The organism is Nocardioides sp. NPDC047086 (assembly GCF_040643685.1).
Lineage (GTDB): Bacteria > Actinomycetota > Actinomycetes > Propionibacteriales > Nocardioidaceae > Nocardioides.
Genome location: NZ_JBEYUV010000009.1, coordinates 1 through 111,396, shown reverse-complemented (window position 1 = coordinate 111,396; position 111,396 = coordinate 1). Strand labels below are relative to the sequence as shown.

Below are 111,396 nucleotides of genomic sequence, written 5' to 3'. Positions count from 1 at the left end.
TTCTGGACATTCAACCTCCGTGAAGGTCCGGCCGAGATCTCGAAGAGCCATTCGTGCTCAGCGCACAGCTGCTTGTCGCGCACGAGCAGCTGACGCACCACGGCGGGCGCCTCGTGGAACGGGCGCCGTACTCGTTCCTGCGAGGCCAGCGTGAGTGCCCGGTCGAGCGCCGCTCGCGCCCGCGCTGACGGTCCGTCGTGGAGACGACGCGCGCACTCCACCAGCCAGCCGGAGACCTGGACCGGCGGGGGCACCCGCTTCGACAAGACGGTGGACATCGCGGCGTCGGCGGCGGTCGGTTCACCCAGCTGCAGGTGCGCGAGCCCGACGACGAGGGCCGCCTCGGGCTCGTCGGCGAGGCCCTCGACCTCGGCCACCGCCGCCGGCTCGCCGGCGGCGACCCTGACATGGGCGAGCTCGATACGCAGCTGCTGACCCAGCCAGCCGCGCTCGTCGCTGATTCCGGCCGCCGCCTGCTCGAGCCGGTTGAGTGCGCCCAGCCGGTCACCGTGCGCCACTTGGAGGCGCGCCCCGATCAAGGCCAGCATGGCCTGCGGAACCGGATCTCGTAGCCGCAGGTCCATCCGTTCGACCGACTGGACGTGATCTGCTGCCGCGCGCAGGTCGTAGCGCTCCATCTCCACCCAGCCGAGTGCCACCCGGGCGGCGGCCGACCGGTCTGCCGCGTTGACACCGATGTGCTCGGCGGCACCGATCGCCCGACCCCCGAGCTTCTCGGCCCTGGAGAGCTTGCCCCGGCAGCAGGCGATGACGGCCTGGTAGCCCAGACACTCGGCCAGGGCCGCCTCGGACCCGGCTCCCGCGGCCGCCGCGACGCCCGACTGGAACATCGCATCGGCGGCAGCCAGGCGTCCCTGGCGCAGGGCCGCGATGCCCTTGCTGAGAAGGACGAGAGCGGTCAGCTCCGGGCGGGAGCTGCCCTTCGGCCCGGCGTCCGGCGCTGCCAGTGCCTGTTCGGCCGCAGTGGCGAGCGACATCGCTTCGTTCGGGTCCTTCGACGCCTGTGCGCCCACCGCTTCCAGCACCCGGACCGCGACGTTGGTGGCCCAGAGACGAGAGTCCGATCGCTCGCCCGGCTCGGTCCTCACCTGTGCCAGCTCGTGGGTGAAACCGGTGGTGTCGCCGGCCCCCAGTGCGAGGGTCGCTCTCACGACGGTGGAGGCGGGGTCCGCCAGCTCGGACGGGATCGACCGCAACGACTGGGTCAAGGCGCTCGTGTCGTCGTCGAGCAACAGCTGGCCGACCGCGAGGTCGTCGACCACCTCCGCGGCCGCCTCCTCCCAGGCACCGATCGCGACGAAGTGGCCGACGGACGCAGCGACCTGACCGTGGTGGGCGAACCACTCGGCCGCCGTCCGCTGCAGGCGCCTCATCTCATCGGGCGATTCGTAGGCGAGCACGGCGCGGAGGAGATCACGGAAGAGCGGGTGGTAGCGGTAGCACCCAGGTCGGCCGGGCACGGCCTCGATGAACACGTTGTCCCGGATCAGAAAGGTGAGCGTGCGTTCGGCCGTGGGACCGGCGAGTGCCTCGGCCAGCCCCGGCTGGATCGTGTCGGGCACGCTCGTCGCCAGCAGCAGTGCTCGCACCTCGGGCCTCTGGGCGGCCAGCACCTCGCCCACGAGGTACTCCGAGATGTTCCCGGTGTCTCCGACGATCTCCGTGACGGCCTCGTCGGGATCCTGCCGCAGCTGCAGCAGCTGTGCGCCGAACCGCAGCCCGGCCGCCCATCCCTTCGTCCGCGCGTTGAGTGCGTGCACCGAATCCCGCGTCAGGGTCAGTCCCGCCCGCAGCGTCAGCTCGCCGGCTTCCTCGTCGGTGAAGGCCAGGTCCGTCATCCGTACCTCGACGACCATGTCATCGAGGCGGTACCGGTACAGAGGAAGCACCGGATCGGCTCGCGTCGCCATCACCAGTCGGAGGCGGTCGCCGGTATGTCGCAGCAGGAAGTCCAGATCTTCGGCCACGTCCGCCGAGAGCAGCTCGTATCCGTCCACCACGATCGTCAGCCGTGCCGGTTGGCCGCCGATCGCCTCAGCGACCGCCCGCCGAACCTGGCGGTCGAGAGCGCCTTCGCTCTCGGAGATCGTCTCGGGTGAAACCGCGACTCCCAAGCTCTCGAGGCACCCGACGAGACCCGGCCAGAACGCAGCATCCGTCCCCTCGAAGGTGATCCACGCAGTGCGGTCCTGGTCCCCGCCTGCCGCGACCCAGTCCGCCAACAGGGCCGTCTTCCCGGTTCCTGCCGGCGCGCTGACCAGCGCCAACGGGCAGACGTCGCTGCGGTCGAGGATCTGCAAGAGGCGTGGCCGCCCCACGTAGGACGAGGGGACCGTCGGGATGCCGAGCCACCCATCGCCGGGATAAGGAACCATCGCGTCGACGTGCCTCCTAGATCGAACGAGTGCGCGAAAGCGCCCATCCGAACAGACCAAGGGGGAGCCCATCGGAAACCAAGGACCAGTCCACGCTAGTACGACGCTCAGGAGCGGTACATAGCCCGTACGTGTCAGCACTCGCGTGCCGCGGTCCCGGTCTCACCCTCCACCTGAGGGTCAGTGCAGCAGGACCTTCATCCAGGTCAGTCCCAGGCCGAGCAGCCCACACGCCGCCGACCCGGCCAAGGACCGAGCCCAGGAGCGGCCCGTGTGCCGGAGCCAGACCAGCGGGATGAGAGTCAGGAGCACGACCCCGGACCACATCGACCAGGTGATGGCACGCCCGTCATCGATCCACCCGATCGTGCCGAGGAGCAGGATGAGCAGCGGGACGAAGACTCCCTCCACGATGCCGATCTCGTGACGCACCCCCGCGACGAGGACGCGGCGCCACGGCATGACACCAGGCCCCGAGTCGGCGAGCATCGACGCGTAGACGTGCACCGCCCAGATCACGGCGCTCGAGATCACGGCGAAGGCGAAGACCCGGCCGGCAGAGTCGTCGAAGTGGGAGGCCCCGGCGATGACGGCGAGCACCGAGACGATGCCGTAGACGGCACCGGCGACGGCGCGAGGTCCGCGACCGAACCGCCGATCGTGCCCTCGGTGCGACTCGCTGACCGCGCGGCCGATCTCCTCGCCGTTCATCGCGCGCCCGTGTGCCTGGCCGACGTTCCGCTGACCCGGATGTCGTCGATGGTCAGCCCCTCCGCATCCAGCACGCCCACGAGCTCGGCGACGCCGGCGCCCGCGCCGGCAGTGGCTCGAAAGATGGTGCACGGCCGCCGCTCGGCGACAGCTGGTTGCAGCGCGCAGCGCAGCACCGGTCCCAGGTCGCCTTCGACGGTCAGCTCGAACAGGCCGCCGGTGCCCGACCCCGCCTCACTCATGGCCGTCCCCGGTCGACTCTTCGTCCACCGTGCCGGCCAGGAGCCGTCGGACCTCCACCACCTCGAGACCGAAGGTCCGAAGCCTCGCGAGGAACCCATGGAGCTCGGCCTGGTCCCGACACCGGCAGATCAACACGGTTCTCGTCTCGCGCGAGGAGGTCTCGACGTCGGCGAGCTGCACCAGAACCTGCTGCGGGACGAGTCCGGCGACCCGAATCTCGAAAGCCTGGGTATCGGTGGCTCCCGGCTCCGACGGGTTCTGACCCATGATCTCAACTCGACTTCCCGCACTAGGTGTTCATCATCCGCGACACATGGAGCAAGCCTGATGCGGAAGCGGCCACGGGTCGTCGTCCGCGGTGGATGAGGACCAGCAGCGGCTGTCGGCACGACTACGCGGCCAGCTCCCTTGCGAAGTACTCGAGCGCTGTCTTGGTCTTGGTCTGCTGGTCGCCCGAGATGTTCAGGCCGCGCTCGACCAGCAGCGCCTTGAGCTCCGCGGCGACCTGGAAGGCGTTCGCGGGCGCGCACCTGGAGGAGAGCTCGAGGATTCGCGAGCCGTCCGGGTAGAACCACAGCTCGGCGACCAGCCGGCCGGCGTACTCCGGTGGCTTGAACTTCTGCTTCAGGATGGTGATCGGGCCGAGCGCGACCAGGGTGTCGAGCTCGACGTCCGCGCCGGCGTTGGCCAGGAAGAAGCTCCGCTGCTCCTTGGTGTAGAGCTTGCGGATGGCGCGCGTGCCCGCCGCGACCTCCTTGACGTCGGTCCGGCCGAGGGTCGCCTTCATCGAGGCCGAGCAGACGAAGCCTCCTGGCATCGCGTCGACCTCGACGGTCAGATTCTTGGAGCTGCGTACCTTCGAGACCTCTGCCGGGACGACGGGCCGCACCTTCACGACGGAGTCGTCGTTCCGGCCCTGGATCCGACGGGCGCGGACCACGACCCCGCGTCGGTCGAGTGTCAGGTCGGCAGTGTCGAAGAAGAACACCTGCCGGATCTGGGCATCCAGGGGATCCAGCCCCAAGGCGGTCACCGCCAACGGTCGTTCGGCGTTCGGCACGGTCATCTTGAGCTCGACGCTGTCGGCCCTGCCTGGTCAGCTCGAACAGCTCGGCGAGCTGTTCGCCGGAGAGCAGCCCCGGCGGCTGGGTGCTTGTGGACATGTCGGATCACGCTTCCAGGACCCACCAGGCCGGGGCATCACCCCGACCGGACGATTACGGGCGGGTGCAGGCTGGATCACTCCCACGGCACCGCACAAACCCTCACCCCGGGGGTGACCCCGAGGTGAGGACCGCTTCGCTGTGCTGATCGAGGATCAGTCGGTGCTAGTTGGTCATCGCCTTCGCCTTGAGGGAGGCGAACTCGTCCTGCGTGATCGTCCCGGCAGCGAGCAGTTGCTGGGCCTTGGCGATCTCCTCGGAGGGAGACGCGCCGGCGACCGTGCGGATGTACTCGTCCTGTGCCTGCCTGGCCTGTTCGACCGCCTGGCTCTGGCGCTCCGCCATCCCTTTACCACGGACGATGAGGTAGATGACTGCCATCAGGAAAGGCAGGAAGACGAGGCCGAGCATCCAGAGGGCCTTCACGCCACCGGAGGTCGATTTGTCCCGGAAGAGGTCGGTGACGATGTTGAACAGAATCATCAGGTAGGCGACGAACGCGAACGATACGATGATGAACCAGATGATGTCCCAGAAGCTCATGTGAGAAGTTCTCCTGTCATTCGGATGAGTGTCGAAGGGGACGTACGTAGGTGGGACCGGTCAGCTCGACCACCGGAGACCGAGAGGCTCCAGATGCGTGGGGAGAACTGACCAGGACCGAGTCCCCTTCAGCGTCACTGGCTCATGATCCGCGCTTCGGCGGGGGTTCCCTTCACCCGCAACGGGTGATACCTGGTTCCCCCGACGGGGCTCCTCCGGCGCCGGCGGGAGTGGGTCAGGAGCCCTGGATGCGGGCGTAGAGCTCGCGGTGGGCGTGAGCGGCGCGGGCCCAGGTATAGCCGGCGGCGAGATCCCTTCCGGCGGTCGGGTCCGGCGGCGTGTCCAGGATCTTGCCCAGCGCGACGGCGATCTCGGCCGGCGTCGTGGCGTAGGCGACGGACTCGGCGAAGACCTCGCGGAGCACCGGCAGATCGCGGGCGACAACGGGGACCCCTGCGGCGAGCGCCTCCAGGGCGGCGAGCCCGAAGCCTTCCTTGGTCGACACCATCGCGAGCGCGCCGGCCTCGGCGACCAGGGACGGGAGCTCCTCCTCCTCGAGCACTCCGGTGATGACGACCGGCACGTCCAGCTCGCGCGCCCGGGCGTCGAACGCCGCTCGGTAGTCGCGGTAGTCGAAGAGGGTCTCGCCGCCGCCGAAGACCAGCGTCAGGTCGGCGTGACGGGGATCGGCGGCGCGCAGCTCGGCGTAGGCCTCGAGCAGGTCGAGCGATCCCTTGCGAGGCTCGATCCCGCCGAGGGCGAGGACGTAGCGCCCGAGTCGCGCCCGCCAGGCCTCCCGCCCGGCGACGTCGTCGGCTCCGGCCGCGAACCGGGCGGCGTCGACACCGTTGGGGATGACCGTCGGGGTGAGGCCCCATCCGGCCGCGACCTCGTCCGCGACCGACTGCGAGACACAGATCCGGGCGTACGGCTCGACGACGGCCTTCTCGTGGCAGGCGGCGAGCTGCGGGGTGGTGAAGTGGTCGAGGTGGTGGATGGTGCGAAGACAGGGCAGGGCGGCGTTGGCGCTGATGCAGTCCTGGGCGTGGACGATGTCGTAGGCGTCCCGATGCTGCTCGAAGGCGGTCCTCAGCACGGCGATGGAACGCACGATCCGCTCCCCCACGGTCTCCTCCTCGCGCGCCTCGAACGGCACGGCACGGACGGTGACAGCGGGATCGACCGGACGGAAGAACTCCGTGTCGCCGTGACGGCCGAGAGTCCAGACATGGACGTCCTCGCCGAGGGCGGCCAGTGCCTCCGCGAGCGCCAGCGTGTGCACGACTCCGCCGCGGGGCCGGGTCGAGTAGGTCAGGAGCGCGATCCTCATTCCGGCCTCCCTGGGATCTGGTACGCCGTCGGGGTCAGCTCCTTGAGGTGGTGGAGGACCCGCCGGGACCGGGCGATCTCCGCCTCGACGTCGATCTCCGCGACGGCGAGGCCGCCTTTGGACGTGGTGCGAGCCAGGATCTCGCCGCCGGGACCGACGACCTTGGCCTGGCCCAGGAATCGGAGCCCACCCATCACGCCGGTCTGGTTGGAGGAGACCCACACGACCTGGTTCTCGGCCGCCCGGGCCTGGTCGTAGAGGTCGAAGAGCCGGGACTGCCGGTCCTGCGGGAGCCGTGAGGCACGGTCGGTGATCGAGGCCGGCCAGGCCGAGAGGCAGGCGATCACCGAGGCGCCGTCGAGGGCGAGGGTGCGGGCCGCCTCCGGGAAGGTCTTGTCGTAGTCGATCAGCATCCCGAGCCTGCCCACCGGGGTGTCGAAGGCCTCGAACCGGGTCCCCGCCGCATAGGCCAGCGACTCACCGGCCGGCTGGTGCACCTTGCGGTGACGCCCGAGGACCCCGTCACCGCTGAGGCAGACGGCGGAGTTGTAGAGCCGAGCCCGACCCTCGACGACGACCTCCTCGGCATAGCCGAGGCAGACCACCATCTCACCGGCCATCGCGATCACCCGACCCATCTCGAAGGAGCTCTCGTCGAGGGCCGGCGGCAGCGCGTGCGGGTCGGGGTGGCGCAGGTCGGAGAGGTAACCACCGAGGGTCGCGTCGGGCAGCACCAGGAGGCGTACGTCGTTGCGCCGGGCGTCCTCGACGATCCCCTCGAGCTTGGCGACCGCGCGCGGCAGGTCGCGTCCGAAGTGGGCCGCGACCGCCCCGATGCGTACCTTCGACATGCTCCTCAACCTATCCGTCGTCGTTCCGGGGGTGGCGGCGCCTCAGGCGACGGCCGCCGACATGTCCAGCGGGCCGGGTGAGCGTCGTCGGGCCAGCTCGGCTGCGGGCTCGATGGTCCGGAGGCGGTTGCCGGTGATGGTGCCGGTGATGTGCTCCGCGTCGGCGGCGATGCCGAGGTAGCGCCCCGAGCCCCAGGTGTGCAGCCAGGGCAGGCCGAGGAAGGAGATGCCGGGGACCGCGGTGACGCCACGGGTATGGGTCGGTCGTCCGGTGCCGTCGAAGACGCCTACCCGGACCCATCGGTAGTCGGGCCGGTAGCCGATCGCCCAGATCACCGTCGTGACACCCGCTTCGGCGAGGTCGAGGCCGGTGGGATCCGACTCCGGCTCCCAGACCGGTCGATAGGGCTCCGCGGGTGGGACGTCGAGGTCGCGGGAGGCGATGTAGGCGTCGATGTCGCGACAGATCGAGCGGTAGACGTCGTCGGCGGAGTCGAGCGCCCCGCGCAGCGTCGGCTCCAGCACGAGATCGGTGCCGGCCCCGGAGGCGAGCCGGCCGTAGAGCCGCATCCCCTCCGCCGCGAACTGGCGCAGGTCGATGTCGCGTCCGCCGTCACGGCCGGTCACGTAGTGGTTCGTCTTCTCCCGCGCGGCCGGGCCGCCCGGATAGCTCATGACGGGGGTGTCGTAGAGACCCATCTCGGCCAGCCAGGTCATACAGTCACGGCCGCGGTGGAACCGGGCGACCCGGGGCGCATCGCCGATCGCCAGATGCACCTGACGTCCCTCCAGGTGCAGGTCCTCGGCGATCTGCGCCCCGGACTGGCCGGAGCCGACCACGAGCACCGCGCCGGGGCGGAGCCGTGCGGCGTTCTTGTAGTCGGCCGAGTGCAGCTGGTCGATTTCGGGGTCGAGCGCGGGCGCCCAGGTCGGGACGATCGGTACGTGGTAGCCGCCGGTGGCGACCACGACGTGCTCGGCCTCCCAGGCCTCGGCGCCGTGTGGGCCCTCGGCCTCGACCAGGAACCCGCCTCCCGCGCGCTGGGTCAGCGAGGTCACCCGGGTGTGCTCGCGCAGCGGCGGGCCGAAGGTCGGCGCGTAGCCGGCGAGCCACGCCACCACCTCGTCGCGGGTCATGAAGCCGTCCGGGTCGGGCCCGGCGTACTCGTAGCCGGGCAGGCGGCAGTGCCAGTTGGGCGTCACGAGGGTGAAGTTGTCCCAGCGGGTCTCGGCCCACTCGTGCCCGGCGGTGCCCGCCTCGAGGACGACATGGTCCACGCCGTCGCGGACGAGGAACCAGCTCGCGGCCAGGCCGGCCTGCCCGCCGCCGACGATCGCGACGGTGGTGCGGTGGGTGGTCATCGGGACTCCTGCGAGGTCGGGGTGGCGGGAAGGGGCGGGTGCATCGCGAGGACGGTGACGTACTGGCCGAACTCGTACGCAGCGGCGGAGGCCCGCAGCTGCTCGGAGGTCGCCATCGCGCTGGTGCAGGCGAAGCCGAACTTCGCCCGGACCCGCTCGGAGGCGGTGGCCAGCGCGGTGAGGCTGCGGGCGAGAAAGTCCTCGACGGCGTACGTCCGGCCGGCCTCCAGATGGTCGTGCACCACCAGCGAGGGTGAGTAGCAGTCCTCGACCCGGCCGTCGGGCCACCGCACGGTGAAAGTCATCTCAGGCACGAGCTTCACCCACCGGGGAGAGCGGTTCGGCGGTCGCCAGCGCGGACGGGTACGCCTCGGGCCGGCGGTCGCGCAGGTGGAACATCGCCCGGCGCGCCGTGGTCAGCGCGCTGGGCACGTCGAGCTCGGCCACGGCCATGCCGGCGCACAGGCCGGTGGTCGCCAGGAGGTCGCCTCCCGGACCGACCACCTTCGCGTTGGCGACGAAGCGGAGCTTGCCGAAGGTCCCGTGCTGGTTGGAGGCCAGCCAGACGACCTGGTTCTCGAGCGCCCGGGCGGCGTCGAAGAGGTTGAACCGGGTCAGCCACCGGTCTTCCTCGAGCGAGGCGCTGGTGGCGGTGCGTGAGGCCGGCCAGGCGGAGATGCAAGCGATGATCTCGGCGCCGTCGACGGCCAGCGCCCGCGCGCCCTCGGGGAACGCCTTGTCGTAGCAGATCATGGTGCCGATCCGGCCCGCCGGCGTATCCACGCAACCGAAGCCGTCCCCGGCTGCGTAGTAGAGGTTCTCGCCGAGCGGCTGGTGCACCTTGCGGTGGGCGCCCAGCACGCCGTCGCCGGTGACGACGGCGGCGGTGTTGTAGCGGTCCGCGCCATCGGACTCGCACAGCCCCACGACGACGGTCATGTCGCCGGCGAGCTCGGCGACCCGTCGCAGCTCGGGGCCGTCGATGTCCATCACGGGCGGGAGGTCCTCGGGCGTCTCGTCGTGGCTGCCGTCGCGGCCGGCGCCGAGCACGGAGAGGTAGCCGCCGAGGCAGGCCTCGGGCAAGGCGAGCAGGCCGACGCCGGCCTGTCGGGCGTCCTCGATGAGGCCGCCGATCTGGGCGAGGTTCTGGTCCACGTCGCGGCCGAAGCCGGCGCAGACGGCGGCCACGGCGGTGCCGGGCTGGGTGGTGGTGGTCATGAAGCGGGTCCTAGTCCGGTGACGGTGTGGTCGATGGCGTCGGTGACGGTGCCGTCGGGCCAGCGCAGGCCGACGCCTGTGCCGGGGACGAGCTCGCCGCAGACGGCCGAGGAGAGGAAGCCGGGCAGCTCTGGTTCGGTGCGGCCGGGCGCCTCCGCGGTGAGCATCGCGAACCCCGGGAAGCAGGTGAGCCAGTCCGCGGTCGAGGCGGCCGACGGGGTGGGGACCGCGCCGACGTCGACGATGGCGCGGCAGCCGCTGGCCTCGGCCAGCATCCCGGCGGTGCCGACCACCCCGGCCATGCTGACGTCCTTGGCTGCTCTCGGCGCCAGCGCGGGCACGACACCGGACAGCTCCCGCAGCTGCGCGGAGGTGCGGTGCGAGGACGAGTCCCACTGACGGCCGCGGTAGCCGGGTCGCCAGCCGCCGCCCAGGTCCGCGCTCAGCCGGAGTAAGTCACCGGGTGCTCCCCCACCGCCCGGGACCGGCCGCTCGGCGCGCCCCAGAGCGGTCAGCGAGAGCGCGGCCGGCACGCCGAGCTGGGTGTGCCCGCCGAGGACGGGTACGTCCCACGCCTGCGCGGCCTCGGCCAGGCCGCGCACGATCCTGCGGGCGAAGGAGGCGTCGCGGGCGCCGATGGCGTCGAGGAGGCCGACCGGCTGCGCGCCCATCGCGGAGAGGTCGTTGACGTTGACCAGGACCGCGCACCACCCGGCCCACTCGGGGTCTCGCTCGACCATGGAGGGGAGGATGGCGTCGCAGGCCGCGACCAGGTCGCTGCCCGGGACCGGCGCCCCGTCGTCACCGCGGAATCCCGGCGTCGAGTGCCCCACCAGGGCACCGACGAGGTCGCCCAGGGGCGACTTGGTGGCCTCCGACAGCTCGCGGATGCGCTGCACCGGCCACTCCATCACGACATGGGTCATGTCGTGGAGGTGGATCCGCTCGCGCGGAACCCACCCCAGGCGCCGGAACAGCCCCTCGTTGCGCGCCTGGACCGTGGCGTCGAAGCGGAGCGCACCGGCCTGCTCGGCCGTGGCGCAGGCCGCCCGGACGAGCGCCGCACCGACACCGAGAAGCTGGCGTGCGTCCTGCTTGACCGCCAGCCGGCTCCCCCGCCACCAGCCCACGTCGCGGGCGTCCGGCTGCGCCGGGTGGAGGGCCGGGTGGAGGGCCGGGTGGAGGCGTACGCCACCCAGGACCTCGCCGTCGTCCGAGCGGGCGAGCAGGACGATCCGGCGCGGGTCTTCGTCGACCTCGTCGAGGTCGGAGCCCGAGAAGAGGCCCTGCTCGGTGACGAAGACCTCCCGGCGCAGCCGGAGGTACGCCTCCAGGTCGGCCGCGGTCTCGGCCCGGATCACGGTGTACCCCTCGAGGCTCGGCGAGCGGCGTACCGCGCCGGTGAGGATGACGTCGTCGAGGAGCTCGGTCATGCCGGCTCCTCCCCGCACGCGCCGAGTGCGGAGCAGGCACCGCACGAGGCGCAGCCGGCGGCCTGGTCCGCGCCGGCCATGCCTGCCCGGCGCAGGAGCGCGGCGACCCGGGAGGTGACCCGGTAGACGTCGGCGTGCGGCGGCGCGGGGACAGCGTCGACGTCCTTGGCCAGGGTGCCGGCCAGCGGGCGGTACGGCACCACGAAGGGATAGACCCCCATGGCGATGAGCTCCTCGCAGCCGGCGACCAGCTCGTCGGGATCCTCGCCGAGACCGACCAGGAGGTAGGTCGAGACCTGGTTCCACCCGAAGACGCGGACCGCCTCAGCCCAGGCGGCCCGGTACTCGCTCAGCGGCACCGAGCCCTTGCCGGGCATCCAGCGCAGCCGCGCCGCGTCGTCGAGGGACTCGACATGGATCCCGATGGAGCGAGCGCCCGCGTCATAGAGCTCCTGGATCGAGGCCAGATCACCCGGCGGCTCGCACTGCACCTGGATGGGGAGGTCGGGCACCGCCTCACGCACGGCGCGCACGCAGCGCGCCAGATGGGTCGCCCCACGGTCACGGCCGCGGGAGGTCCCGGTGGTCATCACCATCTGGGTGACGCCGTCGAGCTCGACCGCGGCCCTGGCCACCTCGGCGAGGTGCGCGGGCTGCTTGACCGCGATCGTGGAGCCCTGGCGCAGCGACTCCTCGATCGCGCAGAAGCGGCAGCGCTCCTCGACCGCGTAGCGGGCGCAGGTCTGCACGACGGTGGTGGCGAGCACGTTGGCCGAGTGCAGCCGGGCGATCTTGTCGTAGCCGACCCCGTCGGCGGTGACCAGGTCGTAGAAGCGGGGTCGGGCGACGGCCTCGACCCCGAGCCCGGTGTCGGCGCCGTCGAGGAGCAGCTTGCCGCCGCGTACGGAATAGGGGCTGCGGGGGTTGAGCGGGATGGCCGCGCCGACCCCGTCCAGGAGGACGTGGCCGTCATCGCTCGGCCCCGCGCCCGAACGGCGGGCGACGGGGGCGTCGAGCAGACGGATCCCCTGGATGGCGACGTCGACGCGGGTACTGGACGAGATCGGCGAGGTCATGGCCGGTCCCTCAGAGGTTGTAGGTCGAGTTGATGATGGCGCCCTTGCGGGCGTAGTGGATCAGCGCGTCCTGGACGTCGAGCGGGTGCGAGGGCACGACACCCTCGATCAGATCCTCCTCGCGCAGGCCGTGGAGTCCCATCCCGAAACGGCAGCAGAAGACCGTGCCGCCCTCCTTGATGAAGGTCTCGATGGCGCCGTTGGTGTTGAGCTCCCCGGGGAACCCGGCATCGCCCATCGTCGGGAAGCCACGCGAGGCCATGCAGGCGAGCGTGCCCGGACCGTAGAAGTAGATGGCGGACTCGAAGCCCTTGCGCAGCGCCCGCGTCGCCTGCAGGACGGCGACGAAGCTGACCGAGGACTCGTGCGGGATGCCGTGGACGAGGGTGAAGTAGGTCTCCCCCTTCTCGGCCTGGTAGTCGGGGAAGATCTTGGTCGAGCCGTAGATGTTGGTGCCCGGCTGCTGCGAGGGGTGCGGGATCTCGCCGAGCGACTTGGCCATGTTCTCGGCGATCTGGGCGTCGATGTCAGCGGTGTCAGTGGTCACGTGGTTCTCCAGAGAGGTGGGATGAGGCGGAACGGTGGAGGGAGCGGGCTCGTCGTCCTTGACGAGTGGTCGGCAGCGGAGCCGCCGGTCTCAGCCGTAGAGGGCTGAGAAGTTGTGGTGGAAGAAGGCGTCGGCGAGCTCGCCGTCACCGGCCGCGGCGGCCAGCCGCGCATGCTCGCCGGCGAAGTCGCCCCACGGGGCGTCGGTGGCGAAGAGGATGCGGTCGTGGCCGACACCGCGGCGCTCGATCTCCTGGACCAGCCAGGTAGGTGCGAACCCGATCGCCCAGCTGGTGTCGGTGTAGACCTGCATCCCGGCCTCGATCCAGTCGAAGAGCCGGCCGCCGATGAGCTTCATGTGGCCGCTCATCCCGCCACCGAGGTGCACGAGATGGAGACGTACGTCCCGGGCGTAGCGCTCCACGAGCGTGCCGATCTGGTCGACGTCGGAGGCGGCGCCGGGCGAGGTGTGCACGTGCACGGTCAGGTCGTGCTCACGGGCGGCGGCGAAGACCTTGTCGAGCTGCTCGAGGCACTCCGGGTCGCCGGGATGGCCGCCGAGCAGGAAGCTCGTCTTGAGCGCGGCCACACCCTCCTCGCCGGCGAGGGCGAGGGCCGCATCGTTGCGGGCCGAGTCGGACGCCTTGGGCGAGACCCACAGGCCGCACCGGATCCGGTCGTCGCTCTGGGCGGCCTCGATGGCCAGGTGGTTGAGCCCGAAGGCGGCGTCCGGGTCGGGCACCCCGTAGTTCGGCAGCACCAGCGCGCGCTCGATCCGGTCGGCGTCGAGGTCGGCGACGAGCTCCTTCACGGTGGCTCGCGCGGTCACGTCGGCGTTGATCGCCGGGCCGCCGTAGAACGGGTACGCCGGCAGCCGCCCGATGTGGCGGTGGGCGTCGCGGAGGGGCTTGGTCATGGCATCAAGCCTTCGGCCTGGTCGTTTCGGACTGGTTACGCCTGGAATACGAACCCCGTTTCGGTTCGTAAGATCGAGGTAACCCGCCTCACCCGAGTCAGGTGATGCGGCTCCGCGCCGGTGGCGTTGCGATGGTGCGGTGCTGACCTGGCTGCGCGAGCGGATGTCTCTGCCTCGCCATCTCTTCGATCGGCGTACGGCACGACGCGATGCCGCTGCCGGCGCCGTGCTCGGCATCGAGTCCGTCCCGGACGGGCTCGCCAGCGGCCTCCTCGCCGGGGTGAACCCGGTCGCCGGGCTCTACGGCTACCTGTTTGGACTCGCCGGCGGAGCACTGTTCACCGGGACCGCAGCGATGGCGATCCAAGGCACCGGGGCGATGGCGATCATCGTCGCCGACGTCGACCTCGATGCCAACGACGACCCGGTACCCGTGGGCGGGTCGATGTCGGCCACCTCGCTGGTCGTCGGCGCGGGCGCCCGGAACCGGTTCGCCCTCCTGGTCGCGGCCGTCGTCATGGCTGCCGTCATCGTCCTCTTCGCCGGGGTCGTCGAGCTCGTCGCCATGCCCGCCCTGGCCGGGCTGCTGATCGTGGTCGGTGTCGGCACCGTCAAGCCGGCCAAGGTGCTCGCCGTCGCCCGGACCGAGCCGGTGCCGCTGACGGTGACGACGCTGGTGCTCACCCTGCTGATGCCGCTGCAGTATGCCGTGCTGGTCGGTCTCGGGTTGTCGGCGCTGCTCTTCGTGATCGGTCAGTCCTCACGACTGGTGACGCGCCGGCTGGTGATGGGCGCGGACGACCGGGTCCGTCTACCAGGGCACCACGGTGATCTGGGAGGCCACCCGGGAGGCCTACGAGGATGCCGTCGCGTGGGTGGCGCAGGACGAGGAGCCCACGAACCGGGAACGGCACTCCGCCACCAGCAGGCATCGCGACCCGCACGAGGGCGACTGGCCACCGGACCAGATGGCCCTCTAGACAGAGGTTTCGCAGAATCCGCCATGCCGAAGATGATCCGATCCTGGTCACCCGAAATAGGTGATCCTTCTCGGTTTTATGCCGTTTACCTTGAGTAGCATCGCAGCATAGCCGGGCGGGTATGCCGGCTGATCTACGGCGCGGGGACGCTCATCAGCACTCTCCCCCCAACGAGCGCACGGCGCCCACGTGGCATCTGACCTCCGACTGAGGGGAGGGGTTGTGCAGCGCAGCAGGCCGGCGCCCGCTACAGACCCGACGACAGCACGACCCGCACCGATGCCGCCCCACGAGGCGACGGTGGTGATCCCCGCTTCGAGGGCCGGTGACGACGCGGCCAGCGCCCCGTGGCCCCGCCTCCCGAGGGTCTATGTGCCACGCCGATCGCTGTGGGCCGACCTCGACCGCTCCGCCGATGCCGCGATCACCCTGCTGATCGCACCCGCCGGCGCCGGCAAGACCCTGGGGGTCGCCGGGTGGCTGCGGCAGCAGAGCGGCGACGAACCTCCCCGCGCACAGCGCTGGGTGGACGCCGACGCCTCGATGACTCCCGACCAGCTCGCCGAGATGCTCGACGAGGCAGCGGAGGGCACTCCCCCGCGCATCGTCATCGACGACGCCCACCTGCTTCGCGCGGCCACTCACCGGATGCTCAACGAACGGCTCAACGACGATCCCGACTCCATGCGGCTGGTGATGATCAGCCGTTGGGACCTGCCCTTCACCCGGCTGGTGCCGGAGCTGCTGGGCAACTTCGCGATCGTACGAGGCAACGTGCTGCAGCTGACCGACGCCGAGGCCGAGGCGCTCATCGTCGAGCACGCCCGCACCGACTCGAGGCAGGTCGTCGACGGCATCGTCCGGCAGGCCCGGGGCTGGTGCGCCGCGGTGGTCCTCGCTGCCCGGTCGGTCCATGCGAGCTCTCCGGGACGAGCCGGCGAGACCGCGTTCGAGGAGGGAACCATCGGGCTCGGCGACCGGGTGGCGAGCGAGGTGTTCGCCTCGCTGTCCGCACGGGCGAGACATCTGCTGCTGTGCACCTCCGCCGAGAACGTGGTGACCGCCAGGACCGCCGCCCATCTCTCCCAGGACCCGAGCGCCGGGGAGACGCTGGCCGATCTGGAGAGCACCGGACTGCTGGTCACCCGCGCGGTGCCGCTCGTCCTCGAGACCGAGGAGGCCTACCGGATCCATCCGCTGCTCGCCGAGGTCGTACGCCGCCGGCTGGTCGCCGGAGGAGTCGATGTCATCCGGGCGCGATCGACGGTCGTGCGTGCCGTTCGGGCCGACCGGACGCGCGGCGAGGCGCGGGGCACGCTGCGGCGGCTCGAGGCGGTCGGAGCCCACGAGGAGCTGGCGGTCGTGCTCGACGAGGACGGCGTCAGGACGGCGATGCGCGGTGACGGGGACCGTCTCAGCCCCTTTGCCCGCAACCTCGTCGAGCACGTCGAGACGACCCCGCGAACCTGGTTCGCCCTGGCGATCGAGCACTGGCTCGACGGCAACGTACCCGAGGCCGAGCACTGGCTCGACAGCTGCTTGGCGGTGCCCGCCGGACTTTCGGCCGAGGAGCTCGCCTGCGTCGGGCTGATGCGGGCCCGACTCGGCCTCGAGCCGCTGCGCGCCGCGACCGACAGAGCCGTCGAGGTCGCCCGAGGCAGACACGAAGCCGGCGGCGAGGCCGCCATCCTCCCGCAGCTGCTCACCGAGCTCGGCATCACCCAGAGCTGGCTCGGCGAGCTGCCGGAGGCCGAGCAGAGCCTCACCGCGGCGATCGGGCTGGCCCGCACCTGGGACATGCCGGCGGTCGCGGCCGACGCGTCCAGCCATCTGGCGATGACCGAATACATGCTCGGTCGCGAGGCAGCCTGCGGAGAGATCGCCGAGGAGGCCGACGGCCTGCTCGAACAGGTCGCCGCGGATCACGCGCACAGCCCTCGTAGCGAGTTCACCCGGACCCGGACGGCTCTGGCCGCAGCCCTGGCGCGCACCGCGCGGCTCCCGTGGCTCGAGCTGACGCCCATGCCGGATGTGACCGTCCATCCCGCGGACCTGTGCACCCGGTTCTGGCTGAGGATCCGCGAGGCGCACACCACCATGTCCAGCCACTCGGTCGTACGGGCCCGCCAGCTCCTCGACGAGCCGTTGGGCCTTCCCGGGGCCTTCCGGCTGCCGGACCACCTGCAGGTCGTCCTTCTGCTCAACCAGGCGGCGCTGGCGGGACTGGCGACCGACCGGCGTTCGTTGAGGTCTGCGGAGGCCGAGCTCACCGAACGTGGCATGGTCGGCGAGGCAGCGCTGGTCAAGGCGCTGCGCGCGGACCTGGACGGAAACCGCAGGCTCGCCGCGGACCACTTCCACACCGCCGCCCAGCAGACGACCTGGTCCCAGCCGATGACCCGCGGAGTCGCGCTCGTCGGTCGCGCGGAGCTGCTCAGCGAGCTGGGGGACGCAGAAGCGGCGGCCGCGCATCTCCAGCAGGTCGCGATCGAGACCGAGGTACGCCAGAACGCGATCCCGTTCCTCGGCTGGACACGACAGGGCACGCCCGTCCAGACCATGCTGGGACGCTTCCCCGCGCTCAGGCCGCACGACTGGGTCGGTCGGATCTCGTCCGGCATCGCGGAGGTTCCCAGCCTGACGACCTACTTCGACCAGGGCACCCCCCGACCGAGCGAGACGGTCGACGAGTCGGCCGGGCCGCTCCCCGGCCTGAGCGCCCGGGAGCGGGACGTCCTGCGTGAGCTCGCCCGCGGATCGACGTACGCGGACATCAGCGCCGCGCTCTTCGTCTCCGAGAACACGGTGAAGACCCACGTCAGCAGCCTGTACGCCAAGCTTGGGGCCTCACGGCGCAGTCAGGCGCTGGCGGTGGCGCGGAGCCTGAACCTCATCTGACGACGGGCCCGGCCGAGAACGAGCTCGCTCTCGGCCGGGCCCGCGTCAGCAGCTCAGCTCCTGGCCTCGGCGCGGAGGCGGAAGGCCATCACGATCGCGATGATGCCGACCGCGATCAGCCAGATGCAGGAGACCAGGACGAGCGCACCCAGCGACACCTCAGGGTTGATGAGGAGAACGGCACCGGCGAGGACCGTGATGACCCCGGCGATGATGTCCCACGTACGTCGGCCCTCGGCCGGCCGGAGGATGGCGCCGATGATGTCGACGATGCCTCCGATGACCCACCACACTCCGAGCAGGATGGTGATGATGAGCAGCGTCTGCACCGGGTCGCGCAGGAAGAGCAGGCCGACGACGATCGCCAGCGCCCCCGAGAAGCCCACGACGGCTCGTAGACCGCCCTCCATGGATCTGCCCGCCGCTGCGGCGATGAGGCGGAACACCCCCGACACGATGATCTGGATGGCCACGATCACCGCGAGGACGACGAGCGTCTGCTTCGGCCAGACTGCCAGGATGACGCCGAGCACCGTGGTGACCAGGCCGTAGGCCAGGACCAGGCCCCAGTAGTCCCCGAGGCCCTCGAACACGGACCCAGAGCCCACGTTCGGCGCTTCCCGCTGGGCGCCCGAGCCCTGCGCGCCGGGTCCGGGGATGTCCGAGCCTGGGACGTCGGAGCTCGCCATGTCAGAACTCGTCATGGCCCGATAGCAGCTGCGCGAGCGACCAGATGACGAAGATGTAGAGCGCCAGCATCGCGAGCGACCAGAACGGGTAGTAAGGCATGAACGCGAAGGCGGAGATCGAGCCGATGACCGCGATCACGATGCCGGAGATGCGGGCCCACGTCTGCCCGAGGAGCAAGCCGATGCCGACGGCTATCGCGATCGCCCCCAGCACGATGTGGATCCAGCCCCAGGTGGTGAGATCGAACTGGTAGACGTAGTCGATGCCCTTGACGTAGAGCTTGTCCTCGGCAACGGCGGCGATGCCCGAGAGGATCTGGAAGATGCCTACCGTCGTGAGGATGGTGCCTGCGAAGATCGCGCCGGAGAACGCGAAGGCGCTTTTGACGGGTTCGCTGTGGCCGCCGCTTCGTGGTGTGGTGGTGCTCATGATGGGGTACTCCCTGTGGTCGTGAGCGGTTTCTCGTCGACCGCTTCGTTGGATGACCCAGAAGCTAGGCCGCAGCAGCCCCGGCTGACTCACCCGCAACGGGCGAATCTCCTGTCCCGAAGGCGCGTCGCAGCGCAGCATCCTGACCGGCGGTCAGGTCGGTGAAGATCGGATCGGACGGCAGGCGCCCGCCGAGCACATCCCTGATCGTGTCGACGACCCCCTCCGTGGCCAGCACGAACAGGGCCGAGGTGCCCGGGGTGACGCGGTCCCGCACCCGGTTGATGAAGCCGTCGTCGATGCCGACGGCGCTCAGTACGCCCGAGTACAGCCCGGTCGCGGTGCCCAGCGCCGCGCCGAGCAGAGGGACGAAGAAGATGTAGCCGAGCAGCAGCCCCCAGAAGGACCCGCCCAGCGATCCCCCACCCGCGTCCGCGGGTGCATGCAGCTGGCTCGTCCGCAGCTTCATGGTTCCCGGCGGCCAGGAGAGCGCCGCCGCGTCGTGGACGTCGATGAGGCCCTCGCGAGCCAGCTCCTCCAGCGCGTGCAGAGTCTCCTCGGCACCCTCGGGAGTGTCGAACCTCCACGCGGTCAGCGTTCCGGTCGACATGTTCTCCCCCGCTCCTGGCATCCCTCAGCCGAGCAGCCGCTGTTTGGCGGCCGCGAACTCCGCGTCGTCGAGGATCCCCTGGCTGTGCAGCTCACCCAGCCTCGTCAGCTGCCCGATCAGGTCGTTCTCGGCCGGTGCCGCGGGAGCGGGCGCCGGCTCGACCGGGGGTGGTGCGGCGGGCGGCGGTGCGGCCGGCGGCGGGGCGTACTGCTGTTGCTCGTAGGCCTGTGCCTCCGCCTGCTGCTGGGCCCTGGCCGCCTGCCGGCGGTTGACGGCGTTCGATGTGGCCGTGGCCGTACCGGCGATGACGGCCGTACGTGCGGCGGCACCGATGAGACCGGGCCGGCCGGCGCGTCTACGCAACATGGTGTGTCTTCCTCTCTTAGCGGGCCGCGGATGCGAAGGCGACGTCGACGTCCTCGGGCGGTACGCGCAAGAACAGCTCGACCTCGGCACCGAGGCTCCGGATACGTCTGACGGCCTCCCGCGCCCACACCTGTTCGTAGACGACCGCGAGGCCGGCCCGGCCGGGCTCGAGGGCGGTGGCGAACAGCTCGATGTCGGTGTCGCTGAGCAGGTCGTTGGCGTCGATCTGAAGCCCCGACAGCTCTGGAGGCAGACCCTCCGCGTCCTCCAGGTCGAGCGCCCGGAAGCTGCCGCCGGTGTCTTTGGCCATCAGCACGCAGTCGATGATCCGGATCACTCCGGCCTCGACCGATGGCTGCAGCACCGCCGCGAGGTCGCCGAGCCCGACGTCCTCCGGCATCGAAAGGAACAGAATCTCGACCGGGCCGCGTTCCATCGTGCCTCCCACGTATCGCACGCCTGCCGGGCGGCAGGACACCTCCGACGCTAGGACGCGATGTGCCAGCGCTGATCACCCGCATCGGGTGACCTTGGGCTGCTCACCGAGGCGGTTCGGAGGCGCGTTCGCGCGAGGAGACCGTCGCGGCGTACGTCGGGACGGGTGACTCGAGGCTCACCCCTTCCGGGCGACCCCGGAACGGCAGCGGCGTAGCAGCCTGATCGATCGTGGCCAGACTTCTCGCTCCCTCGTTCACCGGCTACTCGCCGTCGTGGATCAGGTCCGACGTCCTCGCCGGACTCACCGTGTGGGCCGTGCTCGTGCCGGAGTCGTTGGCGTACGCGACGATCGCCGGGGTCCCACCGGTCGTGGGCCTCTACGCGGCCATGCCCGCCTTGGTGCTCTACTGCCTGTTCGGCTCCTCGCGCCACCTGATCGTCGCGCCGATGTCGGCCACCGCAGCGCTCTCGGCCGAGGTCGTCGGGTCCTTCGCGTCCGGTGGGGCCGACCCGACGCCACGCTCGCGGCCATCGTGATCGCCGCGGTGATCGAGCTCGTCGACATCTCCGCACTGAGCCGGCTGTGGCGGGTCCGGAGCGGACAGGTCACCAAGATCTACCAGATCAGCGCCCGCGCCGACTTCGTCGGCGCCGTGGTGGCGCTGCTCGGCGTGCTTCTCTTCGACACCCTTCCCGGACTCGTGATCGGCATCGTCGCCTCGGTCGTCCTGCTCATCGCGCGGACCTCGCGCCCACACATCGCGCCGCTGGCTCCCGTCGACGGGACCGATGGCGAGAGTGCCTCACCGCACCCCGGGCTGTGGGTGGACCAGAGCCGCAACCCGGCGTACGCGGGGATCCCGGGTGTCCTGGTGGTCAGGGTCGAGGCGCCCCTGCTGTTCGTGAACGCCGACTACGTACGCGACCGGGTCCGCGAGCTCGCCACGGACGTGCCGGACCTCCGGCTGGTCGTGCTGGACGGCCGGGCGACACCGTCGATCGACGTCACCGCCACCGCCACCGCCACCGCCACCGCCATGCTGACCCAGCTGCGCGCCGATCTGCACCGTCTCGGCGCGGACCTGGCACTTGCCGGCGGCGTGGGTCAGGTCCGCGACGTCCTGTCCGAGGCCGCCGAGGAAGGTGAACCGCTGGTCTACCCGAGCGTCGAGGCCGCCCTGGCGGCGGCTACTGAAGAGCCGACGTCAGGCGCATGACGTTGTCGACGTACGCCGCCCCACGGCCGCGGCGCGACCACTCCTCGGCAGTGAGCTCGCTCGACTTCTCCCGGTAGTCGTCGAGCACGGTCCGCAGGTCGTCGACCACCTGCTCGCTCTGGAGCAGCACGATGACCTCGTAGTTGAGCGCGAAGGAGCGGTAGTCCATGTTCGAGGAGCCCACGACGGCGACCTTGTCGTCGACCGTGAAGAACTTGGTGTGGAGGACGTAGGGCGCCGGATAGAGCCGGATCCGGACACCGGCGTCGAGGAGGTCGGCGTAGTAGGAGCGCTGCGCGTGGAAGACCATGAACTGGTCGGCCCCCTCGTTCACGAACAGCTCGACCTCGACACCGCTCTGGGCGGCGGTCGTGACGGCGTAGAGAAGCGACTCGTCGGGCACGAAGTAGGGACTGACCAGGCAGATCCGCGACTGCGCGCCGTAGATCAGCGTGTTGAAGAGGCGCAGGTTGTTCTCGGTCACGAAACCGGGACCGCTCGGCACGACCTGGCACGCCACGTTCTCGGCGGCTCGTTGCCTCGGCGCGTCCGTCCGCGGCGTGCGCGGAGACAGCATGTCCCGGATGCTCTCGGAGGTCTCGGCGTACCAGTCCGTCGCGAAGACGATCGCCAGGTCACGCACCGCGGGCCCCTCGACCCGGATCATCAGGTCGACCCACTTCCGCCCGGCGCGATGGTTCTTCGGCTTGTTGTAGCCGGGCTCGATGAGGTTCTGGGAGCCGGCGAACGCCACGGTTCCGTCGACGACGAGGATCTTGCGGTGGTTGCGCAGGTCGGGGCGGCGGAGCTCGCCGGAGAGCGGCCGGATCGGCAGCATCGGCGCCCACTTGATACCCGACTCCTTGAGCCGCGACAGCATGTCCTGGTAGCCGGGGATGCCGCGCGAGCCGAGGTGGTCGAAGAGGAAGCGCACCTCCACGCCACGGTCGACCGCCTCGACCAGCGCGTCGAAGAAGTCGCCGGTGTCCTCGTCCCAGGCCGAGATGTAGAACTCGACGTGCACGAACCACCGCGCGCTGCGTACGGCCTCGGTCATCGCCGCGAACGTCCGTGCGTAGTCGGGATGGACCTCGACCCGGTTGTCCAAGGTCAACGGAAGGGACCCCAGGTGCTCGTTGAGCCGCACGGCGCCCGCCGAGGGACCAGAAGGCGCCGTCCGGGCCGCCGGGTCGTACCTCAGCTCGGCACTGATCCGCTCGTTGACCTGCCGCTGCCACTCGCGGCGCTTGCGGCCGACACTGGTGCTCCCGAAGAGCAGGAAGGCGAGCAGGCCGAACGCCGGTACCGCCAGGATGAGGAACAGCCAGGCCAGGCCCGTCGACGGCTTCCGGCGACGCGGGATGACCCCCAGTGCCACCACACACACCGCGATGTGAGCGACGACGAAGGCGGCGCTGATCAGGCCGGCGATCCAGGTGGACTCTTGCATCAGAACGACCCCATTCCATCGCCGACCATCTTGAAACCGAGCACTCCGAGGAGAACCGTCATGATGACCGCGTTGTTCGCGATCATCCAGGCCTTCATGCCCTCCAGCAGCTGGGCGGCACGCTCACCGGTCGCCAGGTAGATGCCGTACGGCACCAGCACGCCCAGGCTCGCGACGACGGTGAAGACGGCCATCGCCACGACCCGCTCGCCGTTCACCGAGGTCGCCGTCGCGATCGTGCTGCCGGCCGAGACGACGAGCAGCAGGTTCTTGGGGTTGACCGACCCCAGGAGTACGCCGGTGCCGAACGCCTTGAACGCGTTGAACTCGTCCAGCGCCGCCATCCACTTCGGCGTCGGCGCGGACTCCCCCTCCCCCGGCCGAGCCTGCCAGCTGCGTACGGCGAGCAGGAGGAGAAGTGCGCCGAGGACGACCTTGAGCAGCGCTGCCCAGGTCGGGGTGTCGGTGTCTCCGGATCCGGCGGCCCCGACAAGCAGCGCGACGAGGGTGCCGAGCACGAAGATGCCGGCCATCCAGCCGGCGACGAAGGCCGCCCCGTTCGAGCCGGCGTGGCGGCTGACCAGCATGAGGACGAGCGCGACGATCGGCATGGGACTGACGAGCACTCCCAGCGCGATCGGAAGGGACTCGCCGATTGCTTCCCACATGGCCCGACCTCAGCGCAGCCGGTCGCCCGCCGTCCTCACCTGCTCCGGGTGAGAAATGAACGCACCAGCCGCGGGATCTGGGAGATGACCGGATCCTCGACGAGAAGCCGGCCGAGCAGCGCACCGCCTACGACGATGCCGCCGAAGCCGATCAGCCAGGTCGAGAGGGAGAGGATCACGCCCAGCATGCCGAACTGCTCGGCGTTCGACTCGACGTAGGGAGGCATCAACCACGCGGAGCCGCGGCTGTAGAGGACCTGCACGACGCCGGTCAGCACCGCTCCTGGGAGCAGCAGCCATCCTCTGGTGCGTCCGAACAGCAGCAGCCAGCTGCTCCCCCACCAGACGGCGCTCGCACCCAGCATCTGGAGCAGCGGCCGGAGCGGGTTCCCCGGATCGGTGAGCAGCTCGACGACAGCGTTGACCACCGTGAGACAGCCCAGCCAGGCGACGACCCAGAACAGGCAGCGACGGGCTCCCCGCATGCCGCCGACATGCTCCTGCTCCCAGACCCGCTCGAGCATCCGCTGTACGGCGCGGCCGAAGGACGTGGCCGACACGATCGTGACCACCAGGCCCAGCGCCCCGGTCTCGGACCTCACCTGGTCCAGGTTGACCTCGCCCGTCACCTGGGATACGACGTCGTCCCCTACTCCGGTGACCTGCGAGACCTGACTCAGGGCATTCCCGGTGAGGTGGGGAAAGAAGGCCGCCAGCACGACCAGCATGGGCACCATGGCCAGGAGCGCCTGGGCGGCGATCAGCATGCACCGGTCGATGAATTCGATGCGGAGGATCTCGGTGGCGAGGCGCCGCAGCTGAGGGGCGTGCCCGATCAAGGCGTCCACCCGGACTCGCAGGTCAGCCACGTTCACGGGAACAGTGTTCCCCCGGGCTCGACGACCCACCCTCGCCCGTTTCCGGTGACCGCTGCGGGCGTCGGGCCGCTTATGTTGGTCAGACCACCGTCCAGGCCACCTGCTGGAGCCAACGATGAACGGACACATGATCGACGTGATGCGCTCATGACCCGGATCCTCATCCGGGTGGGCTCGTCGGTGTCGGACGACGTCCTCGAGACGTTCCCCCACCTGACCCGGGCCACCCAGCGTGCGACGACCACCCTCGTCGGCGACCTCTCCGACGCCAAGGAGCTGCAGGGCGTGCTGGACCTACTCAACTCCCTGGGGGTCGACGTCATCGAGATCGTCACCATCCCCGAGTAGATCGGCCGGCGCGCTGCCCGCGATGAGCGGCATCAGCCAGCTCCGTGCCGGGTCGGACTCCACGGCGAGGGCGCGTACGAACAGGGTGAGCGGGACCGCCATGACGGCACCGATCGGCCCCATGATCCATGACCAGAAGATCAGTGACAGGAAGGTCAGCGTCGCCGAGAGGCCCACCGCCTCGCCGACGATCTTCGGCTGGATCACCGACTGGATCACGACGTTCAGGAGGCAGTAGACGGCGATGACCGCGAGCATCAGCGAGAGGTCGCCGTCCAGCAGCGCCAGGATGGCCGGTGGCACCAGTCCGATCACGAAGCCGATGTTCGGGATGTAGTTGGTCAGGAACGCGAGGAGTCCCCACAGCAACGGCGCGGGCACCCCCAACAGGTAGAGGGCTAGCGTGTCGAGGGCGGCGACGATCAGACCGAACACCGTCGAGACGACCAGGTAGTGGCGGGTTCCGACGGCGAACGAGGACAACGCGGCCACGAGGTCGGGACGGCGGCGGCCGATCGAGACCAGCTGCCGCGGCAGAGCCGTCGCGTCGATGGCCATGAACATGCACATCGCCAGGATGAAGACGACGGTGGACAGCACCCCGAACATCCCGCCCAGAGCCTCGGACACCAGGGCCAGCAGGCTCGAGAGGTCGAACGACTCGACGATCTTGAGCACCTCGTCCGTGCCGATGCCGACCTTGCTGAGCCAGTCGGTCAGGTCCTCGACGCGCGCCTTGGCGACATCGCCGTAGGTGCCGAGCAAGGTGGCGAAGCGAGCCACCGCGAGCAGCACGCACATGCCGAGACCGACGACCCCGACGATGACCGCGATGATGGAGAGGGCGGTGGCCAGGCCGGACGGGATGCGCTGCTCCAGCCAGGTCCGCGCGGGGTGCACGACGATGGTCAGCACCATCGCGAGGAACAGCGGTCCGAGGATGTTGTTGGCCGCTTGGAGCCCGGCCACGAGGACCACCACCGCCGCGGTTCCCAGCAGGATCGCCAGGATCCTGAACCCCGGAGGCCAGCTCGTGGCCAACTCGTTCTGACCCTGCGTCCTGGGACTCACAGCTCCCATGGTCCAGCTCGCCCGTCACGGCTGTATCGCCCGTTAAGGGTGAGCGAGGCAGCGTTGCCAGACATATCCCCAGCCCGGTATCCGGGCCCTTTGACTCCTTACTTCATGGAAGAACCACTGCTTGGATGATTGCCGATGAAGGCATCTCGGAGATGGGAGAAACGACGGTTTGCGGACGTTAGAAACTGGTTCTCGTGCCTACGTAGCGCCGACGAGGCTTCGCGTTCCGCGAATACAGCCCACGTTCGTCAGCCGGGACCGGTTGACCGAGGACGCGGTCGGGCAGTGCCAGCTCACTCTTGTCTGCGCACCGGCGGGGTACGGGAAGAGCATGCTCGTGGCCGACTGGGCCACCCGCGCCGCGGCCCGCGGGGAGCCGGTCGCCTGGCTCTCGCTGCACGAGCAGGACGACCGGCCGCACGCGTTCTGGTCCGCGCTGATCGAGGCCCTCGTCCTGGCCGGCCCCTCCACGAGAACTGAGCAGCTCGAGGAGTTGAGTCCGCCGTCGCAGGGGACCGAGCCGAGGTTCGTCACCAAGGTCGTCGAGTCTCTCCAGGTTGCCGGTGTGCGGTGGATCGTGCTGGACGACGTCCACCTGCTCCACGACGACGAGGTGCTGCGCGGGCTCGACATCCTCCTCGCCGACCTGCCGCCCGAGGTGGGGCTGGTGATGACGTGCCGGTCCGAGCCGCCGCTCGCGCTCCACCGGCTGCGGCTCGACGGATCGCTCTCGGACGTACGCGGCAAGGACCTGGCCTTCACCGACGTCGAGGCGCTGGAGCTGTTCGCGGCGAGCGACCTACCGATGACGGCCGAGGCGATCTCCCATCTCGTCGGCCTGACCGAGGGCTGGGCCGCCGCCCTGCGCATGGCGGCGGTCGCGGCCAGGGTCGGCGGCGACGATCCGGCCGAGGTCGTCTCGACCTTCGACGGCGATCTCCGCTCGGTGATCGAGTACGTCCTGACCGAGATCGTCCACCGGCTCGACCCGGAGCTGGTCGAGTTCCTCTACGCGACCTGCGCGCCGCACCATCTGTCCATCGACCTGGCCGCCCACCTCTCCGGCAGGCCTGACGCCGGCGCCCTGCTCGACAGCCTGCTCCGCGCGAACGGCCTGCACATGGTCCTGTCCGGCCGACGACGCCCCTCGGCGCGGTGCCGGCCGGCGAACGACTCTCGGAGCCGATGGCCGCAGCGATGCTCGCCGCAGCCATCGTTCAGCGGGCCCTCGCCGGGGGCGACGTGGTCGCGGCACTGCAGGACAGCGCGATCCTCGACGTCGCCATGACGGGTGACAGCGACGTCGACCTCGCCGTCCTCACCCAGCGCGGACCCGCCCGGATGCGCAACCGGGGACTATCTCGGAGCCATCGACGACCTCGAGCGCTCGCTCGTCCTGGCCAGGAGCCGTCGCTACGACCAGGTCGTGCTCGAGACCATGTCCCAGCTGTCCGGGATGACCGGCGCCAGGTGCGACTTCAACGCCGCTCTCGACTGGTCCGGCCAGGCCATCGCGTTCGCCACCCAGCACGGCTGGCGAGACTCGCCGCGACTGGCGTACTCCTACCTCGTGGCCGCCTGGACCGCCTTCCAGACCGGCGACTGCCGGGGACAGCTGCAGTACGCCGAGCTCGGCATGCGAGCGCTGGACGGAGTGAACAACACCGAGGTCGAGCTCGGCGTACGGGGCATGCACGACGGGGAAGGACCGGGTCGCGGCCGCCGAGACGTTCAGGAGGATCTGGCAGACCGCCGACGCCGACCATCTCTCGCCGGCCGGGCTCAGCGCCGCCACCTCCCAGGGGGTCAGGCTGGCCCTCGCGGTCGGCAACGAGGACTGGGCTGCGGAGACCGCGGCCCGGGTCCGCGCTCAGCTGCCGGGCAGCGCCGAGTGCGCGATCCCGGACGCACAGATCCTCGCGGCCGCCGGCCGGACCCGCGAGGCGCTGGCCGAGCTCGAGCCTGTGCTCGACGGGACCCTTCCCGCCCACGCACCGACGACCGTCGTCCGCGCGCAGGTGCTGACCGCGGCCCTGGAGACATCCCTGGGCAACGACGTGCGCGCGTTCGAAGCCCTTCGCAAGGCGCTCGAGTGGGCGGTGCCCAACAACTACCGCCGGCCGTTCATCGACCTGGCGCCGCATCTGGCGCCGCTGCTCTCGAGGAACCGCTCACGGTTCGGACCCGCCGAGGACTTCGTCGCGGCACTGCTCGCCGGACACTCTCGGCAGGACGAGCGCAGGATCGGGGCCATCGGCACGCAGCTGAGCGCGCGCGAGGTCGACGTTCTCCACGACCTACCCTCGCGCCTGACGATCCCCGAGATCGCGGAGGCCGAAGGGGTCAGCGAGAACACCGTGAAGACCCACGTACGCTCGATCTACCAGAAGCTCGGCGTGAACACGCGCTCGGAAGCGGTGCGTGAGGCACGCGAGCGCGGACTGATCCGACCGCGCCTCACCGGATCTCGGGGACGACCGCGCTTCGCGCGACGGCCGATACCAGCGAGCCGATGGCGATCCCGATCACCAGGTTGATCAGCATCGTGACGAGCTTGGCGTCCAGGCCCGCGTCGGAGGTGAACGGCCACAGCGCCGCGATGACGGTGGCCAGGCCGATGATCCACCCGAAGAAGGTGCGGGGCTGCGGAGTGGTCAGCAGGAGCACATGGGCGAGCGCCGTGGCCAGCAGGCCGGCGACCGCTGCCCACAAGGCGTACCACCAGGTCGAGGCGTTTCCCCAGACCCCGTCGCCCTCGGGAGCGAGGACGGGTACGTCGAAGATGCCCCGGGCGATCACGATGCCGACGACCGCGAGCAGTGCGGCCACGACCGCGGCGGCGGCGCCGCCCGCCCAGAGCCGGCCGGCGTTCACCGTGGGCTGCAGGCGTCGGGTGGGAGGTTGGTTCATCGCCATGATCAGTCTCCGTCGTCAGTCGGTTCTGTGGTCTCGGGGGTCTCGGGGGTCTCGGGGGTCTCGGTGCGGAGGATCTCCTCGAGCTCCTCGGCGACCTCGTCGTCCAGCTCGGCGTAGACGAGGGTGGGGTTTCCGTGCTTCATCGCCGCGGCGACCGCTTCCGGGTCCGCGTCGCTGCTCAGCACCACGAGCGCGGACTTGCCCGGCCCGAGCTGGTCAGCGACCTGGGTGAGGACCTCGTCGCCGATGCCGGCCTGCCGCAGACGTTGAACCGCGGCCGCGGACGCCGCCCCCACAACGGCGCCCGCGACCGGGTTGAACACGAGGATCCCGAGAAGGCCACCGACCAACGAGCCCTTGGCTGCAGCGCTCGTCGTACGGTGGCGAAGGTGACCGATCTGCGGCTCCTCCGCTCCTGGGAACCAGGTGAGCGTGATGGCATCGTGCACGGTGAGCGCACCACGCTCCTGCAGGTCCGTGAGCCAGACCTCGGCGTCCGTGGCGCCCATGATCCGGTCGTAGACCCACGCGGTCAGGCTCGCCATGACGTCACTCGGCGAAGACCTCGCGCAGTGCCGCCTCCTGCTCACTGCTGAGGTTGGTGAAGATCAGCTCGCCCTGGTGGCCCTTCATGGCCTCATGCACCTTGTCGATCACCGCGTCGGAGGTCATCAGGAACAGTGCCGAGGTGCCAGGCGTGACCTGGTCGCGCACCCTGTTGATGAAGGCGTCATCGATGCCGACGTCGGTCAGCGACCCGGTCAGGGCGCCGGTCGCCGCACCGACCGCTGCTCCCAGCAGCGGCACGAAGAAGATGAGTCCGAAGAGCATGCCCCAGAAGGTGCCGCTCATCGCCCCCATGGCCCTGGTGCTGGTCAGCTGGCGGGTCTTCGGCTTCTTCTTGCCTTCCTCCCAGCGCACGGTGGCGGCGTCCTCGAGGATGATGAGGTCCTGCCTGACGAGGTCCTCGAGGTTCTTCACAGCCTGGTCTGCGCCATCGGTCGTGTCGTACTTCCATACCGTCAGGGTCGCCATCACTAGTCCTTGCCGTTGTCGACTGCGTTCGTCGCCGACCCTTCCGGCACGGCCGGCGTACAGCATCACCCGAATTCGGTGAACCGCGGGGCCGGAGCGATTCGTAGCGTGCCGTACGTGAGCAGTCGAGGAAGACCATGACAAGGGTCCTGATCAGGGTGAACGGTGAGCTCTCCCAGGAGCTTCAGAAGGCGTTCCCGCAGCTGGCCGTCCAAGCGCACCACGAGGAGTCCACGCTCACCGGAGAGGTGCCCGACCAAGAGGCGCTGCAGGGCGTCCTGCACGCGCTGCGTGCCGATGAGATCGACGTCATCGAGGTCGTCACCATCCCCGACTGACCCTCGAGTCAGGCGAAGATCGCTGCCCAGTCGCGGGCCATGCTGATCACGGTCCAGCCCAGCCGGGCGCCGACCTCGGTGATCGGCTCGGGCTCGGTGAAGGTCTGCGCGGTGCTGACGTAGGAGAACTCGCGCTCGGCGTCGTCGTGGTCGACGAGCAGCGCGAGCGTCGGACCCTCGCCCGCGGCGGCCCACTCCAGCATCTCCCGGTCGCCGCCGGAGTTGCCGACGGCGAGGATCGGGCGCCGGCCCAGCTGGGTCTGGATGTTGGACACCTTGGCCGTGCCTTCGTTGGCGGCGCCGACCAGGCGTCCCGACCGGCTCAGGCGCGGCGGGTCCGGGGCGTAGTCGTACTCGATGAGCGTGCCCACCACCGCCTCGGGCGGCACGCCGTAGAGCTCCTGGCTGATGGCGCGGACGAACTCGGTCCCTCCCCCGGTCACCACGCTCACCGCGAAGTCGCGGCGCCGCAGCTCGGCGATGAGCTCGAGCATCGGTACGTAGGTGCAGGTGCGGTGCGGGCGTCCGAGGGTCGGGTGGTCGGCGCGGGCCATGAACTCGCGGGTCCGCGCGGTGAAGTCCTGGGGAGAGAGGCCCGCGAAGAGGCCGGTGAGCGCCATCGCGATCCGCTCCAGCCCGATGTCGCCGATAGCCTGCTGGTCACCCGAGAGCACGGCCGCGAACTCCGCCTGCTCCTTCACAGACGGGTCGGCCGCCGCGCTGGTGCGCAGCGCGTCGAGGAAGAAGTCGAGCTGTACGTAGGACGGACGCTCGCACCACAGGGTGCCGTCGTTGTCGAAGCACGCCACCCGGTCGGGTGCCGGCACCTCCTCCGCGGCGTCGAGGAAGGCCACGACGGCGTCGCGGGTGGCCCCCGGACACCAGGACGGCAGCAGCTGCTCGGTCACGATGACTCCTTCTGGTGTTGGGTCCCGGGGCGGCGTACGCATCGGAAGCCCTGGTGGCTGGTGCCGGTGTCGACCATCTGCGGGCGGCGTGCCGCGGGCCGATAGCGCAGGCAGTACGTGTCGGCGCACAGGTGCGAGCCGCCCTTGACCACCTTGCGGGCGATCCGGAACTGGGGCTGCGCGGGGTCGAAGCTCTGCTCGGCCTCACCCCCGCGCGGGTTGACGGGCACGCAGCACGGCTTCGCGACCTCGTCAGGGTGTCGGTCGGTCCACCAGTCGCTGGTCCACTCCCACACGTTGCCGGCCATGTCGAAGAGCCCGAAGCCGTTGGCCGGGAAGCTCCCGACCGGGGAGGTGCGGGAGAAGCCGCTCTCGCGGGTGTGCCGCCACGGGAAGTCGGGTCCGTCCCAGGTGTTGGCCATGATCCGGCCCTCCGGGCGCGGCTCGTCGCCCCAGGTGAACGCCGCTCCCTCGAGGCCGCCACGCGCGGCGTACTCCCACTCGGCCTCGGTGGGCAGGTCGGCACCCACCCAGGAGGCGTACGCGACGGCATCTTCCAGCGCGACGTGCACGACCGGATGGTCGGGCCGGCGCTTGACCGAGCTCCCCGGTCCCTCCGGCGCCGACCAGCACGCCCCCGGAGTCCAGGTCCACCACTGGCTGACGTGCCGGAGGTCGACAGGACCGGGGGTCGGGGTGAAGACGAGCGAGCCCGGCTGGAGGTTCTCCGGCGGCGCGTCGGGGAAGTCAGCCGGGGTGACCGGTCGCTCGGCGACGGTGACGTAGCGGGTCTTGCGCACGAACCTCGCGAACTGCTCGTTGGTGACCTGGTGCGCGTCGATCGAGAACGCCCCGACCCGCACGCGGTGGGTCGGGGCCTCCTCCGGATAGTGGTCGTCGGAGCCCATCGTGAAGGTGCCGCCGAGCAGGTCGACGAGCGGCTGTCTGGTCATCGGCTGGCTGGACGTCAACTACTCGGGACCCCGGCCTTGAGCTTCTCGAGCACTTTGTCGACGCTGAAGCTCGCGGGTTCCTGGCGCGCCGGGAACTCGGCGAGCGACGTGATCATCTGGGCGACGTATGCCTGGGCCGGGACCGGGAGCCAGGCGTGGTCCAGGCACCAGTCGTAGTAGGTGTTCGAGGTGATGTCGGCCCGTTCATACGGGTCCGTGCGCAGGTTGAACATCTTCGGGACCCTGAGCTGCGTGTACGGCTCGGCCCACACCCGCAGCGTGCCGGTGGCACGCTGCTCGAGGAAGACCAGCTTCCAGTTGTCGAACCGAAGGGCGGTGAGGTCGCCGTCGTCGGAGACGTAGAAGAAGTGCTTGCGGGGGCTCTCCTCGGCCTCGCCGGTGAAGTAGTCGAGCTGGTTGTGGCCGTCCAGGTGCACCTTGTAGGAGGTTCCCGCGAGCTCGGTGCCCTTCTTGAGGCGATCGGCGACGTCGGTGTCGCCGGCGGCGGCGAGCAGGGTCACGAACCAGTCGTTGTGGCTGACGATGCCGTTACGTACCTCGCCCGCGGGGATGCGACCAGGCCAGCGGACCATGGCCGGCACCCGGTAGGCGCCCTCCCAGTTGGAGTTCTTCTCGTTGCGGAACGGGGTCATGCCGGCGTCGGGCCAGCTGTTCATGTGCGGGCCGTTGTCGGTGGAGTACATGACGATGGTGTTCTCGGCCAGGCCGTTCTCGTCGAGGAAGTCCAGGACCGATCCGACCAGCTCGTCGTGGTCGACCATCGTGTCGTGGTACTCCGACTGCCAGCGTCCGGCCTTGCCCCGGCTGCCGACCTTGATGTGGGTGCGGAAGTGCATATGGGTGGTGTTGAGCCACACGAAGAACGGGGTGTCGCTGGAGCTGGCATCGCTCATGAACCGCAGCGCCTCGGGGACGACCTCGTCGTCGATCGTCTTCATCCGCTCCTTGGTGAGCGGGCCGGTGTCCTCGATGCGCTGGGTGCCGTCGTCGTTGGCCCAGGAGCGGATGACCCCGCGCGGCCCGAACCTCTTGCGGAAGTTCGGGAAGTCCTCCTCCCTGGGATAGTCGTCGAGCTCGGGCTCCTCCTCGGCGTTGAGGTGGTAGAGGTTGCCGAAGAACTCGTCGAAGCCGTGCATGGTCGGCAGGAACTCGTCGCGGTCGCCGAAGTGGTTCTTGCCGAACTGCCCCGTCGCGTAGCCCAGCGACTTCAACGCCGTCGCGATGGTCGGGTCCTCCGCACGCAGACCGATGTCCGCGCCGGGCATGCCGACCTTGGTCAGGCCCGTGCGGTAGGGGTTCTGCCCGGTGATGAACGCCGCGCGCCCTGCCGTGCAGCTCTGCTCACCGTAGGAGTCGGTGAAGCGGATGCCCTCGGCGGCGATCCGGTCGATGTTCGGCGTGCGATAGCCCATCAGCCCGTCGCTGTAGCAGCTCAGGTTGCTGATGCCGATGTCATCGCCCCAGATGACCAGGATGTTGGGCTTGTCGGACATGAAGAACCTCCTCAGGTATGTGCTCGGAGGCTAGGCAAGTCCGCGCCCGGGCGACCTCCCCCGACTCGGGTGACCTCCTGGACGGGCGGAGACGATGGGGTGGGCCCGTGAAGGCATGGCTGTTCCCGACGATGCGCGGCTATCGCCGTTCGTGGCTGCGCGGTGATGTGCTCGCCGGGCTCGCGACGGGAACCGTCGTGATCCCCCAGGCCATGGCGTACGCCACGATCGCGGGGATGCCTGCCCACGTGGGTCTCTACACGTGCTTGCTGCCCATGGCGGCGTACGCCCTTCTCGGCGGCGCGCACGCGCTGAGCGTCTCGACGACCTCGACCATCTCCGTCCTGGTGGCCAGTTCGCTGGCCGGGCTCTCCGAGCGTGATCCCGACGAGCTCATGCGGGCCGCGTTCACGCTGACCTTCCTGGTCGGCGTCTTCCTGCTGGTCATGCGGCTGGCCAGGCTGGGCGCGCTGGTCGAGAGCATCTCCCCTGCCACCCTGACCGGCATCCGGCTCGGCGTCGGCCTCACCGTCGTCGCCAGTCAGCTGCCGGCCCTGCTCGGCCTGCCGGCGGACCCGGATGCGGAGGGGTTCTTCGCGGAGCTGGTCGCGGTCGCCCGCGATCTCCCTGAGCTCTCGGCGGTGACCGCGGTGGTCGGGGTCAGCGCGATCGTGATTCTCCTGGTGCTCCGGCGGCTGGCACCGGGGGTGCCGGGGCCGCTCGTCGTCGCGGCGGGCATCGTGCTGGTCGCCACGGGCATCGGTGCCCTGGCCGGTGGACTCACCCAGTCTCTGCCGCCGGCGGGTGGATTCTCGCAGTCGGCCGTGAACCTGCGATCAGGCGCCCGCACCCAGCTCTCCGGGCTGGTCACGGTCGGCCTGGCGCTACTCGTCGCGCTCGCGCTGGCGCCTCTGCTCGCCGACCTGCCCCAGACCATCCTCGCCGCCATGGTGCTGGTCGCCGTGGCGGGCCTGCTCGATCCGCGTGAGCTCGCGACGTACGCCGCCGTCGACCGGACAGAGCTCTGGGTCGCTCTGGCCGTCGCCGCCGTCGGTCTGACCGGCGGGATGCTCCTCGGCGTCGCGGTCGGCGTCTGTCTCACCCTGCTGCTGGTCATCCGCGCCGTGAACCAACCGCGGGTGCGCCGGCTCGAGAGTCCGTCAGCGCACGACGAGGTGCTTCCGCTCGTGCTCACCGGCGACCTCTACACCGGCAATGCCCAAGCCACCTACGACGCGGCGCTCGGCTTGATGCAGGCCTCAACCGCCCGGACTGTCACCCTGGACACCTCCGCGCTGACCCGGGTCACCGTCCCGCTGCTCAACACCCTCCGCTCGCTGCGCGAGGACCTGGCCGCCGAAGGGACCGAGCTGGTGCTCCTCGACGTGCCCGACGACGTGCTGGCGATCCTGCGACGAGCACCGTGGTTCGTGGAGGCGGAGCAGGGCGGGTTCGTGGGGTGAGCGGTGGCACCGGACCTGCGCCTGGTCGTTTAGGGTCAGCTCGGGCTCTCGACCGAGCGCTCTCGGGACCCGCCCGAAGGCGGTTCCGACGCGGTCGTCGGCAGGGTGTGCAGATGGGCGGCTGCCGCCGCAGCCGAGTCGTTGAGAGTGCCCCGACCGGCGCGGTGGCGGACGATCACCACGAGGGCGAGCAGGAGGCCGAGGAGGCTGAACACGGCCATCGCCCAGGACGCCGCGGCCAGACCATCGGCAAGGGCGTCCGCGGCGGTATCGCCGTCGCCCTTGTGGTTGGCGATCACGGTCGCGTAGATGGTCGCCGCCAGCGCGGTGGCGACCGCTGCGCCGACGTACCTGGCCATGTTGGAGACGCCGGAGGCCTCCCCGACCTGGTTGGCGTCGACAGAGGCGGTGGCGGCCGAGGAGGAGGGGCCGTTGGACAGGCCCATGCCGACCGCGATGGCGACCAGCGGGAGCAGGAAGGCGACGTACTGCCAGGAGGCGTCGACGAGTCCGATGACCACGAAACCTGCGGTGCAGAGCGCGAACCCCGCGCCGATCGTCTGTCTTCCGCCGAACCGCGCCGCGAGCCGGGGAACCAGCGGTGCGACCACGACGAGCCCGACCGTGCTCGGGAGCGTGGCCAGGCCGGCCTCGAGCGGGGTGAAGCCCAGGGCCGCCGGATCCTGGAAGTACAGGCTGAGCAGGTACATCAACGCGTTGATGGTGCCCGCGCCGATCAGGATGGCGATGGTGGAGCCCACGAGCACCCGGTTGCGCAGGAGGGCGAGGTCGAGCAGCGGGACCTTCACGCGTCGCTCGACCGCCACGAAGGCGACACCGGCCACGATGCAGATGGCGAAGCACAGCAGCGTGGGCGCGGAGATCCAGCCCCAGTCGCCGCTCTTGCTCACGCCCAGGATCAGTGGCATCAAGGTCAGCGCGACCAGCACCGTACCGGCGAAGTCGATGTCCCGAGGTCGGTTCGGGTCCCGCGACTCGCTCACGGTCGCGGCGGTCAGGAGCATGCAGAGGACGGCGATCCCGGCGTCGATCCAGAACAGGCCCTGCCAGCCCGCGGTGTCGACCAGCACACCACCGGCGAGCGGCCCCGCGGCCGCACCGACGGCGGCGGCGGCCCCCCACAGGGAGACCGCACGCAGCCGTGCGTCACCGCTGTTGGCCACCGACAGCAGGCTGAGACCGCAGGCCAGGATCGTCGCTCCGGACGCTCCTTGGATGACCCGTCCGGCGATCACCATGCCGCCGGACCCGGCCAGCGCGATCAGGACGCACGAGGCCACGAACAGGAGCAGCCCGGCCTGGAAGACCCGCTTGCGTCCGAAGACATCGCCCAGCGACCCGGCGGTGATGATCACGGCCGCGCCCATCAGCGAGTAGCCCGTCACCGCCCACTGCAGGGTGCCGGTCGACATCCCGGTGTCCTCGCTGATGGCCGGGAGCAGGATGCTGACCGCCGAGGTGTTCGCGTTGACGACCAGCGTGGAGATGCAGGTGGCGGCGAGAACGCCGCGCGTGCTGCCGGTGTGTTGCGCGACGTCGGTCATCCGAGCTCCTCTCCAACAGGTGATTGTGCTCGCCCCGACGCCACGGCGGGCCCGCTTCGGCTCCTTTACCCCTTTCTGGCGAGGACCTGCGGCCGATGCCGACGTACCGTCCCTCGGAGGAGGACGTCGATGTCGCGGACGGCGGAGCAGCTGGCGATGGACCCGGCGGGGAGGACACCGCTCGAGGTCGCCGAGAGGCTCGGCGTGGATCCGGCTCGTGGGCTGAGCGCGGAGGAGGCGGCCCGCCGGCTGGCCGAGCACGGCCCGAACCGGTTGGCCGAGGGGAAGAAGGAGTCCGGGCTGCAGGCGTTCCTGCGGCAGTACCAGGACTTCATGCAGATCGTGCTGCTGGTCGCCGCCGCGGTGAACCTGGTGGTGACCGGGGATGTCGGGACGTCGCTGGTGCTGGCCGGCCTGACCCTCTTCAACGCCGTGATCGGGCTGCGGCAGGAGGCCAAGGCCGAGGAGAGCGTCGCGGCGCTGGCACAGCTGATGAAGACGGTCGCGCGGGTACGGCGCGACGCCCAGGCCGTGGAGATCGACGCCGCCGATCTCGTGCCCGGCGACGTGGTGCTGGTCGAGGCCGGCAACCGGGTGCCGGCCGACGGCCGGATCACCCTCGCCGCCACTCTCGAGATCGAGGAGGCGGCTCTGACCGGCGAGAGCCTGCCGGTGGGCAAGTCGATCGACCCCGTGCTCGGGGAGGACGTGCCGCTCGGCGACCGGACCTGCATGGCCTACATGAACACCTCGGTGACCCGCGGACGCGGCGAGATCGTGATCACCGCGACCGGGATGGACACCGAGATCGGGCACATCGCCGACCTGCTGGCCAACACCGAGGCGGACAAGACGCCGTTGCAGAAACAGCTCGACGGCCTCTCGAAGATCATCGCCTTCATCGCGGCGGTCGCCCTGGTCTTCGTCGTGGTGCTCGGCCTGGTGCGGGGCGAGTCCTTCGACACCCTGTTCATCACCGGCGTCGCGCTGGCCGTGGCCGCGATCCCGACCGGCCTGCCGGCCGTGGTGACCGCCCTGCTCTCGATGGGCACCCGCGAGATCGCGAGGCGGAACGCGATCGTCAAGCGGCTGCCGGCGGTGGAGACGCTGGGCTCGACGTCCGCGATCTGCTCCGACAAGACCGGCACGCTGACGCTCAACAAGATGACCGCCCGAGAGCTGGTGATCCCGGGCCAGAACGTGTTCACGGTCTCCGGCGAGGGCTACGGCACGGCCGGGGAGATCAAGCACGTCGGCGGGTCCCGGATCGACCTGGATCCCTACCTGCTGCCGATGGTGCTGTGCGCGGACGCGGTGCTCGACGGCGAGAGCCTGATCGGCGACCCGACCGAGGGGGCGCTGATCGTGCTCGGCGCCAAGGGCGGGCTCGACATCGACGCCACCCGGCGCGACTTCCCGCGGATCGCGGAGGTGCCGTTCGACTCCGAGTACAAGTTCATGGCCACCTTCCACGAGATGACGGGAGCCGACGGACGCCCGGTGGTCCGCTGTTACGTCAAGGGCGCACCGGACGTGCTGGTCGCTCGCGGCGGGTTCTACCGCGCCGCAGACGGTGGCCTCGTACCGGTGACCGACGAGAACCGGCACCTCGCCCTGGAGGCCAACGACCGGATGGCCGATTCCGGCGAGCGCGTGATGGTCGTGGCGCAGCGGGACTTCGACCCCTCCGGGTTCGATCCCGCCGCCGACCTGATCGGCCTGGTCAGCGACCTCACCCTGCTCGCGATAGTCGGCATCGTCGACCCGCCGCGCCCGGAGGCGAGGGCCGCGATCGCCGAGTGCCACTCGGCCGGGATCCGGGTACGGATGATCACCGGCGACCACGCCACCACGGCCGCCGCGATCGCGAGGGAGCTCGGCATCGAGGGGCGGGCGCTGACCGGCACCGAGTTCGCGACGATGAGCGATGAGGACCTCTTGGCCCAGCTCGACCGGATCGGGGTCATCGCCCGGGTGGCACCCGAGGACAAGATCCGGCTGGTCCAGCTGCTCAAGCGCTCCGGCAACGTGGTCGCGATGACGGGCGACGGGGTGAACGACGCTCCGGCGCTCAAGGCCGCCGACATCGGCGTGGCCATGGGCATCACCGGCACCGAGGTCTCCAAGGAGGCCGCCGTCATGATCCTCACCGACGACAACTTCGCGACCATCGTCAACGCCGTCTCCTACGGACGTACGCTCTACGACAACCTGGTCAAGTACCTCCGGTTCCAGATGTCCACCCTGGTCGCCTACATCGCGATCTTCCTGACCGCGGGCGTCCTGGACGTCGCCGGCGGCGTCCCCCTGAACCCGTTGCAGATCCTGTGGCTGAACATGGTCATCGACATCCCGATCGCGATCGCGCTCGGCTTCGACCAGGCCACCAAGGGTCTGATGGAGCGCCCGCCACGACCCGTGGCCGCCCCGGTGCTCTCCCGGTCCAACTGGGTCCGGCTGTGCGTACAAGGTGCGATCATGACGATCGGCTCGCTGGTCGCCTACCAGATCGGCGATGACCTCGACGGTGCCGTGGTCGCGGCGACCATGCTCCTCACCACCCTGTCGATCTTCCATGTGGTCGCCGGCCTCATGTCCCGCGACCAGGTCGGCACGCTCTTCGACCGCGACGCGATGCCGGGGCTCGCCCAGCTGCGCCGCTACGGCCTCGCCGTGCTCGCCATCGTCGCAGTCACCACGATCGACCTGCTCGAGCGGATCTTCGGCACCACCGAACTCGACGGGCGGCAGTGGGGCATCTGCATCGCCCTCGCTGCCTCCCTGCTCGTGGTCGAGGAGATCATCAAGCTCGCCCTGCGCCGGCGCGCCGGCTGAAACCTGTCTACGCCCCGAGCGCGGCGACCGCGGTGGCGTACATCGTCGACTTGATCTTGCCGAGCGTCTCGGCGGGCTTGCCCGCGAGCGGGGCGACGCGCGCGATCGCCTGCTCGAGGAGCTCGGCCTCGGGCGCGGTGCCGTCGACGATGCCGGCGGCGAGGGCGTCGGGGCCCGGGAACCGGCGGCCCGTGGTCATCGAGTCGGTCGCCGCCCGCGGGGTGAGCTTGGCCTGGATCAGGGCGGCCATGCCGGGGGTGAACGGGATCTGGATGTCGACCTCGGGGAAGCAGAAGAAGCCGCGGTCCTCGCGCATGATCCGCCAGTCGAAGGCGATCGCCAGCATCGCGCCGGCGCCGAAGGCGTGCCCGTTGATCGCGGTCGCCGTCGGCACCGGAAGGACCAGGAGGCGGGCGAGGAGCGCCTGCACCTTGGCGACGTACGGCTCGAACTGGTCGGCGTTCTGCCCGAGCCAGTCGAGGTCGAGGCCGTTGGAGTAGAACTTGCCGGTCGCGGTCAGGACCAGCGGCGCTGGCGTGGCCACGACCTGGTCGAGGGCCTCGTTCACCGACGTCATCCACTCGGGGCTGAACCGGTTCTCGGTGTCGCCGATGTCGAGGACGTACACGCCCTCCGTCTGGGTCAGGGTCGTCGTCATGGTCGTTCCTTCCGGGGGTCAGCCGCGCGGGGAGCGCAGGCTCTCGAGGCCGTTGTTGAGGAGGTACTGGGTGACGTTGAGGGCGGCGTGCCGGTCGGGGGCCGGCTCCTTGCCCTTGGCCATCCGCCACATCTGGACGCTGTAGCAGGTCAGCTCGGTGAGGCTGTCGAGCATCCGGATCCCGCTGCGTCGCGGGTTGACGACGCTCTCGTCGGCGCGGCCGGCGAGCAGCTGGGCCGGGAAGTCGGGCTGCACCGTGAGCGGCCTGCCGAGGCCGACGAGGTCGACCGCGCCGGACTCGACGGCGTCGACCATGCCTGCGGCCGTACGGAACCCGCCGGTGAGCATCAGCGGGAGCGTCGGGAGCTCGGCGCGGACGCGTTCGGCGTAAGAGAGGAAGTACGCCTCCCGCCGCCGGGTGCTCGCCTTCAGCGACGGGTCCACGCCGAGCATGGCCGCCGAGGTGTAGGTGCCGCCGGAGATCTCGAGCAGGTCCAGGCCCTCCTCGGCGAGCGCGTGGACGACCTCGAGCGACTCCTCCTCGCCGAAGCCGCCCTTCTGGAAGTCGGCGGAGTTGAGCTTGATCGCTACCGGTGTCTGTTGGCCGACTTCCGCACGGATCGCGCGGAGCACCTCGAGCACGAAGCGGCGCCGCTTCTCGGGGGTTCCGCCCCAGTCGTCGGTGCGCTGGTTGGACAGCGGCGAGAGGAACTGGCTGATCAGGTAGCCGTGCGCGCCATGGATCTGTACGCCGTCGAAGCCCGCCCCGGTCACGACCTTCGCCGTGGTGGCGAAGCGGCGGATCAGGTCCTCGATCTCGGCTTCGGTGAGCGCGCGGGGCTCGGCGAAGAGTCCGCCCGTGCCTGGCACAGCAACGGCCGAGGGAGCGACCGGGTGGGCGGTGAGCGTACGCGGCGTCTGCCGGCCCGGGTGGTTGATCTGGACCCACACCTTCGAGCCGCCTGCTTTGGCGATCTGCGCCCACTCGGCGAGGTCGTCGGCGTGGCGATCGTCCTCGACCACGACGTTGCCCGGCTCGCCGATCGCGGTGCGGTCGACCATCACGTTGCCGGTGATCGAGAGCCCGACACCGCTGTTCGCCCAGCGCCGGTAGAGGTTCTTGATCCGGCTTCCCGGGGTGAAGTCGCGACGCCCCAGGCCCTCGCTGAGGGCGGCCTTGGCGAGCCGGTTCGGGATCACGAACCCGTTCGGCAGCTCCAGCGGCTGGGCAAGGATCGACTGGTCTCGGGTCACGGATTTCTCCTCGTTGTGGTCGGTGATGTCTTGGCCGGACGTGGCTCGAGCGGGACGGCGAGGATGGCGCGGACCGCGGCCTCCAGACGGGCGGCGGTCGCCTCGTCGGCCTCGCGGTTCTCGAGGATGCAGCGGCGCAGGATCCCGCCGGGCAGGTCGACGACGCAGACCGCGATGGCCTCCACCGCGACCCGGTCCCCGCGGTCCCACACGCCGCGCGCCAGCGTGATCAGCACCTCGACGAACTTCTCCTGCACGGCGGCCAGCTCGGTCTCGATCTCGGGCGGCAGGTCGGCGGAGAAGAGCTGATCGCGGCGCTGGGCGAAGAACAGCCGAGCGCTGGCCGGGAAGCGGCGTACGAACTCGACGGGAGTCAGCGCCACCGCGACGACCGCGTCCTCCCCGGTCGCCCCCTCCCCCATCGACTCCGCCATCAGGTCTCTGAGCCGGCACCAGGACCGCAGCCACAGCCGCGCCAGCAGCACGTCCTTGGAGCCGAACGCGTGGTAGATCGTCCCGTTCGACGCCCCCGTCGCAGCCGCCAGCGACCGCAGCGTGAGCCCCGAGGGGTCGCCGCTGGTCACGATCTGCTCGGCGACGTCGAGCAGATCGTCGAGCGTGTGGAGCCGCTGCCGGGACATGCGGACAATCTAAATAGAGCGGATGCTCTAGATCAACGATTCTGAGCTGTGTCCGGTGTCACAACGGCAAAGAGCTGCCCGGTTCGGGAGCGGCGCGGCGGCGCTTCGCCGTTCCCTCCGGCTGATGTACTCGAGGTCCTATCGACGAAGACGATCAGCGAGGAGAGCAGGCGTGAGCAAGGACGAATCTTGGGATGGAACAGTCGTCAAGAAGTCACGAGCCCTGCTGGACGGCTCGAACCTCTACCGCCGAGTGAAGATCCGGACCGAGTCCGGCGAAACCCAGAAGGTCCGCGTCGACAAGGCTCTGTGGAAGGAGCTCGAGGTCGGAGACCGCATCGTCAAGGAAGCCGGCCAGGACCCGCACCGCGCCTGAGCTAGATCAACGATTTCAGATGTGCCGATCGTCGCGCCGCACCGAGATGAGGTCGACGCCGAGGTCGCGGATCCGGCCGAGCAGGCCGTGCAGCTCGGACTGGTCCTGGACCCGGCACCGAAGCGTGGTCGTGCCGTCGGGCTCGTGGACGGGCACAGAACAACCGAGCGAGGTGGCCCAGTGTTCGTCCAGATGGGTGGCGAGCCTGACCTCGTAGTCGAGCGGCGCAGACATGGTCACCGCCTCGATCTGCGGATGATCCACTCGGCGACAGTGACGTTGAGGACCCAGCCTGCGGTGATCGACAGCGCGGTGCTGAGCTCGCCGGTGCCGAAGACGGCCTCGCCGACTCCCTGGGTGAAGACCTGGCTGCCGGCGCCGAGAGCGAGAGCGTACGCCCGGATCATCCAGGCTCGATGCGTGGGGATGTCGCGTCGCCGGATGGCGGCGAAGCCGAGGACCAGCGCGGCCCCCATGGCGGTGCTGACCACGATCCGCACCGACCACAGCAGGCCACCGCCGGGCGCGCCGGCGTAGAAGAGGGTCATCCACAGGCCGGAGCCGGCGACCGCGAGACCCGCGACGACGAGGACCCGGCCGGTGCGGCGGTGCCAGGCTGGATGAGCCCGGCGTATCCGGGCAGGGAACTGGAAGGCCCCGGTCACGGCGTAGGTCGCGGCGGCGAGCACGTGGACGATGACCGGTGCCGGCGAGGCGTCGACACGAGGGTTCTGCGGGAGGACGACCGGCCCGCCGGCCAGCTCGAGGAGGCGGAGCGTGCCGGCGACAAGCGGGAAGGCGACCAGCGCGAGCAGGGCCGCCGGGACCGGCCAGGTCCTCATCGCGCACCCGCGGTCTGCGCGCCTTCGGCCGGCCGCGTGGTCACCAGGCGCGCGGAAGCCCATAGGGACAGTCCGAGGCCGATCATCGCGATTCCGTTGGGGAAGGCGAGCAGTCGGTAGAACGCGTCGGGCATCACTGTCAGCAGGGCCGAGACCAGACCACCGACGGCGAGCAGGAGCGTAGCCCAGCGGGCAAGCACGCCGGCGCGGAACAGCGCGATCCCGAACAGCAGCCCGCCGCCGAGGTAGGCGAAGCCCTGGAGCTGGAGGACGACTCCGAGCGCGCCGAGGTCCCCGCTCGGACTGCCGCCGGTGGCCGCGGCGATGAAGTCCTCGACGAAGCCGGGGTCGCTGGCGGTGACATGCGGCAGGACGTACGCCGAGGCCAGGGTCGTGGCGAGGACGAGCAGGTAGCCGGCGCTGATCAGCGTGTAGCCGATCAGGCCGAGGAGGCCGTTGCGGCGGATCTGGCTGAGGTACATGCCGGTGAACCCGGCCAGTGCCAGTGCGCACATCAGCACCTTCAGCGAGCTCCGAACGACGACCTCGGTAGTGGCGATCGAGGTGACGTCGAGGTGCGGGTGGTTGAGCTGTACGCCGATGAAGATCAAGCCCGCGGCGGTCGCGGCGACGCCGGCGGCTCGGGTGAGGCTCTGGGGTGTCGGGGTGGCGCGGTGGGTCATGACGAGCTCCTGTCGCGGGGCCGGGCGAGTTCCCGGCGTTGTTCTACGGACGTTAGGAACCGAGCTGGTGACCGGGCATCACATGATGATGTGACCGGGTTGGTGATTCGCCGGGCGCTCACACGAGGCCGAGGTCGCGGGCGCGTCGTACGGCCCGCGCGCGGGTGGTGACGTCGAGCTTGGTGAAGATGTGCCGGGTGTGGGTGCGCAGAGTGTTGACGGAGACGAACAGTCGACGAGCGATCTCGGGGCCGGTCAGCTCCGTCGCGAGCAGGCTCAGCACCTGCAGCTCTCGGTCGCTGAGGGGCTCGGGGAGTACCTCGGCGGCTGCTTTCGGCCCCTGGGCCTCATTGGTCCGCAGAGCGGCGATCGCGGCCGTGGCCGGCGAGCGGTGCTGCGCGACGGCGAGGAGCGCTGACATCTCCTCCCCCTCGTCGAGGAAGATCCGGACGTACCCGGCGGGCACCCCGGATTCCAGTGCCCTGGTGAGCGGCGGCATCGCCGCGTCCAGGGCACCCTCGGCGTGGTGGGCGAGCGCCTGGAGCATGTCGATCTCGATGAGGCTGCCACCCCTGCCTTGTCGCTCGGCGTCGGGACGGAGACGGCCGAGTAGGTCGAGCGCGGTCGCTGCCCGGCGGGTCGCGATCAGGAGCCGGGCGAAGGTCACCTGGTTGCACTCGTCGAGATAGCCGCCGTCACCGGTGGGGCGGGCCTCTCGAGCCCATCCCTCCGCGAGGTCCAGCCGGCCGCGGACGATGTCGATGCGGGCACGCAGAGCCGGCAACGGGCGGGTCTCCGGGAAGAACCCGGGCAGATAGAGCAGGCGGGCGTGGTCCAGATTGGTGGCGGCTGCCTCGAGGTCCCCCTCGGCGCGGCGGAGCGCGGCCATCGCAACGTACCAACGGTGCCGGTTCTCCGGCATCGAGGCGACTTCGCCGAGCTCTCGCGCGGCACGCAGATGGGCGGTCGCCCCCGTGAGATCGCCACACTCGCAGAGCGCGCCGGCGAGGCCGACGTGCAGATCACCGGTCACGGGGAGCGCGACCTCGGGATGCTCGCGTGCGGTCGCCAGCGCTCGCTCGTAGAGCCGCTCGGCCTCGACGGGACTCCCCTGCGCGAGCGCGAGCTCGGCGAGGACCACCGTCCCGCCGAGCTCGTCGGCGAGGTTGCCGGCGGAGTGGAGGCTGCGCACGGCCTCGGTGAAGGTGTCCCGGGCGGTGTCGATGTCACCCTCGGCCCACGCGGAGAGCGCGAGGAAGCCGGATCCCGCGCCGCGGACGAGATGGTCGTCGGGACCAGCGAGCTCCAGCATGGTCCGCGCCTGGACAGCGACCTCCGGAGGGTCGCCGCGAGCTTGGGCGATCGCGGCACGGTACATCGCGATCGTCATCGGCAGCTGTCTCAGGTCGTCACGTTCGCTCGTCCGGTCGTCAGGCATCTCCGCGAGCACGCGTGCCGCCTCGTCCAGGCGCGCGCCTGCCTCGGCCACGTTGCCCGCGCCGAGCCGGCCCCACGCGGCGGTCACATTGAGCACCGGGCGCTCCCTGACGAGGCCGTCCGGCAGCCCTCGCAGCCACTGGAGAACGAGGCGGTCCTGGCGTCGGCGGGACGCCTCCGGCAGCGCCTGTTCGACCAGGTCCGCGGCGTACTCGAAGTCCTGGGCAGCGACCGCGTGCTGGACCGCGTCCTGCGGGCGCCGATTCATTTCGTGCCAGCGAGCCGCTGCGGCATGAACTGCCCGGGATCGGTGCGGGTCCTCAGCCGCGAGCCGCGCTCGGAGCGCGTCAGCGAAGAGCTGGTGATATCGATACCAACGCCGGTCCTCGTCGAGCGGGACCACGAACAGATTGGCGCTTTCGAGCTCTTCGAGCATCCGGTGCCCGTCCTGCCGGCCGGTCACTGCGTCGCACAACGGCCCAGTCAGCCGGTCCAGGATCGAGGTGTCGAGCAGGAAGCGACGCACCTGCTCGTTCTGCTGGTCCAAGACCTCCTCGACGAGATAGTCGAGCACGAAGCGGTGGGTGCCGGCGAAAAGTTCGACGAATCGGGCCACGTCAGCGCCCGCCCGCAACGCGACCGCCGCAAGCTGGATCCCGGTGACCCACCCTTCGGTGCGCTCGCCCAGCGACGCCACGTGATCCGCACCGATGTCGAGACCCATCACGTCGATGAGGAACGCGTTCGCCTCCTCCTGCGTGAACCGCAGATCGGCCGCCCGGAGCTCGAGCAGCTCGCCACGGGCGCGCAGCCTGGCGATCGGGAGTGGTGGGTCGGCCCGGGTGGTCATCGCGATCGCTGCGTTCGCCGGGAGGTTCTCCAGTAGGAACGTGACCGCGGCATGCACCTCGGCCGACTCGATGACGTGATAGTCGTCCAACGCGATCACGAGCTCCCCTCCGAGCCCGTCGATCGCGTTGACGAGGCTCACCATCCCCGACCCGACCGACGCATGTTCATCGGCCTCCAGGTCGACGGCCACCCGCACCGCCGCGACCAGGCTCTCCAGGAAGGTCCGCGCGTCGCCCTCGCCGACGTTCAGCGACACCCAGGCCACCCGTCGAACCGCTCCCGCCGCACTCCCCTGCCACCGGTTGGCCCACTGCGTCAGCAGCGTCGTCTTGCCGAACCCCGCAGGCGCGGAGACGAGCACGAGCCGGGGCAGCCGCTCCCCTTTCGACGGCATCCGCCCGAGCAGCCGCTCCCGGGCGACGAGCTCCCGCCGCGCCACCGGCAGCCGCAGCCTGGTGTCCAACAGCACCACCGCTTCAGCGTACGAAGCCGCCGCCGCAACGTGACCGGCGCAAGCCACGACCTCCCACATGTCGGGGACAGCGCCTGCGTCTCATCGCACGGCGACGAGGACCCCGATCTTGTCGATGCGGTGCTCGGGGTTGTCGAACTCGTCGGACCAGTAGTTGCCGGCCGCGTGGTCCTCGGGCGTTGCGCAGGTCGACAGCGTGATCATCGCGCGGGTGGGCTGCTCCCCTGGCTTACCGGGGACCGGTGCCCGCTGCGCCCGCAGCGACGCCTCCGACCGGAACGATGTCTCCCGGGTGCCGGTGATGCGATAGACGTACGTCGCCTCCTCGGTGCGCACCGTGACCCGGTCGCCTCGCCGCAGCTCGGGCAGCCTGAGGAACGCCTGCGTGGACGAGAGCCGGTGGGCGGTCACCTGGTAGTTGCCGATCCCACCCGGCCCGGTGCCGCCGCGAGGACCGTACGGGCTGGCCGCGACGCCGCCGTTCTGGATCTCCGTCCCCGGAGCGTCGTCGGTCCAGCCGCGGTAGGGCACGACCTCCAGGTCGCGCACGCCGATCTTCGGGATGGACAGCTCGCCGCGCATCGGTCGGCCGTCGGAGGAGAGCGGTGCCGCTTCGGTGGCGGTCGGCGACGGGGATGTCGTGACCGACGGCGACGCCGTCGGTAGCGGCGTGCTCTTCACCGATGGGGTCTCTGTGGCGCACCCGCCGAGCGCGAGTGCACCGAGGACCGTGGCGACGGCCCGGAACGATGTGAACTTCATGGCGCCGCCTCGGGCGAGCTATTGGTGGGAGATCCACCGTACGACGCAGGTCAGAACAGCCGGTAGAACCGCCAGAACCCGAACTCTTCGATCGGCAGGACCTCGAACCCGCTGAAGCCCGCCGCCTCGCCGTACTCCTTCAGCGTCGATGGCCGCATCACCGTCCCGGTCCCGACGCTCGGCGGCGACGAGAGCCCGTCCGGCAGGCACACGAAGAGACTGAACCCGTACATGATCCGCTCCAGGTCGTCGCCGTCCGGAGCGAAACAGTCCGCCACCGCCTCGTCCATCACCACCAGCGATCCCCCGGGCACGAGCGTCCTCCGCACCGCGCTGAGCACCTCGACCGGCCGAGGCATGTCGTGCACGCACTCGAAGGCGAAGGCCACATCGACCGTCCCCTCCTCGATGGTGGCCGCGTCCTGACACACGAACCGCACCCGATCCTCGACCCCCGCCTCGCGCGCGTTCGCCACGGCCATGTCGACCGACGGCTGGTCGATGTCGATGCCGAGCACGGTGGCCGACGGGTAGGCGCGAGCCAGCGAGATGCTCGACCATCCGCCGCCACAGCCCACGTCGAGGATCCGACACCCTTCCGTGGAGAGTGCCTCATGGACGGCCGGCACGCCGGCCAGCGCCGGCCCGAGCCGTTTCTCGTACCACGGCCGATTGGCATCAGCCTGCGACTCCCGAGCGTCGTCCCCAAGCTCGTCCCAGCTGACTCCCCCACCATTCCGGTACGCCTCCAGCAGCCGAGGCAGCGCCGGCCCCACCGCCCCGAACATCCGCGCGATGGGCACCAGATAGGCCAGGCTCGTCGGATCGGTCATCACCTCCGCCGTACCGGCCGGGATCGCAAAGCGCCGCTCGTCAGGTCCACCGTCGGCCTCAACCACCAACAGCCCCACCACCGCCTGCTGCTCCAGCCACTCCCGTGCGTACCGAACCTGTGTCCTCGTACGCCCCGCCAGCTCGACCGCACTAGCCGGCCCCTCATCCGCCAGCGACCGATACCAACCGAGCCGGTCACCGATGAACACCGAGACGATCTCGACCGTGCCGAGGATCGAGCCGAACAGCCGCTCGGCGACGTCGTCGGCTGTCTGCTGCGATGAATCCATCGATCCACCATCGCCCCGACCCCATTCACCTCGGCAGTCTGGTTCGAGTCGTACTTGGTTTGAGGTACGTACGGTTCTTCGAACTCTGATGCGATGCTCATCTCGCCCGGTGCAGCATCCCTTCAAGGTGGGCCGACCTCCCGCCCAGTTCGCCCCACAACGAAGGTCCCCGTCTGCCGCTCGTTGCAACCGCGCCGGACGCCCAAGCGACCATGCTTGCCGGCGATGGGCGAGCTTGTCCGACGTTCGCTGGCCTGGATGCCGTCTGCTAGCCACGCGTGCCAGCGGCCCGTGCACTGGTGTTGCGACAGTTTCGGACCAGCAGGGTCATCGGACGCCGCCCGAACGATTTATGTTCAGTAGTCGAGCAACCGCGTTGTCATGATCGGCGCACTTGCGGGCACAGCGTAGACACCCTGGCTCAGGAGCGTATATGAAGCACCAGAACTCCTTATGGACGCACAGATGACCTGCCACACTTGTGGGTCAGCACGAAGTTCAGCGAATCACAGACCTGAGGTGACCCGTGACCGGGCAGCGATATCGGATGTTGGTATTCGATCGACCTGTATGGAAAGACTGGGCGTTCTGGCACGGTATTGGTTGGGGAGTCGCTATGTCGCTCTCAACGATCGTTGAGCCGATCGAGGGCTCTACGACCCCGTGGCTCGACGTGCCCGGCATGGGTGTCATGACTTTCTTCATGATCGGATGGCCCGTAGCGGGCGCGCGTCGACTCGTTCGCGAAGTCAGGAAGATGGGACGACGCGGCGCCGAAGCGGCGCCTCCACCACCTACTAAGTCCGATGAGCAGCAGTGGGCGGGGCCCACGCCTGAGGCGCCCCCAGGACCGTCCACACTGCGCGGGATCGTCCCCCCTCCGCCGATGCCCCTTCCCCCGTTACCCCCTCCCCCGCTGCCCCCGCCCTCGACGTCCCCTCCACCAGCACCCCCTCCACCGGTACCCCTGGGCGGGTACCGCGGCGGAGACCGGCGTGAGTCGCCGGCACTGACTCGTGCTCGCAACGATCTCCCCTACCCCGTGGCTCGTGCAGCGCGTGCGGTGCAGACGGCCCAGGATCCGCTTGAGCAGTATCAGTACCTGCTTGACCTGGGAGAAGCGCTCACGCTCACGCTAGGCATGCTTTCAGCTAGTTGGCTGCGCCAATTCGCGCCGGTCGATCCGTCTTTAGAGACCCTGCACCGTGCGTACCGACTTCGCGGCGTCTCACAGGGACACTGGCATGAGGTGGTTAAGGCCGCCGAGAAGAAGATGGCGAAGTCGGAGGCCGGCGTGCCAGGTTTTGTGGACGGTGTCCGAAGTCGCAAGGGCGAACCCGGGGTCGTGGAGGCACTCAAAGAGATCTTGGCCGAGCGGAACAGAGCCGCACATGGCGCTAGGCCACATAACCGTGGCGAGGCCGCGGCACGGAACTCCGACCTCGCACCAATCGCAGAGATTGCAGTAACCCGTGCCGACTTTCTTGCCGATTCTCCTTGGGCCCTGGTGGAGGGGGTGTCGCTGCGCCGGAATGACAAACGGTGGAATGTCCGGGTTCGACGAGCGATGGGTGACCACCCAGACTTCGACGCATTAACTCAAGTTGCTGACCAGCCGCTTGCAAACGACACGTTCTACGTGATGGTCGCCCCAGAGCCGTTGGATCTGACGCCGATGCTGGTGATGCGCTATTGCGATCAATGTCGCCAGCCTGAGGTCTGCCATGCGGACCGAATCGACGAGAAGGCAGGGGTTTCGCTCAAGAGCTTCGCGAGAGGGCATCAAGTATTCGATACTGACCTCGTGCAAGAGGTGGATGCGCTTGTACCGACCAAGCCCGCTGACAAGCGGACCGGATCCTAGTTCAGACTGCCATCTGAAGTTCCTTATACGCCAAGATGCGTGTGCCCTTCAAGGCCGCCATCCGATCGACAGCGACAAACGCGGCATCTAGGCCTGCCCTCGGAGATGTATGTGCTGGTCGAACCGGTGAACAATACGCCGTCGAGCCAGCATTCTTGGCTGTCGCGCGGTGCTGGAGCGGGCTGAACGGGCCGATGCGCTGGATCTCTGGTGTCGGCTGGAACGCGCTTGTCTGGACTCGCAGCGACGGCAGTTCACTGGCGTGGCTGGGCCGAGTCGTGATGAACGGGACCTGCCTCGCGGCGCTCGTGCGGCTGTCCTACGACCCGGGTCGTGAAGCACCGGACCAATGAGTAAAGATCAGTTCGCGGCTGTTTAGACTGCAGTCAGCGCGGTAGGAGTAGGAGAGCACCCCACGATCTCGGAAGGACAGCTCCATGCAAGCCGAAGGCCAGGCACGTCAGGTCATCCCGCCGGTCATGTACCTACCCGCATCACCCGGCGGCGGAGTCGATGGCGAGCCCGCCGAAATCGAGATGCGACGCCTGCTCGACGGTCGAGTCGCACTGCTCGCCTACACCGCGCTGGACCGCCTGGCCGACTGCTGCGGATCCGAGCAGCCCTGGGTTCTCTACAAGACCGACCAGCTCGAGGAGCTCAACAAGGTCAGCCCGTACGACGTCATCGTCATCGACCAGCCTCTGCCCGATGAGTTGCGGCGGGATGCCCAGTGAGCAGGCTACGGATCGACCCTGATGACGGCGAACAGATCGCGACTCTCCACAAGAACGCCGCTTCGGGCATCGAGGAGACCGCATCGAGTTTGCCTGGATCGGTCGACGCGGGGATCGCGTCGGCTCTGATCAGTGACATCCTGGCGCAGCTGACCGAGCAAGCCGATCAGCTTTCGATCGCGAACAAGTCCGTCGGAAACATAGTCAGCAGTGTGGTCAAGGACCTGGACCAGACCGACGAAGAGGCCGCTGGTCCGCTCCGGCGTCTCAAGTCCAGCCTCAACGCCGGCGGCGAGCACCCGAGGAACGGATAGCGATGGCGGGCATCGACACCCACGTACCCGGCAAGCCCGCACAGGTCCGCTCCGCCGCTGACTTCTTGGGCAAAACCCTCAAGTCCGCAGTCGCAGATGCCGGCGAGGACAGTCACCAGGCTCGCTCCAAAGCGCGCGACAGCTGGGAAGGCGAGTCCGGCGAGGCCTATAGCGGTCTGAGTAGCGAACTCGTCAAGGCGGCCGACCACCAGGAAGGGCACCTGCGCGAAGCTGGCCAGAAGTTCGACGCCTATGCCTACAAGCTCGAGGCCGTGCAGAACCGCATGGCAGACCGGCGTACGCGAGCTACCGGCGGAGGCCTGACTCTGTCAGGCGAGACCATTACAGAACCTGCACCCGCAGAATCGCCCGGCGACCTTCCCGCCGGTTCAACAGCCGAGGAATCCGCAGCCTGGGACCAGAAGAACGCCAAGTTCGAGGCACAGAACAAGAAGATCGAGCTCTACAACGAGATCGCCAAAGAGGTCGAGGAAGACAACAAAGACCTTCAGGACTGGGTCGACTCGAACCTCAAGAAGTTCTGGAGCACGGTCGACGGCCCGTCACCCCTGGATGTTGTGATCGCCGCCATCAAGAAGCTGCCGCCTGCGCTGACCGGGATGTACTTCGACACCAACGAGCGCCGGCTGACCCAGTACGCGAACCAAACGCGTGGCGAGGCGGCCCGTCTCCGGCGGGAATCGGCGGAAGCAGTCAGGAACCGTCGATCAGGGCACCCCGGTCGACGAGCCGCAGGCGAAGCCACCGACGTACGGGGCAACCGAGCCGCTGCCCGAGGCCTGGATGCGCTGGGCGAAGGTGCCGAGCGCGTTGCCCGCCGACTTCCGGTGATCGGCACCGTCGCCTCCATCGGATTCGCTGGCGGCGAGATCGCCAACGGCGAGTCGCCGTCGAAGGTGATTGTCGGCGAGGCCGCTGGCATCGCTGGCGGCGCAGCTGGCGCCGCCCTTGTGGTCGGAACCGCCGCCGCCCTTAGTGTCGGCGCGCCTGTCATCGCCGTCGCCGCAGGGGCAGCGATCGTCGGTGTCGGCGTGGGGCTTGCCGCCGAATACGCTTACGAGAACTGGGTCTCAGATGAGACGCGGGCGAAAATTGACGACGGGCTGGAGGCTGTCGGTGATGCGATCACGTTCTGGGACTGACCCGGGCGACCCCTCCCAGGCTCAGGGGAAGTTCTCGCCGCTGCCCGCCATCACATGGCCGCTGATACGGACGCATCTCCTCGCGCTGCTCGTGCTCGGGCTGGCCGGATTCGGGTTCCTTGTCGGCACCTCCGGTTCCTATGCCGGCCGGGTCTCAGCAGTTCTCGCCTGTTTGGCCCTCCTCCAGGGTTACGCGCTGCTGGTCATCGCCACGGTGAGGCGACGGTCCACAGCCTTCGAGGCTGTGACCACAGATGAGGGCATCGTAATCCGCGGCCTACGCACCGTCGCCGTGCTGCTGGTCGCCATGCTGATCTGTGCGGCGGGTTTCCCGATCGCCTTCGCGATCGGTGTCTTCCGCGACGATATGGCACCGGGATCGTCAGGGATGTTCGCGATGTCGCTGATCGTAGAGCTGATTCTGATCCCTGTTGTCGCGATGCTTCTCCTCGGGCGTTTTCGAATGAACAGGCTTGTCCTCACAGGTTCTGCAGTCACGTACGTGGGTTATCGCCACACCCGGACCGCCGAATGGGCCGACTTCGACCGAGTTGAGATTCGCGAGAAGCCGAGGGTAGAGATCGTGCTCAGTGGCAGAGCCGAGGAGTTCTCAGTCCCGTTCGGCCTCCTGGCAGCCGGACCTGTTCCCCTCGCGGAGCACCTCGACGACTTGATACGCAGCCCCAAGAATCGCCCCCTCGATCCGTGATTGGTTCGGCAACGCTGCTGAAGTGCCTCAGTCGTCCTCCATGCCGAACCCGACCTTGAGCCCGACCGGGAAGTGCCTCTCCTGTGGGTGGACGTACCCGCCATGGATCTGCGGTCCACACCGCGCAAGTGCTCGGCGTGCTGACCTGTCGCCGTGGCCCCGAGTGGGAGACTGAGCACGTGTCCTCCAAACCAGCCCCGCACGTACTCGTCCTCTTCGGCGCGACCGGTGACCTGGCCTCGCGGAAACTGTTCCCCGGGCTGTACCGGCTCGCGCTGGCCAAACGGCTGCCCGACCACCTCGCGATCATCGGGAGCGGGCGGCGGTCACCGGGGACCGACGAGGACTTCCGCGGCCACGTGAACCAGGCGCTGAAGGAGTTCGTCGGCGACGTCGACGAGACCGTCGCGGGGCCGCTGCTGGAGCGGATCCGGTTCGTCGCCTCGTCCGCCGAGGACGGCACAGAGTTGGCTGAGGCGGTGCACGAGGCCGAGGATCGGCTCGCGCTGGCGAGCGGGCAGACGGTGGGCGACGTACAGCGGCTGCTCTATCTCTCCGTGCCGCCGCAGGCGGTGGAGCCGATGGTCGGGATGCTGGCGCGTGAGGGGCTGAACGTGCGCAGCCGGCTGGTGGCGGAGAAGCCGTTCGGCACCGACCTCGCCTCCGCGCGCGAGCTCGACTCCGTGCTCAGCGAGGCGTTCGACGAGAAGCAGATCTTCCGGATCGACCACTTCATCGGGAAGGAGGCCGTGCAGAACCTGCTGGCGCTGCGCTTCGCCAACGGGCTCTTCGAGCCCGCGTGGAACCGGCACAGCATCGAGTCGGTGCAGATCGACGTACCGGAGAAGCTCACCGTCACCGGGCGCGGCAGCTTCTACGAGGGCACCGGCTGCCTGCGCGACATGGTCACCACCCACCTGTGCCAGCTGCTCGGGTTCGTGGCGATGGAGGACCCGCACGCGTTCCGCGAGGGCGCGATCCGCGCGGCGAAGGCCGCCGCCTTCGCGGCCGTGCGGCCGCTGGACCCCGAGCGCGTGGTCTTCGGGCAGTACGAGGGCTATCGCGAGGAGCCTGATGTCGCCGAGGACTCCGACGTGGAGACGTACGTCGCGATCGAGTCGTGGATCGACAACGACCGGTGGCGCGGGGTGCCGTTCTACCTGCGCACCGGCAAGGCGCTCGCGGCCGGGCGGCGGACGATCACGATCCGGTTCATCGACCCGCGGCACCGCTGGCTGCAGCCGGCCGATCCCGGTGCGACCGAGCCCAACGAGCTGGTCATCGAGCTCAGCGACGACGCGCGGATCGAGATCGAGGTCCGGGCCAAGCGGCCCGGCCCCGGCATGGCGCTGACCGAGGGCGTCTTCCGCCTCGACCTCGCCTGTGACTCACCGGATGCCGGGCCGCTGGAGGCGTACGAGCGGCTGCTCCTCGACGTGATGAACGGCGACCGGACCCTGTTCACCAGCGCGCGCGAGGTGGAGCGGCTGTGGGAGATCTGCCAGCCGGTCCTCGAGCATCGGCCCGCCGTGGAGAGCTACCCGCAGGGATCGTGGGGCCCGGAGTCGGCGCTCGAGCTGCCGATCGGCGGCTGGCGGCTGGGCCGGACGTCACGGGACCATCCAGCCGAGCACGGGAGTCGACTGTAGGGCGACCAGCACGCACATGAAGGCCAGCATGGCGATGCTCCAGCCGAAGACCTTGCGGAAGATCTCGCCCTCCTTGCCGGCCATGCCGACCGCCGCGGCAGCGATGGCGAGGTTCTGCGGGCTGACCATCTTGCCGAGCACGCCGCCCGAGGAGTTCGAGGCGGCCATCAGCACCTGGTCCAGCCCGGCCTCCTTCGCGGTGGTCACCTGCAGGAGCCCGAAGAGGGCGTTGGAGGAGGTGTCCGAACCGGTCACCGCCACCCCGAGCCAGCCGAGGATCGGCGAGAGGATCGCGAACGCACTGCCGGTGCCGGCCAGCCAGGCACCGATCGAGCCGGTCTGACCGGAGAAGTTCATGACGTACGCCAGGCCGAGCACGGCCATCACGGTGACGATCGCCGTCGCCAGCTGCCGGTAGGTCGCGCCGTACGTCTTCACGACCGCACCGGGCCGGATCCGGAGGCAGATCGCGGTGAGGATGCCCGAGAGCAGGAGCATCGTGCCCGCGGCCGGGAACCAGTCGAACTTGAAGCCACCCTGGGCACCGGCGACGTCCTCGAGCCCCGGGAAGATCACCTTCGGGGTGTAGTCGGTCCCCGAGAGGGTGAACGGCCGGTGGGCCAGCGCGTCCTTGATCGCCGGGATGCTGACGATCACGAAGATCACCACGATGATCGCGTACGGCAAGAAGGCCTTGAAGACCTCTCGGCTGCTGTCGCGCACCTCGCCGGCGCCGCTGCCCGCCGGGACGCCGGAGCCAGACCCCGAGCCGGACGGCGTGCCGGCAGCGGCCCCGACCAGCGACTCGGCGTAGACCTTCTCCCGCGGCTGCCAGACCCGCAGCAGGCCGACGACCACCAGGACGGAGAAGAGTGCGGCGATGATGTCGGCCAGCGGCACGGAGATGTAGTTCGAGGCCACGAACTGCGCGAGGCCGAAGCCGATGCCGCAGACCAGCGCCGGGATCCAGGTCTGCCGCAGACCACGCCTGCCGTCGACGACGAAGACCAGGATGAGCGGCACGAGGACCGCCAGGATCGGGGTCTGGCGGCCCACCATCGCCCCCAGCGTCTCGACGCTGAACCCGGTCTGGTCCGAGAGCGCGTTGATGGGCGAGGCCATCGCGCCGTACGCCACCGGGGCGGTGTTGGCGATCAGTGCGACCGCCGCGGCCTTGACCGGCTTGAACCCCATGGCCATCAGCATCACCACGGTGATCGCAACGGGCGTACCGAATCCGGCCAGCGCCTCCAGCAGCGCGCCGAAGCAGAAGGCGATGATCAGCGCCTGGATCCGCTGGTCGTCGCTGATCCTGCTGAACGCCCGGCGCAGCACATCGAAGTGGCCGGTGTGCACGGTGAGGTTGTAGACGAAGACCGCGTTGATGACGATCCACATGATCGGGAAGAAGCCCGAGAACAACGCGCCCTGGGCGGCGGACAGGATGGCGTCGTCGGCCGGCATCGCGAAGAGGGCGACGGCGACGACCAGGGCGACGACCAGCGAGATGATGCCGGCCTGCCAGGCCTTCATCCTGAGCCCGCCGAGCAGGACGAACATGGTGATCAGTGGCAGGGCGCCGCACAGGGCGCTGAGGACAAGCGATCCGCCGACCTGGTCGGCTACTGGCTCAAACATGGCGACTCCGAGGGTCGTGAGTGTGGGAGATGGGTCGAGCCCCGAGACGTAGGGGTTATGGAGTTGTCGGAGATTCAGAGCGTGCGGCTGCGCAGGACCTCAGGTGAGGAGCCGCTGATCGAGGCGTCGAGCACCTCGATGAGATGGGCCATTCCGAGCTGATGTCCCTGCGCGGTGATCGCCGAGGCGACCTGGAGCAGACAGCCCGGGTTGGCGGTGACGAGCACCTCGGCGCCGGTGGCGACGATGTTGCGCGCCTTGCGCTCGCCCAGCTCGCGGGCGGGCTCGGGGTTGAGGATGTTGTAGATGCCGGCCGAGCCGCAGCAGATCTCGCCCTCGGCGATCTCGCGCAGCTCGATGCCGGGGATGCCTTTCAGCAGCGCCCGCGGCTGGGCGCGTACGCCCTGGGCGTGGGCGAGGTGACAGGCGTCGTGGTAGGCGATGGTGAGGTCGAGCGGGTGACGTTCGGCGACCGGGCCGAGCTCGTCGAGGATCTCGGCGATGTCACGGACCCTGCTCTCGAAGTCCGCGGCCTTGGCGGCGTAGGCGGGATCGTCGGCGAGGAGCCGGGCGTAGTCCTTGAGCGTCGAGCCGCAGCCTGCGGCGTTGATGACGATGTGCTCGACGCCGGCGTCCTCGAACGCGTCGATGATCCGGCGGGCGTACGCCTGGGCCTCCTGCTCACGGCCGTTGTGCACCGAGAGCGCGCCGCAGCAGCCCTGGTCGCGCGGGATGACCACGTCGCAGCCCTCGGCGGCGAGCACCCGTGCGGTCGCGGCGTTGACGCCCGGGAAGAACGCGCCCTGTACGCAGCCGGTGAGCATGCCGACCACCGCACGCCGCTCCCCCGTCGCCGGCACCCGAGCGGGCAGCGGCTCGGCGGAGGTGATGGTCGGGGTGAGCCGTTCCATCGCCGCCAGGTGCGGCGCCATCCGATCGAGCAGGCCGGTGCTGCGCAGGCGACGATCCAGGCCCGTGCGCTGCAACAGCCGAAGCGGGCCGCGCATGGCCCGAAGCCGCTTCGGGTGCGGGAAGATCGCGAAGATCAGGCTCCGCAGCGCCTTCTCCTTGGGCGTACGCACGTGGTTGCGCTCGACCTGGGCGCGGGTCTGCTCGATGAGGGTGTCGTAGCGGACGCCCGAGGGGCAGGCCGTCACACACGACATGCAGCCCAGGCAGTTGTCCCAGTGCTGCACCATCGAGTCCGACATCGGATCGCCCTCGAGACCCTCCTTCATCAAATAGAGCCGCCCTCGTGGGGAGTCCATCTCCTCGCCCCACAGCAGGTAGGTGGGGCAGGTCGGCAGGCAGAAGCCGCAGTGCACGCAGTCGTCGAGGAGCTGCTGGTCGGGCGGGTGCTCCTCGTCGAAGGCACCCAGGTTCCGGATGTCGATGTCGGTCATGGGGCTAGATCCCTCCTACGAAGCGGCCCGGGCTGAGCCGGTGGTCGGGGTCGAACTCGTGCTTGACCCGGCGCATCAGCCCCAGGGCCGGGACCGGCCCCCACAGGTCCAGCTGCTGCTCGAGCGCCGGCGGGGCATCGAGGACCACGGCACTGCCGCCGTGGCGTCCGGTGGTCTCGCGCAGCCTCGCGAGGATCGCCCGGATCTCGGTGATTTCGCGCTCGGCCGGGACGGCGACGTACGCGACACCGACGCCGGCCGAACCACGCAGTCCGAGCTCCCCGGCGGCCTCGAGCACGTCGGCGAGGCCAGAGAGCCGGAAGGTCACCTTGATCCCGAGATGGCTATCGGCGGTGTCGTTCCACGGGTAGCGGCCCCAGCCGGCGGGCGGCTCCGCGCTGGTCTCCGCGCCGGGCAGCAGCGCGCTCAGGACCGCCGCACGTCCCACCACGCCCTCCGGGCGTCCCTCGACCAGGACGTCGACCCGCACCCCGCCGGCGGAGGCGTCCACCTCCAGAGCCGAGGGCACCGTCTGGGAGTGCAGGACCGCCTGGGTGAGCCCGGCGGCGTGCGCGGAGTCGCGCGCGGCGACGCTGACCCAGCGGCGGCTCTGCGGGACCGGATGGAGCCGGAAGGTCGCCTCGGTGACCACCGCGAGGGTGCCGTACGAGCCGACCAGGAGCTTGCCGACGTCGTAGCCGGCGACGTTCTTGACGACCTTGCCGCCGGCTTTGGCGACGACCCCGTCAGCGCGGACCATCGTCACGCCGATGAGCAGATCGCGCATGGTGCCGGCGAGCATCCGCAGCGGGCCGCTGGTGTTGGTCGCCAGGGCGCCGCCGACGGTCGTGCCGGGGACCACCTCGTCCAGCGCGAGGCGCTGGTCGGCCGCGGCGACGTGCTCCTTCAGTTGGGCCAGGGGCGTACCCGCCCCGGCGGTGGCGATCAGGTCACCGGAGGCGTGCTCGCTCACCTGGTCGAGCGCGGAGAGGTCGAGCAGGATGTCGGCCGAGGCGGGTGGGCTGCCCCAGTCGAGCTTGGTGCCGGCCCCGGTCGGGACCACGGACTCCCCAGCGGCCGCCGCGGCGCGCATGATCTCGGCGACCTCGGCGGTGCTCGTCGGGTGTTCGACCCGGCCGGGCGTGACTCCGGAGATGGACCGTGTTGGTCTCGACACGCTCGCTTCGCTCGCGGCTCGACCAGCGAGGGAATCGCTCATCAGAAGACCTCCGCGATGCCGGCCTGCTGCAACGGGTGTGCGCCCTGACGCCTGCCCGGACGCTCTCCGCACAGCCGTGGGGTGGGGAAGATCTTGCCCGGGTTGGAGATCCGGTCCGGGTCGAAGGCGCACCGGACCAGCTGCATGGTGTCGAGGTCGTCGGCTGCGTGCATCTTCGGCATGTGGCCCGCCTTGTCGGCGCCGACGCCGTGCTCGCCGGTGATGGAGCCGCCGTGCTGCAGGCAGAGGTCGAGGATCCCGCGGCTGACCTCCTCGGCGGCATCGCCGGCGCCGGGGACGGCGTCGTCGAAGAGCACGAGCGGATGCAGGTTGCCGTCGCCGGCGTGGAAGACGTTGGCGACGCGCACGCCGGAGCGCTCGGAGAGCTCCGTGATCGCCCGCAGCACCTCGGGCAGGGCGGTGCGCGGGATGACGCCGTCCTGCACGATGTAGTCGGGGCTGATCCGGCCGACGGCGGCGAAGGCCGACTTGCGGCCCTTCCAGATCAGGAACCGCTCCTCGGGGGTCTTCGCCGTGCGGATCTCGAAGGCGCCGGTCTCCTCGCAGAACCGGACCACGTCGGCGTACTCCGCATCCACCTCGGCAGCCGGTCCGTCCAGCTCGATGACCAGCACCGCGCCCGCGCCGTCGGGGTAGTTGCAGCTCACTGCGGCCTCGGCGGCCTCGATCGCGAGCGCGTCCATCATCTCGATCGCCGCCGGTACGATGCCGGCGGCGATGATCGCGGACACCGCCGCGCCGGCGCGGTCGGTGGAGTCGAAGCCCACCAGCAGGGTGACCACCTTCTCCGGCAGCCGCACCAGCCGGACCGTCACCTCGGTGACGATGCCGAGCGTGCCCTCCGACCCGACGACGGCACCGAGCAGGTCGTAGCCGGGGCTGTCGGGAGCGTCCCCGCCGAGACGTACGCGGTCACCGGCGGCAGTCACGAACTCGGCACCGAGCACGTGGTTGGTGGTGAAGCCGTACTTGAGGCAGTGGGCGCCGCCGGAGTTCTCCGCGACGTTGCCACCGATCGAGCAGATCTGCTGGCTCGAGGGGTCCGGCGCGTAGTAGTAGCCCTCCGGGGTCGCGGCGCGGGTCACGTCGAGGTTGATGACGCCGGGCTCTACCACCGCGCGCTGGTCCTCGCGCCGGACCTCCTTGATGGCCCGAAGCCGCGAGGTGACCACCAGGACGCCCTCCGCATGCGGCAGGCTGCCGCCCGAGAGCCCTGTGCCGGAGCCGCGGGCGACGTACGGGATCTGCTCCTCGGCGCAGCACCGCACGATCTCGGCCAGCTGCTCGGCGGTCTCCGGGATCACGACGAGCGCCGGCGTCACCCGATAATGCGCCAGCCCGTCACACTCGTACGTCCGCAGCCGGGCGAGGTCGGTGATCACGCCGTCCTCGGGAAGGAGTGCTCGTGCCGTCGCAGTCAGTCTCTGCAGTGGTGTCATGGCAGGTTCATCCGCTTCTCCAAGATTTCGTATCGTGGAAGCTTCCTTCTACCCAATGGAAGGCTAGAGGAAGAAGGGCCGCAGGTGCAATGGATTCATGTGACTCCGGTCACCAATTTCCGCAGGGGAGGTGACCCCCTACGATGAGCACGATGTCGATGACCAGCTCACCCAGCACCCGCCGCCTCCTGCTCGTCGTCGACGCTCCGTCGTTGCTGCACCGCAACCATCACGCCCGGGCGCACACCCGCATGATCGACCGGGCCGGCCGGCCCGCCTGGGCGCTGCACGGCATGCTGCGGCAGATCCTCGACTCGATCGACGCCTTCGCTCCGGACGCGGTGCTCTTCGGCCTCGACGACCGCACCGCGTCCGTACGCCGCGACGCCTATCCCGACTACAAGGCCGGGCGCGCCGAGAAGGACCCGCTGCTGGTCGAGCAGCTCGAGCGGGCCGGGGCGATGCTCGATGCCCTCGGACTGGCGACCCTCACTCCCCCGGGCCTCGAGGCCGACGACGTCAACGCCTCCGGCGCCGCGTGGGCCGGCCGCAACGGGTGGGACTGCGTCGTGATCACCTCCGATCGCGACGCGTTCGCGCTGATCAGCGAGCACACCAAGGTGCTGCGGCTGATCAACGGCGGGATCAACGGCTCTCCCCTGCTCAACCCCGCCCGGCTCTACTCGATGTACGGCGTGCCGGCCTCTCGCTACCTCGAGTTCGCCGCCCTTCGCGGCGACGCCAGCGACAACCTGCCCGGGGTGAGCGGCATCGGCGAGAAGACCGCCGCCGCGCTCCTCGACCAGGTCGGTCCCATGGACGGCGTCTGGGCCGACATCTCCGACAACCACGGACAGAAGGTGACCGAGGTCCTCGACACGTGGGCAGCCGAGACCGGCGTACGCCGCATCAGCGCGCGCGTGGTCCGCGCCCTCTCCGCCCCCGACGCCCGGGAGCGCTACGACTTCAACCTGCGGATGATGACCTGCCGCGACGACCTCGACCTCCGCCTCACCCCCGACATCCCCGGCACCCCCGGCCTCCTCCCCCTCGACATCGACCGGGTCACCCGCGTCGTCGGGTTCCTCGGGGTCGAGGGGACCACGGCCGTCGCGCAGCGGGTACTGAGCACGAACCCCGCCTCGACGGTCTCGTAGGAGGAGATCCGGCGTACGCCCGCGGCCGTCGCCTCGGAACGGCTACTCGAACCGGGCGAGGTTGCGAGCGGCGGACACAGACGTGCCTGAGAGCGCGGCGTCGAGATCGGCCATCAGGTCCTCGGGGCTCTCGAGGCCGATCGAGAGACGGACGATGTTCGCGGAGGGCTTGGCGTGGGCGGCGACGGGGCGGTGGGTGAGGCCGGCGGGGTGCTGGATGAGCGAGTCGACGCCGCCGAGAGAGACGGCGTGGGTGAAGAGCTGGACCGAGGAGGTGAGGCGGGCTGCTGACTCGTACCCGCCGCGCAGCGCGATCGCGATCATGGCACCGGGGCCGGCCATCTGCTTCCCGACGAGGCCGCGATCGTCCTGGCGGCCGGGGAAGTAGACCTGCTCGACCTCCCGGTGCGACGCCAGCCACGCCGCGATCTCGACGGCCCCCGCCTGCTGGGCGCGGGCGCGGGTGGGCAGGGTGGCGAGGCCGCGGTGGAGGAGGTAGGCACCCAGGGGATGGAGGAGGCCGCCGGTGACGGCGCGGACCTGGCGCAGGCGCGCAGCGGTCTCCTCGTCGCACGCGATCGCGCCGCCTACGACGTCGCCGTGGCCACCGATGTACTTGGTGGCACTGTGCAGCGACATCGCCGCCCCCAGGGTGAGCGGGTTCTGCAGCACCGGGGTGGCGAAGGTGTTGTCCACGAGCACCGGTACGTCACCGGCCGCCGCCACGACGCCCGCGATGTCGACCAGGTCGAGCGTCGGGTTGGCCGGGGTCTCCAGCACCACCAGCGCCGTATCGGCGCGCACGGAAGCGGCGACCTCGTGCTCCGCACAGAACGTCACCTCCACACCGAGCAGGCCGGAGGCGAGCAGGTGGTCGGTGCCGCCGTAGAGCGGACGGACCGCGACGATGTGGCGCTTGCCGCTGAAGGACGTGCTCGCGATGATCGCGGCGGTCATGGCCGCCATCCCCGAGGCGTACGCGACCGACGCGGCCGCCTCCTCGAGCCGCGCCAGCGCCGACTCGAACCGCGCGACGGTGGGGTTCCACAGCCGCTGGTAGACGTACCCACCCTCCGGGTCCGGATGACCGCCGGTCGCCATCGCCTCGTAGGACGCACCGCCACGCTCGATGTCGGGCAGCGGGTTGGTCGAGGAGAGGTCGAGCGGCAGGGCGTGGACACCGAGCATCGCCAGGTCCTCGCGTCCGGCGTGGACGGCGAGCGAGTCGAGGTGGGGGTTCGCAATCGGCATGGCTCGATGCTGGCGGGAACCGCAAGATCAGGCCATATCGATTGCCGAAGATCCCGATGAAGGGCCGATACTGCGATCTTCGAGCAACTCGACCAGTGATCCAGGTGAACCCCGTTGGCGAAAGCACAACCGTCCGCAGCCGCCCTCGACTCCGTCGACCGCCGCATCCTGAGCGAGCTCGGCGACAACCCCGAGCTCACCAACAAGGCCCTCGCATCGCGTCTTGGTCTCGCCGAGTCGACCTGCGCCTACCGGCTTCGGGCCCTGCGCGAGAACGGCGTCATCGTCGGCCGCCGCCTCGACGTCGACGCCCGTTCGCTCGGCTACCCGCTGCAGGCCGTGATCAAGGTCCGGCTCGGCAGCCACAGCAAGGAGCACGTCGAGAAGCTCTACGACGATCTGGCCACGACGCCCGGCGTGATCCAGGCCTTCCACGTCGCCGGCGCCGACGACTTCCACCTCCACGTGGCCGTCGAGAACGCGGAGGCGCTGCGCGACTTCGTCCTGCAGCACGTGACCGTCCATCGCGTCGTACGGCAGACCGAGACGCAGCTCGTCTTCGAGCTCCGCGAGGGGCCGGGTGTGCTGCCGCGCGACCCCGCGTAGCGCTCCCCCGGCTCAGATCCTCGGCGCGGTCACTCGTCCTCCATGCGGAAGCCGACCTTCAGCCCGACCTGGAAGTGCTGGATGCCGTCGTCGTCGACGTGACCGCGGAGCTGGGTGACCTCGAACCAGTCCAGGTGACGCAGCGTCTTTGACGCCCGGCCGACGCCGTTGCGGATCGCCTGCTCGAGCCCCTCGTCGGAGGTGCCGACGATCTCGGTGACGCGGTAGGTGTGTGAAGACATGTCCTGCTCCTTCTCTCGATGGTCGCTCCACCCACCATGGATCCGGGGTCGAGACCGCGCAAGAGGCAGCCTCCGGAGAAACGCGGTTGTCGTACATCGGTGTTCGAATTAGTATCTCGAACACCAATGTACGGTTTGTGCGCTCAGGAGGGCCCCATGACCACCGCCGACGAAGCCATCACCCAGTCCGCCGACCCGCGCCGCTGGCGGCTGCTCGGGTTGCTCGGGCTGGCGCAGTTCATGCTGATCCTGGACGTCACCGTGGTGGCGATCGCACTGCCGCACATGGGCGCCGACCTCGGGCTGGGGCGCGATGCGCTGACCTGGGTGGTGAGTGCGTACACGCTCGCGTTCGGCGGCCTGATGCTGCTCGGCGGGCGAGCTGCCGACCTGTTCGGCCCGAAGCCGGTGGTGCTGGCGGGGCTGACCGTGTTCACCGTGGCCTCCCTGGCCACCGGCCTCGCCACCAGTGCGGAGCTGGCGATCGGCGGGCGGGTCGCGCAGGGGGTCGGGGCGGCGATGCTCTCCCCCGCTGCCCTCTCGATCGCGGTGAGGCTCTTCGACGGCGAGGAGCGCAACCGCGCGCTCGGGATCTGGTCGGCGCTCGGGGCCGGCGGGGCCGCGATCGGCGTACTCCTCGGCGGCGCCCTGACCGCCGGACCGGGCTGGGAGTGGGTGTTCCTGATCAACGTGCCCGTCGGCATCGTCGTGGCGATCCTGCTGGCGCGGCTGCTGCCGCCGCTGCCCGCCTGGGGCGGGGACGTACGTCTCGACCTCGTCGGCGCGCTGATCGTCACCGCCTCCACCGGGCTGCTGATCCTGGGCTTCATCGAGGCCGGTGACGAGGGCTGGGCCTCGATCCGCACCCTGGTCCTCATCGGCGCCGGGATCATCGGGTACGCCGTCCTGGCCGGCTGGCTGCGGCGTACGCGGCACCCGCTGATCGACCCCGGCCTGGTCACGAGGCGACCGGTCCTGTCCGGCACCTTCGTGCTGTTCGTCGCGACCGGGCTGATGGTGGCGGTCTTCTTCCTCGGGACGTTCTACCTGCAGAGTGCCGCCGAGCACGGGCCGCTCGCGACCGGGCTGCTGTTCCTGCCCGTCGCCGCCGCGACCATGGTCGGCGCGCAGCTGGCCGGCCGACTCATCGGCCGCCTCGGCGCGCGCACCCTCGGGATCGCCGGGCTGCTGATCGCCGCCGCCGGGCTGGTCGTACCCGCGATCAGCATGAGCACGCTGTCCACCGTGGTCGCGGTCAGCGTCGCCTCCGCCGGCCTCGGCGTCCTCTTCGTCGTCGCGGCCGCGACCGCGCTGAGCCAGGTCGAGCCGCAGCTCGCGGGCGTGGCCTCCGGCATCCTGAGCACCTTCCACGAGCTCGGCGCCTCACTCGGCGCCGCGGTGATGTCCGGTGTCGCCGCGGCCAGCCTCGTGGACGGCACCACCGACGGCTTCGAGCGGGCGTACCTGGTCGCGGCCGTCATCGCAGCGCTCGCCGCCGTCCTCGCCGGAGCGCTGATCCCAGGTCGACCGGCATCCACCGAGGCGGCCGAGGAGACCGTGTCATGACGACGATCCCCCGCCCGAGATCCCGTGCACGCTCGTTCGCGCTCCACTACCTCCCGATGGTCATCCCGATGGCTGCCTGGATGCGCTTGCGCGGACACGGATCGAGGCCGATCCTCGAGATGTCGGCGGCGATGTACGCCGGCTTCGCGGTGCTCTTCCCGTTCCTCTGGATCGGGGTCATCGACGCCGGCGGCCTGATTCTGCTCGGTCACGTCCTCATGCTGCTCCTCATGCTCGTCGCGATGCTCGCGCGCCCTGGTGAGTACTCCGGGAGCCACGCGCATCATGCCCGTGCCGCGTCCGACCGGGAGCCGGCATGACCGCCCCGACCCCGGAGGTCGTGGTACGCGAGGCCGGCTACCTCGAGCGCCCGGACATCATCGTGCTGCTCGCCGAGATCGGCCGGGAGCCGCTCGGCTACGTCTCGGCCGTACGCCGCCTGCATCTGTGGTCGGGCAGCGACATCATCGCTCTCGACGACCTCTACGTCCGGGCCAGCCAACGCGGCGCCGGTGGCGGCCGGCTGCTGATGACCGCGCTGGCCGAGCGCGCCGGGGGCCTCACGATCACCTGGGGCGTACAACCCGACAACGACGCCGCGATCCGGTTCTACCGCCGCCTCGGCGCCACCGTCCGCGCCAAGGTGGTGTGTGCGTGGAACGGAGAGGCTCGACCGATATCCTGATGCTCGACATCTCGTGGGAGGTTCCGGCCGTGACGACCCTCAAGCGCGCCGACGCACGTAAGAACATCGAGTCGATCATGGACGCGGCGACCGCCTGCCTCGCCCGCGACCCCGACGTCAGCGTCGCCGACATCGCCAAGGCGGCAGGCGTCGGCCGGGTCACGCTCTACGGACACTTCGAGTCCCGGGCGACCCTGGTGACGCAGGTCGTCGAGCGCGCGATCCGGCAGTCGGACGAGGCGCTCGGCGCGGTCGACCTCGGCGGCGACCCGCGAGCCGCTCTCAGCAGGATCCTCGAGGCGTCGTGGCGACTGACCCAGCAGTACGGCGCACTGATCGTCGCCGCCGAGCAGAGCATGCCCCACGAGCAGTTCCAGGCAGTCCACCTCGGGCTGATCGACCGCTGGAAGCCGCTCATGGAGCGAGGTCGCCGCGACGGCAGCTTCCGCGACGACCAGCCGCTCGGGTGGCAGCTGACCCTGCTCCAGAGCGTCCTCCACGCCGCCTCTGGCGCCGTCTACCGCGGCGAGATCGAGGCCGCCGACGCCGCCGGCCTGATCGACGGCACCGTCCAGGCCGCCCTCACCCCTCCCGGCGCCACCCGCGGCTGACCCGCTCACTCCGGGAGGTGGCCGACCGCCGCGCGCTCACCGCCGAAGTAGCTGGCGAGCAGCGTGTCGGCGTTGCGGTCACCTCGTCTCTCCAGGCGAGCTCGGCCCTTCGCGGTGCGACCGAGGACCCGATACCTGACCAGGTTCAGCGGCACCACGTACGCGTGCACCCAGGGCGGCCTCGTCGGCAGGCCGAGCTCGTGCATCGACCGGACCCCGAGGAAGACGGTCAGCATCGAGAGCACCCGCTCCGTCTCGTACCAGCCACGCACCCGCTGCAACGGACCCGGCCAGCCCGGATACCGGCGCTCCCGCTGGACCTCGACCGCGGCCTGCGCCAGCTGCGGTCCGGCCTCGGAGATCTCCGCCTGGGAGAGCAGCACGTGGTAGTTGATCCGGTGCCGCTCCCACTCGTCGTCGACGAGGAAGTCCTCGTCGACCCCCATCAGCCAGCCGACGTACTTCCACAGATGCATCAGCGCCCGTGCGTCCCGCTTGGAGACCGGCACGCCCAGCGCCCGGGACCCGATGATGAGCACCCCGTCGAACAGGCCCAGCGTGGCCGCCTGGTCGGCCTGGTTGATCGGCAGCCCCCACCTGTCGGTGTCCCACCGCTTCTCGAACCCGGCGTTGACCAGCGCATGCATGGCGCGTACGTGGACGGTGAGCCGCCACGCCTCCCCAGATGGTGAGCCCGGCTCGGGTGGCCGAAGCGCATCAGGCCGACGCAGACTCACCGCCCAGTGCTGGGTCTCGGCCAGTCGCCGACGGGTGGTGCTGCCGGTCAGGCCACCGGTGGCGACGAGCAGGTCCGGCGGGCCGCCGAACCGGTAGCCGCTGATGAGCGAGAGCTGCAGGAGCACGTCGGCCGCGTTCTGACCCAGTCGTGTGAACACGCGGCCGCCCTCCTCGACGAGGTCCCAGTCGACCCAGTCCGGGGTCGCCTCGACCTGCGCGAAGAACTCGGCGAGCGCCGCGGGCGGGGCATCGACCGCCGCGACACCGTTCTCCAGTGCCGTACGCAGCTGGGTCATCGTGACCTTGCCAGGGGTCCCGGCTCGCATCCGGATCGCCTCCGCCAGCCGCGCACCGGCCTCGTCCCGCTCGCCGAACGCCCGCCCGATCCGTTCCATCAGCTCCTCGTCGACCTCCTCGATGCGCCCCAGGAGGCGCAACGGCCGGCCGAGACGGCGGCTGCGCGCCTCGCCTTCGCGAAAACGGGTGGGGAAGCCGGTGGGTTGGGTGCCCTGCTGCGCGAGTGTGGTCATACCTCCAGCGTGATGCGAGCGGGAACTCGCTTTCAATTCGCGTTCTGCCTAATGTTGAGGCGTGCGCAAGACACCCACCCAGGCCCGCTCGAAGGCGACGGTCGAGCGCATCCTGGCGGCCGGGCGCCAGGTGCTGGTCAAGGACGGCTACGAGAGGTTCTCGACGAACCGGGTCGCGGCCGCCGCCGGGATCAGCCCCGGCTCGCTCTACCAGTACTTCTCCGACAAGGCCTCGATCCTCGACATCGTGATCAGCCGCTACTGGGAGGACGTCTCCGAGCGCACCGCCTCGGCCCTGGCGCTCCAGACGAGCAGCACCGGGACGCCGGCGATCCGGTCGGTCGCCGACGCGCTCCTCGCCGGGCTGGAGCAGGATCCGACCCTCCTGCGTGTCCTGATCGAAGAGCTTCCCGCCTCCCGCAACCGGGACCGTCACGCCGCGCTCGTCACCCGCGTACGCGACCTCACCGCCGCCTATCTGCACGCCGGGGCGGTCGTGAAGACCCGCCCCGACGCGCAGCTCACCGCGTGGGTGCTGGTGGTGGCGATGGAGAACATCGCGCTGCGCTGGGTGCTCGACCGGCCGCCCTACCCGCGCGAGGCCGTGCTGGAGGAGATGGTCGCGCTCACCGCGGGCTACCTTCAGGTCAGCGGCGTTCGGTGAGGTGGATGGCGACGGAGTCACCGGCGGACTTGCCGAGGGCATCACGGAGATCGGCCTTGAGCGGGAGCTTGTGGGTGCCGTCGCCGAGGGCCATGAAGGACGCCTCGAACGGGAGGTCGTCGATCGTCCCGGAGACCTTGACCAGACCCCGGGTGCCGAAGAAGTCGGCGGTCCAGTCGGTGACCACGTAGGTCCAGCCGCCCTTCGCCTCACTCTGGGTCAAGGTCGCGGTGAAGGTCTTGTCGAGCGGGGTGCTCATGACGCCTGCTCGGCTGTCTGCTCGAGGATCACGAAGCGGTTGCCATCGGGGTCGTCGAAGGTGAACATCGGCGGTACGCCCGGCCAGAGCAGGAGCTCGCCGACGCTCACCCCGCGGGAGCTGAGCGCGTCGCGCTCGGCGGCGGCGTCGGGGACGTTGAACCGGATCCCGGTCTCGGTGACCTCCCCTGCCGGGCGGTCTCCGGCGACGAGGGCGAGGGAGACGTCGGCGCCGGCCGGCGCGACCTCGATCCAGCGGGTCGGACCGTCGACGTCGAGTCGTACGACGAAGCCCAAGGTGTCTCGGTAGAAGGCGATGGCCTCGTCCTGGTCGGCGATGGTGATGCCGACGGTGCGGATATCGGTGATGGTGCTCATCGGGGTTCCTCTCGGTCGATGAGGTCGATGCAGGATCAGCTGGGGCCGTACATCTGCGATCCCGGGGTGGTCAGGGTCTCCCCCGTCTCCAGCCAGGTCTTGAGGCCGGACAGGATCATGGGCCAGCCGCCGTAGAGCTCCGGGGGCGCGTCGCCGCGCAGCTGGTCGTGGGTGACGGTGAGGCGGCAGGAGTCGCCGACCGGCTCGATCTCCCAGGTCACGCGCGTGGTGCCCTGCTCCTCGGCGGCTTCGGACCACAGCGTGCGCATCGACTGCACGAGCCGTGTCGGCGGCTCCACGACGATGTTCTCGCCCTCCGCGAGCGGCCCGTCGGCGCTCGGGTGCACCATCGTGAAGCCGGATCCCGGAGTCCAGTCGGAGTGGACGCCGACGCCGAAGTGGTACTTCGCGCGGATCTGCGGGTCGGTGATCGCCTCCCACAGTCGCTCCGGCGTGGTGCGGACGTAGATCTCGAAGACTTTCTCCATCGTGCGCTCCAGGTCTCGTTTCAGCCCGGCGAGGCCACTCGCCCAGATCTCGGTGTACTTCGTCACCCAGCGGTCATGGATCTCGCGGATGGGTACGACGTTGAGGAAGTGGTGCTTCTCGCGTCCCCGGCGCGCGACGACCACCAGGCCGGCGTCCTCCAGGATCGCCAGATGCTTGGCCACCGCCGGGCGGGTCATGGCATGGCGGCTGACCAGCGAGGAGAGGGTCTGCCCGTCCTCCTGCAGGAGTGCGTCGAGCAGCGCCCGCCGAGTCGGGTCACCAAGGGCTCGAAACACCTGTTCCACACGGCCACAATAGGAAACCATCTGGTTTCATGTCAAGGAACGAGAACAGGCAGCTGACCGACCACGGGCAGCGGTCAGGAATCCTCCGGCCGATACAGCGCGGTCATCCTGCCCGTCGGGTCCAGACGCGCGAGCAGGGCGTCGCCGAGGTCGGTCAGCTGCCGGACCTGCTCGGCACTCAGCCCGTCGAACACATTGCCGCGTACGTTCGCGACATGGCCAGGCGCGGCTGCGACGACGGCGTCCCAGCCGGCCGCGGTGAGCCGGGCGTTCGTCGCGCGGGCGTCCTCCGGGCACGGGAACCTCTCCACGAGGTCCCGCTCCTCGAGCCGCCGGACCACATGAGACAGCCGCGCCAGGGTCGAGTTGGTCCGGTGCGCCAGGGCGGTCATCCGCAGCGTCCGGTCCTCCGCCTCGGAGAGCATCGCCAGGACGAAGTACTCGAAGTGGCTCAGCCCGGCGTCGCGACGCAGCTGAGAGTCGAGCACCCCGGGCAGCAGCTCCACGATCGCGATCAGGCGCAGCCAGGCGGCCATCTCGTCGTCATCCAGCCAGACATCGTCCACAGGCCCATTCTAGCCCGTCAGCTTGTCGCTACAACCAAAAACTTGACGCTACAACCTTTCCGTGAGACTTTTGTTGTAGCGACAACCTTTAATCCTGAGGAGTACGACATGACAGACATCTCGATCATCGGCACCGGCAACATGGGCCAGGCCATCGCGGCGGTCGCCGCGCGGGGCGGACACTCCGTCCAGCTGCTCGGGAAGGCCGACGCCGCCACCCCCGCGACCGGCGACGTCGTGGTGCTCGCCGTCCCCTACCCCGCGCTCGGCGAGATCCTCTCGCAGCGCGGCGCCGACCTGGCCGGCAAGATCGTCGTCGACATCACCAACCCGGTGAACTTCGAGACCTTCGACTCCCTCACCGTCCCCGCCGACAGCTCCGCCACCGCGGAGATCGCCGCGGCGCTCCCGGACTCCCGCGTACTGAAGGCGTTCAACACCACCTTCGCCGCGACCCTGTCCTCCGGCACCGTCGGTGACCTGACGACGGCCGTCCAGATCGCCGGCGACGACGCCGAGGCCAAGGCGACGCTGGCCGAGGTCGTCACCTCCGCCGGCCTGCGGGCCGTCGACGCGGGCGCGCTCAAGCGAGCGCGCGAGCTCGAGGCACTCGGCTTCCTGCAGATCTCCCTGGCCGCAGCCGAGCAGGTCTCCTGGACCGGCGGCTTCGGCGTCGTCGCCTGAGCGCCCTCACGAAGGAGTCCACGATGAACGTCAACCCGGTACGTCTCAACCACGCCGTCCTGTTCGTCGCCGATCTCGAACGCAGCATCGCCTTCTACGAGGCTGCCTTCGGGATGACGGTCATGGCTCGCGAGCCCCGCGCGAACGCGGCGTTCCTGCGACTGCGTGAGTCCGGCAATCACCACGACCTCGGGCTGTTCGGGGTCGGCGCCCAGCCGCCGCGACCGCGCGGATCGATCGGCCTCTACCACCTCGCCTGGCAGGTCGACACCATCGACGAGCTGGAGCAGGCACGGATGACGCTGGCCGAGCTCGGCGCCTTCACCGGAGAGTCCAGCCACGGGGCCACCAAGAGCGTCTACGGCGCCGACCCCGACGGCAACGAGTTCGAGGTGATGTGGATGCTGCCGCGCGCCGAGTGGGGCGACTTCGAGAACGCCGCTCCCGTCGACCGGCTCGACCTGGCCAAGGACGTCGCCCGCTGGAGCGGGGTCCGTACGGCCGCCGAGCTGAGCCCGACGGAGGAGCGATGAGCACCCCGGTGCACATCGCGAGCCACGGCAGCACCGATCCCGAGGCTCCCCTGGTCGTCTTGCTGCACGGCCGCGGCTCGCACGAGCACGAGATCATCGAGCTGGCCAGGCACCTTCCCGAGGGTCCGGCCTATGTGGCCGTGCGGGCCCCGATCGCCGAGGGCGGCGGGTACGCCTGGTTCGCCAACCGCGGGATCGGCCGCCCTGTCGCCGCCTCCCTGGCCGAGACCATGAGCTGGTTCCGGGAGTGGCTCGACGGCATCGCCCCGAACGGCCGGCCGGTCGTCCTCGTCGGCTTCAGCGGCGGTGCCGCGTTCGCCGGCGGGCTGGCCCTGCAGGAGCCCGGACGCTTCGCCGGCGTCGCTGTCCTCTACGGCACGCTCCCCTTCGACGCCGGCGTGCCGGTCGAGGCCGACCGCCTGGCCGGTCTGCCGGTCCTGGTCGCCCACGGCGACACCGACCAGGTGATCCCCCGCGAGCTGCTGGATCGCACCTCGAGCTACCTGCTCGAGGAGTCGGGCGCCCCGACCGTGGCGCACCGCGACCCCGGCGGTCACGGCATCACCGCGGCCGCGCTCGGCGAGCTCGCATCGTGGGTCGCCGCCCGCGTACCTCACGCCTGAACACCCCCTGCACAACGAGAGAAGGAACACCATGAAGCTCGGCCGATCGCTCCCTGCTCCCGCCACCGACCTGGGTCTGCTCGCCGCCCGGCTCCTCGTCGGCACCGTCCTGATCGCCCACGGCTGGCAGAAGTTCGCCAGCTACACCCTCGACGGGACCGCGCAGTCCTTCGAGGCGATGGGCGTGCCGGCAGCCCAGGCAGCCGCGACCTTCGCCGCCCTCGTGGAGCTCGCCGGAGGCGCGCTGCTCCTGCTGGGTCTGCTCACGCCGGTGGCCGCGGCCCTGGTCGTCGTGGACATGATCGGTGCGTTCTGGTTCGCCCACCGCGGGGCCGGCGTGTTCGTCGACCAGGGCGGCTGGGAGCTGGTCGCGGTCGTCTCTGCCGTCGTCATCGCCCTCGCCGTGGCCGGCCCCGGCCGCGTCAGCATCGACCACGCCATCGGCGGGAGGGCCCGGGCCACGGCCTGAGGATCACTCGCCGACCACCACCGCCGCGCCTCCGCGTACGCGCACTCGTCGCGACGCGGAGGCGCGGCGGATCCAGTGACGGTCGTGCGTGACCGTGACGACGGCGCCCGGGTAGGCCTCGAGCGCGTCCTCGAGCTGTTCGACGAGCTCGGGGTCGAGATGGTTGGTCGGCTCGTCCAGCAGCAGTACGTCACCGGGGTCTGCCAGCGCGACGGCGAGGTCGAGGCGGCGACGCTGCCCGACCGAGAGCGCCCGCACCTGACGACCCAGCTCCTCCTCGCGCAGGAGCCCGAACCGGCGCAGCCGCTCGGCGGCGTCGTCGCGGTCGATCCCCACGGCGCGAGCGAACACCCCGACCACCGATCCCGCCGGTGGCACCGCGACATCCTGCCGCAGCCACGAGATCCGCAGTCCGGGCGCTCGCTCGACGGCACCCGCATCCGGGACGAGGTCGCCCACCAGCAGCCTCAGCAACGTCGTCTTGCCGGCGCCGTTGGGTCCGGTGACCAGCCACCGGTCCCCGGCGCACGCCAGCGCCGAGCCGTCGAGGTCGTTCGTCGGCTCGTCGAGCAGCAGCACCTCGGCGTTGGACGAGAGCGCGACGGCGAGGGCGAGACGTGCTCGCTCTCCTCCGGAGAGACTCGCGACGGAACGCCCCCGGTCGAGGCCGCCGAGGCCGAGCTGGTCGAGTGCGGCGTCGACGCGGCGGTCGACGCCGTAGCCGTCGCGCGCCTCATAGGTGTCGACGAGGTCGCCGAGCTCCTCGAGGAGCGCAGGCTGCTCGGCCTCGTCGGCGACGGCGAGGCGCTCCGAGCAACGCCGCATCCGTGCCTCGAGCGCACGAAAGTCCGCGAGCAGGAGGTCGACGGCGTCCCGTACGGTCGCACCGGCCGGGAACCTCGGCTCCTGGGCGGCGTACGCGATGCCGCCGGGGACGACGACACGGGTCTCCCCCGCGACCGGCGTGACGGCACCGGCGAGCAGGTCGAGCAGCGTCGACTTTCCGGCGCCGTTGTCGCCGATGACAGCGAGGCGGTCGGTCGGGCCGACGGCGAGGTCGACACGGTCGAGGACGATCCGCTCGGCGAAGCGGACCGTGGCCGAGCGCAGCTCACAGGTGCGGTGGCTGCGTACGAGGGAACTGAGGGAAGCAGACGGGAACATGAGGACTCCTCTGCGGCGGGCGAGCCGCCACGGCGATACGCACCCACCGGATGCGGGATCGGAAACGGACCTCGAGCGCGCCGGTCCGACGACGCGATCGCTCAGGACCCGCTGCGGAGAAACCTCGACGCAGCGTCCCGATCGTTTTACTTCAGAGTTCCCATCGCCAGGAACGATAGCGGGCCGAGCAGCCCGCGCGCGATCGAATTAGCGTCGATGCGAAACGGCTGAAAGCGTTCGACACACGATCGCGGTCGTGACAGGTTCCGTCCATGCACCTCAGAGACGGTTCGGTCAGCGATCTCCCCGACGCCATGAGGCTGCTGGACGCGGCCGTCGCCTGGCTCGCCTCGCAGGGTCGCACCGGGCAGTGGGGCACGGAGCCGTTCTCCGCCGTCGAGGCTCGGGTCGCACAGATCCGGCAGATGCTCTCCGAGCGCATCGCCCGCATCGCCGAGGAGGACGGCGAGGTCGTCGGGCTCTGCGTCCTGGCCGACGAGCCGCTGCCGTACGTCGATCCAGCACCGATCCCCGAGCTCTACCTGCAGCTGCTCGTCACCGACAGGGAGCAGCGCGGGTCGGGCATCGGCGCCACGCTGGTCGACGACGCCATCGAGATCGCCCGGCAGCGTGGCGTGAAGCAGCTGAGGCTCGACTGCTACGCAGGGGACGACGAGGCGCTCATCGGCGTCTATGAGCGGTTCGGGTTCACGCTCGAGGGACGGTTCACGGTCGACACCGGGCAGACCGAGCCCTGGCCCGGCGCGGTGCTCCGGATGGAGATCTGAGGGTCATCACCGGGCCGCCCCTCGCCGCCGGCGTTTGTAGACTGCGCGAAGCCGGCGCGTCGAGAGGGGGTGGCTGCGATGTCCGAGATCAGTGCCTGGTTGGCGGCGTTCGCCGACGACCAGCGCCGGCCCGAGGAGGTGACCCGCTGGGCCACCTCCACCGCCGACGCGATCCTGGCCGACGGCGAGGTCGAGCTGGCTGATCTCAGGCCGCTGTTCCTGGAGGCCGTCGAACAGCACTGGTACGCCTTCCTCGACCGCATCACGCTGCCGGAGGCCCAGTTCGAGCTGGTCCCATCCGCACGCGCCATGGCACTCGAGGCCGCCCGCCGCCATCTCGGTCTCCCCCTGCTGCTCAAGATCTACCAGCGCGCCCAGGAGGAGAGCTGGGACTTCGCGGTCCGAGTGGTTCGGCAGGCGCCCAGCGACCTCGACCACGAGGCTCTGCTCGTCTGGTTCTGGACGAAGGCGACGGCGTGGTTCGGGTCCTCGGTCGAGCAGTCGGTGCTGATCCACCAGGCCGAGACGAACCGCATCCGGCAACGTGGCGACGCGCGTCGTTTCGAGGTGGTCTCGGAGGCGCTGGAGACCCGCAGCGTCTCCCCCGCCGAGCTGTCCGCGGCGCTGGCCGGCCATCCGGTCAACATTCCGAGCCACGTGGCCCTGGTCGCGCATGCGCTCACCGCCGACTCCATCGAGCAGCTGGAGCCGGCCCTCGCCGCGGTGACCCGCCGCGCGGGCCATGCCCGGTCGGTGCTGGTCCGCCCCGGCGGCAGGGACATGTGGGCCTGGGTGGCGCTGGGCGACCTGCCGGACAGCGTGACCGACACCGGGATCGACCCGACCGCCGTCCGCGTGACGATGGGCGTCGGGGGAAGTGGTCTCGATGGTTTCGTCGCCGCGCACCTGGACGCGCGGGCGGCTCAGCGGGTCGCGCTGGCGCCCGGGCGCCAGGAACCGGTGACGGCCTACGACGACGTGGCCTCCCTGGTCCTCGTCTCGCACGACCCGGCCGCCGCCGAGCGGTTCACCCGGACGACGCTGCGCGGGCTGGCCGACCCGTCCCAGAGCCGGCTTCGCGAGACCGTACGCGAGGTGCTCACCTCGGCCGAGACGGCCGACAGGCTCGCCGAACGGCTCGGCGTCCACAAGAACACCATCCGATACCGCGTGGCCCAGGCCGAGCGGCTCCTCGGGCGCCCGTTGCGGGAGCGGGCCGGCGATCTGCTGCTGGCGCTCGACTACCACGACGCCTTCCTGATCACCTCGACTGTCAAAACGCACAGTAATTCGTGATCGATTCGGCCTGATCGGCCAAAGACTCCTGCGGCTGTTACGTCCATTCTGACAATGGAAGGTAACCGGCATCACAGGAGGCAAGATGACACTCGACGCCAGTGGCACCGTCGACAGGGGCTCCACCGAGCGGTGGCGGGACAGGAAGCGCTATCTGTGGCTCCTCGGCCTCGTGGTCCCCTCCTTCGCCTTCATCGCCGTGGGTGGCTACGTCCTGACCGGTTGGGGGGTGTTCCTGTGGACGGGACCCATCGTCGTCCTCGGCATCGTCCCCTTCATCGACTTCGCGGCCGGCCTGGACCGCTCCAACCCGCCCGACGACATCATCGAGGAGCTCGAGGAGGACCGGTACTACCGCTACATCACCTTCGCCTTCCTGCCGATCCAGTACGCCGGGTTCGCCTTCGCGATGTACCTGATCGCGACCCAGGACTGGCCGCTGGTGCACAAGATCGGACTGGCCCTCACCATCGGCTTCATCGGCGGCATCGGCATCAACACCGCCCACGAGCTCGGCCACAAGAAGGAGAGCCACGAGCGCTGGCTGTCCAAGATCGCGCTCGCCCAGAGCTTCTACGGACACTTCTACATCGAGCACAACCGCGGCCACCACGTACGGGTCGCAACGCCTGAGGACCCGGCCTCCTCCCGGATGGGCGAGAGCCTCTACGGGTTCTGGTTCCGCACGGTCTTCGGCTCGCTCAAGAGCGCCTGGGGCCTGGAGGCCAAGCGTTACCGGCGCAAGGGCACCCACCCGTTCCACCTCGGCAACGACGTCCTCAACGCCTGGCTGATGAGCGTGGCCCTGTGGGCCGGCATGACGCTGTGGCTGGGCGTCGGGATCCTGCCGTACCTCGTTCTCCAGGCCGTCATCGGGTTCTCCCTGCTCGAGGTCGTCAACTACCTGGAGCACTACGGGATGCTGCGCCAGAAGACCACCTCCGGGCGCTACGAGCGGGTGCTGCCGATGCACTCGTGGAACTCCAACAACATCGCCACCAACGTGCTGCTCTACCACCTGCAGCGGCACAGCGACCACCACGCCAACCCGACCCGGCGCTACCAGACCCTGCGTGACTACCGGGAGTCCCCGACCCTGCCGACCGGCTACGCCGGGATGATCGTGCTGGCCCTGGTCCCGCCGCTGTGGCGCCGGGTGATGGACAAGCGCGTGGTCGCGCACTTCGACGGCGACGTACGCCTGGCCAACGTGCGCCCCGGCCGGCTCGACAAGCTGCTCGCCACCTTCCCGCCGCCCGCCGCCCCGGCGATCGGCGAGCCCGAGGAGATCGCCGACGTGACCCGGCAGACCTTCGACGACGAGGTCGCCGCGGGCCGGTGCCCGGGCTGCGGCTACGTCTACGACGTCGCGGCCGGCAACGAGCTGGAGGGCTTCGCCGCCGGAACCGCCTGGCAAGACATCCCCGACGACTGGTGCTGCCCGGACTGCGGCGTACGCGAGAAGGTCGATTTCATCCCACTGAAGGAGTCCGTGCTGTGAGTGCGATCGAAGCTGACAAGACGATCTGCGAGGGCATCGGCATGTGCGAGACCCAGGCCGACACCTACTTCCAGATCGGCGACGACGGCCTCGTCGAGGTCCTCACCCACGAGGTGCCCGACCCGGATCGCGGGTACGTCAAGGCAGCCGTCGACTCCTGCCCGGTCTCCGCGCTTCGCCTCCTCGGCTGAGCGCGCCCATCGAGTCGGAGGCAGAGCGATGTCATCACTGCTGGTCGTCGGCGCGGGCCTGGCCGGGCTCCGCGCCGTCGAAGGCGCGCGTCAAGCCGGCTGGGCCGGACCGATCACGATCGTCGGCGACGAGCCACATCCGCCCTATGACCGCCCGCCGCTGTCGAAGGCGACGCTCTTCGCCGAGGAGCAGCCCGGTGTGCCGGTGCTCCGCTCGAGCGAGGTGATCGAGGACCTGCGGGTACGCCACCTCGCGGGGGTGCGGGTCGACGGCCTCGACACCGAGCGGCGGACGGTGAGCACCAGCGCCGGGAAGCTCGGCTACGACGCGCTCGTGATCGCCACCGGCAGCACCGCGACGACCCTGCCGGGCCTGACCGGGCTCCCGGGCGTGCACGTGCTCCGTCGCTACGACGACGCCCTGGCCGTACGCGAGTCGCTGACCCGCGCGCGGCACGTGGTGATCGTCGGGGCCGGGTTCATCGGCTCCGAGATCGCCTCGGCCGCCCGCGCCCGCGGCATCGAGGTCACCATCGTCGAGGCGAGCGAGCGCCCGTTGGCGCGCGCGGTCGGCCCGCGCGCGGCCGGACAGCTGATGCGGCTGCATGCCGACGCCGGCGTCAGGCTCCTCACCGGAACGACCGTCTCCGGCGTACGCACCTGCGACGACGGTGTCGAGAAGGTCGAGCTGAGCAACGGTGACGTGCTGGTGGCCGACGCCGTGGTCCTGGGCATCGGCGCCCGTCCGGCGACGGCATGGCTCGCCGGCAGCGGGGTCGCGCTGGACGACCGCACCGGCGGGGTTCTCTGCGACCATCGGCTCGCCACCAGCGCGCCCGGGGTCTGGGCCGCGGGCGACGTCGCGTGCGTCGACGGCGAGCGCGGCGAGCACTGGACCGGTGCGGGCGAGCAGGGGCGGGTGGCCGGAGCCAACGCCGCCGGCGCGGACGAGGTCTTCGCCTCCGTCCCGTTCGCCTGGTCGACGTGGCACGGCCGCCGGATCCAGGTCGTCGGCGAGACCACGGCGGCCGAGGAGGAGGAGCGCGATGCCGGGTTCATCCTCTATCGGCGAGACGGCGTCGAGGTGGGCGCGGTCGGCATCGACAGCCCCGGCCCGATCGCCCGGCTCCGCCGCTCCCTGGCGGCTCGACGCTGAGCGTTGCTCACACCGCGGTCGCCGGAGGTGAGATGTCGGCATGGGACAGAGCCGAGGGGACCACGGCGATGACACTGTGCGCGTGGTCCAGGAGGTGCCAGGCCACACCTCCGCCTGTGCCGACCACGACCATGTGCATGGTCCGGGACTGCTCCGCGAGCGCGTGCGCGAGGCTTCCTGCCTCGATGCGCACGCGGGGATGCAGGTCCGGATAGCGCTCCTGCAGTCCGGCCACGGACTCCGCAGCCAGCAGCCGGTCCGCCTCGCGACGCTCGGCCCCATGGACGCGGTAGCAGTACAGCACCGTGACGGGCAGGTTCCGTTGGGCGGCCTGGGCGAAGCCGAACTCCAGGGCAGGAGCCGATTCACCGGTCCCGTCGATGCCGACGAGCACGCCACGGCCCACGCCTCCCTCACCCGGACGCAGCACGACCACCGGACACCGTGCGTCCTTGACGGTGGACCTGCTGACCGAGCCGAGGATCCGGCTCCGGATCGGCCCTCTCCCCCGGGATCCGAGCACGAGCAGCGACGCGTGCCTGGAGGCGGCGTCCAGCGCACGGGCCGCGGACCCGGTCTCCAGCTCGACGCTCACTGCCGGACGTCGGTGACCGAGGAACCCCGAGGCTCGGGAGAGCTTGTCCAGACGCCGATCGGCGTGGGCTCTCGCCTGCTCCAGCACGCTCGCCCCGTAATCCTGATCGGGCTCCGAGGGCGCACCTGCTCTGAACCCGGGCGGGGTGTCGAGCGTCGAGGCGGGCACCACATGGAACAGACCCACGTCCCGCCCGTCCCGGAACGCCTGCTCGGCCGCCCAGGCCACGCTCTCGGCCGCTGCCGGCCAGCTCTCGACGCCGACCACGACGGCGCCGTCGGGGATGATGGCTTCGTACGTCATCTCGACTCCTTGACACGACTCGGTTCAGGTAACGGCGCTGAGGTGCCGGCGAGGGCCCCGGCTCAGACCGGCACGACGCGCCGGCCGGTGATCTGGACCGGCGTGATGCAGACGTACAGCGTCCGCCGGCCGTCGGCCCACGGCTCCGGTTTGAGGTCGTGGGCGCTGAGCCAGACACCGTCGACGAACTCCGCGGTCCCGCGCGCCAGGACGCTCCAGCCCGAGGACGTGTAGGCGTCGAACTCGTCGACCTGGTACGAGACCGGGCCGGTGCCGACGTGATCCGCGATGGCCGTACGCGGGGCGGTCCGGAACACGATCCGCTCCCCGACCATGACGTGGTTGACCGGTAGGACCATCGGCCCCTCCGAGTCACCGAAGGCGACCCGACCGACCTCGCTGCGCTCCAGCAGCTCCAGGCACTCGTCGCGGTCGATCGTGGTCAGGTGTCCCGGGAACCAGCGCGCGGCCAGATACATCCTCTGCTCCTTCGTCACCGTCGTCCGGAACCGGCCGGCTCGTCGGCCGTCGTGCCGTGACCTTCGAAGGCCTCGGCGGCCCCGGCGTCCCCCTCGAACGCCGGGGCCACGTGTGTGTCGATCTCGACCGGACAGCTGCTCTCCCGCAGCACCGCCCGGGAGGTGCCGCCCAGCTGTCCCAGGCCGAGGAGGTGCCGGCCCCGGCCCAGGATCAGCAGCCCGGCGTGCCGGGACGCCTCCACCAGGGCGTACGCCGCCTGGGCGTGCACCACCTCGACCCGGGCGTCCACCCGGGCTGTCGACGGGCCCGAGGTGCTCCGGGCGAGCTCGAGGGCCGCGGTGAGCTCACGCTCGGCCCGGTCGACCCACGCCTGCTCCTCGCTCCCGACGGCCAGATAGTCCTGGTACGCACCGAAGGTGTGCCAGGCGTGCAGGAGCCGTAGCCGGGCCCCGCGCGCAGCAGCGACCTCGAGCCCGCGGCGTACGAGGGCGACGGAGCTGGCGGCCTCCTGGACCCCGACGACGACGTTTCGGCGTGCGTCGTCCGCCGGCCAGCCGGAGGGGACGACGACCATCGGCACGGCCGAGTGGGCCGCGATCGGGCCGAGGACCGATGAGGTGATGATCCGGTCGAACAGGCGGCGTCGCTGGTCACCGAGCACGAGCAGGCGCGCCTTGGCCGCCTGCTGGACCAGCACCGCCGCCGGGCGGCCGAGCAGCAGGTAGGTGCTCACCACCGCGCCGCTGTCCGCGACCGCGTCCTCCGCCTCGGCGAGGATCGCTCGTCCCAGCTTCCCCATCCTCGAATCGGGGTCCGTGGGCGCCGGCGGCCAGGTCGGCAGCGGGGGTGCGTAGGGGTCGACCACATAGACGAGGTGCAGCGCGATGCCGGCCCGGGCGGCCTCCGTGGCGGCATAGCGGGCAGCGGTCAGCCCGGCCTCGGTGCCGTCGACCCCTGCCAGGATCCGGTCCCTGCTCTCGCTCATGACTCCAAGACTCGGCGGGCGGGAGGATCTCTCGACAGGGACCGTCGGCCCGAACCGAGGGCCTTTGGTCGGTCCCTGCTCAGCCCAACCCGTGATGCCCCGGGGCGAGCAGGACCTTCGCGTCGCCGACGGCCAGCTCGGCGACAGCCTCCCCCCGCGGTCAGTCCCGTCATCAGGTCGTCGACGAAACTGGAGGCGTCGGTGCCCCCGAGGTGGAAGAAGCGCAGATAGCGACCGCGGTCGGAGAGGCCGTCATGCAGCGCGACCAGCGCGTCGCGGTCGTTCCCGTCGACGTCCCGCACACGGACGATGGTGCCGTCGCGCAGCAGTACGTCCTCGGCCACGGCTCAGCCCTCCGCGGCCAGGACGGTCCGGGTGACGGCGATGACCGAGGTACGCAGGTGGCTCATGATCCGGTCGTCATCGCAGCCATCCGTGGTGCCCGGGCAGCGTGGTCGCCGATCCTGGTGCGGAGATCGAGGTCATGGTTCCTCCAACGCTCTGGCCGGGCCGTCGTGGACGTACGCCTTCAGCCAACGCCGCCGATCCCGTCGCGGCGAGGGAACGGGGTCCGCCCGGGGCGGGCCCTTCGTCCCCGGCGCCTCAGGACGTCGGCCTCCACGGATGCCCGCCGCCCGGTTCGCCGTGGCCAACCGCCCGGTAGGGGCCTGGTGCGTGACCAGCCCCTACCGGGCGTCTTCCCCGGGGCCGGCCCACACCCCCTGTGGTCGGCTCCCGGAGGCTCTTCGGCCGGTCTCCCTAGCCCGTCATCGCAACACTCCGAATCGCAGCTCTCCCGGCACCGGCTCAACCATCTCGGTCGACGGCGTCGGACTGACAGGGCACGACGGCGACCGGAACCTCGCCGTTGTGGATGACCTCGCGGGCGACCGGTCCCATGCCCCAGGTGCCACGCGCGTCATGGCGTCGTCCGAGCACGATCAGCTGAGCACCGACCGACCGGTCCAGGATGATGCCGGCGGCGTGGCCGCGGTCTCGCTCGATCGTGACCTGGACCCGCGGATACTCCTCACGCAACGGTTTGATCGCCGCCTCGAGATCCATGCTGCTGCGTTCCTGCCCGTCGCGCACGAGCGGTGCGTTGACGGTCGGGTCCCAGACGAGCACGGGATGCAGGTTGACCGAGTGCATCACCACCAGCTCGACCCGGTCGCGGCGGGCCTGCTCGAACGCGGCGCGCAGCACCGGCTCGTGGAGACTGTCCGGGTCCACGCCGACGACGATCGGCTCCCCCAGGTGGTCCGCAGGGCTCCACCCGGGCGGCACGACCACCGCCGTGCCGAGAGCCCGCCCGGCGACCCTCATCGCCGTCGATCCGACCAGGAACCGGGGAGAGCCACCGAGGCCGCGTTTGCCGACGACCAGCAGATCGTCCACGTCCGAGTAGCCGAGCAGGGCCGGCACCGGATGGTCGAACTCGATCAGCGACACCGCCCGGACGCCCGCATGTGCTGCTTCGACCTGACGCTCGATCTCCCCCAGCACCGACCAGAGACGCCCGTCGACGGCGCCGTCCTGGTGTCGCACCGGGTGCCGTACCGCGCCGATCGGCACGAGCGGCCGGCCGGAGGCAGCCGCTTCCGCGATCGCATAGGACACCGCGGCTCGGTTCGGCTCGGAGCCGTCCACGCCGACCACGACCCTCGGTTCCAGCGGCGGCAACGGACGGGTCGGTAGACCCACGGGCTCCTCACCAACAGTGGTCTGCCAGCCAGGACTCGAGGACGCGGTCATAGGTCCCTCCATGCGAGATCGCGTGATTGCTCCAGTGGTCTCCAGCGAATCCCGCCCGAGCGCACCGGGCCAGGGACGTAGGTCGGGCAGGTCAGGCCCAAGGTCCTCAGGACCGAGGCTCCGTGCGCGCCTCGTCACTGCCTGGCGTGGTGCCCCGGAGGTAGCGGTCCGGTCCGCCTGCCGCCCTGGCACCGGAGCGGAACCACGCCTCCAGTCCCTGCGCGTCGCGCCGCCCGAGCTCGTCGAGAAGCACCACGCGGATCTCGACCGCGCGCAGCTTCGCGCTCAGGTCCGTGGCCCGGTCGAGGGCGACGTAGCTGGATCGCCAGGCCATGCACAGGTCTGTGTCGGTCAGCTCGTCGGTCACCGCCAAGATGGCCTCGACCGGATCGATGACCTCGGGTCCGATGGCTTCGGCCACGGCCTCTGCCGCAGCTCCTGCCGCCGTCCCAGCGTGCGAGCTTCGCCTGCCGAGCCGGTGGCGGTTCTTCCGCGGTGCTTCGGCGCGCGGCGGCCAGCCGAGCCACCCCGACTCCAAGGCAGCCGCGAGCCCGGCGGCCATCACCAGCAGCATGCTGGCCCAGCCGAGCGTGAGGACGAGCCCTGCGGCGGCCAGCGCCACGCTCGGCCACAGCACGCTCCTACCGAGCAGGACCGGCCACCGGATCGACGCCTTCTCGGGCCCGAGGCACATCAGCATCGTGAAGGTGACGAAGCTCCCGCCCGCCCACCACCCGATCGTCATGGGCACCGACCACGCCATGAGCGCTACCACGCCGCAACCGACCACCACGCCTGCCACAGCGGCCCACACCCAACGCCTCATGAGGTCACTTTCCCGGCAGGCCGGGGCCGGGCGGAGGGGCCACGATTCCTCCCGATCCGGGACCAAGGCCCCAAGACCGGTGTCGTTGGCCACTCTCCACGTCAGTCCGCGATCACCGCTCCCGCTCTCGGAAAGCCCCGACGGCGGTGGGGAGGGTAGGGAAGAGGTGATCCTCACCGATCCTGTCCAGGATGCCGGACGGAGCCAGCGAGTCACGCAGATCCTGCTTGATCCTCGCGATCGCCAGGACGATGCCCCGCTCGCTCAGCGCCGCCCGGAGGGTCTCCAGCGCGTCGACCGCGGTGACGTCGACCTCGGTGTTCGCCTCGGCGTTCAGCAGGAACCACTCCACCGGCCGTTCGGCGGCGTCGACCGCCTCGAGCGCGCGGGTGCGGAAGTCCTCGGCGTTGGCGAAGAAGAGCGGCGAGTCGTAGCGGTAGACGAGCAGGCCGGGCACCTCCTCGGCGTCGGGGTAGTCGTCCACGTCGTGCATCCCCGCCAGCCCCGGGACGTGGCCGAGGACCGCCTCGTGCGGGGTGCGCGACCCGGCGAAGCAGGTCGAACACCGATAGTCCGACCGCGATCAGTACGCCCCACATCACGCCGGCGGCGAGCACGGCCACCGTCGTGACCAGAGCTAGGACGAGCTCGCTGCGCCGGAACCGGGCGAAGCGACGCAGCTCGCCCACCTCGACCAGCTTGGTGGCGGCGTAGACCACCACGGCGCCCAGCGCGGCCTCGGGGAAGGCCTCCAGGACCGGCGCCAGGAGCAGCACCGCGGCGACCGTGGTGGCCGCAGCGACGTACGAGGTCACCTGCGTACGCCCGCCCACGGCGTGACCGATGGCGGTCCTGCTCCCGCTGCTGCTGACCGGGAACCCGTGCACGAGCGCCGAGCCGAGGTTGGCACCACCCAGGGCGAGCAGCTCCCGCCGCGCGTCGACCCGTTCGCCTCGGCGGGCGAAGGCGCGACCGGTGAGGATGTTGTCGGTGTAGCCCACGAAGGCGACGCCGAGCGCCGGGCCGAACATCGAGCTGGGAGACGACCATGAGCACCGCGATCCCCGCCATGTAGCCGACCAGGACCGGCCGTGAGAAGAGCTCGGCCAGCACCGAGACCCGCAGGAACCACCCCGGCGAGCAGATCGAGCCACAGCCAGCGCCGCTCGTAGCCGCGTGCCCACGGCGGCATCAGGCGGCGTACGTCCATGGCAGAACTGTCCCACTAGTCGCCGGCCACCGGCCGCCGGCCGCGATCAGCCCAGCGGAACCGACCACTCCACCAAGGTCCCCTTCGGGTCCGCCGGCTCCACGGTGCACCTCCCGCCGTGGACCTCGGCTCGATGGCGCATGTTCGCCAGACCGCTCTCCACCGCGTCCTCGGGAATGCCTTGTCCGTCGTCGCGCACACGAAGCACGAGGTCGTCGGCGGCCGAGAGCGACACGTCCACCTCCCTCGCGTGCGCATGCCGGACCGTGTTCGACAGCGCCTCCCGGAGGACGGCGACGACATCCTTGGCCAGCTCCGGAGAGGTCCGCAGCCGGATCGGACCATCGAAGTCGAGGCTCGGGCGGAACTTGAGGGATGCCGCCGCCCGGTTCACCAGGTCGGTGACCTGGGACTGGATGTCACCGCTGTGGGCCGGGGTGCCGAGCTCGAAGACCGCACGCCGGAGATCGCGGATGGTGTCGTCGATGTCCTCGACCGCCTGGTCCAGGCGGGCGCGCAGCTTCGGATTCTCGGCCAGGTTGAGGCCACCCTGGAGACGTAGACCGATGACGAAGAGCCGCTGGATCACGATGTCGTGCAGGTCGCGGCCGATCCGGTCGCGGTCGTCGTAGACCGCGAGCCGCTGCCGCTCGTCACGGTTCTGCGCCAGTCTGATGGCCAGCGCGACCTGGCCCGCGAACGCGTCGGCGACGGCCAGGTCGATGCCCTGGGCCCGCTCGGCGTTCTGCCGCCGCCAGGTCAGCGCGAGGACCCCCACCGCGTTCATCTCGTCGGACGGGTCGGTACGTCCCAGCGGCACGAGCACGGCGGGGCCGAGGTCGCTCATGTCGATGACGGACGCGGCGCTTCCGCCCGCAGCGGCGTTCGCGAGGTCCTCCACGATCATCGGCACCCCGTCGCGGATCGCCCGTCCCGCGACCGACTCGCGCAGCGGAGCACGCTTCAGCACGTCGACGTCGACCTCGGTGCCGGAGACCGCCTCCACCCGCAGGCGGTCGGCAGCGGGCCCGGTGACGATCCAGGCGACGTCGGCGCCGGCGACCTCGCACGCCCGGTCGACCACGAGCTGGAGAGCGGTGCTGCGGTCGATGTCACCCATGAGCGCGCTGGTGATCTCGGCGCGCGCGTCGAGCCAGCGGCCGCGGCGGGCGGCCTCCTCGGCCAGCAGGGCGTTCTCGATCGCGACGCCGGCGGCCGCGGCCAGGGCGACCACGATGCTCTCGTCCTGGTCGGTGAACTCCGCACCGTCGGCCTTCTCGGTGAGGTAGAGGTTGCCGAAGACCTTCTCGCCGGTGCGAACGGGAACCCCGAGGAAGGATCGCATCGGTGGATGGTGTTCGGGGAACCCGTAGGAGGCCGGATGCCCGGTGATGTCGTGCAGGCGGACCGGCTCCGGATGGTCGATCAGCAGGCCGAGCAGGCCATGTCCGGTGGGCTGTTCTCCGATCCGAAGCTCCTGCTCGTGGGTGAGACCCCGGGGGACGAACAGGCGCAGCCGCCGTTCGCCGCCGTCGGCCAGCACCCCGAGGGCTGCGTACTTCGCTCCGACGAGTGTCTGGGCGACCTCGACGATCCGGTTCAGCAGGTCGTCGATCGAGAGCCCGGCGCCCATCGTGACGATGCCGTCGAGCAGGAGCCGCCACCGCACCTGCTCGTCTCGAGCGACCGTGACCCGGTCGAGCACTTCGGTCAGCAGCTCGTCGAGCGGTGTATCGCTCAGCGTCTTCTCGGCGGCGTCATCCGGTGAACGTCGCTGCCGGGGTGGCGTACGTCCCACGTCGACCCTCCACGTCACATGAGTGGTACACCCCCCAAAGTATCAGCCCTGCAACGTTTTAGTGACAAGGATCGCCGCCTGCGTACGGCTCTCCAGACCGAGCTTGGCCAGCAGCGAGGAGACGTAGTTCTTGACCGTCTTCTCCGCCAGATGCATCTCCTTGCCGATCTGCCGGTTGGTCATGCCCTCGCCGATGAGCTCCAGGATCCGCCGCTCGTGGTTGGTCAGGTGCTCGAAGACCGAGTTGGACTTCGGCCCGCTGCGGATCCGCTCGAGGACCTGTGCGGTGACCGCGGGGTCCAGCGTCGATCGGCCTGCGGCGACCTGGCGCACGGTGTCGACGAGGTCGGCGCTGCGGATCTGCTTGAGCAGGTAGCCGGCGGCGCCGGCCATGATCGCGGAGAACAGCGCGTCGTCGTCGTCGAAGGAGGTCAGGATGAGCGCGGCGATACCGGGGTCGACGGAGCGGACGTCGCGGCAGACGTCGATGCCCGACCCGTCGGGAAGCCGACCGTCGAGAATCGCGACATCGGGGCGCAGCGCGGGGATCCGGCGCCGGGCCTCCTCGGCGAGACCGGACTCGCCCACGACGACGATGTCGTCCTCGTCCTCGAGGAGGTCCTTGATCCCCCTGCGGATCACCTCGTGGTCATCGAGCAGGAAGACCCGGATGGGCTCTGCTGCGCTCTCGGGCTCTGCAGATTCGGTCACCTGCTCAACCTACGACCGCGGACGGCGCTCGCCAATGCTCGTCTTACCCGTGCGCTGAGGACCAAGGTCCTGCGACGCACCCGCGGGAGCCCGCTCACGGCTGCCCGGTTCCGACCGGGTTCTCGGTGCGCTGCATGGGAAGTCTTCATGGCTTCAGCCTCCATTCGGAACGGTGGGATGGCATCGGACCAAGGTCCTCTGGTCGGGGACGTGCGCCACTGCCTTGGCGCGTCTCTTCGGCCGCAGCGTGGTGCCAACGGCACCGCGCGAAGGGCGCGGCGTCTACGGAAGGACGTGAACCAGATGCGAGCAGCCGTCGTCTACGAGTCGATGTTCGGTAACACCGCGACCATCGCGACCTCGGTCGCCAACGGGCTCAGGAGCGCCGGCATGCAGGTCAAGGTGATCCCGGTGACGGTCGCAGGCGACGACGTGCTCCGCACCCACGACCTGGTCGTCATCGGGGCTCCGACGCACACGCTGGGCCTGAGCAGGCCGAGCACGCGCGCCGATGCGGTCCTGCGCGGCGCGCCCGCGGAGGTCGAGGCCCGGGGCGTCCGTGAGTGGCTCGAGGACCTCCAGGACGCGCACTCGGTACGCATCGCCGCGTTCGACACCCGGGCGCGGGCGATGCGTCACCTACCCGGTTCGGCCGCCCGGCACGTCGCCCACCTGCTCCGCCGCCGCGGCTACGACGTCGCCCCGTCCACGAGCTTCTACGTCGGCAGCACGAAGGGGCCTCTGGCCCATGAGGAGGAGGCACGGGCCGGTGACTGGGCCACCGATCTCGGCCACCGGATGATACGACGGGTCGTGGCCTAGGGATCCTCCCCGGCGCCGGCGGGTGGGAGCAGGCTTCGCAGAGCCGGGTCGGAGGCCTGCGGCAACGGCTGCAGCCGGACCTTCGCATCGACGATCGAGAGACCGCGCTCGTGCACGATCAGGGGATTCAGGTCGATCTCGGCCACCTCGGGCAGATCGTCGGCGAGACGCCCCAGGGAGACCAGGAGGTGCTCGACGGCGGCGGCGTCCGCCGGCGGCGCGCCGCGGTATCCCGACAGCAGCGGCGCGGTGCGCAGCTCCCTGAGTGCGGCAGCGGCATCGGCGCCGCTGAGCGGCGTCAGCCTGAAGCTGCGGTCGCGGATCAGCTCGGTGTAGGTGCCGCCGTACCCCACCATGACCAGCGGCCCGAAGAGCTTGTCCTGGGTGACACCGGCGATCAGCTCGACCCCGGCGGCGACCTGACGCTGGACGATCAGGCCCGGACGCCCGGCCGGGAGGCCGAGGAGCGCGTGCGCGGCGACGCGCACCTCGTCGGGACCCTTCAGACCGACGCGAACGCCACCCACGTCGGTGCGATGAGCGTGACCGGGGTCGGCGAGCTTGAGCACGACCGGGTAGCCCACCCACTCAGCAGCATCGACAGCCTCCTCCACCCCGTCGGCGAGCACGCTCGGCAGCACCCCGATCCCGTACGCAGCGAGCAGCTGACGCGCGTCCGGCTCGGTCAGCCGACACCCCTCCGGTGCCACCCGCAGCGTCCGGGCGATCACGTCGCGGGCCGTCGCGCGGCTTCCGGGAGGTGCCTCGGCGACCGGGGTGTGCGGCTCGGCGCGCCACTCCGCGTACCTGACGATCGGGCCGAGGGCACGAGCGGCATCCTCCGGGAACGCGAAGACGGGCACCCTGCTGCTCCCGACGCTGATCGGCCGGCTCGGGCCGTGCGGGTCGAGCATGACGGCCACGGTCGCGATCGGCGGTGCGGCCTGTCCCGGACCGGCGCGCAACGCGGTGCGCAGCACGCGCGTGAAGGCTGCGTAAGGGAGAGCCGGCAGCGGCGTACGCAAGGCGATCAGCATGTCGACCTCTCCGCTGCGGATGATCGTCGAGACCACCTCGGCGTAAGCCTCCCAGCCGATGCCGGAGCCGAGGTCGATCGGCATCTGCACCGACGACGCATCGGGCACGATCGCCCGGATCGCGGCCATGGTGCCCGCGCTCAGCGTGGCGATCCGCAGCCCTTCGCCCTCGCAGGCGTCGGCGGCCAGGACACCCGGCCCGCCGGCGTTGCCGACGATCCCGACGCGGCGGCCACCGGGCAGGGGCTGGTTCGCGACCACGCTGGTGGTCTGCAGCAGCTGCTCGAGGCTGTCCACGCCGATCACCCCACACTGCCGGAAGAGTGCTCCCACGGCCTCCGCCGAGGTCACCGCCGAGGCGGTGTGGCCGACGGCTGCCCGCCGGCCGGCGCGGCTGCTCCCGCCGACCAGGGCGACGACAGGCGTGTGGTCGGCCAGCCGTCTGGCCAGGCGAGAGAACTTGCGAGGGTTGCCGAACGACTCCAGATAGAGCGAGACCACCTCGGTCCCGTCGTCCTCCGCGGCGTACATGAGGAGGTCGTTGCAGCTGACGTCGGCCTTGTTGCCGGCGGAGATGAACGCCGAGAGCCCCACGCCGAGCTCCTCGGCACGTTGCAGCACTGCGATCCCGACCGCGCCGGACTGCGCCATCATCGCCACCCTCCCGCGGCCCGTCGAGGTGGGCGAGAAGGTGGCGTCCAGACGGACGTCGGGGTCGGTGTTGGCGATCCCGAGGCAGTTGGGTCCCACCACCCGCATGCCCGATCCGCGAGCGACCGCCAGGACCTCGTCCTGCAGACGTCGCCCGTCCGGGCCCGCCTCGGCGAAGCCGCTGGAGAGGATCACCAGGTCGCGTACGCCGCTGCGGGCGCACTGCCGCACGACCGCCAGCACGTCGGCCGCCGGCACCGCGAGCACGGCGAGGTCCACCGGGGCGACATCGAGTACCGAGGGGTGGCAGCGCTGTCCCAGCAGGAAGTCACAATGGGGGTTGATGGGGTGGACGGTGCCGGCGAACCGCGCCCGCAGCAGGTTGCGCACGACCTGGTGGCCGGGGTGGTCCGCGCGCCGGCTCGCACCGATGACGGCCACCGAGCGCGGTCGCAGCAGCGCGGCGACGGAGTCGGCGTCGGCCCGCTGCTCGCGGGAGATCATCGCCTCCAGCACGCGCTCGGTGAGCCGCACCGGGAAACGTACCTGGACGGTGTCCTCGTGCGGGGTCGAGGTGAGGTCGAACCCGGCGTGCTGCAGGACGTCGAACGCGGGGGCGTTGTCAGCCATCACGTAGGCCACCAGGTCGCTCACGCCCGCGACGGCCGCCGCGACCGCCAGGTGCTCCAGGAGCAGGGTGGCCACACCGTGGTGGAGATATCGGTCGGCCACGACCAGGGCCAGCTCGGCCTCCCCGTCCGCCCCCGCCCTCGTACCGCTCGCCAGCCCCACGATGTGGCCGTCGACGACGAGCACCTTCGCGACCGCCTCGCCGCCGGCCAGCCGCGGCAGCAGGTCCTCGACGAAGCGGACCCCGTCGTGCTCGCCGACGTGGAAGAACCGCTCGTAGCGATGGCGGTCGGAGAGCTCGTCGTGGAGGTCGACCAGCTGGTCCCGGTCCCCCGCCACCGCATCGCGTACGCGGCCGATGGAGCCGTCGCGCAGCAGCACGTCCTCCCCCGGTCCCGCTCCCTCGGGCACGTTCATGAAGCCTCTGCCACCGGGGGAACCACCTCGACGGGACAGGCGGACTCGCGCAGCAGCGCGTGGCCGGTGCCGCCCAGGCGGCGCAGCGGGAAGGCATGCCCACGTCGGCCGATGACCAGGAGGGCCGCCTCCTTCGCCACCTCCGTGACCACCCGGGCCGGCTGACCCCGGTGTACCTCGATCCACGCGTCGACCCCGGCGGCGTTCGGGACCAGCAGGCGGGCACGTTCGAGGGTCTGCATCAGCCGGTGACGCGCGTCGCCCGCGATGCCTGCCGCGTCCAGCTGTCCCAGCGTCGACTCGTGGTAGGCGGCAGGGACGTCCCAGGCGTGGACGAGCACCAGTCCGCCGCCACGGTCCACCGCCTCCTCGAGGGCCCGGGCCACGAGCTCGGTGGAGGTGTCGCAGTCCGCCACCGCGACGACCACCTTGCGGGGGACGCTGTCGGCGGGCGAGGCGGCCGGCACGACCACGACGGGCACCGGCGCGCGAGAGGCGACCCGGCCGGTCACCGAGCCCGTCACGATACGGCCCAGGCCGTGGTGGCGCTCGTCACCGAGAACGACCAGCGTCGCATCGCCCGCCGCGTGCACGAGCTCCGACACCACGGCGCCGTCGCGGAGGGTCGAGGTCACGTGCTCCGCCCCGACGACCTCGGCAGCCTCCTTCTCCGCGTGGGCGAGGGCGGTCGCACCGGCCTCGCGGATCTGGTCCGCCAGGCCCGCATAGCCGTACGGGTAGAAGACGCCCGTCGCGACGGCGAGGTCGATCACATGGATGAGCCACAGGTCGGCACCGCTTCGGTGGGCTCGCTCCACGGCATGCCGGATCGCGGCCCGGCCGCCCTCTCCCCCATCGATGCCGACCAGGATCCGGTCGTGCTCAATCATCGTCCCTCCTTGCGGGCTCGGCGTGCGCGTCGGGTGGTGCTCCCAATCTCGCCGGGCCACTTCGCGGGTGTCAGGGCCATCGGTGCCGCGAGCGCGGGACCAAGGTCCGGTGGCAGGACGAACGCCCGCCCGCCTCAGGACCGACGGGCCTGCAGTACGGCACCGGGTCGGCACGAGTGACCAAGGTCCTGCCGCGTGGCCCGAAGGTCTTCTTCGTACGGGACCTTGCGCTCATGACCGCTCCCACCGGCTCGACAAGGCTCTCCCCATGGCACCCGAACCCTTGCCCCGGAGTCGATCATGCTGGTCCGAGAGATCATGACCTCATCCCCCGTCACCGCACGGAGGGACACTCCCGTCAGGGAGGCGCTCGCGCTTCTTCGTGACCATCGCATCACGGCGATGCCGGTGGTGACCTCCACGGGACGGCTCTGTGGCGTCGTCGCCGAGATCGACCTGATCCGCGACCGCGTCCTGCCGGACCCTCGCGCCCACGTCCTCTCACCGGATCCGGTGACCGACCTGCCCCCGGCGTACGTCGAGCGAGTGATGAGCCCGGTGGCGGTCGCCGTGCGCGAGAGCGCGGAGGTGTCGGTCGCCGTCGACATCATGGCCGATCGGGCGTTGAAGAGTCTTCCGGTCCTCGATGACGACGACGTCCTGGTCGGTGTGATCAGCAGGAGCGACGTGGCTGCCGCCCTGGCCCGGGACGACGACACCTTGGATCGGGAGCTCACCACGCTCATCGCCAAGCTCGGGCACCCCGACTGGCTCGTCGTGGTCGCCGACGGGAGCGTGGTGATCAGCGGGCCGAGGACACCGAGGGACCGCGCCCTCGCCGAGTCCGCCGCAGCGACGGTCACCGGAGTCACCCGGGTGCGGATCGACCAGCCGGAGGTCTTCAGCGCCGAGGAGTGAGCTCGCCACCGAAGCCCACCCCTCGGCCTACCCCTTCACCGCCCCTTCCAGCCCCTCGCTGCGTAGGAAGAGCCGCTGGAAGAGGAGGAAGAAGAGGATCGGCAGCGTCGCGGAGATCGCCATCGCGGCGAGCAGGACGGCGAGGTCGGTGGTCGGAGCGATGGACGGCAGCCTGACCGCGATGGGCTGTTTGGCCGGATCGGGCAGCACGATCAGCGGCCAGATGAAGTCCTTCCACGCGGCGAGCACGGCGAAGACCGACACCACCCCGAGCGCCGGTCGCGACATCGGCAGGACCACCGACCAGAAGAGCCGGTACGCCCCGGCGCCGTCGATCCGCGCGGCGTCCAGGATCTCGCGGGGCAGGCTGTCGAAGAACCGCTTCATGATCACCACGTTGAACGCCGAGGCGCCCGCGGGCAGGAAGGCTCCGGCGTACGTCCCGACCAGCGACCAGCCCACGACCGGCAGGCTCAGGACCGTGAGATAGAGCGGGACCAGCAGCAGCACGATCGGCACGAACATGGTGGCGAGCACGGCTCCGTAGAGGACCCGTCCCAGCCGTGGCCGCAGCATCGAGAGCGCGTAGCCCGCGGTGGTGGCGACCACCACCTGGACGGCCCAGGAGCCGGCTGCGATGACCACCGTGTTGACCAGGTAGGACGACAGGCCCAGCTCGGTCCACGCCTGCGACAGGATCGAGACGTCCGGCCCGTTCGGCCACAGCGAGATCGGCGAGCGCAGCGTGTCCTGGGTCGGCGTGACCGCCGACTTCGCCAGCCACAGCAACGGCCCCAGGCAGACCACCATGAGCGCCAGGAGCGTCGCCAGCTGCACGCCGCGAAGGCCCCAGCGCACCGACGTACGCCGCCGATCAAGGGAGGAGACGAAGCTCATCAGTCGCTCCATCCGCGAGTCAGCCGGAAGTACGCCCACGACAGCAGCGCCAGCCCGACCGCCATCATCAGGCTCAGCGCGGTCGCCGAACCGTAGTCGCCGCCACCGGTGGTGCTGCCGAAGGCGTACTCGTACATCAGGAGGAGCAGCGTCAAGGAGGCGTGCGAGGGCCCGCCGCCGGTGAACAGGTAGGGCTCCAGGAAGACCTGCGCGGTGCCGATGATCTGCAGGATCAAGGTGATCAGCAGCACCGGGCGCAGGTGCGGCAGGGTGACGTGCCAGACCTTGCCGAGCACGCCCGCGCCGTCGGCCGAGGCGGCGTCGTAGAGCTCCTGCGGCACCGTGGTCAGCGCCGCGAGATAGATGATCACGGTGCCGCCGGCCGCGGCCCAGGTCGCCTCCATCACGAGCGAGGGCAGCACCCAGCCGGCCGACTCCAGCCACGGCACCGGACCGAGCCCGATCCAGCCCAGGATCGTGTTGAACACTCCCCCAGCCGAGGCGTCGTAGAAGGTCTTCCACAGCAGCACCGCCACCGCGGGCGGCACCACCACGGGCAGATAGACCAGGCAGGCGTAGAGGCCGCGCAGCCTCCGCAGCGAGCTGAACACCACCGCCATGACCAGCGGGATCGGATAGCCGAAGACGAACGCGATCGCCGCGAAGACCGCGGTGTTGCGCAGCGCAACGGGCAGCAGCGGGTCGGTGAGCACGGCTCGGAAGTTGTCCAGGCCCACCCACTCCGCGGGCCCGACGAGGTTGGTCTCCTGCAGGCTCATCACCACGGTCCGCGCGATCGGCCACCACGAGAACAGCCCGAAGACCAGGAGCATCGGCAGCAGGAAGACCAGGGTCGCCGCGCTGCCGCGCCACCAGCTCGCGACCACGGAGGTCAGGGGCGTACGCCGGCGAGCCGGCCCTCGCACGAGGGCCGGCCCACCCACCCGGGACAGGTCGACGGCCACCCTCACCCCTTGTCCAGGATCTGCTGCACCGAGGCGTCGGCATCCTTCAGCAGCGTGGGGATGTCGGCGTTCTCGTCGCTGAGCACCTTCTGCACGACCGGGTCGAGCGCGCCGTACACGGCCTGCGTCTGGGCGGGCGGCTCAGCGACCAGCGTGAGGTCGAACATCTTCGAGGTGTAGCCGGTCATCTGCTCCAGCGGCACGTTGACGTAGTCCTTCACCCAGCCCTGGTAGGTCGTGTAGGAGGCCTCGTCGAAGATCGGGAACGTCGGGGTCCCCACGGGCTGCTCGGCCGCGGTCTGGGTCTTGGCGTCGGCGACGGCCGCGTCCTCGTCGGTGTACCTGCGGACCCGGTAGAAGTCCGCCCAGGCCACGGCCGCCTCGGCCTCGGCGTCGCTCGCCTTGGCGCTGACGACGTTGACCGAGCCCCCACCGAGCGCGCCGGCGTCGGCCGAGTCGCCCATCGGGACCGCGGTGAGCCCGTAGGTCTCCGGGGCGATCGCTGCGGTGGTGACCAGGGAGTTGTAGACGTCCGAGCCGCTGATGAACATCGCGACCTTCCCCGCCGCGAACGCCTGGTTGATGCTGTTCCAGTCGTAGGCGGTGCTGCCGGAGAACGACTTGTCGGTCCAGCGCATGTCGTGCAGCAGCTGCAGCGCCTGCTCGGTCTGCGGGTTGTCGACCGTCGCGGTGAACGTGTCACCGTCCTGCGTCTCCATCCGCCCGCCGAGGGCGTACGTCAAGGTCGTCAGGATCCAGCCGCCGGTGTTGCCCGTGGTCATCTCGGCATAGCCGGTGGCGCCGGTGCGGTCGTGGATCTGCTTGGCGGCCGCGCGCAGCTCCTCCCAGGTCGTCGGCGGCTCGTCCGGGTCGAGGCCGGCCTTCGTGAACAGGTCGCGGTTGTAGTGGAGCGCGTTGGCGTAGACGTCGGACGGCAGCCCGTAGACCTTCCCGTCGGTGCCCTGCGCCGCGGCCAGCACGGTCGGGTTGAGCTGGTCGAAGTAGGGCAGCTCGCGGACCTCGGCGTCGACGTCGGCGACCTGCTCACGCTCGACGAGGCCCTTGGTGTCGGTGAACGGCACCCGGAACGAGATCGGCAGCGTGCCACCGGCGAGCTGGGCGGGGAAGGTCTGCGCGTTCCACTGCCACTCCACCGGCTTCACGGTGATGTCGGGATGCTCCTTGTTGAAGGCCGCCGCCTGCTCCTTGACGGCGTCGATCGTGGCCTGCTTGTCGCCGGGGCGCCAGCCCTCGACGGTGATGGTGACGCCGTCGCCGTCGTCCGACGTCTCGCCGCAGGCGGCGAGCGAGCCGAGCGCGACAGCCGCGACCGCGGCGAGCGCGACGCTGCGCAACCGAGTGGTTCTCATGGTCTGTCTCCTCCGATGTGGTGGTGGGGTCTCAGGTGCCTCAGGTCGTGGGCCGCAGCCAGACGGCGGCGTCGGGAACGAGCCGGCCCGCCTCGAGCGGTGAGCTGGCGAGCCAGACGTGGTCGCTGCTCGGCAGCTCCACGGGGGCGTCGGTCAGGTTGACCACGCAGGCGAAGTGGAGGCCACGGCGGAAGGCGAGGATCCCGGGGGCCGTGTCGATCCAGCTGAAGGCACCCGTGACGAGATCGGGGTGCGTACGCCTGATCAGCAGCGCCATCCGGTGCAGCGAGAGCATCGAGCGCGGGTCGGCCGACTGCGCCTGCGCCGTCAGGTGCGCCCAGCCCTCGGGCTGGGGCAGCCAGGTCTTCACCCCCGGCGGACCGAAGCCGTAGGGCGGCCGGTCCCCGCTCCACGGCAGCGGCACCCGGCAGCCGTCCCGGCCGGGGTCGACACCGCCGCTGCGGAAGTGCATCGGGTCCTGGATCCGGTCCGGCGGGATGTCGGCCTCGTCCAGGCCCAGCTCCTCGCCCTGGTAGAGGTAGTACGCCCCGGGCAGCCCCATCGCCAGCATCGCCGCCGCCCGCGCCCGCCGTTCACCGAGGGCTCGTTCGGTCGGGGTGCCGAAGCGCTTGGTCTCGAACGAGAACGCCGTGTCCGCACGGCCGTAGCGGGTCACCGGACGGGTGACGTCGTGGTTGGAGAGCACCCAGGTGGCCGGCGCGTCGGCCTCGCCGTGCACGCGGAGCGTGGTCTCGATGGAGGTACGCAGCGCCTCGGCGTCCCACGGCGCCGTCATGAAGTCGAAGTTGAACGCCGCGTGCAGGACGTCGGGGCGCAGGTAGCGGATGAACCTGGCGGTGTCGGGGAGCCAGACCTCGCCGATCAGGGCCCGGTCGGTGCCGTACTCCTGGGCGATCCGGCGCCAGCCACGGTAGATCTCCTGGAGCTCTTCACGGTCGACGTAGGGGTGCTCGCCCGGTCGCGGGTCCACGGGGACGTCGGGGAGGTCCGGGTCCTTGGCGAGCAGAGCCGCGGAGTCGATCCGGATCCCGGCGACGGCCCGGTCGAACCAGTACCGCAGGATCTCCTCGTGCTCGCGGCGTACGTCCTCGTGCTGCCAGTTGAGGTCGGGCTGCTCGGCGGAGAAGAGGTGCAGGTACCACTGCTCGGGGACGCCGTCGGGCGTCGTCAGCCGCGTCCAGGCCGTGCCACCGAACTCCGAGGTCCAGTCGTTGGGCGGCAGCTCGCCGTCGGTACCGCGGCCGTCCCGGAACCAGAACCGCTCCCGCTCGGGTGCGCCGGGCCCGGCAGCGACCGCGGCCCGGAACCATCGATGCTGGTCGGAGACGTGGTTGGGGACGACGTCGATGATCGTGCGGATGCCGAGCTCGAAGGCGTCCTGGATGAGCGCCTCCGCCTCGGCGAGGTCGCCGAAGAGCGGGTCGATCGCGCGGTAGTCGGCGACGTCGTAGCCCCCGTCGGCCATGGGCGAGGGAAACCACGGCGTGAACCAGATCGCGTCGACCCCGAGGTCGCGCAGATACGTCAGCCGCGCCCGTACGCCGGCCAGGTCACCGGTCCCGTCGCCGTTGGCGTCGGCGAAGCTGCGCGGGTAGATCTGGTAGATCGCCGCGGAGCGCCACCAGTCGGCGGGGCGCTCGGTGAAGACCGGGAGCGCGGCCGGTGCCGGCTCGCTCCGTCGAGGTTCCGTGGCGGTCACGGGCACTCCGTTCTCTGCGACTCACGTTCGTGTGACAGCCGTCACCCTGACGGCGTGCAGCGACCGTAGAGCCCGGCGCAGAAGGCGCGCAAGAACTCGACAGAGCGTAATTAATTTCAGGACTTTGCGCGCCTGCTTGCAGGACCGGTCGAGCGCCGGACCACCAGCTCCCCCTCGAAGAGCAGCTCGTCGACCGGTCCCAGCGTGCCGTCGATCTGGCTCACCAGGAAGTCGACCGCCGCGCGGCCCATCGCCTCGATCGGCTGCCGGATCGTGGTCAGCGGCGGGTCGGCGAAGGCCATGAAGGCCGAGTCGTCGAAGCCGATCACCGACACGTCCGCCGGCGTCGAGAGCCGGGCCCGCCGCACCGCCCTGACCGCACCCAGCGCGAGCGGGTCGCTGGCGCACACGATCCCGGTCGCGCCCTGCTCGATCAGCCGCGCCGCGGAGGCCTGTCCGCTCTGGAGCGAGTAGAGGCTGCGGACGACCAGCTCCTCGTCGAAGCGCACGCCGGTCCGCTCGCAGACCGCCCGGAAGGCGGCCAGCTTGCGCTCGGAGGGAACGTGGTCGCGCGGGCCCAGCACCAGCCCGATCCGCTCGTGCCCCAGCGCGATCAGGTGCTCGGCAGCCTGCTCCATCGCATCGGCGTCGTCACAGACGACCCGCGGGAAGGGCAGGTCGATGGCCGCGTTGATGAGGACGACCGGAAGGTTGCGGCCGGCCAGGCGGTCGTAGTGGGCATGGTCCGCGTCCCGCTGGGCGTAGGCACCACCGGCGAAGACGACCCCGGCCACCTGCTGCTCCAGGAGCAGGTCGACGTACTCCGACTCGGTGACGCCGCCGGCCGTCTGCGTGCACAGCACCGGGGTCAGGCCCTGCTGGGCGAGGTGCGCGCCGAGGACCTCCGCGAGCGCCGGGAAGATCGGGTTCTGCAGCTCGGGCAGGACCAGGCCCACCAGCCTCGCGCGCTCTCCGCGAAGCTTCACCGGCCGCTCGTAGCCGAGCACGTCGAGTGCGGTCAGGACCCGCTCACGGGTCGCCTCCGAGACACCCGGCTTGCCGTTGAGCACCCGGCTCACGGTCGCCTCGGAGACCTTGGCACGGGCGGCTGCGTCGGCAAGACGTCTACTCATGAACGCAAGAATATAACTGCTTTACGCAAGCGGTCTGCAAGCGCCAGTCTCCTTGACGCGCAATTCAATAAGTGATTTAGTCACTTTCTGTGACCAGCAACACAACATCGCTCTCTGAACGCATCGCCGACGGGATCGTCGCCATGATCGAGGCCGCGGGCCTGGAGCCGGGCGACGCCCTGGCCTCCTCGCGCGAGCTGGCCAAGCGGTTCGAGGTGACCACCCCGACGATCCGGGAGGCACTGCGCCGCCTCGAGGCCACCGACGTGATCCGCTTCCGGCACGGGTCGGGCACCTACGTCAGCGGAGGGGTGAACCGGCGGCTGCTGGTCAACCCGCACGTCTCGGAGTCGCGCAGCGAGTCGGTCCTCGAGCTCCTCGACGCCAGGATCGTGCTCGAGCCGCCGGTCGCGGCGGCCGCGGCAGCGGCGCGCACCGACGAGGACCTGGCCGCGCTGACCCTCTCCGCCGACAACTCGCTGAAGCCGCAGTACGCCGACGAGCGGCCCGAGCTGCACTTCCACGTCGCGCTCGCCGGCGCCTCGGGCAACCTGCTGCTGCGCGAGACCGTCGAGGCGCTGCTCCAGGTGAGGGCCCGCGACCAGATCGAGATCCGGCACCGCTACACCGACCGCGACCGGGACCATGCCGATCACGTCCGCATCGTCGAGGCCGTACGCGACGGGGACCCCGACGCCGCGGCTGCGCTGACCCGCGAGCACCTGCTCGCGATCCGCGAGGCGCTCGCGGCGACCCTCGGCACCGACCCGGAGGAGACCCGATGACCGCGAGGCTGGCGGAGATGACGACCCTCGAGGCCGCCCGGGCGGCCGAGGACGGCACGGTGGTGGTGATCCCGGTCGGCGCGTTCGAGCAGCACGGCGCCGGACTGCCCCTTGGCACCGACCAGATCCGCGCCGAGGCCCTCGCCGACGCCGTCGCCGAGGAGCTCCCGGGCCGGGTCGTCATCGGTCCCGGCGTACCGGTCGGCGTCTCGCCCCACCATCAGGCCTTCGCCGGCACGGTGAGCCTGCGCCCGGCGCTCTTCGCCGCCCTCGTGCGTGAGTACGTCGAGTCGCTGGCCGCCCACGGCTGGCGCCGCTTCCTCGTGGTCACCGGGCACGGCGGCAACAACGCCACCCTCGGCACCCTGGCCCAGGACCTGCTGCGCGACCGCCCCGACCTGGAGCTCGCCTGGACCCCGGTGACCGCGCTGGCCAAGGACAGCGTCGCCGGCATGGAGCTGAGCCAGATCTCCGGTCACAGCGGCGAGGCCGAGACCGCCCAGATGCTGCACGTCGCGCCCCACCTCGTACGCCTCGACCAGCTCAACCCGGGAACCACCTCGCCCGACCAGCTCGACCCCTTCGCCCGGCTGGCCCGCTCGGCGGGCCACCCCGCCGTCGCCCTCCCCTACGACCGCCTCTCCCCCACCGGCGTGCTCGGCGACCCACGTCGCGCCACCGCCGAGGACGGCCGCGCGATCTTCGCCGAGGCGACCGACCGCCTCGTCGCCTTCATCAAGGAGTGGCTCGACACCTAGGCACCCGCCCACCCTTCAGCTCGGGACCCCGACCGGGACGCACACCGCGTCGCCGGGCGATCCAGCACACCCGAAAACGCACCGATCTGCCCCAAGGAGCACCCATGTCCCCACGACGATCCCGCCTCCTGGCTCCGGCCGTCGCGGTCGCGGCCGTGGCCGCGCTGTCCCTGGCACCGACCGCCACCTCCGCCCTGACCCGCGCCTCTGACCAGGACCGAGCGGTCGCAGAGCGCACTCCGATGCCCTGCGCCAAGCCCACCGAGCAGGAGCCCGACAGCAGCCAGAAGTACGAGCTCACCAGCGGCGACCTCGAGCGCAGCTACGTACTCCGCCTGCCCGAGGGCTACGACCGGCGCGCGGACTGGCCGCTGATCGTCGCCTACCACGGCCGCGGCAGCACCGGCGTCGAGGTCGAGGGCTTCTCCGAGCTCTCCGACCTCCCTGCGGTGGTCGCCTACCCCGACGGCGCGATCGGCACCGGGTCCGGCTACCGCAAGGCCTGGCAGGGCGCGCCCTACGAGGCCCCGGGCGTCGACGACGTCGCCTTCACCCGCGACCTGCTCGCCGCGATCGAGGCCGACCACTGCATCGACACGACCCGCGTCTATGCGACCGGCAAGTCCAACGGCGCCGGACTGGCGGCCCTGCTGGCCTGTCAGTTGCCGAACACGTTCGCGGCCATCGCCCCGGTCGCCCCGGCCCTCTACCCGGGCACCCGGACCGGCTGCGCCCAGGCACCGCCGACGCCGATCCTGGAGATCCACGGGGTCGCCGACGCGACGATCCCCTACACCGGCGACGCCGACCGTGACCTGCCCGCGATCCCCGAGTGGGTCCAGGGCTGGGCCGACCACAACGGCTGCACCACCTCGACCACGCGCACCAAGCGCGACGTAGAGACCACCCGATGGACCGGGTGCGACCAGGACGCCGAGGTCCAGCACGTCGCCGTCGACGGCGGCGGCCACGTCTGGCCGGGCGGCGACATCTACTCCGGTGGCGGCCACGTCACCCACACCATCGAGTCCGCGACGGTGATCTGGGACTTCTTCTCCCGCCACCGCCTCACCAGCGAAGGGTGACTGACATGACCAGCACCACGACCCCCACCAGCAGCGACAGGCTGCCGTGGATCATCCGCGCCATGGGCGTGATCGAGCGCGTCGGCAACGCCCTGCCGCACCCGTTCTGGCTCTTCTGGATCCTCGCCGCGATCCTCGCCGCGATCAGTGCGATCTGCGCCGCCGCCGGCGTCTCGGTCATCTCCCCCGGCGACGGGGAGGAGGTCGTCGTCCAGAGCCTGCTCAGCGGCGAGGGCCTGGCGATGGCGGTCTCCACGATGGTCTCCAACTTCGCCGAGTTCCCGCCGATGGCGACGATCGTCGTGGTCATCATGGGCGTCGCCGTCGCCGAGCGCACCGGTTTCCTCACCGCCGCCATGAAGACCGGTATCTCCCGCGTGCCCGTCGGCTGGGTGGTCTTCGCCGTCGCGTTCACCGGGACGGTCGCCCACGTGGCCTCGGCGGCTGCGTACATCATCCTGGTGCCCCTCGGCGGCCTCGCCTTCCGGGCCGTGGGACGCTCCCCGATCCTCGGGATCGTGGTCGCCTACACCGCGATCGCCAGCGGGTACGACGCCAGCCCGATCCCGACACCCAACGACGCGATCTTCGCCGGCATCACCACCGCCGCGGCCCAGATCGTCGACGAGAGCGCGTACGTCTCCCCCGTCAGCAACTGGTTCTTCAACATCGCCTCCTCGCTGCTGCTGGCCGCGGTGATCACCCTGATGACCAAGTTCGTCCTCTCCAAGCGGCCCGACCTGGACGCGGACGAGGACGCCGACGACGGCGACGGCGACTTCGGCTCCCTCGAGCTCGACTGCCGTGAGCGCCGGGCGCTGCGCTGGTCGCTGCTCGCCCTGCTGGCCGCGATCGTGGTGGTCGCCGCCGTCGTGGTCCCGCCGTCGTCTCCGCTGCGCGGCGAGGACGGGTCCTTGACCGAGTCGCCGTTCCTCACCGGCATCGCCGCGATCGTCGCGGTGCTCTTCGGCCTCGCCGGCACCGTGTACGGCACGATGTCCGGTTCGATCACCAAGGCCGGTGACGTGCCGGCGCTGATGGGCCAGGGGATCAAGCAGATGGCGCCGGTGCTGGTGCTGTTCTTCGCGATCGCCCAGTTCCTGGCGTACTTCGAGTGGTCCCACCTCGGCGACGTGCTCGCGGTCAACTCCGCCGAGGCCCTGGAGACCAGCAACATCCCGGTGTGGGTGGTCTTCCTGCTGGTCCTGGCGCTGCTCAGCGTCGTCAACATCATGGTGACCAGCGGCTCGGCGATGTGGTCCATCGCCGCACCGGTCCTGGTGCCGATGCTGATGCTGCTCTCGGTGCCGCCGGAGACCACCCAGGCGCTCTTCCGGATCGCCGACTCCGGCTCCACCGCGATCACCCCGATGAGCCCCTACTTCGTGATGGCCCTCGGCTTCCTGCAGCGCTACCGCAAGGACGCCGGCATCGGCACCCTCGCCTCCTACACGCTGCCGCTGGCGATCGCGATGAGCCTGGCCTGGACCGCCCTGTTCTTCCTGTGGTGGGCCCTCGGGATCCCGCTCGGTCCGGGTGCTCCGGTCCGCTGACCGAGCTTGAACGGGCGACCGTTGCCCGGGTCAGCGACCGCTGGCCCGGGCAACGGTCACTGCCGACGCCGGTGGCGCCGCATGCGCACCAGGAGCGAGGCGACATGTGACGACGCCGCGTGTGCGGCTGCCGCGGCGTCGCCCACCTCGATGGCCTCGACGATGCGGCGATGCTCGGAGAAGGCGAGCTCGCGGTTGCGCAGGTCGGACCAGAGACCGGAGTTGTAGAGGTGGGCCTTGGTGTCGAGCCGGTGGAGGGCGTCGACGTGGTCGTGCAGCGGGCGACCCACCAGCGGGCCGACATCTTCGACTACACCACCCTGATGGGGCTGGCCGTCGGCGGCGCTGCCACCGCACTCGGCCAGCCCGCACCCGTGGTGCCCGGCGGCGTGCACGAGCCGCGGATCTGGTGCTGGTGCGCTTCGACCGCAACTTCGCCTGCCTGCCCGTCACCGGCGCTGTCGCGGGCGGGATGCGCCGTGGCCCGCTCTCGCCGGCGGCGGCGCATCCCGCGGAGAGGGGATCAGGCGAGCCGCTCCAGGAGCGCCTTCGCGGTCGAGACGCTGGACTGCGGGTTCTGGCCGGTGATCAGGGTGCCGTCGACGACGACGGTGTCGCTCCAGGGCTCACCGGTCTCGACGATGCCACCGGCGGCGCGCATCCGCTGCTCGACCGAGAACGGGATGCTGTCGCCGTAGCCGCCCTGCTGCTCTTCGGTGTCGGTGAACCCGGTCATCCGGCGCCCGCCGAAGAGCCAGCCACCCTCACCGGTGGCGGCAAGGAGACCCGCGACGCCGTGGCACAGCGCGACGACCGGTCGGCCAGCGGCGTCGGTGGCGGCCAGGATCGCGGCCAGCGCCGCATCTGCGACCAGGTCGGCCATCGGGGCGTGGCCGCCGGGGATGTAGACGGCGTCGTAGGCCGAGCGGTCGATGTCGGCGAGCGCGAGCGGGCGGGCGAGCTGCTCCTCGAGGGTCGCCAGGTAGGCACGGAAGCGCTCCGCATCCTCGGGCTGGACCCCGCCCTGCTCGCTGAGCGAGAGCGCATCGACGGTCGGCGCCGCCCCGCCCGGGGTGGCGATGTCGATCTCGACGCCGGCTCCGGCGAGCGTCTCATGGGAGGCGGCGACCTCCTCGGCCCAGTATCCGGTCGGGTGCTCGGTGCCGTCGGCAAGGACGAGGGTGTCGGCCGCCGAGACGACCATCAGTACGCGTGTCACGAGTTGTTCCTCCAGGTTGTGGTTTGTCGATGACCTAACGACAGCCCTGTGCCGCTTCACTCCCAGGACGGTCGCTGCGGTCATAATGATTTCTATGACCTCGCTCGATCTCTGGGAGGCGTTCGCGCACGCCTACCGAGAGCGGTCGATCAGCGCGGCCGCCCGTCGCCTCGACCTCTCCCAGCCCGCGGTGACCGCGCGGATCCGCAAGCTCGAGCAGGAGCTCGGCACCACCCTGTTCGAGCGCTCCCGCACCGGGCTGGTGCCGACCGGCCGGGCCGACGCGCTCGCCGCCCGGATCACGCCACTGGTCGACCAGCTCCGCGGCGCGGTCGGCACCGAGCCCGCGATCGGCCCCGCGAGCATCCGGATCGGCGGCGCCGCCGACGTGACGGCCACCCGGATCGTGCCGGCGCTGGCGCCGCTCGTGCGCGAGGGCCTCGACGTGGCCGTGACCACCGGCCTGGCCCAGGACCTCCTCGACGACCTCGCCGCCGACCGCCTCGACCTCGTCGTCTCCTCCGTACGCCCCACCGACGAGCGGCTGCGGTCGACCGTGCTGGTCGATGAGGAGTTCCTCCTCGTCGCGGCACCGGCGCTCGCGGCACAGGTCGATCCCGCCGACCTGGAACAGGACCCGGTGCGCGCACTCGCCGCCGTGCCGCTGGCGGCCTACTCCCCCGACCTCCCGATCGTCAGGCGCTACTGGCTCACCGAGTTCGACGAGCGCCCCACCAACCGCACCGCGCTCGTCCTCCCCGATCTGCGCGGCCTCCTCCGCGCCGTCGTCGCCGGCATCGGGGCCTCGGTCCTGCCCCGCTACCTGGTCGACGGTGCCCTCGCCGACGGCACCGTCGTACGTCTCCACGAACCCAGGCTCGGACCGCTCAACACCCTCTGGCTCGTCACCGGCCCGAGCGCACCGCCGGCCGCCGCTCACGTCTGCCGACACCTGATCGCCGAAGCCGCCGGATGGGCCAGCACCTGACCCCTTTCCTGAAAGACTTCACCCGTGAACGTACTCATCGACGCCGACGAGCTCGCGACTGCTCTCGCCTCCGACCAGCCCCCGGTCCTCCTCGACGTACGCTGGCAGCTCGGCGGCCCGCCCGGACACGAGTCCTACCTCGCGGGCCACCTCCCCGGCGCTGTCTACGTCGACCTCGACACCGAGCTCGCCCGCCACGGCGAGCCCACCGACGGGCGCCACCCGCTCCCCGAGCTCGCGGACCTGCAGGCCGCCGCCCGCCGCTGGGGCATCTCCGAGGGCGACACGGTCGTCGCCTACGACGCCGTCGGGAACACCTCGGCCGCGCGGGCCTGGTGGCTGCTGCGCTGGGCGGGCATTGCCGACGTAGGCCTCCTCGACGGCGCCCTCGGCGCCTGGACCTCCGCCGGGCACCCGCTGGCCACCGACGACGTCGTGCCCGCGACCGGCACCGTGACGCTCACCCCCGGCCACCTGCCCGTGCTGCCGTTCGAGCAGGTCGAGGCGTACGAGGGTCTGCTGCTAGACGCCCGCGCCGCCGAGCGCTACCGCGGCGAGGTCGAGCCGGTCGACCCGAAGGCCGGGCACATCCCCGGTGCGGTCTCCGCGCCCACCGTCGACAACCTGGGCCCCGACGGCCGCTTCCTGCCCGTCGAGGAGCTCCGTGCCCGCTTCGCAGCGCTCGGCGTCGATGCGGACTCGCCCGTGACCACCTACTGCGGCTCCGGCGTCACCGCGGCCCACCAGGTCGCCGCGCTGGCGATCGCCGGCTACGACGCCGCGCTCTACCCCGGCTCGTGGAGCCAGTGGAGCAACCACGACCTCCCGGTGGAGACGAGCTGACCGGCTGATCGGGTCATCACGGCGACTCCGGACGCGACTCACGGCTCGCTCATACGAGCGGCTACACCCCTGAGGCTTGGGCCCGCTCGGCCTCCCAGGCGGCGACCTCCGCCTCCGAGCGCAGCACGCAGAGCTGGTTGCCCTCGGGGTCGGCGAAGATCACCCAGCCGGTGCCGGGGCCGTACTTGCCGCGCTGGTCGGCGATCTGGGTCGCGCCGAGCTCGAGGAGCCGCTCGACCTCTTCGTCGCGAGTGCCCGTGCGCGGGCGCAGGTCGAGGTGGATCCGCTTGGCGGGCAGCTCCTCGTCAGGCACCTCGATGAAGAGCAGCCGATGGCCGGTCTCCGGGTCGAGGATCATGCACTCCTCGTGACCGGGAAGGTTCGGGTCGCCCTCAACGTCGACATAGCCGAGCAGCGCCTTCCACCACTCCGAGAGTGCGTACGCGTCGTGGCAGTCGATGGTGGTGTGCGAGACGAAGAGGGTCATGCGGACATCGAAACCTACGCCCGCACCCGTGTCCACCGGGTTAAGGGACCTCAGGCCGGCTCGACAACCTTCTCGTCGATGAACTGCGGGAGCAGGTCGATGGCGATGGGCGCGGCGGCGTCGATCTTCTCCTGCGGCACGTCGCAGATCCGTAGGCACGTGGCGGCGATCGCCCATGCCTCGCGGCACGGGATCCTCCGGTTCGGGTCCTCGGTGCGCATGTTGATCACGCCCTCGACCTGCTGGATGAGCAGGTCGCCCAGCTGCTTGCGGCTGACTGTCGAACGCACCGTCTTCGAGGCGATCTCGCCGGCCAGGTGCGCGTAGTGGCCGGCCAGCTCCGCGTGCTCGTTGCGGAACTCGTCGTAGACCTCGCACTTGGCCACGTCGGGGAGCTGGTAGAGCATGCCCACGTTGTGCGGCACGTCGGCGAGGGTGCGTACGTCGACGAGGACCAGCAGGTAGAGCGCGGTCTCGTAGTCGAGCGGCGGCACCCGGTCGAGGATCTTCTCGACCTTGTCCGTGGTCGGACGGACCGACCGGCGGAGCAGCTCGCCGAGGATCTCGTCCTTCCCCGCGAAGTGGTAGTAGAGCGACGCCTGGCGGATGCCGACCATGTCGGCGATCTCGCGGGTGGACGTCGCCGCGAACCCCTGCGCCACGAACAGCCTTGATGCGGCATCGAGGATCTGATCGCGTGGTGAGGTCGTACTGGAGTCGGGAACATGCCTAGGGCGGCCGGGCCGAGAACGCCTAGTTGTCATGTTGCCCATCTAACTCCCATCCAGACTTTCAAGGAAGACTTGAAAGGACTTTATCCTCTAGAAAATATGAGCCTTAGGACCTATTGGACGTAGTTCGATCGGGCTAGGTCCACGATGTGCATGTTTGCGCCCGCGCACTCGCGGACACCTACACCTGAAGCCCCCATGAACGACTCGGCACCGGGTGGCGCCATGTGCTTCGGCGCTGTCGTCCGGCTGTTACCCGTCGTCACACTGGCTAACGACGATGTGGGTGACAGGTCACGCATCTGTTGGACATTCGTGTCACGCCTGTGGCGACCGCCACATGATCTTCGACTGATCTGGTCGACTTACTCGTGCTTAGATCCTTGCCATGAGTCGCTGGACCGCCCCCGCCACCGTTCTTCTGGCCCTCGGCGCCCTCGTGGCCGGTCCGATGATCAGCCCAGCCGCCGGTGCGGCCATGCCGCCCAACCCGTACGCCGGCCCGGACGGCACCTGGAACATGCACGGCGACGCCGGCGACGACGAGTCCCGGCTCGTCACCGTCGACGGCTCCGGCTCGCTGCTCTGGCTGGCCCACTCGAAGGCCGGGATCGGCTGGTCGATCGACGTCGAGCGCGAGGTGCCGCTGAGACTGTCGGAGGGCGACGCGGTCACCACCGTCGGGCCGGGCTACGACGCCAACGTCTGGTTCGCGACCGCCCAGGGCCGCGCCGGGTACGTCACCCCCGACGGCCACGTCGTGACCGCCGGTCTCGGCGCCGGCGACGAGAAGGTCGCCAACTCCATCTCCAGCGCCCCGAGCGGGGTCGCGGTCACGACCGACCACGCGACGTACCTCCCGCATGCCGGACGCGCCGGCAGCACCGTGCGAACCGTGTGGCGACAGGCCTACGACCGCGGGGAGGCCCGCAAGCCGGGGCAACTCAGCCACGGCAGCGGGTCGACGCCGACGTTCTTCGGGGAACGAACCGGAGCCGAGTTCGTGGTGATCACCGACAACGCGGCCCCGCGCGAGAACCTCCTCGTCTACCGGGCGCGCGACGGGCGAGAGGTCTGCCGGCTGCCGATCCTCACCGAGGAGAGCAGCGGCACCGAGAACTCACCCGTCGCCTGGGGAAGCTCGGGCTACATCGCCAGCAGCTACGGCTATCCCTACCCCGCGCAGGCGACCGAGGACGCGGGCGAGTCCGTCCCGGCGACGGCCGACTTCGCGGGTGGCATGGAGCGCATCGACGTCGATGAGCGCTCCGGCACCTGTGAGTCGGTCTGGCGCAACGAGGTGCCCTCGGCCGCGGTTCCCCGGCTCTCCCGCGGCGAGGACGTCCTCTACACCGTCACCCGTCGCGGCAGCGGCCTGACCTGGCGCCTGGCCCGGATCGATCCGGCCGACGGCACGATCCTCTCCGAGACCTTCCTCGGCCTCGGGCCGCTGGCCAACACCCTGCAGATGGTCGGCACCATCCTCCCCGACGGCACTCTCCTCCAGGGCACGCTCTCGGGTCTGGTCGCCGTGCGACGCTGACGATCCCCGTAGGCTGGCCCCGTGGGGAAACAGCAGACGAAGTGCCGGCGTGACGACGACCTGACCGGGCAGCTCGGCATGACGCTGCGACACTTCATGCACCTGGAGTCGACGAGCGCCGCGCTGCTGGTGGTCGCCTCGCTGCTGGCGCTGGCCTGGGCCAACTCGCCGTGGTCGCACGGCTACGAGCACCTGTGGGAGACCGTGGTCTCGGTGCGGTTCGGCGACGTCGGGCTCTCGATGAACCTGCACCACTGGGTCAACGACGGCCTGATGGTGGTCTTCTTCTTCGTCGTCGGCCTGGAGGTACGCCGCGAGCTCGCCGTCGGCGAGCTCACCGACCGTCGCCGTATGGTGGTGCCACTGATCGCCGGCGCGGGCGGCCTGATCCTGCCGGCGCTGATCTACCTGCTGCTCAACCCCTCGGGCGAGGCGGCGCGCGGGTGGGGCATCGTGATCGGCACCGACACCGCGTTCCTGCTCGGCATGCTCGCCCTGGTGGGGCCGGCGGTCTCGACGCAGCTGCGCATCTTCCTGCTCACCCTGACCGTGATCGACGACATCGTCGCGGTGAGCGTCATCGGGGTGGCCTACACCGATCACCTCTCGGTCGGCCCGCTGGTCGTGGCCGGGCTGGCCCTGGTCGGGATCTTCGTGCTCGACCGGGTGAAGGTGTGGCGGGCCGGGCCCTACGTGCTCCTCGTCCTGATCGCCTGGGTGGCCACTCTCGGGGCCGGCCTGCACGCCTCGATCGCCGGGATGCTGGCCGGGCTGCTGGTGCCGGCCGCGGAGCCGACCCGGGCCCAGATGGAGGTCGCCACCTCGCGGTTTCGGGCGTTCCGGCAGTCACCGCTGCCGACCTTGCAACGCGAGACCCGCGACGAGCTGACCCGCACGATCTCGGTCAACGAGCGGCTCCAGGAGTCGCTGCACGTGCCGACAAGCTATCTCATCGTGCCGGTCTTCGCCCTCGCCAACGCCGGCGTCGACCTGCGTGACGGCGTGCTCGGCGAGGCACTGAGGTCGCCCGTGACCTGGGGCGTCGTGGCCGGCCTGGTCCTGGGCAAGACGCTCGGGATCGGCGGCGGCGCGCTCGTGGCCACCCGGCTGCGGCTCGGGCGGCTGCCCCAGGGCGTCGGTGGCGGCCATGTGCTCGGCGGCGCGGCGCTGTCGGGGATCGGCTTCACCGTGGCGCTGCTGATCACCACCCTCGCGTTCGACTCCGAGACGCTGCAGCGCGACGCGATCGTCGGCGTGCTCATCTCCGTGGTGATCGCCTCCGCGCTCGGCTGGGTGATCTTCCAGCTCTCCGCCCGCTTCCTCGGCCAGCGGGACGCGGCGCTGCCGAAGCTGCTCTCGACCCCGGTCGACCCGGAGCGCGACCACATCTACGGCGCGGAGGACGCCGAGATCACCCTGCTCGAGTACCTCGACTACGAGTGTCCCTTCTGCGCCCGCGCCACCGGCACCGCCAACGAGGTCCGCGAGTACTTCGGCCCCCGGATCCGCTACGTCGTACGCCATCTCCCCCTCCCCCAGCACCCGCACGCCGAGCTGGCCGCGGTCGCCGCGGAGGCCGCCGCGCGGCAGGGCCGGTTCTGGGAGATGCACAAGCACCTCTTCGACCATCAGAACGAGCTCGAGCACCAGGACCTGGCCGGCTACGCCGGTGTCCTCGGGCTCGACGTGGAGCAGTTCCTCCGTGATCTGGAGGACCCGGCGCTGGCCGAGCACGTCCGTGAGGACATGGCCTCTGCCAACGACAGCGGCGCCCGCGGCACACCGACGTTCTTCGTCGGTGTGCACCGCCACGAGGGCCGCTACGACGCGCGCACCCTCATCGCCGAGCTGGAGCGATCTGCTACCGGCGAGACCGCTCGGCTCGGGATGCGCTCGCGGCGTTGAAACGCCCTCGTGGTCGGGCTTGTCGAGACCACCTCACCCCACCCCGCTGGTCGAGCCGCCGGAGCCGCTAGGCGGAGGCGTGTCGAGACCAACACAGTTCCTCGACGGATCGAGCCTGCCGAGAACTCCCTGCCGGAACGTTTCCCCCGCGGGCCGGCCTGGGCCGCCGACCCTGTTTGGAGGGTCTTCTCGATCCGATCCGGCGTCAAGGACGGCCTTCGGCCGCCGGCTTCGCCGGCCGCTTCGCGGTCCTGGACACCGGCGCCCGTCGAGAAAAACTTGGCTGGCTATCGGGGCGGCGGCCCGGGTGTGGC

General features: G+C 70.4%; 115 protein-coding genes and 1 pseudogene (1 of these 116 only partly in view). 43 read left to right on the top strand and 73 right to left on the bottom strand.

The annotated features are described in order from the left end of the window. The 15 genes from ABZ796_RS09510 to ABZ796_RS09440 all read right to left on the bottom strand — a co-directional run. Positions 1-2,396: the 5' portion of a LuxR C-terminal-related transcriptional regulator gene (locus tag ABZ796_RS09510; RefSeq protein ID WP_357336441.1), read on the bottom strand. 250 nt of this gene lie to the left of the window's left edge; 2,396 of the gene's 2,646 nt are visible here — the first part of the coding sequence; its start codon is at positions 2,394-2,396; the stop codon falls past the left edge of the window. Positions 2,397-2,576: 180 nt separating this feature from the next. Further along, positions 2,577-3,107 (bottom strand): hypothetical protein, encoded by a 531-nt coding sequence (locus tag ABZ796_RS09505; RefSeq protein WP_357336440.1) that lies wholly within the window; start codon positions 3,105-3,107, stop codon positions 2,577-2,579. Further along, positions 3,104-3,349 carry a hypothetical protein gene (locus ABZ796_RS09500; RefSeq protein ID WP_357336438.1) on the bottom strand — a complete coding sequence of 82 codons (246 nt, stop codon included), beginning with the start codon at positions 3,347-3,349 and terminating at the stop codon, positions 3,104-3,106. Before ABZ796_RS09500 ends, ABZ796_RS09505 begins: the two co-directional genes overlap by 4 nt. Further along, entirely contained in the window at positions 3,342-3,617 is a 276-nt protein-coding gene (locus tag ABZ796_RS09495) for a hypothetical protein (protein WP_357336437.1), read from the bottom strand. The genes ABZ796_RS09500 and ABZ796_RS09495 overlap by 8 nt, the downstream gene beginning before the upstream one ends. Positions 3,618-3,741: 124 nt before the next feature. Continuing rightward, the gene (locus tag ABZ796_RS09490) at positions 3,742-4,416 is read right to left on the bottom strand and encodes a hypothetical protein (protein ID WP_357336435.1); all 675 of its coding nucleotides are present in this window, start codon (positions 4,414-4,416) and stop codon (positions 3,742-3,744) included. Between the two features lie 262 nt (positions 4,417-4,678). Beyond that, on the bottom strand, positions 4,679-5,056 hold the full coding sequence (locus tag ABZ796_RS09485) for a PLDc N-terminal domain-containing protein (protein ID WP_357336433.1): 378 nt from the start codon (positions 5,054-5,056) through the stop codon (positions 4,679-4,681). Between the two features lie 235 nt (positions 5,057-5,291). After that, positions 5,292-6,386 carry an MSMEG_0565 family glycosyltransferase gene (locus ABZ796_RS09480; RefSeq protein WP_357336432.1) on the bottom strand — a complete coding sequence of 365 codons (1,095 nt, stop codon included), beginning with the start codon at positions 6,384-6,386 and terminating at the stop codon, positions 5,292-5,294. Next, on the bottom strand, positions 6,383-7,237 hold the full coding sequence (locus ABZ796_RS09475; protein ID WP_357336430.1) for a carbon-nitrogen hydrolase family protein: 855 nt from the start codon (positions 7,235-7,237) through the stop codon (positions 6,383-6,385). The genes ABZ796_RS09480 and ABZ796_RS09475 overlap by 4 nt, the downstream gene beginning before the upstream one ends. Before the next feature lie 42 nt (positions 7,238-7,279). After that, the gene (locus ABZ796_RS09470) at positions 7,280-8,599 is read right to left on the bottom strand and encodes an MSMEG_0569 family flavin-dependent oxidoreductase (RefSeq protein WP_357336428.1); all 1,320 of its coding nucleotides are present in this window, start codon (positions 8,597-8,599) and stop codon (positions 7,280-7,282) included. Beyond that, positions 8,596-8,904, bottom strand: coding sequence for an MSMEG_0570 family nitrogen starvation response protein (locus ABZ796_RS09465; RefSeq protein ID WP_357336497.1), 309 nt, complete (start codon positions 8,902-8,904; stop codon positions 8,596-8,598). The genes ABZ796_RS09470 and ABZ796_RS09465 overlap by 4 nt, the downstream gene beginning before the upstream one ends. Position 8,905: 1 nt before the next feature. Beyond that, positions 8,906-9,817, bottom strand: coding sequence for a carbon-nitrogen hydrolase family protein (locus ABZ796_RS09460; RefSeq protein ID WP_357336427.1), 912 nt, complete (start codon positions 9,815-9,817; stop codon positions 8,906-8,908). After that, complete coding sequence (locus ABZ796_RS09455) at positions 9,814-11,250, bottom strand: MSMEG_0567/sll0787 family protein (RefSeq protein ID WP_357336425.1); 1,437 nt, start codon at positions 11,248-11,250, stop codon at positions 9,814-9,816. The genes ABZ796_RS09460 and ABZ796_RS09455 overlap by 4 nt, the downstream gene beginning before the upstream one ends. After that, entirely contained in the window at positions 11,247-12,326 is a 1,080-nt protein-coding gene (locus tag ABZ796_RS09450) for an MSMEG_0568 family radical SAM protein (RefSeq protein WP_357336423.1), read from the bottom strand. The genes ABZ796_RS09455 and ABZ796_RS09450 overlap by 4 nt, the downstream gene beginning before the upstream one ends. A gap of 10 nt (positions 12,327-12,336) precedes the next feature. Next, positions 12,337-12,873 (bottom strand): MSMEG_0572/Sll0783 family nitrogen starvation response protein, encoded by a 537-nt coding sequence (locus ABZ796_RS09445; protein ID WP_357336422.1) that lies wholly within the window; start codon positions 12,871-12,873, stop codon positions 12,337-12,339. 90 nt (positions 12,874-12,963) lie between these two features. Continuing rightward, positions 12,964-13,788 carry an amidohydrolase family protein gene (locus tag ABZ796_RS09440; RefSeq protein WP_357336420.1) on the bottom strand — a complete coding sequence of 275 codons (825 nt, stop codon included), beginning with the start codon at positions 13,786-13,788 and terminating at the stop codon, positions 12,964-12,966. Between the two features lie 139 nt (positions 13,789-13,927). Between ABZ796_RS09440 and ABZ796_RS09435 the strand changes: the two genes are divergently transcribed. Continuing rightward, positions 13,928-14,866 carry a SulP family inorganic anion transporter gene (locus ABZ796_RS09435; RefSeq protein ID WP_357336419.1) on the top strand — a complete coding sequence of 313 codons (939 nt, stop codon included), beginning with the start codon at positions 13,928-13,930 and terminating at the stop codon, positions 14,864-14,866. A gap of 181 nt (positions 14,867-15,047) precedes the next feature. Continuing rightward, complete coding sequence (locus ABZ796_RS09430; RefSeq protein WP_357336418.1) at positions 15,048-17,666, top strand: LuxR C-terminal-related transcriptional regulator; 2,619 nt, start codon at positions 15,048-15,050, stop codon at positions 17,664-17,666. A gap of 53 nt (positions 17,667-17,719) precedes the next feature. Here ABZ796_RS09430 and ABZ796_RS09425 read toward each other — a convergent pair whose 3' ends face one another. The 5 genes from ABZ796_RS09425 to ABZ796_RS09405 form a co-directional block, all read right to left on the bottom strand. Beyond that, positions 17,720-18,370 (bottom strand): HdeD family acid-resistance protein, encoded by a 651-nt coding sequence (locus ABZ796_RS09425; RefSeq protein ID WP_357336416.1) that lies wholly within the window; start codon positions 18,368-18,370, stop codon positions 17,720-17,722. Next, positions 18,357-18,785, bottom strand: coding sequence for a hypothetical protein (locus ABZ796_RS09420; RefSeq protein ID WP_357336414.1), 429 nt, complete (start codon positions 18,783-18,785; stop codon positions 18,357-18,359). Before ABZ796_RS09420 ends, ABZ796_RS09425 begins: the two co-directional genes overlap by 14 nt. A 64-nt stretch (positions 18,786-18,849) precedes the next feature. Beyond that, the gene (locus ABZ796_RS09415) at positions 18,850-19,395 is read right to left on the bottom strand and encodes a DUF1269 domain-containing protein (protein WP_357336413.1); all 546 of its coding nucleotides are present in this window, start codon (positions 19,393-19,395) and stop codon (positions 18,850-18,852) included. Between the two features lie 24 nt (positions 19,396-19,419). After that, positions 19,420-19,761 (bottom strand): SHOCT domain-containing protein, encoded by a 342-nt coding sequence (locus tag ABZ796_RS09410; protein ID WP_357336411.1) that lies wholly within the window; start codon positions 19,759-19,761, stop codon positions 19,420-19,422. A gap of 16 nt (positions 19,762-19,777) precedes the next feature. Then, complete coding sequence (locus tag ABZ796_RS09405; RefSeq protein ID WP_357336409.1) at positions 19,778-20,197, bottom strand: DUF6325 family protein; 420 nt, start codon at positions 20,195-20,197, stop codon at positions 19,778-19,780. A 230-nt stretch (positions 20,198-20,427) separates the two neighbouring features. On the opposite strand from ABZ796_RS09405, the gene ABZ796_RS09400 reads away from it, so the two are divergent. Further along, positions 20,428-20,736: a SulP family inorganic anion transporter gene (locus tag ABZ796_RS09400; protein ID WP_357336407.1), complete on the top strand. Its 309-nt coding sequence runs from the start codon at positions 20,428-20,430 to the stop codon at positions 20,734-20,736. Further along, entirely contained in the window at positions 20,733-21,416 is a 684-nt protein-coding gene (locus ABZ796_RS09395) for an STAS domain-containing protein (protein ID WP_357336406.1), read from the top strand. Before ABZ796_RS09400 ends, ABZ796_RS09395 begins: the two co-directional genes overlap by 4 nt. Here ABZ796_RS09395 and cls read toward each other — a convergent pair. From cls to ABZ796_RS09380, 3 genes are read right to left on the bottom strand one after another with little or no spacing between them, the layout of a single operon-like run. Then, positions 21,388-22,866 carry a cardiolipin synthase gene (gene cls, locus ABZ796_RS09390; RefSeq protein ID WP_357336404.1) on the bottom strand — a complete coding sequence of 493 codons (1,479 nt, stop codon included), beginning with the start codon at positions 22,864-22,866 and terminating at the stop codon, positions 21,388-21,390. The two genes, ABZ796_RS09395 and cls, sit on opposite strands and share 29 nt — an antisense overlap. Further along, the gene (locus ABZ796_RS09385) at positions 22,866-23,534 is read right to left on the bottom strand and encodes a GAP family protein (protein ID WP_357336402.1); all 669 of its coding nucleotides are present in this window, start codon (positions 23,532-23,534) and stop codon (positions 22,866-22,868) included. The genes cls and ABZ796_RS09385 overlap by 1 nt, the downstream gene beginning before the upstream one ends. Before the next feature lie 35 nt (positions 23,535-23,569). Beyond that, positions 23,570-24,409 (bottom strand): YhjD/YihY/BrkB family envelope integrity protein, encoded by an 840-nt coding sequence (locus ABZ796_RS09380; protein ID WP_357336401.1) that lies wholly within the window; start codon positions 24,407-24,409, stop codon positions 23,570-23,572. Between the two features lie 150 nt (positions 24,410-24,559). Between ABZ796_RS09380 and ABZ796_RS09375 the strand changes: the two genes are divergently transcribed. Continuing rightward, a complete protein-coding gene (locus ABZ796_RS09375) occupies positions 24,560-24,760 on the top strand; it encodes a hypothetical protein (RefSeq protein WP_357336399.1) in 201 nt (66 codons plus the stop codon). Here the strand turns inward: ABZ796_RS09375 and ABZ796_RS09370 are convergent. Beyond that, positions 24,707-25,831: an AI-2E family transporter gene (locus ABZ796_RS09370; RefSeq protein ID WP_357336397.1), complete on the bottom strand. Its 1,125-nt coding sequence runs from the start codon at positions 25,829-25,831 to the stop codon at positions 24,707-24,709. The genes ABZ796_RS09375 and ABZ796_RS09370 overlap by 54 nt on opposite strands. Before the next feature lie 271 nt (positions 25,832-26,102). On the opposite strand from ABZ796_RS09370, the gene ABZ796_RS09365 reads away from it, so the two are divergent. Continuing rightward, a complete protein-coding gene (locus ABZ796_RS09365) occupies positions 26,103-27,128 on the top strand; it encodes an AAA family ATPase (RefSeq protein WP_357336396.1) in 1,026 nt (341 codons plus the stop codon). 30 nt (positions 27,129-27,158) lie between these two features. Here the strand turns inward: ABZ796_RS09365 and ABZ796_RS09360 are convergent, their stop codons facing one another. Beyond that, the gene (locus ABZ796_RS09360) at positions 27,159-27,671 is read right to left on the bottom strand and encodes a hypothetical protein (RefSeq protein WP_357336394.1); all 513 of its coding nucleotides are present in this window, start codon (positions 27,669-27,671) and stop codon (positions 27,159-27,161) included. Between ABZ796_RS09360 and ABZ796_RS09355 the strand changes: the two genes are divergently transcribed. Continuing rightward, entirely contained in the window at positions 27,580-28,377 is a 798-nt protein-coding gene (locus tag ABZ796_RS09355; protein WP_357336496.1) for a LuxR C-terminal-related transcriptional regulator, read from the top strand. The genes ABZ796_RS09360 and ABZ796_RS09355 overlap by 92 nt on opposite strands. On the opposite strand, the gene ABZ796_RS09350 is transcribed toward ABZ796_RS09355, so the two are convergent. From ABZ796_RS09350 to ABZ796_RS09340, 3 genes are read right to left on the bottom strand one after another with little or no spacing between them, the layout of a single operon-like run. Continuing rightward, positions 28,298-28,756, bottom strand: coding sequence for a DUF6069 family protein (locus tag ABZ796_RS09350; protein WP_357336392.1), 459 nt, complete (start codon positions 28,754-28,756; stop codon positions 28,298-28,300). The two genes, ABZ796_RS09355 and ABZ796_RS09350, sit on opposite strands and share 80 nt — an antisense overlap. A gap of 2 nt (positions 28,757-28,758) precedes the next feature. Further along, positions 28,759-29,301, bottom strand: a complete 543-nt coding sequence (locus ABZ796_RS09345) for a DUF1269 domain-containing protein (protein WP_357336391.1) — start codon at positions 29,299-29,301, stop codon at positions 28,759-28,761. Between the two features lie 4 nt (positions 29,302-29,305). Next, the gene (locus ABZ796_RS09340; RefSeq protein WP_357336390.1) at positions 29,306-29,791 is read right to left on the bottom strand and encodes a DUF1269 domain-containing protein; all 486 of its coding nucleotides are present in this window, start codon (positions 29,789-29,791) and stop codon (positions 29,306-29,308) included. A gap of 137 nt (positions 29,792-29,928) precedes the next feature. Here ABZ796_RS09340 and ABZ796_RS09335 point away from each other — a divergent pair, with 137 nt between their 5' ends. Then, positions 29,929-30,129 (top strand): hypothetical protein, encoded by a 201-nt coding sequence (locus ABZ796_RS09335; protein WP_357336388.1) that lies wholly within the window; start codon positions 29,929-29,931, stop codon positions 30,127-30,129. Between the two features lie 8 nt (positions 30,130-30,137). On the opposite strand, the gene ABZ796_RS09330 is transcribed toward ABZ796_RS09335, so the two are convergent. From ABZ796_RS09330 to ABZ796_RS09320, 3 genes are read right to left on the bottom strand one after another with little or no spacing between them, the layout of a single operon-like run. Further along, positions 30,138-31,037, bottom strand: a complete 900-nt coding sequence (locus tag ABZ796_RS09330) for an HAD family hydrolase (RefSeq protein ID WP_357336386.1) — start codon at positions 31,035-31,037, stop codon at positions 30,138-30,140. Further along, positions 31,034-31,990 (bottom strand): formylglycine-generating enzyme family protein, encoded by a 957-nt coding sequence (locus ABZ796_RS09325; protein ID WP_357336384.1) that lies wholly within the window; start codon positions 31,988-31,990, stop codon positions 31,034-31,036. The genes ABZ796_RS09330 and ABZ796_RS09325 overlap by 4 nt, the downstream gene beginning before the upstream one ends. Before the next feature lie 14 nt (positions 31,991-32,004). Beyond that, positions 32,005-33,504 carry an arylsulfatase gene (locus ABZ796_RS09320; RefSeq protein ID WP_357336382.1) on the bottom strand — a complete coding sequence of 500 codons (1,500 nt, stop codon included), beginning with the start codon at positions 33,502-33,504 and terminating at the stop codon, positions 32,005-32,007. 107 nt (positions 33,505-33,611) lie between these two features. On the opposite strand from ABZ796_RS09320, the gene ABZ796_RS09315 reads away from it, so the two are divergent. After that, on the top strand, positions 33,612-34,967 hold the full coding sequence (locus ABZ796_RS09315; protein ID WP_357336380.1) for a SulP family inorganic anion transporter: 1,356 nt from the start codon (positions 33,612-33,614) through the stop codon (positions 34,965-34,967). A 35-nt stretch (positions 34,968-35,002) separates the two neighbouring features. Here ABZ796_RS09315 and ABZ796_RS09310 read toward each other — a convergent pair whose 3' ends face one another. Next, a complete protein-coding gene (locus tag ABZ796_RS09310; RefSeq protein WP_357336379.1) occupies positions 35,003-36,532 on the bottom strand; it encodes an MFS transporter in 1,530 nt (509 codons plus the stop codon). A gap of 129 nt (positions 36,533-36,661) precedes the next feature. Here ABZ796_RS09310 and ABZ796_RS09305 point away from each other — a divergent pair, with 129 nt between their 5' ends. Further along, positions 36,662-39,367, top strand: coding sequence for a cation-translocating P-type ATPase (locus ABZ796_RS09305; protein ID WP_357336378.1), 2,706 nt, complete (start codon positions 36,662-36,664; stop codon positions 39,365-39,367). Positions 39,368-39,374: 7 nt separating this feature from the next. Here ABZ796_RS09305 and ABZ796_RS09300 read toward each other — a convergent pair whose 3' ends face one another. Genes ABZ796_RS09300 through ABZ796_RS09290 form a run of 3 tightly spaced genes read right to left on the bottom strand, consistent with a single transcriptional unit; the run spans position 39,375 to position 41,920 of the window. Then, complete coding sequence (locus ABZ796_RS09300; protein WP_357336376.1) at positions 39,375-40,025, bottom strand: enoyl-CoA hydratase-related protein; 651 nt, start codon at positions 40,023-40,025, stop codon at positions 39,375-39,377. Positions 40,026-40,043: 18 nt separating this feature from the next. Beyond that, positions 40,044-41,279 carry an NADH:flavin oxidoreductase/NADH oxidase family protein gene (locus tag ABZ796_RS09295; RefSeq protein ID WP_357336374.1) on the bottom strand — a complete coding sequence of 412 codons (1,236 nt, stop codon included), beginning with the start codon at positions 41,277-41,279 and terminating at the stop codon, positions 40,044-40,046. Beyond that, on the bottom strand, positions 41,276-41,920 hold the full coding sequence (locus ABZ796_RS09290; protein WP_357336372.1) for a TetR/AcrR family transcriptional regulator: 645 nt from the start codon (positions 41,918-41,920) through the stop codon (positions 41,276-41,278). The genes ABZ796_RS09295 and ABZ796_RS09290 overlap by 4 nt, the downstream gene beginning before the upstream one ends. Positions 41,921-42,092: 172 nt before the next feature. On the opposite strand from ABZ796_RS09290, the gene ABZ796_RS09285 reads away from it, so the two are divergent. Beyond that, positions 42,093-42,296 carry a hypothetical protein gene (locus tag ABZ796_RS09285; RefSeq protein WP_357336370.1) on the top strand — a complete coding sequence of 68 codons (204 nt, stop codon included), beginning with the start codon at positions 42,093-42,095 and terminating at the stop codon, positions 42,294-42,296. A 15-nt stretch (positions 42,297-42,311) separates the two neighbouring features. On the opposite strand, the gene ABZ796_RS09280 is transcribed toward ABZ796_RS09285, so the two are convergent. The 6 genes from ABZ796_RS09280 to ABZ796_RS09255 all read right to left on the bottom strand — a co-directional run bounded on the left by ABZ796_RS09280 (position 42,312) and on the right by ABZ796_RS09255 (position 48,468). Next, entirely contained in the window at positions 42,312-42,530 is a 219-nt protein-coding gene (locus tag ABZ796_RS09280; protein WP_357336369.1) for a hypothetical protein, read from the bottom strand. 2 nt (positions 42,531-42,532) lie between these two features. Beyond that, a complete protein-coding gene (locus ABZ796_RS09275) occupies positions 42,533-43,138 on the bottom strand; it encodes a DUF2306 domain-containing protein (protein WP_357336368.1) in 606 nt (201 codons plus the stop codon). Then, a complete protein-coding gene (locus ABZ796_RS09270) occupies positions 43,135-43,821 on the bottom strand; it encodes a hypothetical protein (protein WP_357336367.1) in 687 nt (228 codons plus the stop codon). Before ABZ796_RS09270 ends, ABZ796_RS09275 begins: the two co-directional genes overlap by 4 nt. A 118-nt stretch (positions 43,822-43,939) precedes the next feature. Then, positions 43,940-46,582, bottom strand: coding sequence for a LuxR C-terminal-related transcriptional regulator (locus ABZ796_RS09265; RefSeq protein ID WP_357336366.1), 2,643 nt, complete (start codon positions 46,580-46,582; stop codon positions 43,940-43,942). Between the two features lie 81 nt (positions 46,583-46,663). Further along, positions 46,664-47,344, bottom strand: a complete 681-nt coding sequence (locus tag ABZ796_RS09260; RefSeq protein WP_357336365.1) for a class E sortase — start codon at positions 47,342-47,344, stop codon at positions 46,664-46,666. Between the two features lie 50 nt (positions 47,345-47,394). Next, positions 47,395-48,468 (bottom strand): class I SAM-dependent methyltransferase, encoded by a 1,074-nt coding sequence (locus ABZ796_RS09255; RefSeq protein ID WP_357336363.1) that lies wholly within the window; start codon positions 48,466-48,468, stop codon positions 47,395-47,397. Between the two features lie 1,042 nt (positions 48,469-49,510). On the opposite strand from ABZ796_RS09255, the gene ABZ796_RS09250 reads away from it, so the two are divergent. The 6 genes from ABZ796_RS09250 (at position 49,511) to zwf (ending at position 54,901) form a co-directional block, all read left to right on the top strand. Continuing rightward, the gene (locus tag ABZ796_RS09250) at positions 49,511-50,332 is read left to right on the top strand and encodes a hypothetical protein (RefSeq protein ID WP_357336361.1); all 822 of its coding nucleotides are present in this window, start codon (positions 49,511-49,513) and stop codon (positions 50,330-50,332) included. A gap of 437 nt (positions 50,333-50,769) precedes the next feature. Further along, positions 50,770-51,066 (top strand): SAV_915 family protein, encoded by a 297-nt coding sequence (locus ABZ796_RS09245; RefSeq protein ID WP_357336359.1) that lies wholly within the window; start codon positions 50,770-50,772, stop codon positions 51,064-51,066. Beyond that, positions 51,063-51,380, top strand: coding sequence for a hypothetical protein (locus ABZ796_RS09240; RefSeq protein WP_357336357.1), 318 nt, complete (start codon positions 51,063-51,065; stop codon positions 51,378-51,380). The genes ABZ796_RS09245 and ABZ796_RS09240 overlap by 4 nt, the downstream gene beginning before the upstream one ends. 2 nt (positions 51,381-51,382) lie before the next feature. Then, positions 51,383-52,543, top strand: coding sequence for a hypothetical protein (locus tag ABZ796_RS09235; protein ID WP_357336355.1), 1,161 nt, complete (start codon positions 51,383-51,385; stop codon positions 52,541-52,543). Next, complete coding sequence (locus ABZ796_RS09230) at positions 52,521-53,252, top strand: hypothetical protein (RefSeq protein WP_357336353.1); 732 nt, start codon at positions 52,521-52,523, stop codon at positions 53,250-53,252. The genes ABZ796_RS09235 and ABZ796_RS09230 overlap by 23 nt, the downstream gene beginning before the upstream one ends. Before the next feature lie 179 nt (positions 53,253-53,431). Continuing rightward, complete coding sequence (gene zwf, locus ABZ796_RS09225) at positions 53,432-54,901, top strand: glucose-6-phosphate dehydrogenase (protein ID WP_357336351.1); 1,470 nt, start codon at positions 53,432-53,434, stop codon at positions 54,899-54,901. Here zwf and ABZ796_RS09220 read toward each other — a convergent pair. The 4 genes from ABZ796_RS09220 to ABZ796_RS09205 form a co-directional block, all read right to left on the bottom strand. Next, positions 54,863-56,539: an L-lactate permease gene (locus tag ABZ796_RS09220; protein WP_357336350.1), complete on the bottom strand. Its 1,677-nt coding sequence runs from the start codon at positions 56,537-56,539 to the stop codon at positions 54,863-54,865. The two genes, zwf and ABZ796_RS09220, sit on opposite strands and share 39 nt — an antisense overlap. Positions 56,540-56,613: 74 nt before the next feature. Further along, positions 56,614-57,942 (bottom strand): glycolate oxidase subunit GlcF, encoded by a 1,329-nt coding sequence (gene glcF, locus ABZ796_RS09215; protein WP_357336348.1) that lies wholly within the window; start codon positions 57,940-57,942, stop codon positions 56,614-56,616. A 4-nt stretch (positions 57,943-57,946) separates the two neighbouring features. Next, positions 57,947-59,161 (bottom strand): FAD-binding oxidoreductase, encoded by a 1,215-nt coding sequence (locus ABZ796_RS09210; RefSeq protein WP_357336346.1) that lies wholly within the window; start codon positions 59,159-59,161, stop codon positions 57,947-57,949. Then, on the bottom strand, positions 59,161-60,621 hold the full coding sequence (locus tag ABZ796_RS09205; protein ID WP_357336344.1) for an FAD-linked oxidase C-terminal domain-containing protein: 1,461 nt from the start codon (positions 60,619-60,621) through the stop codon (positions 59,161-59,163). The genes ABZ796_RS09210 and ABZ796_RS09205 overlap by 1 nt, the downstream gene beginning before the upstream one ends. A 143-nt stretch (positions 60,622-60,764) precedes the next feature. On the opposite strand from ABZ796_RS09205, the gene ABZ796_RS09200 reads away from it, so the two are divergent. Next, a complete protein-coding gene (locus tag ABZ796_RS09200; protein ID WP_357336342.1) occupies positions 60,765-61,778 on the top strand; it encodes a 5'-3' exonuclease H3TH domain-containing protein in 1,014 nt (337 codons plus the stop codon). A gap of 42 nt (positions 61,779-61,820) precedes the next feature. On the opposite strand, the gene ABZ796_RS09195 is transcribed toward ABZ796_RS09200, so the two are convergent. Further along, complete coding sequence (locus tag ABZ796_RS09195) at positions 61,821-63,029, bottom strand: PLP-dependent transferase (protein WP_357336341.1); 1,209 nt, start codon at positions 63,027-63,029, stop codon at positions 61,821-61,823. Positions 63,030-63,143: 114 nt separating this feature from the next. Between ABZ796_RS09195 and ABZ796_RS09190 the strand changes: the two genes are divergently transcribed. Next, on the top strand, positions 63,144-63,635 hold the full coding sequence (locus ABZ796_RS09190) for an Lrp/AsnC family transcriptional regulator (protein ID WP_357336340.1): 492 nt from the start codon (positions 63,144-63,146) through the stop codon (positions 63,633-63,635). A 29-nt stretch (positions 63,636-63,664) separates the two neighbouring features. Here ABZ796_RS09190 and ABZ796_RS09185 read toward each other — a convergent pair whose 3' ends face one another. Next, the gene (locus tag ABZ796_RS09185) at positions 63,665-63,877 is read right to left on the bottom strand and encodes a dodecin (protein WP_357336338.1); all 213 of its coding nucleotides are present in this window, start codon (positions 63,875-63,877) and stop codon (positions 63,665-63,667) included. Between the two features lie 156 nt (positions 63,878-64,033). Here ABZ796_RS09185 and ABZ796_RS09180 point away from each other — a divergent pair, with 156 nt between their 5' ends. Genes ABZ796_RS09180 through ABZ796_RS09165 form a run of 4 tightly spaced genes read left to right on the top strand, consistent with a single transcriptional unit; the run spans position 64,034 to position 66,739 of the window. After that, on the top strand, positions 64,034-65,443 hold the full coding sequence (locus tag ABZ796_RS09180; protein ID WP_357336336.1) for an MFS transporter: 1,410 nt from the start codon (positions 64,034-64,036) through the stop codon (positions 65,441-65,443). Further along, positions 65,440-65,763 (top strand): hypothetical protein, encoded by a 324-nt coding sequence (locus ABZ796_RS09175; protein WP_357336335.1) that lies wholly within the window; start codon positions 65,440-65,442, stop codon positions 65,761-65,763. The genes ABZ796_RS09180 and ABZ796_RS09175 overlap by 4 nt, the downstream gene beginning before the upstream one ends. Beyond that, on the top strand, positions 65,760-66,128 hold the full coding sequence (locus tag ABZ796_RS09170) for a GNAT family N-acetyltransferase (protein ID WP_357336333.1): 369 nt from the start codon (positions 65,760-65,762) through the stop codon (positions 66,126-66,128). Before ABZ796_RS09175 ends, ABZ796_RS09170 begins: the two co-directional genes overlap by 4 nt. A 29-nt stretch (positions 66,129-66,157) precedes the next feature. Beyond that, positions 66,158-66,739, top strand: coding sequence for a TetR/AcrR family transcriptional regulator (locus tag ABZ796_RS09165; RefSeq protein WP_357336331.1), 582 nt, complete (start codon positions 66,158-66,160; stop codon positions 66,737-66,739). 5 nt (positions 66,740-66,744) lie between these two features. Here the strand turns inward: ABZ796_RS09165 and ABZ796_RS09160 are convergent, their stop codons facing one another. Next, positions 66,745-68,007 carry an oxygenase MpaB family protein gene (locus ABZ796_RS09160; protein ID WP_357336330.1) on the bottom strand — a complete coding sequence of 421 codons (1,263 nt, stop codon included), beginning with the start codon at positions 68,005-68,007 and terminating at the stop codon, positions 66,745-66,747. Positions 68,008-68,068: 61 nt separating this feature from the next. Between ABZ796_RS09160 and ABZ796_RS09155 the strand changes: the two genes are divergently transcribed. Then, a complete protein-coding gene (locus ABZ796_RS09155; RefSeq protein WP_357336328.1) occupies positions 68,069-68,671 on the top strand; it encodes a TetR/AcrR family transcriptional regulator in 603 nt (200 codons plus the stop codon). Here ABZ796_RS09155 and ABZ796_RS09150 read toward each other — a convergent pair. The 4 genes from ABZ796_RS09150 to ABZ796_RS09135 all read right to left on the bottom strand — a co-directional run bounded on the left by ABZ796_RS09150 (position 68,655) and on the right by ABZ796_RS09135 (position 70,667). Beyond that, positions 68,655-68,930 carry a DUF1905 domain-containing protein gene (locus ABZ796_RS09150; protein ID WP_357336327.1) on the bottom strand — a complete coding sequence of 92 codons (276 nt, stop codon included), beginning with the start codon at positions 68,928-68,930 and terminating at the stop codon, positions 68,655-68,657. The genes ABZ796_RS09155 and ABZ796_RS09150 overlap by 17 nt on opposite strands. After that, entirely contained in the window at positions 68,927-69,307 is a 381-nt protein-coding gene (locus ABZ796_RS09145) for a VOC family protein (RefSeq protein ID WP_357336326.1), read from the bottom strand. Before ABZ796_RS09145 ends, ABZ796_RS09150 begins: the two co-directional genes overlap by 4 nt. A 35-nt stretch (positions 69,308-69,342) precedes the next feature. After that, on the bottom strand, positions 69,343-70,101 hold the full coding sequence (locus ABZ796_RS09140) for a metalloregulator ArsR/SmtB family transcription factor (RefSeq protein ID WP_357336325.1): 759 nt from the start codon (positions 70,099-70,101) through the stop codon (positions 69,343-69,345). Between the two features lie 74 nt (positions 70,102-70,175). Next, positions 70,176-70,667 carry a MarR family transcriptional regulator gene (locus tag ABZ796_RS09135; RefSeq protein ID WP_357336324.1) on the bottom strand — a complete coding sequence of 164 codons (492 nt, stop codon included), beginning with the start codon at positions 70,665-70,667 and terminating at the stop codon, positions 70,176-70,178. A gap of 108 nt (positions 70,668-70,775) precedes the next feature. Between ABZ796_RS09135 and ABZ796_RS09130 the strand changes: the two genes are divergently transcribed. From ABZ796_RS09130 to ABZ796_RS09115, 4 genes are read left to right on the top strand one after another with little or no spacing between them, the layout of a single operon-like run. Then, positions 70,776-71,351, top strand: a complete 576-nt coding sequence (locus tag ABZ796_RS09130) for an NADPH-dependent F420 reductase (RefSeq protein ID WP_357336322.1) — start codon at positions 70,776-70,778, stop codon at positions 71,349-71,351. 23 nt (positions 71,352-71,374) lie between these two features. Then, a complete protein-coding gene (locus ABZ796_RS09125) occupies positions 71,375-71,884 on the top strand; it encodes a VOC family protein (RefSeq protein ID WP_357336321.1) in 510 nt (169 codons plus the stop codon). Further along, positions 71,881-72,507: a dienelactone hydrolase family protein gene (locus tag ABZ796_RS09120; protein WP_357336319.1), complete on the top strand. Its 627-nt coding sequence runs from the start codon at positions 71,881-71,883 to the stop codon at positions 72,505-72,507. The genes ABZ796_RS09125 and ABZ796_RS09120 overlap by 4 nt, the downstream gene beginning before the upstream one ends. 31 nt (positions 72,508-72,538) lie before the next feature. Next, the gene (locus ABZ796_RS09115; protein ID WP_357336318.1) at positions 72,539-72,976 is read left to right on the top strand and encodes a DoxX family protein; all 438 of its coding nucleotides are present in this window, start codon (positions 72,539-72,541) and stop codon (positions 72,974-72,976) included. A 3-nt stretch (positions 72,977-72,979) separates the two neighbouring features. Here the strand turns inward: ABZ796_RS09115 and ABZ796_RS09110 are convergent, their stop codons facing one another. Beyond that, positions 72,980-74,140, bottom strand: coding sequence for an ATP-binding cassette domain-containing protein (locus ABZ796_RS09110; RefSeq protein WP_357336317.1), 1,161 nt, complete (start codon positions 74,138-74,140; stop codon positions 72,980-72,982). A 272-nt stretch (positions 74,141-74,412) separates the two neighbouring features. On the opposite strand from ABZ796_RS09110, the gene ABZ796_RS09105 reads away from it, so the two are divergent. The 5 genes from ABZ796_RS09105 (at position 74,413) to ABZ796_RS09085 (ending at position 79,072) form a co-directional block, all read left to right on the top strand. Further along, positions 74,413-74,928, top strand: a complete 516-nt coding sequence (locus ABZ796_RS09105; RefSeq protein ID WP_357336315.1) for a GNAT family N-acetyltransferase — start codon at positions 74,413-74,415, stop codon at positions 74,926-74,928. A 78-nt stretch (positions 74,929-75,006) separates the two neighbouring features. Next, a complete protein-coding gene (locus ABZ796_RS09100; RefSeq protein WP_357336314.1) occupies positions 75,007-76,224 on the top strand; it encodes a helix-turn-helix domain-containing protein in 1,218 nt (405 codons plus the stop codon). An 85-nt stretch (positions 76,225-76,309) separates the two neighbouring features. Next, positions 76,310-77,725: a fatty acid desaturase gene (locus ABZ796_RS09095; protein ID WP_357336312.1), complete on the top strand. Its 1,416-nt coding sequence runs from the start codon at positions 76,310-76,312 to the stop codon at positions 77,723-77,725. After that, a complete protein-coding gene (locus tag ABZ796_RS09090; protein ID WP_357336311.1) occupies positions 77,722-77,916 on the top strand; it encodes a ferredoxin in 195 nt (64 codons plus the stop codon). The genes ABZ796_RS09095 and ABZ796_RS09090 overlap by 4 nt, the downstream gene beginning before the upstream one ends. A 28-nt stretch (positions 77,917-77,944) precedes the next feature. Next, a complete protein-coding gene (locus ABZ796_RS09085) occupies positions 77,945-79,072 on the top strand; it encodes an NAD(P)/FAD-dependent oxidoreductase (RefSeq protein ID WP_357336310.1) in 1,128 nt (375 codons plus the stop codon). A 7-nt stretch (positions 79,073-79,079) separates the two neighbouring features. Here the strand turns inward: ABZ796_RS09085 and ABZ796_RS09080 are convergent, their stop codons facing one another. The 9 genes and pseudogenes from ABZ796_RS09080 to ABZ796_RS09040 form a co-directional block, all read right to left on the bottom strand. Continuing rightward, positions 79,080-79,970: a universal stress protein gene (locus tag ABZ796_RS09080; protein WP_357336308.1), complete on the bottom strand. Its 891-nt coding sequence runs from the start codon at positions 79,968-79,970 to the stop codon at positions 79,080-79,082. A 62-nt stretch (positions 79,971-80,032) separates the two neighbouring features. Then, complete coding sequence (locus ABZ796_RS09075; RefSeq protein WP_357336307.1) at positions 80,033-80,449, bottom strand: pyridoxamine 5'-phosphate oxidase family protein; 417 nt, start codon at positions 80,447-80,449, stop codon at positions 80,033-80,035. A 14-nt stretch (positions 80,450-80,463) separates the two neighbouring features. After that, the gene (locus tag ABZ796_RS09070; RefSeq protein ID WP_357336305.1) at positions 80,464-81,435 is read right to left on the bottom strand and encodes a universal stress protein; all 972 of its coding nucleotides are present in this window, start codon (positions 81,433-81,435) and stop codon (positions 80,464-80,466) included. An 807-nt stretch (positions 81,436-82,242) separates the two neighbouring features. Continuing rightward, positions 82,243-83,190, bottom strand: a complete 948-nt coding sequence (locus ABZ796_RS09065) for a universal stress protein (RefSeq protein WP_357336304.1) — start codon at positions 83,188-83,190, stop codon at positions 82,243-82,245. 106 nt (positions 83,191-83,296) lie between these two features. Further along, the gene (locus ABZ796_RS09060) at positions 83,297-83,935 is read right to left on the bottom strand and encodes a hypothetical protein (RefSeq protein ID WP_357336303.1); all 639 of its coding nucleotides are present in this window, start codon (positions 83,933-83,935) and stop codon (positions 83,297-83,299) included. A 193-nt stretch (positions 83,936-84,128) separates the two neighbouring features. Beyond that, entirely contained in the window at positions 84,129-84,500 is a 372-nt protein-coding gene (locus tag ABZ796_RS09055) for an STAS domain-containing protein (protein ID WP_357336302.1), read from the bottom strand. Between the two features lie 202 nt (positions 84,501-84,702). Next, positions 84,703-85,047 (bottom strand): annotated as a pseudogene (locus ABZ796_RS09050) (SulP family inorganic anion transporter); the annotation flags it as partial. 225 nt (positions 85,048-85,272) lie between these two features. After that, positions 85,273-87,042 (bottom strand): GAF domain-containing protein, encoded by a 1,770-nt coding sequence (locus tag ABZ796_RS09045; RefSeq protein WP_357336300.1) that lies wholly within the window; start codon positions 87,040-87,042, stop codon positions 85,273-85,275. Positions 87,043-87,066: 24 nt separating this feature from the next. Further along, positions 87,067-87,735 (bottom strand): response regulator transcription factor, encoded by a 669-nt coding sequence (locus ABZ796_RS09040; RefSeq protein ID WP_357336299.1) that lies wholly within the window; start codon positions 87,733-87,735, stop codon positions 87,067-87,069. Positions 87,736-88,029: 294 nt separating this feature from the next. Here ABZ796_RS09040 and ABZ796_RS09035 point away from each other — a divergent pair, with 294 nt between their 5' ends. Next, on the top strand, positions 88,030-88,557 hold the full coding sequence (locus ABZ796_RS09035; RefSeq protein ID WP_357336297.1) for a flavodoxin domain-containing protein: 528 nt from the start codon (positions 88,030-88,032) through the stop codon (positions 88,555-88,557). On the opposite strand, the gene ABZ796_RS09030 is transcribed toward ABZ796_RS09035, so the two are convergent. Together ABZ796_RS09030 and ABZ796_RS09025 are read right to left on the bottom strand one after the other, a co-directional pair. Then, entirely contained in the window at positions 88,554-91,292 is a 2,739-nt protein-coding gene (locus ABZ796_RS09030; RefSeq protein WP_357336296.1) for a GNAT family N-acetyltransferase, read from the bottom strand. The two genes, ABZ796_RS09035 and ABZ796_RS09030, sit on opposite strands and share 4 nt — an antisense overlap. Continuing rightward, positions 91,289-92,182, bottom strand: coding sequence for a universal stress protein (locus tag ABZ796_RS09025; RefSeq protein WP_357336294.1), 894 nt, complete (start codon positions 92,180-92,182; stop codon positions 91,289-91,291). Before ABZ796_RS09025 ends, ABZ796_RS09030 begins: the two co-directional genes overlap by 4 nt. A 318-nt stretch (positions 92,183-92,500) precedes the next feature. On the opposite strand from ABZ796_RS09025, the gene ABZ796_RS09020 reads away from it, so the two are divergent. Further along, positions 92,501-93,100 (top strand): CBS domain-containing protein, encoded by a 600-nt coding sequence (locus tag ABZ796_RS09020; protein ID WP_357336293.1) that lies wholly within the window; start codon positions 92,501-92,503, stop codon positions 93,098-93,100. A gap of 27 nt (positions 93,101-93,127) precedes the next feature. Here ABZ796_RS09020 and ABZ796_RS09015 read toward each other — a convergent pair whose 3' ends face one another. The 5 genes from ABZ796_RS09015 to ABZ796_RS08995 form a co-directional block, all read right to left on the bottom strand. Further along, the gene (locus ABZ796_RS09015) at positions 93,128-93,997 is read right to left on the bottom strand and encodes a carbohydrate ABC transporter permease (protein WP_357336292.1); all 870 of its coding nucleotides are present in this window, start codon (positions 93,995-93,997) and stop codon (positions 93,128-93,130) included. Continuing rightward, entirely contained in the window at positions 93,997-94,962 is a 966-nt protein-coding gene (locus tag ABZ796_RS09010; protein ID WP_357336291.1) for a sugar ABC transporter permease, read from the bottom strand. The genes ABZ796_RS09015 and ABZ796_RS09010 overlap by 1 nt, the downstream gene beginning before the upstream one ends. A 2-nt stretch (positions 94,963-94,964) precedes the next feature. Next, on the bottom strand, positions 94,965-96,332 hold the full coding sequence (locus ABZ796_RS09005) for an extracellular solute-binding protein (RefSeq protein ID WP_357336290.1): 1,368 nt from the start codon (positions 96,330-96,332) through the stop codon (positions 94,965-94,967). A gap of 40 nt (positions 96,333-96,372) precedes the next feature. Then, positions 96,373-98,052 carry a glycoside hydrolase family 13 protein gene (locus tag ABZ796_RS09000; RefSeq protein ID WP_357336289.1) on the bottom strand — a complete coding sequence of 560 codons (1,680 nt, stop codon included), beginning with the start codon at positions 98,050-98,052 and terminating at the stop codon, positions 96,373-96,375. A gap of 116 nt (positions 98,053-98,168) precedes the next feature. Next, the gene (locus ABZ796_RS08995; RefSeq protein WP_357336288.1) at positions 98,169-99,185 is read right to left on the bottom strand and encodes a LacI family DNA-binding transcriptional regulator; all 1,017 of its coding nucleotides are present in this window, start codon (positions 99,183-99,185) and stop codon (positions 98,169-98,171) included. Positions 99,186-99,274: 89 nt separating this feature from the next. Between ABZ796_RS08995 and ABZ796_RS08990 the strand changes: the two genes are divergently transcribed. The 4 genes from ABZ796_RS08990 to ABZ796_RS08975 all read left to right on the top strand — a co-directional run bounded on the left by ABZ796_RS08990 (position 99,275) and on the right by ABZ796_RS08975 (position 103,366). Beyond that, on the top strand, positions 99,275-99,970 hold the full coding sequence (locus tag ABZ796_RS08990) for an FCD domain-containing protein (RefSeq protein WP_357336287.1): 696 nt from the start codon (positions 99,275-99,277) through the stop codon (positions 99,968-99,970). Continuing rightward, on the top strand, positions 99,967-100,728 hold the full coding sequence (locus tag ABZ796_RS08985) for a creatininase family protein (RefSeq protein ID WP_357336286.1): 762 nt from the start codon (positions 99,967-99,969) through the stop codon (positions 100,726-100,728). The genes ABZ796_RS08990 and ABZ796_RS08985 overlap by 4 nt, the downstream gene beginning before the upstream one ends. Before the next feature lie 104 nt (positions 100,729-100,832). Then, entirely contained in the window at positions 100,833-101,813 is a 981-nt protein-coding gene (locus tag ABZ796_RS08980) for a PHB depolymerase family esterase (RefSeq protein ID WP_357336284.1), read from the top strand. A 5-nt stretch (positions 101,814-101,818) separates the two neighbouring features. Next, complete coding sequence (locus ABZ796_RS08975) at positions 101,819-103,366, top strand: AbgT family transporter (protein ID WP_357336283.1); 1,548 nt, start codon at positions 101,819-101,821, stop codon at positions 103,364-103,366. Positions 103,367-103,422: 56 nt separating this feature from the next. Here the strand turns inward: ABZ796_RS08975 and ABZ796_RS08970 are convergent, their stop codons facing one another. Both ABZ796_RS08970 and ABZ796_RS08965 read right to left on the bottom strand, forming a co-directional pair. Continuing rightward, complete coding sequence (locus ABZ796_RS08970) at positions 103,423-103,761, bottom strand: FCD domain-containing protein (RefSeq protein ID WP_357336281.1); 339 nt, start codon at positions 103,759-103,761, stop codon at positions 103,423-103,425. 128 nt (positions 103,762-103,889) lie between these two features. Continuing rightward, positions 103,890-104,585: a type 1 glutamine amidotransferase domain-containing protein gene (locus tag ABZ796_RS08965; protein ID WP_357336280.1), complete on the bottom strand. Its 696-nt coding sequence runs from the start codon at positions 104,583-104,585 to the stop codon at positions 103,890-103,892. Positions 104,586-104,679: 94 nt separating this feature from the next. Between ABZ796_RS08965 and ABZ796_RS08960 the strand changes: the two genes are divergently transcribed. Next, positions 104,680-105,573 carry a LysR family transcriptional regulator gene (locus tag ABZ796_RS08960; RefSeq protein WP_357336278.1) on the top strand — a complete coding sequence of 298 codons (894 nt, stop codon included), beginning with the start codon at positions 104,680-104,682 and terminating at the stop codon, positions 105,571-105,573. 24 nt (positions 105,574-105,597) lie between these two features. Further along, entirely contained in the window at positions 105,598-106,416 is an 819-nt protein-coding gene (locus tag ABZ796_RS08955) for a sulfurtransferase (protein ID WP_357336276.1), read from the top strand. A gap of 61 nt (positions 106,417-106,477) precedes the next feature. On the opposite strand, the gene ABZ796_RS08950 is transcribed toward ABZ796_RS08955, so the two are convergent. Together ABZ796_RS08950 and ABZ796_RS08945 are read right to left on the bottom strand one after the other, a co-directional pair. Next, the gene (locus ABZ796_RS08950) at positions 106,478-106,903 is read right to left on the bottom strand and encodes a VOC family protein (RefSeq protein WP_357336274.1); all 426 of its coding nucleotides are present in this window, start codon (positions 106,901-106,903) and stop codon (positions 106,478-106,480) included. Positions 106,904-106,953: 50 nt separating this feature from the next. Beyond that, positions 106,954-107,667 (bottom strand): TetR/AcrR family transcriptional regulator, encoded by a 714-nt coding sequence (locus tag ABZ796_RS08945; protein WP_357336272.1) that lies wholly within the window; start codon positions 107,665-107,667, stop codon positions 106,954-106,956. Between the two features lie 355 nt (positions 107,668-108,022). Between ABZ796_RS08945 and ABZ796_RS08940 the strand changes: the two genes are divergently transcribed. Then, the gene (locus ABZ796_RS08940) at positions 108,023-109,177 is read left to right on the top strand and encodes a hypothetical protein (protein ID WP_357336270.1); all 1,155 of its coding nucleotides are present in this window, start codon (positions 108,023-108,025) and stop codon (positions 109,175-109,177) included. A gap of 21 nt (positions 109,178-109,198) precedes the next feature. Continuing rightward, a complete protein-coding gene (gene nhaA, locus ABZ796_RS08935; protein WP_357336269.1) occupies positions 109,199-111,082 on the top strand; it encodes a Na+/H+ antiporter NhaA in 1,884 nt (627 codons plus the stop codon). The last annotated feature ends 314 nt before the right edge of the window (positions 111,083-111,396 follow it).

Coding starts and splice junctions, on each gene's coding strand:
- ABZ796_RS09200 (WP_357336342.1), top strand. CDS start 60,765: ATGAGCACGATGTCGATGACCAGCTCACCCAGCACCCGCCGCCTCCTG.
- ABZ796_RS09150 (WP_357336327.1), bottom strand. CDS start 68,930: ATGAGCACCCCGCTCGACAAGACCTTCACCGCGACCTTGACCCAGAGT.
- ABZ796_RS09290 (WP_357336372.1), bottom strand. CDS start 41,920: ATGTCCCGGCAGCGGCTCCACACGCTCGACGATCTGCTCGACGTCGCC.
- ABZ796_RS09005 (WP_357336290.1), bottom strand. CDS start 96,332: ATGAGAACCACTCGGTTGCGCAGCGTCGCGCTCGCCGCGGTCGCGGCT.
- ABZ796_RS09095 (WP_357336312.1), top strand. CDS start 76,310: ATGACACTCGACGCCAGTGGCACCGTCGACAGGGGCTCCACCGAGCGG.
- ABZ796_RS09300 (WP_357336376.1), bottom strand. CDS start 40,025: ATGACGACGACCCTGACCCAGACGGAGGGCGTGTACGTCCTCGACATC.
- ABZ796_RS09500 (WP_357336438.1), bottom strand. CDS start 3,349: ATGAGTGAGGCGGGGTCGGGCACCGGCGGCCTGTTCGAGCTGACCGTC.
- ABZ796_RS09420 (WP_357336414.1), bottom strand. CDS start 18,785: ATGAGCACCACCACACCACGAAGCGGCGGCCACAGCGAACCCGTCAAA.
- ABZ796_RS09160 (WP_357336330.1), bottom strand. CDS start 68,007: ATGACCACACTCGCGCAGCAGGGCACCCAACCCACCGGCTTCCCCACC.
- ABZ796_RS09455 (WP_357336425.1), bottom strand. CDS start 11,250: ATGACCGAGCTCCTCGACGACGTCATCCTCACCGGCGCGGTACGCCGC.
- ABZ796_RS09350 (WP_357336392.1), bottom strand. CDS start 28,756: ATGGCGATGAACCAACCTCCCACCCGACGCCTGCAGCCCACGGTGAAC.
- ABZ796_RS09255 (WP_357336363.1), bottom strand. CDS start 48,468: ATGGATTCATCGCAGCAGACAGCCGACGACGTCGCCGAGCGGCTGTTC.
- ABZ796_RS09430 (WP_357336418.1), top strand. CDS start 15,048: ATGCCGCCCCACGAGGCGACGGTGGTGATCCCCGCTTCGAGGGCCGGT.
- ABZ796_RS09115 (WP_357336318.1), top strand. CDS start 72,539: ATGAAGCTCGGCCGATCGCTCCCTGCTCCCGCCACCGACCTGGGTCTG.
- ABZ796_RS08960 (WP_357336278.1), top strand. CDS start 104,680: ATGACCTCGCTCGATCTCTGGGAGGCGTTCGCGCACGCCTACCGAGAG.
- ABZ796_RS09495 (WP_357336437.1), bottom strand. CDS start 3,617: ATGGGTCAGAACCCGTCGGAGCCGGGAGCCACCGATACCCAGGCTTTC.
- ABZ796_RS09220 (WP_357336350.1), bottom strand. CDS start 56,539: ATGTTTGAGCCAGTAGCCGACCAGGTCGGCGGATCGCTTGTCCTCAGC.
- ABZ796_RS09125 (WP_357336321.1), top strand. CDS start 71,375: ATGAACGTCAACCCGGTACGTCTCAACCACGCCGTCCTGTTCGTCGCC.
- ABZ796_RS09325 (WP_357336384.1), bottom strand. CDS start 31,990: ATGACCAGACAGCCGCTCGTCGACCTGCTCGGCGGCACCTTCACGATG.
- ABZ796_RS09030 (WP_357336296.1), bottom strand. CDS start 91,292: ATGAACGTGCCCGAGGGAGCGGGACCGGGGGAGGACGTGCTGCTGCGC.
- ABZ796_RS09270 (WP_357336367.1), bottom strand. CDS start 43,821: ATGACCCACCGCGCCACCCCGACACCCCAGAGCCTCACCCGAGCCGCC.
- ABZ796_RS09130 (WP_357336322.1), top strand. CDS start 70,776: ATGACAGACATCTCGATCATCGGCACCGGCAACATGGGCCAGGCCATC.
- ABZ796_RS09205 (WP_357336344.1), bottom strand. CDS start 60,621: ATGACACCACTGCAGAGACTGACTGCGACGGCACGAGCACTCCTTCCC.
- ABZ796_RS09235 (WP_357336355.1), top strand. CDS start 51,383: ATGGCGGGCATCGACACCCACGTACCCGGCAAGCCCGCACAGGTCCGC.
- ABZ796_RS09195 (WP_357336341.1), bottom strand. CDS start 63,029: ATGCCGATTGCGAACCCCCACCTCGACTCGCTCGCCGTCCACGCCGGA.
- ABZ796_RS09015 (WP_357336292.1), bottom strand. CDS start 93,997: ATGAGCTTCGTCTCCTCCCTTGATCGGCGGCGTACGTCGGTGCGCTGG.
- ABZ796_RS09175 (WP_357336335.1), top strand. CDS start 65,440: ATGACGACGATCCCCCGCCCGAGATCCCGTGCACGCTCGTTCGCGCTC.
- ABZ796_RS08980 (WP_357336284.1), top strand. CDS start 100,833: ATGTCCCCACGACGATCCCGCCTCCTGGCTCCGGCCGTCGCGGTCGCG.
- ABZ796_RS09460 (WP_357336427.1), bottom strand. CDS start 9,817: ATGACCACCACCACCCAGCCCGGCACCGCCGTGGCCGCCGTCTGCGCC.
- ABZ796_RS09110 (WP_357336317.1), bottom strand. CDS start 74,140: ATGTTCCCGTCTGCTTCCCTCAGTTCCCTCGTACGCAGCCACCGCACC.
- ABZ796_RS09385 (WP_357336402.1), bottom strand. CDS start 23,534: ATGTGGGAAGCAATCGGCGAGTCCCTTCCGATCGCGCTGGGAGTGCTC.
- ABZ796_RS09505 (WP_357336440.1), bottom strand. CDS start 3,107: ATGAACGGCGAGGAGATCGGCCGCGCGGTCAGCGAGTCGCACCGAGGG.
- ABZ796_RS08950 (WP_357336274.1), bottom strand. CDS start 106,903: ATGACCCTCTTCGTCTCGCACACCACCATCGACTGCCACGACGCGTAC.
- ABZ796_RS09490 (WP_357336435.1), bottom strand. CDS start 4,416: ATGACCGTGCCGAACGCCGAACGACCGTTGGCGGTGACCGCCTTGGGG.
- ABZ796_RS09280 (WP_357336369.1), bottom strand. CDS start 42,530: ATGTCTGCGCCGCTCGACTACGAGGTCAGGCTCGCCACCCATCTGGAC.
- ABZ796_RS09320 (WP_357336382.1), bottom strand. CDS start 33,504: ATGTCCGACAAGCCCAACATCCTGGTCATCTGGGGCGATGACATCGGC.
- ABZ796_RS09070 (WP_357336305.1), bottom strand. CDS start 81,435: ATGAGCGAGAGCAGGGACCGGATCCTGGCAGGGGTCGACGGCACCGAG.
- ABZ796_RS09305 (WP_357336378.1), top strand. CDS start 36,662: ATGTCGCGGACGGCGGAGCAGCTGGCGATGGACCCGGCGGGGAGGACA.
- ABZ796_RS09440 (WP_357336420.1), bottom strand. CDS start 13,788: ATGACCAAGCCCCTCCGCGACGCCCACCGCCACATCGGGCGGCTGCCG.
- ABZ796_RS09340 (WP_357336390.1), bottom strand. CDS start 29,791: ATGGCGACCCTGACGGTATGGAAGTACGACACGACCGATGGCGCAGAC.
- ABZ796_RS09105 (WP_357336315.1), top strand. CDS start 74,413: ATGCACCTCAGAGACGGTTCGGTCAGCGATCTCCCCGACGCCATGAGG.
- ABZ796_RS09465 (WP_357336497.1), bottom strand. CDS start 8,904: ATGACTTTCACCGTGCGGTGGCCCGACGGCCGGGTCGAGGACTGCTAC.
- ABZ796_RS09080 (WP_357336308.1), bottom strand. CDS start 79,970: ATGACGTACGAAGCCATCATCCCCGACGGCGCCGTCGTGGTCGGCGTC.
- ABZ796_RS09345 (WP_357336391.1), bottom strand. CDS start 29,301: ATGGCGAGCCTGACCGCGTGGGTCTACGACCGGATCATGGGCGCCACG.
- ABZ796_RS08985 (WP_357336286.1), top strand. CDS start 99,967: ATGACCGCGAGGCTGGCGGAGATGACGACCCTCGAGGCCGCCCGGGCG.
- ABZ796_RS09310 (WP_357336379.1), bottom strand. CDS start 36,532: ATGACCGACGTCGCGCAACACACCGGCAGCACGCGCGGCGTTCTCGCC.
- ABZ796_RS09085 (WP_357336310.1), top strand. CDS start 77,945: ATGTCATCACTGCTGGTCGTCGGCGCGGGCCTGGCCGGGCTCCGCGCC.
- ABZ796_RS09230 (WP_357336353.1), top strand. CDS start 52,521: ATGCGATCACGTTCTGGGACTGACCCGGGCGACCCCTCCCAGGCTCAG.
- ABZ796_RS09060 (WP_357336303.1), bottom strand. CDS start 83,935: ATGACGATCGGGTGGTGGGCGGGCGGGAGCTTCGTCACCTTCACGATG.
- ABZ796_RS09375 (WP_357336399.1), top strand. CDS start 24,560: ATGACCCGGATCCTCATCCGGGTGGGCTCGTCGGTGTCGGACGACGTC.
- ABZ796_RS09275 (WP_357336368.1), bottom strand. CDS start 43,138: ATGAGGACCTGGCCGGTCCCGGCGGCCCTGCTCGCGCTGGTCGCCTTC.
- ABZ796_RS09485 (WP_357336433.1), bottom strand. CDS start 5,056: ATGAGCTTCTGGGACATCATCTGGTTCATCATCGTATCGTTCGCGTTC.
- ABZ796_RS09180 (WP_357336336.1), top strand. CDS start 64,034: ATGACCACCGCCGACGAAGCCATCACCCAGTCCGCCGACCCGCGCCGC.
- ABZ796_RS09145 (WP_357336326.1), bottom strand. CDS start 69,307: ATGAGCACCATCACCGATATCCGCACCGTCGGCATCACCATCGCCGAC.
- ABZ796_RS09475 (WP_357336430.1), bottom strand. CDS start 7,237: ATGTCGAAGGTACGCATCGGGGCGGTCGCGGCCCACTTCGGACGCGAC.
- ABZ796_RS09065 (WP_357336304.1), bottom strand. CDS start 83,190: ATGACCGCGTCCTCGAGTCCTGGCTGGCAGACCACTGTTGGTGAGGAG.
- ABZ796_RS09245 (WP_357336359.1), top strand. CDS start 50,770: ATGCAAGCCGAAGGCCAGGCACGTCAGGTCATCCCGCCGGTCATGTAC.
- ABZ796_RS08940 (WP_357336270.1), top strand. CDS start 108,023: ATGAGTCGCTGGACCGCCCCCGCCACCGTTCTTCTGGCCCTCGGCGCC.
- ABZ796_RS09075 (WP_357336307.1), bottom strand. CDS start 80,449: ATGTATCTGGCCGCGCGCTGGTTCCCGGGACACCTGACCACGATCGAC.
- ABZ796_RS09100 (WP_357336314.1), top strand. CDS start 75,007: ATGTCCGAGATCAGTGCCTGGTTGGCGGCGTTCGCCGACGACCAGCGC.
- ABZ796_RS09210 (WP_357336346.1), bottom strand. CDS start 59,161: ATGAGCGATTCCCTCGCTGGTCGAGCCGCGAGCGAAGCGAGCGTGTCG.
- ABZ796_RS09415 (WP_357336413.1), bottom strand. CDS start 19,395: ATGTCGACCGGAACGCTGACCGCGTGGAGGTTCGACACTCCCGAGGGT.
- ABZ796_RS09025 (WP_357336294.1), bottom strand. CDS start 92,182: ATGATTGAGCACGACCGGATCCTGGTCGGCATCGATGGGGGAGAGGGC.
- glcF (WP_357336348.1), bottom strand. CDS start 57,942: ATGACCGACATCGACATCCGGAACCTGGGTGCCTTCGACGAGGAGCAC.
- ABZ796_RS09260 (WP_357336365.1), bottom strand. CDS start 47,344: ATGAAGTTCACATCGTTCCGGGCCGTCGCCACGGTCCTCGGTGCACTC.
- ABZ796_RS09120 (WP_357336319.1), top strand. CDS start 71,881: ATGAGCACCCCGGTGCACATCGCGAGCCACGGCAGCACCGATCCCGAG.
- ABZ796_RS09450 (WP_357336423.1), bottom strand. CDS start 12,326: ATGACCTCGCCGATCTCGTCCAGTACCCGCGTCGACGTCGCCATCCAG.
- ABZ796_RS08995 (WP_357336288.1), bottom strand. CDS start 99,185: ATGAGTAGACGTCTTGCCGACGCAGCCGCCCGTGCCAAGGTCTCCGAG.
- ABZ796_RS09425 (WP_357336416.1), bottom strand. CDS start 18,370: ATGACGAGTTCTGACATGGCGAGCTCCGACGTCCCAGGCTCGGACATC.
- ABZ796_RS09405 (WP_357336409.1), bottom strand. CDS start 20,197: ATGGAACGCGGCCCGGTCGAGATTCTGTTCCTTTCGATGCCGGAGGAC.
- ABZ796_RS09185 (WP_357336338.1), bottom strand. CDS start 63,877: ATGTCTTCACACACCTACCGCGTCACCGAGATCGTCGGCACCTCCGAC.
- cls (WP_357336404.1), bottom strand. CDS start 22,866: ATGCAAGAGTCCACCTGGATCGCCGGCCTGATCAGCGCCGCCTTCGTC.
- ABZ796_RS09480 (WP_357336432.1), bottom strand. CDS start 6,386: ATGAGGATCGCGCTCCTGACCTACTCGACCCGGCCCCGCGGCGGAGTC.
- ABZ796_RS08945 (WP_357336272.1), bottom strand. CDS start 107,667: ATGACAACTAGGCGTTCTCGGCCCGGCCGCCCTAGGCATGTTCCCGAC.
- ABZ796_RS08975 (WP_357336283.1), top strand. CDS start 101,819: ATGACCAGCACCACGACCCCCACCAGCAGCGACAGGCTGCCGTGGATC.
- ABZ796_RS09170 (WP_357336333.1), top strand. CDS start 65,760: ATGACCGCCCCGACCCCGGAGGTCGTGGTACGCGAGGCCGGCTACCTC.
- ABZ796_RS09470 (WP_357336428.1), bottom strand. CDS start 8,599: ATGACCACCCACCGCACCACCGTCGCGATCGTCGGCGGCGGGCAGGCC.
- ABZ796_RS09335 (WP_357336388.1), top strand. CDS start 29,929: ATGACAAGGGTCCTGATCAGGGTGAACGGTGAGCTCTCCCAGGAGCTT.
- ABZ796_RS09020 (WP_357336293.1), top strand. CDS start 92,501: ATGACCTCATCCCCCGTCACCGCACGGAGGGACACTCCCGTCAGGGAG.
- ABZ796_RS09410 (WP_357336411.1), bottom strand. CDS start 19,761: ATGTTGCGTAGACGCGCCGGCCGGCCCGGTCTCATCGGTGCCGCCGCA.